The sequence below is a fragment of the Saccharothrix sp. 6-C genome, assembly GCF_016695385.1.
GTDB classification, from domain to species: domain Bacteria; phylum Actinomycetota; class Actinomycetes; order Mycobacteriales; family Pseudonocardiaceae; genus Actinosynnema; species Actinosynnema texasense.
On sequence record NZ_CP064192.1, the window covers coordinates 800,721 to 915,042 of the forward strand.

The following is a 114,322-nucleotide window of genomic DNA, read 5'->3' on the forward strand; positions in this document are numbered from 1 at the left end:
CGATCATGGAGGAAGTCCTGCTGCCGGTGATGTACGACATCCCGAGCCGCACGGACGTCGCCAAGGTCGTCATCACCGAGCAGACCGTGAAGGAGAACGTCAACCCGACCATCGTGGCCCGGCAGCCGTCCCGCCGGGAGCGTCGCGAGAAGTCGGCGTGAGTTGTCCCTCCCGCACACGCTGATCCTGCACGGCCTGGGTGGTTCCGGGCCGGCGCACTGGCAGAACTGGCTGGCAGGCGAGCTGGCCCACCACGGTGGGTCGGTGGACCTGCCCCGGTTCAGCTCACCCGACGAGCCGGAGCTGTCGGCGTGGCTGGACGAGCTGCGCTCGCACCTCGCCGCGATGCCGGCGGCCGATTCCACCGAACGGGTGGTCGTCGCGCACTCGTTGGCGGTGCTGCTGTGGCTGCACCACGCGGCCGGCGAGTTCGACGAGGCGTTGCGGGTCGACCGCGTGCTGCTGGTCGCGCCGCCCGCCCCGGACTTCGAGGGTGAGCCGTTGATCTCCGGGTTCCTGCACCCCGTGCTGGACCCGACGGTGGTGCGGCGGGCGGCGGTGTCGACCAGGCTGGTCGCGGGCGAGGGCGACGCCTACTGCACGGTGCCGCGGGCCAAGGAGATGGCCGAGGCGCTGCGGGTCGACCTCGACGTCATCGTGGGCGGCGGGCACCTCAACATCGACGCGGGCTACGGCGAGTGGGGCGCGGTGCTGAAGTGGGTGCGCAGCGGGCGCACCCCCCTCACGCCGCGCTGACCGTCACCCGGAAGAGCGTGAACGCGGCCAGGAACGGGCCGGCGGCGCGGTTCGGCCGGGTCGGCGACCAGGGCGGGGAGGCCCGGTGATCAGACGCGCTTGCCCAGGAAGCGGATGACGTCGGGGACGACCTTGCGGTAGAGGGTGTCGTTGTGGTCGCCGGGGGTGACGGAGGCGACAGCGGGCTTGGCGGTGGCGATGAACTGCCGGGTGCCGGTGATGAACCTGTCCCGGTCGCCCGCCCAGACGCCGACGGGCGTGGCGCCGAGCTTGTCGACGTTCTTGAGCGGGTCCAGCGAGGCCCACTGGTCGGGGCCGGTGAAGGCGTTGCGCTCGGCCATCTCCGCCCAGTCGGTGAGCAGGGCCGGCGCGATGACCGCGATGGCCTTGGCGGGTTCGCGGCGTTCGTGCCGCCTGCGGCCGTAGACGAGCGCGCCGAAGCCGCCCATGGACACGCCGGTGCACGCGAACAGCGCCCCGTAGCGCCGTTCGGCCAGCCAGCGGGGCACTTCTTCGAGCAGCATGGCCATGGGGTCGTCGCCGGGGACGTTCTCGTGCCAGTAGTGGTCGCCGCCGTCCACGGCCACGAAGCCGAACGGGGGTACCTGGCCGCGGCTGACGGCCGCCACCAGCACTTCCGCCATGCCGCCGGGTGACGCCTTGCGGGCGGTGCCGTAGCGGCCGTGCAGGAGGAGCGACATGGGCAGGTTCTCCGCGGGCACGCCCGCGGGCGTCATCGTGAGCAGGTCGACGTCGCAGCCCCGGTAGTGGGAGTGGACGCGTTCCACCGTGACGACGGCGCGCTGGACGGCCGGCACGGGGCCCGCGACGCCCAGCGCGTGGCGGAGCGCCTCGCCCAGCGGGGCGTCGCCGTGCCACGCGGCCGTGAGGCCCACGCCCGCCAGGGCGGTGCCGCCCAGCGCGGCGAGCGCCGTCCGCCTGCTGACCATGTGCCTCCCCCGCGCGGGATCCCTCCACCACATCGTCACGAACGCGGCTCGCGTTTCGGTCAGATCGCCGACCGGCTCCGGAGTTCCGCGATCCGCTCCGCCGAGTAGCCGAGCCCGCGCAGCACGTCGTCGGTGTGCTCGCCGAGGGCGGGCACGGGCGCGGGGGTCCAGGTCCAGGCGGTGGAGTCGACCGGTGGGCGCAGGGCGGTGACCTCGCCGCCGGGGACCGGGATCGTGGTCCGGCGGTCGCGGGCGGTGAGCTGGGGGTGGTGCGGCAGGTCGGCGACGCCGCGGGTCAGGGCGGCGGGCACGTCGGCGTCGTCGAGCGCCTCGAGCAGCTCCGCCGCGGTCCAGGCGGTGAAGTCGAGCTCGGCGTGCAGGGCCGGCCGGTGGGCCACGCGGGACGTGACGGTGGTGAAGCGGGGGTCCTCGGCCAGGTCCGGGCGGTCGAGGAGGCCGCACAGGCGGCGCCACTGGGGGTCGTTCTGCACGGCCAGGTGGACGGTGCCGTCCGCGCAGGGGAACGGGCCGTAGGGCGCGATGCTGGGGTGGTGCGCGCCGGTGCGCGGTGCGGCCTGGCCGGTGCCGGCGGCGTAGAGCATGGGCTGGTGCATCCACTCGGCCATCGCTTCGAACAGCGACAGGCTCAGGGTGGCGCCTTGACCCGTCCGGGCGCGGTGGAGGAGGGCGGCCAGGACGGCGGACTGGAGCTGCACGCCCGCCGCGATGTCGGCCACCGAGATGCCCGCCCGCGCGGTGACGTCGTCCTGGCCGGTGAGGTCGATGAGGCCCGTCTCGGACTGGACCAGCGCGTCGAAGGCCTTGCGGGCCGCGTACGGGCCCGACTCGCCGTAGCCGGAGAGCTCGCCGATCACCAGGTCGGGTTTCACCTGGCGGAGTGAAGAAGCGTCCACGTCCAGTCGACGCGCGGCGGCCGGGGAGAGGTTGCACAGGACCACGTCGGCACCGGAGACGAGGTCGTGCAGGACCTGGCGGGCGTCCGGGTGCTTCAGGTCGAGGGTGACGGACTCCTTGCCGACGTTCGTCCAGGCGAAGTACGACGACACCGAGCCGCACGCGGTGTCGTAGTGGCGGGCGAAGTCGCCTCCGCCCGGCCGCTCGACCTTGATCACCCGGGCGCCCAGGTCGGCGAGCAGGCGGGTGGCGTAGGGCACGGCGACGGCTTGTTCGAGGCTGACGACGGTGACGCCGTCCAGCGGTCTCACGCGGTGATCCGGTCGTGGCCCGTGTAGACGTTCATCGAGTCCCCGCGCAGGAAGCCGACCAGGGTCAGGCCCTGCTCCTCGGCGAGGTCGGCGGCCAGGGAGGACGGCGCGGAGACGGCCGAGAGGATCGGGATGCCGGCCATGGCGGCCTTCTGGACCAGTTCGAAGGACGCCCGGCCGGAGACCATGAGCACGGTGCCCGCCAGCGGGACCTTGTCGTTGAGCACGGCCCAGCCGAGGACCTTGTCGACCGCGTTGTGCCTGCCCACGTCCTCGCGGACGACCAGCGCCTCGCCGGTGGTGGTGAACAGGCCGGCCGCGTGCAGGCCGCCGGTGGAGGCGAAGACCTTCTGGCGCTTGCGCAGCTCGTCCGGCAGGCCCGCGAGCACGTCCACGTCGACGGTGCAGTCGTCGGCGGCGGGGGAGTGCGCGGTCTTCAGCTTGACCGCGTCCAGGGCCGCCTTGCCGCAGACGCCGCAGGACGACGTCGTGTAGAAGTTGCGCTCCACGCTCGGGTCCGGTGGCGCGACGCCGTCGGCGAGGGTCAGGTCCAGCACGTTGTAGGTGTTGAGGCCGTCCGGTCCGGTGCCTTCGCAGAAGCGGGCGACCGAGATGTCCTCCAGGCCGCCGATGACGCCTTCGCTGAGCAGGAAACCGTGCGCCAGCTCAACGTCGTGCCCGGGTGTGCGCATGGTCACGGTCAGTGCCTTGCCGCCTACCCGCAGTTCCAGCGGTTCCTCGGCGGCCAGCGCGTCGACCCGTTTGCGGGACGTTCGCCGCGAAAACGTGACCACTGGGCGACGCACGGTGACTCGCCCCATCGCGAACTCCTTCTCTTGGCTAAGTTTTTTCGCAAGCCACTCACCAGGTTACGGAGGTGTCGGGCAGTGGGTTTCCTGGACCGCTCTCGCACGATCGCCCCGCCGGGCTGGAACCGCTGGTTGATCCCGCCCGCCGCGTTGTCGGTGCACCTGGCCATCGGGCAGGCCTACGCGTGGAGCGTGTTCAAGCCGCCGCTGGAAAGCGCGATGGACCTGACCGGCACGCAGAGCGCGTTGCCGTTCCAGCTGGGCATCGTGATGCTGGGGCTGTCGGCGGCGTTCGGCGGCACGCTGGTCGAGCGCAACGGGCCGCGGTGGGCCATGTTCGTGTCCGCCACCTGCTTCTCGTCGGGGTTCCTGATCTCCGCGGTGGGCGCCTGGACGCAGCAGTACTGGTTGGTCGTGGTGGGGTACGGGTTCGTCGGCGGCATCGGGTTGGGCATCGGGTACATCTCGCCGGTGTCGACGCTGATCAAGTGGTTCCCGGACCGGCCGGGGATGGCGACCGGCATCGCGATCATGGGGTTCGGCGGCGGCGCGCTGATCGCCTCGCCGTGGTCGGCGCAGATGCTGGAGTCGTTCGGGCGCGACAGCGACGGGATCGCGCGGACGTTCCTGGTGCACGGGCTCGTGTACGCGGTCTTCATGTCGGTGGGCGTGGTGCTGGTGCGGGTTCCCGCAGCCGTCGAGGAGCGCCAGGTGGTGCGCTCGGCGGTCAACGTGTCGGCGCGCAACGCCCTGCGGACGCCGCAGTTCTGGCTCCTGTGGCTGGTGCTGTGCCTCAACGTCACGGCGGGCATCGGGATCCTGGAGAAGGCGTCGCCGATGATCCGCGACTTCTTCGCCGAGACGTCCACGCCGGTGGCGGCGGGCGCGGCGGCGGGCTTCGTGGCGTTGCTGTCGCTGGCGAACATGGTCGGCCGGATCACGTGGTCCTCCACGTCGGACCTGGTGGGGCGCAAGAACGTCTACCGGCTGTACCTGGGTGTCGGCGCGGTGACGTACCTGGTGCTGGCGCTGGCGGGCAACGCGTCGAAACCGCTGTTCGTGGTGTGCGCGATGCTGATCCTGTCGTTCTACGGTGGCGGGTTCGCCACGATCCCCGCCTACCTGAAGGACCTGTTCGGCACCTACCAGGTGGGCGCGATCCACGGTCGGCTGCTGACGGCGTGGTCGTTGGCGGGCGTGCTGGGGCCGTTGATCGTGAACGCGATCGCGGACGGCCAGAAGGCGGCCGGGAAGTCCGGGCCCGACCTGTACACCGCCTCGCTGTTCATCATGATCGCGTTGCTGGTGGTCGGGTTCGTGGCGAACGAGCTGGTCCGGCCGGTGGCGGCGAAGTACCACGAGCCGGAAGCGGAGGCGGTCCGATGACCGGGCGGTGGCTGGTCGTGTTCGCGTGGCTGTGGGTGGGCCTGCCGCTGGCCTACGGGTTGGTCGAGCTGATCCGCAAGGTGACCGCGCTGTTCACTGGTTAGAGTCGGCCGGGTGGATACCTACGACGTGGTGGTGGTCGGCGGCGGGCACAACGCGCTGGTGGCGGCCGCCTACCTGGCACGCGCGGGCCGCACGGTGCTGGTGCTGGAGAAGCTCGACCACGTCGGCGGCGCGGCGGTGAGCGAGCAGGCGTTCCCGGGTGTCCCGGCGCGGTTGTCGCGGTACTCGTACCTGGTCAGCCTGCTGCCGGACAAGGTCGTGGCGGACCTGGGGCTGCGGGTGGCGTTGCGCTCGCGCTCGGTGTCGTCCTACACCCCGGCGGGCGACCTGCTGGTGGAGCGGAACCCGGGCGAGGCGACGGCCGCGTCGTTCCGGGCGCTGACCGGGTCGGACGCCGAGTGGCAGCGGTGGCGTCGGTGGTACGACGACCTGGAGGTGCTGGCCGAGGCGTTGTCGCCGACGATGCTGGAGCCGCTGCTGTCCCGCGAGCACGCGCGGCTGAGGCTCGACTCGGTGGCGCGGATGCGGTTGTGGGACCAGGTCGTGGAGCGGCCCATCGGCGAGACGCTGGAGGAGCTGTTCGCGGACGACGTGGTGCGCGGTGTCGTGGCCACGGACGGGCTGATCGGCACGCACACGTCGCTGCGCGACCTGAAGGCGAACCGGTGCTTCCTCTACCACGTGGTCGGCAACGGCACGGGCGAGTGGCAGGTCCCGGTCGGCGGCATGGGCGCGGTGACCGGCGAGCTCCTGCGGGTGGCGCGGGAGGCGGGTGCGGAGATCGTGACCCGGGCCGAGGTGACGCGCGTGGACGCGGACGGCGTGCGGGCCGAGGTGGAGTACGACGGCCGCACGGTGGGCGCGAAGTTCGTGCTCTCCGGCGCCGCTCCGTCCACTTTGGACCGGCTGCGCGGCAGGCCGGCCGGTCCCGTCGCCGAGGGCTGCCAGGTGAAGGTCAACATGCTGCTGGAACGGCTGCCCCGGTTCCGCAGCGGGGTGGACCCGAAGGTGGCGTTCGCCGGGACGCTGCACGTGGACGAGTCGTACGGGCAGCTGGAGACGGCCTACCGGGAGAGCGCGGCCGGGCAGGTGCCGTCGGTGCTGCCGTCGGAGATGTACTGCCACACGCTGACCGACCCGTCGATCCTCGCGCCGGAGCTGGTCGAGCGCGGGTGGCACACGTTGACGTTGTTCGGGCTGCACACGCCGGCGGCGTTGTTCGAGGACGACCACGACAAGGTGCGGGACGAGCTGGTCCGCCGGTACCTGGCCGGGTTGGACGCCCACCTCGACGAGCCGATCGAGTCGTGCCTGGCGAAGGACGCGAACGGCGAGCCGTGCCTGGAGGCCCGCACGCCGCTGGACCTGGAGGCGGAACTGGGCCTGCCGCGCGGCAACATCTTCCACGACGAGCTGTCCTGGCCGTTCGCCGAGCACGAGGACGAAGTCGGCCGGTGGGGCGTCGAGACCGACGTGGCGAACCTGTTCGTGTGCGGCGCGGGCGCCCGGCGCGGCGGCGGCGTGAGCGGGATCGGCGGCCACAACGCGGCGATGGCGGTGCTGGAGCGCTGATGCCGTGAGCGACGTCCACAACGAGATCAGCGGCACGGTCTTCGGCCCGGTGCTCCAGGTGGGACGGGTCGACTCGCTGACCGTGGTGCGGCCCGCCGCGCCGGTGACGCCGGCCAGCCTGCCGGTGGACGCGGGTTTCGTCGGCCGCGCCGCGGAGTTGGCCGAGCTGGGCGACTTCCTGGCGCCCGGCGGCGAGCGGACCGCGTCGGCGGTGGTGGGACTGCCCGGGGTGGGCAAGACCGCGCTGGTGATCCGGGCCGCGCACCTGGCGGTCGGCGCGGGCTGGTTCCCCGGTGGCGTGCTGTTCGTGGACGCCCAGGGGTACAACGACGAGCAGCGGTTGGCGGCGGACGGCGCGCTGGCGTCGCTGCTGCGCGCCCTGGGCGTTCCGGGTGAGGCGATCCCTCCCGGTCAGGCGGACCGGGAGGCGCTGTACCGGTCGCAGCTGGCGGCCCGCCCGCCGGTGCTGGTGGTCGTGGACAACGCCTCGTCGACCGATCAGGTGCTGCCGCTGCGGCCCGCCGGGCAGGCGCACCGGTTGGTGCTGACCAGCCGGGACAACCTGCCCGTGCCGGGCGCCCGGCGGATCGAGCTGGACGTGCTGACCGCGGCGGAGGCGGTGGCCGTGCTGGAGGACGCGGTCAGGGCGGTCGACCCGGGTGACGACCGGATCACCGCCGATCCGGGGGCGGCGGGGGCGTTGGCCGAGTCGTGCGGGTTCCTGCCGTTGGCGTTGCGCATCGTCGCCGAGGTGGTGGCCGACCGGCGCGGTGAGGACCTGACCCGGTTCGCCGAGGCGATCACGGCGGCGCACGACCGGCTGGGCGAGCTGGCCTTCGACGATTCGGTCGACGTGCGGACCGCGTTCAACGCCTCGTACGGGCGGCTGCCCGCGGATCAGGCGCGGATGTTCCGCCTCGCCGCCCTGCACCCGGGCCGCACGGTCACCGTGGCGACGGCGGCGGCGTTGACCGGCGCCGCGCCGGTCGACGCGCGGGCGCTGCTGGTCCGCCTGCGCCGCGCGCACCTGGTGCAGGGCGGGGTGGTGGCCGACGAGTACCGGTTCCACGACCTGCTGCGGATCTACGCCGCCGAGCGGTGCGCCGCGGTGGACGACGAGCAGACCCGTCACGCGGCGGAGCGTGCTCTGGTGAGTCACTACGCGTCGCACGTCAAAGGTGTGCACAGCCACTTGGACCCCGCTGCGGCGGAGCCGGTGGTGTTCGCCGATCGGCTGGAGGCCCTGGCCTGGTTCGACGGCGAGCTGGACAACCTGCTGCCCGTGCTGGAACTGGCGGCGCGCCACAGGTGGCACGAGGACGTCCGGGACGTGGGCCACGCGTCGTTCCGGTACTTCGACCTGCGCCGGTCGGCGGAGTGGGTGCCGGTGGACGAGCTGGCGCTGGCGTCGGCGCGGGCGCTCGGTGATCAGGCGGGCGAGGGCAGGATCCTCAACGGGCTGGGCAGCGCCCACCACCGGCTGCGGCGCTTCGACGAGGCGTTGGCCTGCTTCCAGGCCGCGCTGGAGCTGTTCCGGGTCTCGGGTTCGCTGCGCGACCAGGCCCACTCGTTGAACAACATCGCCTCGACCTACGCGATGACCGGTCGCGTCGACGAGGCCATCCGCAGCGTGGAGCGGAGCGCCCGCGCCTACCGGGGCGCGGGCGACCTGGACGGCGAGGCGCGGTGCCTGGCCAACCTCGGCAAGGTCCACAACGACTCCGGGGAGCACGCCCGGTCGATCGAGTACTACCGCGGCGCCCTCGACCTGCGTCGACGGGTCGGCGACCGGGTCGGCGAAGGCGCCTGCCTCAACGGCCTGGGGGTCGCCTGCGACGGCCTCGGCCGGCCGGACGAGGCGGAGGGCCACTACCGGGAGGCGCTCGCGGTGTACCGGGCGACGGGTGACCGGCACTCGGAGGGGCAGGTCCTGGACAACCTCGGCGGGACGTTGAGGGAGACCGGCCGCTTCGACGAGGCGCTGCGCTGCCACCAGCGGAGCCTGGAGATCTGCCAGGAGATCGGCGACGCGCACGGCGAGGGGTTCGCGCTCTACAACCTGGGGTTGGCGCTCGGGGCGCTCGGCCGCGCGGAAGAGGCCGTCGACCACCTGCGGCGGGCGGTGGGGCGGGCGGAGGAGACCGACAACCGCGCCATCGCCGAGTCGGCCCGCGGCGCCCTCCTGCGGATCGAGGCCGAGCGGCCCGCGGGCCGGAAGCGGTTCAGAGGGTGGCGAAGAGGGCGTCGATGAGCCGTTGGGCCCGGTCGGCGGTGGCGTCGGAGGTCACGGTGATCTCGACCGTGCCCGAGCGGGCGACGACGACGGTGCGGACGACCTCTCCCGTGACGGCGGTGGCGCGGTAGGCCTCGTCGTGGAAGCCGGGCAGGTCGGTGAGCCGGCCGTGCTCACCGCGGCCCTCGGCGAACGACCCGGCGTCCGCGCCGGTCTCGAAGCGGACCTCGGCCGTGCCGCCGCCGTACGCGCAGCGCACGACGTTGCCGGTGATCGTCTGGCGCGGCTGGTCGAGCCGCATCCCCAGCGCCTCGCCGACGACGTCCGAGGGGGCGTCCTCGCAGTTCACGCCGGCCGAGTCGGTCGGCGGCGGTGGCGGCGGCGGCTCGACGGCGGGTGTGCCCGTGCACGCGCAGAGCACGAGCAGCGCCAAGGGGAGCACGGTCCTCATCACGTGCGTAGGTTCGCCCGAACGGCCGCCCGCGTTACCCGGGGGAGCCGAGGCGGAGACGGCCGAGCCGCACGCCCGGGTGGCCGGGCACTTCGAGCCCTGCGCCGACCGGCCCGAGAACGAGGCCGCTCGACCGGAAGGCACCCGTCCGGCGCGCTTCTCCTGGCCACCACCATGCCGCCGACTCGTCCACGGCAAGCGTTTGCGCTCGCTGTCCGGACGTGCCGGCTCGACTGGGAGGTGCGAGCCGACGGTCAGACCTTCTCCAGCCGCACCACGATCGACTTCGACGTCGGCGTGCCCGACACGGTGGCCGTGGAGTCCAGCGGCACCAACGAGTTCGCCTCCGGGAAGTACGCCGCCGCGCAGCCCTTCGCCGTCGGGTAGGAGACCACCCGGAACCGCTCGGCCCGCCGCTCGGTCACGCCCGTCGGGTCGTCCGGCCACTCGCTGACCAGGTCCACGTGCTGCCCGTCGAGCAGGTCGAGCGCGTCGAGGTCCTCGGGGCTGACGAACACCACCCGCCGCCCGTCCTTCACCCCCCGGTAGCGGTCGTCCAGGCCGTAGATCGTGGTGTTGTACTGGTCGTGGCTGCGCATGGTCTGCAGCAGCAGCCGCCCCGGGGGCACCCGCAGCACGGTCAGGTCGTTGGCCGTGAAGTGCGCCTTGCCCGACCGGGTGCCGGTGAACTCGCGGGCGTCGCGCGGCGCGTGCGGCAGCACGAAACCGTCCGGCAGGCGCACCCGCGCGTTGTAGTCGTCGCACCCCGGCACGACCCGCGCGATCCGGTCCCGCACCAGGTCGTAGTCCTTCTCGAACTCCTCCCACGGCACCGGGTGCGCGGGCCCCATCACGGCCCGCGCCAGCCGGCACACGATCGACACCTCCGACAGCAGCCGGTCGCTCGCGGGCGCCAGCCGGCCGCGTGAGCGGTGCACCACCGACATCGAGTCCTCGACCGTGACGAACTGCTCGCCGGTGTGCTGCAGGTCGCTCTCCGTGCGCCCCAACGTGGGCAGGATCAGCGCCGTGCGGCCGTGCACCACGTGCGACCGGTTCAGCTTCGTCGACACGTGCACGGTCAGGTCCAGCTTCCGCATGGCCGCCTCGGTCACCGCCGTGTCCGGGGTGGCCGCGACGAAGTTGCCGCCCACGGCGAAGAACACCCGCGCCGCGCCGTCGCGCATGGCCCGGATCGACGACACCGTGTCGAAGCCGTGCCGGCGCGGCACGTCGATGCCGAACTCGGTCTCCAGCGCGGACAGGAACTTCTCCGGCATCTTCTCCCAGATGCCCATGGTCCGGTCGCCTTGCACGTTCGAGTGCCCGCGCACCGGGCACAGCCCCGCGCCGGGCTTGCCGATCATGCCGCGCAGCAGCGCCACGTTCGCGATCTCGCGGATCGTCGGCACCGAGTGCTTGTGCTGCGTCAGCCCCATGGCCCAGCAGAAGATCGTGCGCTCCGAGTCGGCCAGCATCCGGGCGAACAGCTCCACCTGGGCGCGCGGCAGGCCGGTGGCCGCGTCGACCGAGTCCCAGTCCAGCCGCCGCACGTGCTCGGCGTACTCGGCGAACCCCTCGGTGAAGCCCTCCACGAACCCGGTGTCCGCCGCGTCCCACGACAGCAGCAGGTTGCCCGCCGCCTGGAACAACGCCTGGTCGCCGCCCAGCCGGATCTGCAGGAACTCGTCGGCCAGCTTCGTGCCCGCGCCCACCAGGCCACGCGCGTTCTGCGGGTTCTTGAACCGCAGCAGCCCCGCCTCCGGCAGCGGGTTCACCGCCACGATCTTCGCGCCGCCGCGCTTGGCCTCCTCCAGCGCCGACAGCATCCGCGGGTGGTTCGTGCCCGGGTTCTGGCCCACCACCACGATCAGGTCGGCGCGGGCGAAGTCGTCGATGCTCACCGAGCCCTTGCCGATGCCGGTCGTCTCCGACAACGCCGCGCCGGACGACTCGTGGCACATGTTCGAGCAGTCCGGCAGGTTGTTCGTGCCGAACGAGCGCACCAGCAGCTGGTACAGGAACGCGGCCTCGTTGCTGGTGCGGCCGGAGGTGTAGAACACGGCCTCGTCCGGGCTCGCCAGACCGTTGAGGTGGGAGGCGACCAGCGCGAACGCGTCGTGCCACTCGATCGGCTCGTAGTGCGTCGCGCCCTCGCGCAGCACCACCGGCTCGGTGATCCGGCCCTGCTGCCCCAGCCAGTAGTCGGTCTTGTCGGCCAGCTCCGCGATGGGGTGCGCGGCGAAGAAGTCGGGTCCGACGCGCCGCCGGGTCGCCTCCTCGGCGACCGCCTTCGCGCCGTTCTCGCAGAACTCGGCCAGCTTGCGGTGGCCCTGCGGCTCCGGCCACGCGCAGCCGGGGCAGTCGAAGCCCTCGCGCTGGTTGAGCAGCCGCAGCGTGGTCGCCGTGCGGGCCACGCCCATCTGCTCGACGCCGCGCCGCAGCGACACCGCGACGCCGGGGATGCCCGCCGCCCACCGCTTGGGCTCGCTGACGTCGAGCTGCGACTCGTCGATGTCCTGCCGGGGCGGGTTGCGGTCCATGCCCCTATTGTGCGGCCGCCGCGCCACCGCGCGAGCGGACTCGTGGTGTACCGCCGGCGCACCCCGCGCGAGCACGCCGGCGGTCCGTCCGACCGCCGGTCGCGCCAGGACGACGCGGGACCGCTGTCACGGGCCCCAAGGGGTTGTGTTCGGCCCGTGAATCCGGCGTCCTCACCTGCGCGTATGCCGGTGATCACCATCAATTGTGATCGGCGCCACTGTGCCGCGAATCGTCCGAACGGGTGACCTCATTCCGGGCATCCGTCGGCCGGTGAGGACGGCGCGGTGAGGTCGAAGTCCAGGCCGGGGGGCAACGACGGCTCCGTGAACGCGGGCGCCAGGTAGCCGCGCTTCGCGCTCGAACACCCGATCGAGTGAAACGAGCCCAGTGAGGCGTCCGCCCACAGGCCTTCCACCCCAGGGCCACCCGTGCGCACCGAGTACCGCGCCTGGAACCGCGTCAGCGCCACCACGTCCGACGCGCCGCGCACCGCCTCCGGCCGGTCCGGCGCGAACGCGTAGGCGAACGTGTAGTCCGTGCGCACCACCAGCTCGCCCTCGGGCCCGACCTCGGCCACCATCTCGCCACGCGCCTTCGGCTCCACCTCCGCCAACCGCGCGCTCTTGTCCACCCGCGTCACCATCAACGCCGCCTCGCCGTCGTTGCGGCCGTCGAACAGCACCCGCAACGACTCCCGCAGGTCGGGCGCGAACAGCCCGAAGTACGGCTCCAGGTCGTGGTCCACCACCACCCGCCGGTCCAACCTGGCCGCGACCACGGTCTCCCGCACCCGCCCGTAGGCCGCCGCGACCTGCTCCGCCGAGTACGCGCCGACCTGCGCCGCCTCCGGCGCCACGACCCCGGCCTCGCCGTCGGCCCACGCCGCCGCCGACGTGCCCGCGAACGGTTCGTCCAGGTCGACCGGCCGCACACCCGGCACCGCGGCCGGACCCGACTCCGACGCGATCACCGCCCACGCCAGGAGCACCGCCGCCACCGCGATCGCCGCCCCGACCCAGAACCGCCGCCTCGGCCGGCGCGGCAGCGACCTCAGCCGCCGCGCCCGGTCCTCGCGCTCGGCCCGCTTCACCGCCTCCCGCACCCACCCGGAGTCCTGCAGGTCGGGGTGGTCCTCGATCCGGTACTCGTCCACGTCGCCCCCCGCTCGCCAGCCTGTACCCAAGGCGTTACCAGCAATCGGCCGAGAAGTCGATACGGGACCGCCGCCACCGGCCCCGGACCCCGCTACCAGGTATCTGATTAGAAGTCGATACCCGCGCCTCCGTAGACTTCGACCGTGACTGAGACCCCCACCGCACCGCAGCGCTCCGAACTCCCGCCGGCGTGGAACCCGGCCGAGGTAGAGGCCGGGCTGTACGAGCGGTGGGTCGAGCGCGGCTACTTCACGGCCGACGCGACCAGCGACAAGCCGCCGTTCACCATCGTGCTGCCGCCGCCCAACGTCAACGGCAGCCTGCACATGGGCCACGCGCTGAACCACAGCGTCATGGACGCGCTCACCCGCCGCCGCCGCATGCAGGGCTACGAGGTGCTCTGGCTGCCCGGCACCGACCACGCGGGCATCGCCACCCAGACCGCCGTCGAACGCGCCCTGGCCGGCGAGGGCAAGTCCCGCCACGACGTCGGCCGCGAGAAGTTCGTCGAACGCGTCTGGGAGTGGCGCGAGGAGGTCGGCGGCCGGATCCTCGGCCAGATGCGCCGCCTCGGCGACGGCGTCGACTGGTCCCGCGTCCGCTTCACCATGGACGAGGGCCTGTCCCGCTCCGTCCAGACCATCTTCAAGAAGCTCTACGACGACGGCCTCATCTACCGCGCCGAACGCATCATCAACTGGTGCCCGCGCTGCCAGACCGCGCTCTCCGACATCGAGGTCGACCACTCCGAGGACGACGGCGAGCTCGTCTCCATCCGGTACGGCTCCGGCGACCGCTCGATCGTGGTCGCCACCACGCGCGCCGAGACGATGCTCGGCGACACCGCCGTGGCCGTGCACCCCGACGACGAGCGGTACCGGCACCTCATCGGCACCGACGTCGAGGTGCCGCTGACCGGCCGGCACGTCCCCGTCGTCGCCGACGAGCACGTCGACCCCGCGTTCGGCACCGGCGCGGTCAAGGTCACCCCCGCGCACGACCCCAACGACTTCGAGATCGGCCGGCGCCACGACCTGCCCGCCCTCACCGTCATGGACGGCCGCGGCGTGATCACCGCGCACGGGCCGTTCGAAGGGCTCGACCGCTTCGAGGCACGCCCCGCCGTGGTCGCCGCCCTGCGCGAACAGGGCCGCATCGTCGCCGAGAAGCGCCCCTACAAGCACTCCGTCGGCCACTGCTCGCGCTGCGACACCGTGATCGAACCGCGCCTGTCCATGCAGTGGTGGGTCAAGGTCGCACCGCTCGCCGAGGCCGCGTCCGCCGCCGTGCGCGACGGCCGCACCACCATCCACCCGCCGGAGCTGGCCAAGCGCTACTTCGACTGGGTCGACAACCTCAACGACTGGTGCATCTCGCGGCAGCTGTGGTGGGGCCACCGCATCCCCGTCTGGTACGGCCCCAACGACAAGGTCATGTGCGTCGGCCCGGACGACGAGGCGCCCGGCGAGGGCTGGGTGCAGGACGAGGACGTGCTCGACACGTGGTTCTCGTCCGGCCTGTGGCCGTTCTCCACGCTCGGCTGGCCCACGCCCACCAGCGACCTGGCCAAGTTCTACCCGACCAGCGTGCTGTCCACCGGCTACGACATCCTGTTCTTCTGGGTCGTCCGGATGATGATGTTCGGCCTATACGCGATGGACGGCAAGCAGCCGTTCGACCACGTGTTCCTGCACGGCCTCATCCGCGACCAGCACGGCAAGAAGATGTCGAAGTCGCGCGGCAACGGCATCGACCCCCTCGACTGGATGGACGCCTACGGCACCGACGCCACCCGGTTCACGCTCCTGCGCAGCGCCAACCCCGGCTCGGACATGGCGCTGGCCGACGAGTGGGCCGCGGGCTCGCGCAACTTCACCACCAAGCTGTGGAACGCCTCCCGGTTCGCGCTCAACAACGGCGCCACCGTCGAACGCCCGCTCCCGCCGCGCGACGAGCTCACCGACGCCGACCGCTGGATCCTCGACCTGCTCGACGCGCTCGTGACCGAGGTCGACGGCCAGTTCGAGGCCTTCCAGTTCGCCAAGCTCAGCGAAGCGCTCTACCACTTCACCTGGGACGAGTTCTGCGACTGGTACCTCGAACTGGCCAAGGTCCAGCTCGCCGAGGGCGGCGCGCGGGCCGAAGCCACCCAGAGCGTGCTCGGGCACGTGCTCGACGTCGTGCTGCGGCTGCTGCACCCGCTGACGCCGTTCATCACCGAGACGCTGTGGACCACGCTGACCGGTCGCGAGTCCGTGGTGATCGCGGACTGGCCCGAGCCGACCGGCGTCGCGCGCGACGAGGTCGCGGCGTCGCGCGTCGAGGGCCTCAAGAAGCTGGTCACCGAGATCCGCCGGTTCCGCTCCGACCAGGGCCTCAAGCCCGCCCAGAAGGTCGCGGGCAAGGTGCGCGGCGCGTGCTGCGTCGACCTGCTCGACCAGGTGCCCGCCGTGCGGTCGCTGACCCGGATGACCGAGCCCGGCGACGACTTCTCGGCCAGCGTCTCGCTCGACGTCGGCCTGCCCGCCGGCACCGTCAAGGTGGAGCTGGACCTGTCCGGCGCGGTCGACGTCGTGGCCGAGCGCAAGCGGCTGGCCAAGGACCTCGGCGTGGCCGAGAAGGAACGCGCCCAGTGCGAGGGCAAGCTCGACAACGCCGCGTTCCTGGACAAGGCGCCCGCCGAGGTGGTGGCCAAGATCCAGGCCAGGCTCGCCGCGGCCAACGCCGAGATCGACCGCATCCACGCCCGCCTCGAGACCCTGCCGCAGGACAACTCGTGACCGGCTTCGAGACGGGCTCGCTGGAAGAGCTGCGCCAGGTCGAGTCGGAGCTGGACACCCGCTGGCCCGAGACCAAGATCGAGCCGAGCCTCGACCGGATCCGGGCGCTGGCCGACGTCCTCGGCGACCCGCAGGGCGCCTACCCCGTGGTGCACGTCGGCGGGACCAACGGCAAGACGTCCACGTCGCGGATGATCGACGCCCTGCTCACCCGCATCGGCCTGCGCACCGGCCGCTACACCAGCCCGCACCTGCAACTGGCGACCGAGCGGATCAGCGTCGACGGCGCGCCCATCAGCCCCGAGCGGTACGTCGAGATCTACCGCGACATCGAGCCGTACGTGTCGCTCGTGGACTCGCGCGGCGACGTGCCGATGAGCAAGTTCGAGGTGCTCACCGGCATGGCGTTCGCCGCGTTCGCCGACGCGCCCGTCGACGCCGCCGTGATCGAGGTCGGCCTGGGCGGGTCGTGGGACGCGACGAACATCGCCGACGGCCGGATCGCCGTGATCACGGCCATCGGGCTCGACCACGTCGAGTACCTGGGCGGCGACCTGGGCGGGATCGCCGAGGAGAAGTCCGGGATCATCAAGCCGGGCGCGGTCGCCGTGATCGCCAAGCAGGACCCCGTCGTCGAACGGGTGCTGCTCAAGCGGTGCGCCGAGGTGGACGCCACGGTCGCGCGGCTGGGCTCCGAGTTCGGCGTGATCCAGCGCGACGTCGCCGTCGGCGGCCAGATGCTGCGGCTGCAAGGCCTCGCCGGCGAGTACGACGAGGTGTTCCTGCCGCTGCACGGCGCGCACCAGGCCGCGAACGCGGCCCTCGCCCTCGCCGCCGTGGAGGCGTTCTTCGGCGCCGGCCCCGAGCGGCGGCTCGACATCGAGGCCGTGCGCGAGGCGTTCGCCACCGCCACCTCGCCGGGCCGCCTGGAACGCGTCCGCACCGCGCCCACCGTGCTGGTGGACGCGGCCCACAACCCGCAGGGCGCGGAAGCGCTGGCGAAGGCCCTGGACGAGGAGTTCGGCTTCCGCAAGCTGGTCGCCGTGGTCGGCGTCATGCAGGAGAAGGACGCGGTCGGCATCCTCACCGCGCTCGAGCCGGTCGTCCAGGAAGTCGTCGTGACCTCGAACTCCTCGCCGAGGGCCATGGACCCCGACCTCCTCGCGGGCATCGCGATCCCGATCTTCGGCGACGACCGGATGGTCGTCCGGCCGCACCTGGACGACGCGATCGAGGAGGCCGTGCGGCTGGCCGAGGAGAGCGACGACGGCGACGTGGTGTCCGGCGGCGGCGTCGTGGTGACCGGCTCCGTCGTCACCGCGGGCGACGCGCGTGCCCTGTTCGGCAAGGAGCCCTCGTGACCACCCCCGACCCCGGACCCACCCCCGATCCTGAGCCGACCCCCGCGTCCAAGGGCGTGCCCGCGCCGAAGAAGGACCCGATGAAGTCCTTCCGGGGCATCATGGCGGGCACGCTGATCCTCGAGGTGATCGTCGTCGCCCTGGCCCTGCCGGTGGTGGCGAAGCTGAGCGGCGGGGTCGGCACGGGCACCGGGTACCTGGTGCTCGGGCTGATCGTCGCGCTGATCGCGACGTGCGCGCTGCTGAAGCGCCCGTGGGCCGTCTACGTGATCCTGGCGATCCACGTGGTGATGGTGGCGTCGTGGTTCGCCCTGACCGCCCTCGGCGGCATCGGCGTGGTGTTCAGCCTGGTCTGGGTGTACCTGCTGTGGCTTCGTCGTGACGTGGCCAAGCGCATGGCCGAAGGTCGGCTGCCCAGCCAGCAGCAGGGCTAGCGACGGTCGTTCAAGGTCGGGAGCGGGGTCGGCAGCGGTGGTCGCCGCCGGGCCGGCCGTTTTTCCCGGCTGACGTGAGTAATGCGGTTCAGGTTGTCCCGGGTCGCAGGCTTCGCGCGATCGGGGTGTCCAGTGACTGGCCCGGGACCGGGCGAGCGGTGAGCGGCCGGCTCAGGTCAGGTGCTCGACCGTGACGTCGTCCCAGCGCTCCGCCAGGTATTCCGCGACCAACCTGCGATGGCAGTGGTGCGGCTTGTCCTCGCTGCACAGCAGGACCGCGTTGTCGAGCAGTTCACGGGAGACGGTGTCCTCGACCCCGCGATGCCGCATCAACTCCAGGAACCGGTCCTCGTACGCCGCCCAGCCGCTGCCCTGCTTCTTGTAGTCGTCGAGCATGGGCTGCGTCGGAGCCAGGTCGGGCCGGTGGGTGTACGCCATGCCGCACAGTTCGCGCAGGAAGTACTTCAGGTCGTCCCGCTTGGCGAAGCCCGCTAGTTGGGAGACGTTGTTGAGTCGGACGTCGACCAACGACTCCGCGCGCGACGCGCGCAACAGGGTGAAGAACTTCTCGGCGGACTTCTTCGTGAACCCGATGGTGTACAGCTTCATACCTCGGCCATCCCGTCGTCGTCGCGCAACTCCTCGTTCACGTAGGCGATCCGGCATTCCTGCCTGCTCAACGCCTCGTCGAGGCGCTCGGCCCTGGTGCGGAACAGGTCGGCTTCCGCCAGCCCGAACATGCCCATGAGACGTTCCATCGCCTCGGCGTGGCTCTCGACCCGCCCGTCGCCGTGGATGTGGTCGATCCTGACACCGCGTTCGGTGAGAACTCGGGCGACCAGGATCGTGCGGTGGCAATCCAACGGCTCGCCCTCGGCGCACATGATGGCGATCCGCTCGGTCCGCGCACCGCCCAGCAGGCGGTCGACGCCACTGACGAAACCAGGGGTCTTCGCGAGGCGGTCATACTGGACCCGCCCGTCGACGTAGCAGCTCAGGTCGTCCGTGCGCGCTCCGAGCTCCCGGCCGAGGAAGGCGTACTTGATGCCGACGTCGTGCAGGCCGCGCTTCACCGAACCTTGGTTGAACTGGGGCGTGAACCGGCTGACGGGGACCGATCGCACGTCCGCGACCGCCGTGACCTCGTGCTGCCGGAGCATCTTCGTCCAGTCGTCGAGCTCGTGCGTGGAGTGGCCGATCGTGAACACCGTCTCGAGCATCATCGCCTGTGTCCCGGGTCGTGTGCAGCACGTTCGACGATGGCGGCGACCAGCTTGTAGAAGTGACCGTTGAAGGGTTCGCCGAGGCTCACCGTCAGGAAGCACTCGCCGAGTCGGTACTTCCCGATCCCGTCCGACCGGAACTTGTCCTGGTACACCGGATCGGTCACCCTCAGCGCGTACTCCGAACCCGCGTGGCGGAATCGGGCCCGCACGGTGGGCTCCTGGTCCTTCGCGGTCCAGAAGGCTGCTTTCACCTCGATGGTCGCACTTTCCACTCGGATGAGCTTGAGCGAGTCTACCACTTCGTCTTCCAGTTCGATCGGCACGCGGTCATTGACGCCGGCGGACGTCTGGTGGCCGTTTATCCACAAGCTGGTCGGTTGCTGCTCCAGGATCTGTAATTCGCGCCAGGTGGCCCGGCGGACCCTGTGCCAGGTGGAAGTGGGTTCGAGGAGCCAGTTCTCGCGTTGGAACCCCGCGGGTTGGGGCTTGATGAGTGGCACTGCGATGACATCGAGGACCTGCGGCTCCGCCCCGCCCTGTAACTGCCGCTCCGCCTCGGAGACCTCGTGGCCCGATCGATCGCTGACCGGGCGGACCCACTTCGCGTGCCCGCCGACGAATTCGATTCCCGCAATGCACCGCCCGTTGTGCTTGCGTGAGTTCGCTAAACACAGGAGCTCTTTGATCACAGTCGAGGCCCTCTCGGAAAACGTTGCACCGACTCGGTCGATGTTAACGCAGGGCATGCGCGGTGATCGTGACGGATTCATCCGAGAAATGCGATCAATCCTCGAAGTCCCACTGGTCGCGGGTGTCGAACGGCAGCGTGAAGATCGGTGCTGTCGAACCAGTGGCCCGATCCGATGACCGGTCACGTGCACCAGGTGCTCTCGGCCCGTTCACCCGGAATTCGGCTTCACCGGTTACAAACCGGCGCATGAGCGATGGTGTGGTGAACCGGCGGACGCTGCTGCGCGCCGGTGCGATCGGCACGGCCGCGGCGTTCGTGCCCGGTGGTGTGGCGTTGGCGCGCGGTGGGGACCGACCGGTGCTCACGCACGGCGTGCAGTCCGGTGACGTGACGTTCGACGGCGGTCTGGTGTGGACGCGGGCCGACCGGCCGTCGCGGATGCTGGTGCAGGTGTCGTCGGACCCGTCGTTCCGGCACGCGCGGGCGGTGCGCGGGCCGTTGCTGACGCCGGAGACCGGTGGCACGGGCCGGGTGCGGCTGCGCGGCCTGCCGGGTGGGCGCGAGGTGCACTACCGCGTCGTCGCCGAGGACCTGGACGGCCGCACGCGCAGTGAAGCCGTGACAGGTAGCTTCCGCACCGCTCCGCTCGCCCAGGGGCACGGCAACGGGCGCGGTGATGACGTGCGGTTCGTGTGGTCGGGCGACGTGGCGGGTCAGGGCTGGGGCAGCAACCCGGACCTGGGCGGCATGCCGATCTTCGGCGCGATGGCCGCCCGCCGCCCCGACTTCTTCATCAACAGCGGCGACACGGTGTACGCGGACGGTCCGCTCCAGGAGTCGGTGACGCTGCCGGACGGGCGGGTGTGGCGCAACGTCGTCACGCCGGAGAAGCTGAAGGTCGCCGAGACGCTGGACGAGTACCGCGGCCAGTTCGCCTACAACCTGCTCGACCCGCAGTACCGGTCGTTCGCCTCGCAGGTGCCGATCATCGCGCAGTGGGACGACCACGAGGTGACCAACAACTGGTACCCGGGCGAGATCCTGACCCTGCCCCAGTACACGGAGAAGCGGGTGGACGTGCTGGCCGCCCGGGCGTTCCAGGCGTTCCACGAGTGGCAGCCGATCGACCCGCGGCAGGCGGTGGACGGCCGGGTGTACCGCAAGTTCCGCTACGGCCCGCACGTCGAGGTGTTCGTGCTGGACATGCGGTCCTACAAGGACGCGAACACGTCGCCGCGCGACGGGCGGGGCGTCGTGCTCGGCGCGCGGCAGGCCCGCTGGCTGGTGGACTCGCTGGATCGCAGCCGCGCCACGTGGAAGATCATCGCGGCCGACCTGCCGATCGGGTTGACCGTGCCCGACGGCGCGGACATCGAGGGCGTCGCCAACGGTCTGCCGGGCGCGCCGGGCGGTCGTGAGCACGAGTTGGCGTGGGTGCTGGGCGAGCTGAAGCGGCGGCGCGTGCGCAACACCGTGTGGTTGACGGCGGACGTGCACTACACGGCCGCGCACCACTACTCGCCGGAACGGGCGTCGTTCCAGGACTTCGACCCGTTCTGGGAGTTCGTGTCGGGTCCGCTGAACGCCGGCGCGTTCGGTCCGAACGCGCTGGACCCGACGTTCGGGCCGGAAGCGGTGTTCGTGAACGCCCCGCCGGTGGCGAACACCTCCCCGTTGGACGGCTTCCAGCACTTCGGCGAGATCGAGGTGGCGCGGGACGGTGAGCTGACGGTGTGGCTCCGCGACATCAAGGGCGCGTCGCTGTGGAGCAGGACGTTGCGGCCCGTCGGCTAGGGCAAGGGTCTGCAAGTACTTGCAGCCGTCTGGGCCTTGTCCGGCCGGGTTTGTCGTGGTTCTGTGCACTCCGTCCCGGTGTCCGGCCGGGACGGGGTTGCAAATTCTTGCGACAAGGAGGTCGCGATGCGTCGGGCCGTCGCCGCGCTCATCGCCCTGGCCGTTGTGCCGTTCGTGCCACCATCCACCGGCGCCGCGCCCGAAGTCCAGCGGCTCGCCGTGGGGGCCGTCACCGACCTCGCGCCCGGTGTCCGGGACGGTGACCGCGCGTTGGCGAAGGACGCGCTGCGGGCCGACCTGACCGGTGAGCGGTTCTACTTCGTGATGCCCGACCGCTTCGCCAACGGCGACCCGCGCAACGACCGCGGCGGCACGGCGGAGACCGACCGCCTCAAGAGCGGCTACGACCCCGCGGACAAGGGCTTCTACCACGGCGGCGACCTCAAGGGCCTCAACGACAAGATCGGCTACTTGGACGACCTGGGCGTCACCGCGATCTGGATGACCCCCATGTTCCAGAACCGGTGGGTGCAGGGCTCCGGCGCCGACGTCTCGGCCGGCTACCACGGCTACTGGACCACCGACTTCACCAAGCTCGACCCGCACTTCGGCACGACCAACGACATGCGGCGCCTCATCCGGGACGCGCACCGCCGCGGCATCAAGGTGTTCTTCGACATCGTCGCCAACCACACCGCCGACCTGATCGACTACGCCGAGGGCGAGCACGACTACGTCAGCACCGGCGCGCAGCCCTACCTGGACGAGCAGGGCAACCCGGTCGACATCGCCGAGATCGCGGGCCAGGAGGACTTCCCGAAGCTCACCGCGCCGTACACGCCGGTGGTGCGGGGGCAGAAGACCCCGGCCTGGCTCAACGACCCGCAGCTCTACCACAACCGGGGCGACTCGACGTTCAGCGGCGAGTCGAACGAGTACGGCGACTTCTTCGGCCTGGACGACCTGATGACCGAGCACCCGACGGTCGTCAAGGGCATGAAGCGGATCTTCACCAGCTGGATCGACACGCTGGGCATCGACGGCTACCGCGTCGACACCGTCAAGCACGTCAACATGGAGTTCTGGCAGGCCCTCGCGCCGCACGTGAAGCAGTACGCGGCGATGCGCGGCAAGAAGGACTTCTTCGTCTTCGGCGAGGTGTTCGACGCGAACCCGGCGCTCACCTCCCGCTACACCACGACCGGCCGGATGCAGGCCACGCTGGACTTCCCGTTCCAGAGCGGCGCGGCCCGGTTCCTGTCCGGGCAGGGCGCGGCCCGGCTCGGCGAGGTGCTCGTCGAGGACGACCGGTACACCGACGCCGACTCCAACGCCTCCTCGCTGCCGACGTTCCTCGGCAACCACGACATGGGCCGCATCGCGTGGATGGTCCGCGAGGACCGGCCGGGCATCTCCGAGGCCGAGCTGCTGGACCGCCTCGAACTCGGCAACGCCCTGATGTACCTGTGGCGCGGCAACCCGGTCGTCTACTACGGCGACGAGCAGGGCTTCGCGGGCACCGGCGGCGACAAGCTGGCCCGGCAGGACATGTTCGCCTCGCGGACGCCCGAGTACGCCGCCGAGGACCTGGTCGGCAGCGACCGGACCGGCGCGGTGGACAACTTCCGCACCGACCACCCGCTGTACCGGCAGCTCAAGGGCCTGGCGAAGTTCGTGGACGCCGACCCGGTGTGGCGTGACGGCAACCAGGCGCTGCGGCTCGCCCAGGGCGACGTGATCGCGTTCAGCCGCACGGGCCGCACCCAGCAGGTCGAGCACCTGGTCGTGGCCAACGCCGGCACCGCGCCCGCGACCGTCGAGGTCCCCGTGTCGGGCAAGGGCTACCGCCCGATCTGGCCCGCCGCCGGGTCCCAGGTCAACGCCGCCGACGGCAAGGTCACCGTGACCGTGCCCGCGTTGTCCGCCCTGGTGCTCAAGTCCACCGGCAAGATCCCGTCCGCCGCGCCGACGCCCACGCTGGCCGTGCCGACGACCGGCACCGTCCTGGACGACCGGGTCGAGCTGCGCGCCGACGGCGTCACCTCGCCGTACGCGCAGGCCACGTTCGCCGCGCGGGTCGAGGGCGAGCGCGCCTGGCAGGTGCTCGGCACCGACGACGCCGCGCCGTACCGGGTGTTCGCCGACCTGGCGGCGCTGCCGGGCGCGGCCGCGGGCAAGAACGTCGAGCTCCGCGTGGTCGCCAAGGACGCCAAGGGCACCTTGGGCGCGGACGGCGCGAAGGTCGGCCTGGTGGCCGCGCCGCCGGTCGAGCCGCCGACCACCGTGACGTCCGACTGGCTCGTGGTGCACTACAACCGCCCCGCCGGCGACTACGACGGGTGGGGCCTGCACGCGTGGGGCGACGTCGAGAACGCGCCGACGTGGGACGCGCCGCTGCCGTTCGCGGGTGAGACGCCGTACGGCCGGTTCGCCTGGGTCAAGCTGAAGCCCGGGGCGCGTTCGGTCGGCGTCATCGCCCACCGAGGCGACGAGAAGGACACCGACGGCGACCGGTTCATCGACCCCGGCGCCACGCCGCAGGTGTGGCTGAAGCAGGGGCAGGCCGCCGTGCACGCCAGCGAGGTCGCCGCTTCCGGCCAGGCCGTGATCACGCACACCGGTGACGCCACGGGGCTCGCCGTCCGGGTGGGAGGCGTCGACCACCCGTTCACCGGGGGAGTGGCCACCGTCCCGGCGACCGCGCCGATCGACTTCTCCGTGGTCCGCGGCGACGCGGTCGAGGCGTCCGGCCGCACGGCGGGACGCGCCTGGGTCAACGGCGACGAGGTGCACGCGAGCCTGGCCGCCGCCCAGAACCGCGCGGTGATCCACTACAACCGGCCCGACGGCGACTACCCGGACTGGACCCTCTACCACTGGACGGGGTCGCTGGAGCCGAGCCCGGGCTGGAACCAGTCACGCGTGCCGGACGGGACCGACGGGTTCGGCGTGTACTGGTCCGTCGCGCTGGAGCCGGGCGCGCCGGGGCTGAACAACATCATCCACCGCGGTGACGCGAAGGACCCCGGCCCGGACCAGTTCCTCGACGTCACGGGCACCGGCTACGAGGTCTGGTACGTCTCCGGCTCCACCAAGGCCGACGGGTCGATCTCCTACGTGCTGCCCCCGTCGGGCGGTGAGGGCGTGGACGACGACCTCACCAAGGCCAAGGCGATCTGGGTGTCGAAGGACCTGGTCGTGTGGGACGTGCCGGTGGTGCCGTCCGACGGCTACCGGCTCCAGTACGACGGGAAGGTGCTGCGGCTGGAGCCGTCGTCGGAGGCCGTGCCGGCGAAGTTCCCGCACCTGCGGGGCAAGCCGGTGTTCCGGGTGCGTGACGGCGGACGGCTGGACGAGGCGTTGCGGGGCAAGCTGTCCGCCGTGCACGTCGACTCCGACGGCGCGCTGCGGCACCGCACCGGCGTGCAGATCGCCGGCGTGCTGGACGACCGGTTCGCCGCCGCCGCGTCCTCGTTGACCTACGGCCCGACGTTCGACGGCGACCGCGTCACCGCGCGCCTGTGGGCGCCCACGGCGTCCTCGGTGAAGCTCCTGGTGTCCGACCAGCCTGGCGGCCCGACGACCTCCGTCCCCCTTGTCCGGGACGACGCGTCCGGCTCGTGGTCGGCGTCCGGGGCGTGGCGGGACAAGTTCTACCTGTACGAGGTGACGGTCGCCGGCCGCACGGTGACCGCGACCGACCCGTACTCGGTGGCGCTGGCGGTGAACTCGACGCACTCGCAGTTCGCCGACCTCGGCGACGCGCGCACCATGCCCGCCGACTGGGCCGGGCACGTCGCCCGCGGCCTGGACGGCGACCCGACCGAGCACGGCATCACCGAGCTGCACGTCCGGGACTTCTCGGTCGGCGACACGTCCGTGCCGGAAGGCGACCGGGGCACGTACCGCGCCTTCACGCACTCGTCGTCGGTCGGCATGACGCACCTGCGCGACCTGGCCGCCGCCGGTCTCGACACCGTGCACCTGCTGCCGACGTTCGACGTCGCCACGATCCCGGAGAAGCGCGCGGACCGGAAGCAACCGGCGTGCGACCTGGCCGCGCTGCCCGCGGACTCGCCGGCGCAGCAGCAGTGCGTCTCGGCCGTCGCCGCCGAGGACGGCTTCAACTGGGGCTACGACCCCTACCACTACGACGTGCCCGAGGGCTCCTACGCCACGGACGACGCGCAGACCGGGTGGGCGCGCTCGAAGCAGTACCGCGAGATGGTCAAGTCGTTGCACGACAACGGCAACCGCGTGGTGGTGGACGTGGTCTACAACCACACGGCCGCCTCCGGCGACGCGCCGACGTCCGTGCTGGACAAGGTCGTGCCGGGGTACTACCAGCGGCTCGACCTCGACGGCGCCGTGGCGAACTCCACGTGCTGCGCCAACACCGCCACCGAGAACGCCATGATGGGCAAGCTCGTCGTGGACTCCGCGGTGCGGTGGGCCCGCCTGTACAAGGTGGACGGGTTCCGGTTCGACCTGATGGGCCACCACCCGAAGGCGAACATCCTGGCCGTGCGCGCGGCGCTGGACGCGTTGACCGTCGCCGCGGACGGCGTGGACGGCCGCAAGATCCGGATCTACGGCGAGGGCTGGGACTTCGGCGAGGTCGCCGGCAACGCCCGGTTCGAGCAGGCCACGCAGCCGAACCTGGCGGGCACGGGCATCGGCACGTTCAGCGACCGGCTGCGGGACGCGGTGCGCGGCGGCGGGCCGTTCGACGCCGACCCGCGCGTGCAGGGGCTGGCGTCCGGGCTCGCGGGCGACCTGAACGACTCGCCCGCCAACGGCGACGTCGCCGCGCGGCTGGCCAACTACACCGACCTGGTGAAGCTGGGCATGGCGGGCAACATGGCGTCCTACCGGTTCCGGTCCACCGGCGGTGGTGAGGTCTCGGGGCGTGACGTGTCGTACAACGGCTCACCCGCCGGGTACACGGGCGCGCCGGCCGACGTGATCACGTACGTCGACGCGCACGACAACGAGACGCTGTTCGACTCGCAGACGTTCAAGCTGCCCGTCGGCACGTCCATGGCGGACCGCGTGCGGATGCAGAAGGTCGCCGTCGCACCGGTCCTGCTGGGCCAGGGCCAACCGTTCCTGCACGCCGGCGCGGAGTTCCTGCGCTCGAAGTCGTTGGACCGCAACAGCTACGACTCGGGCGACTGGTTCAACCGCTACGACCCGTCGTTGCGGGACAACGGTTTCGGTCGCGGCCTGCCGCCGGCGGCGGACAACGAGGACAAGTGGCCCTACGCCGCCCCCTTGTTGGCGAACACCGCGCTGAAGCCCTCTTCGGACGACATGCGCGCCGCTCTCGGCAACACGCTGGAACTGCTGCGCATCCGCCAGTCGTCGCCGCTGTTCACGTTGAACGACGCGGCGCTCGTGCAGCAGAAGCTGTCGTTCCCGACCACCGAGCCGGGCATCGTCGCGGCGCTCCTGGACGACACCGCCGGCCCCGACGCCGACCCGTCCCTGAACGCCGTGCTGGTGATCGTCAACCCGTACCCGACCACCAAGTCCGCCACCGTGCCGGGCGCCTGGCAGAACCACCCCCTGACCAGCGACAAGGCCACCGTCGACCACGACTCCCTCACCGTGCCGCCGCGCTCGGTCGTGGTCCTGACCCGCTAGTCGCCGCGTGACGTCCTCGGCGCGCGGGGCGCGAACCCCGCTCCTGCGCGCCGGGACGTCCCGGCAGGGTGGAGTCCTGCGCGAGGCACCGGGCTGACCGCGGATCAGGCCACCGAGCCCGCCCTGTCGCCCGGCGAGCTCAGTGATCGGCCAGCTCGACCCGTGACCGGACGTCTTCGGCGCGCAGGATGCGGAATCCCCGCTCCCGCGCGCCGAGCACTTTGAGGAACCCGGGACTGGTCTCCATCACGTAGGCCTCGACCGCGCCGTCGCCCACCTCGATCCGCTCCAGCGGCACCCAGGGCGTCGCGACCACCGCCGCCACCACCAACGCCACCCCGCCCACCACGTAGCCGAACCGGCGCAGCACGAAGTCCATCTGCGCGTGCAACCGCCGCATCCGCTCCACGAACACCAACAGCACCGTCAACACCACCGCGCCGACCGGCACCCACCACCGGTGGTACGAGAGCACGTGCGCCACCAGGAACGCGACCAGCACGGCCACCACCAACGGCGCCACCCGCGACCTCCGCCCCACCGCGTAGAACACGGTCAACGGCACCATCACCACCAACAGCACGCTGCTGATCGACGCGTCCGCCATGAACGTCCCCAGGAACAACCCGGGCGCGTCTTCCAGGTCCAGCGTGTGCAGCAGCGCGAACGCCGTGTGCCAGTCGTAGTGCGAGACCGCGAGCAGTCGCAGCAGCACGAACAGCACGGCGGCGCCGGTGAGGGCGGTCCCCAGGTGAGGCTTCTCGGTGGTCACGGCCGGCACTATCGCAGCTCCGGCTACCCTTGACCGAGTTGCACAATCCCGTACGAAGGAGTACCGACCGCCGTGAGCGAGCGCACCCTGGTCCTGGTCAAGCCCGACGGCGTCAGCCGCGGCCTGGTCGGCGAGGTCATCTCCCGCATCGAGCGCAAGGGTCTGCACCTGGCCGCGCTGGAACTGCGCACCGTGGACCGCGCGACCGCCGAGCAGCACTACGCCGAGCACGACGGCAAGCCGTTCTTCGCCGACCTGGTCGAGTTCATCACCGGTGGCCCGCTGGTCGCCCTGGTGGTCGAGGGCACGCGGGCGATCCCGGCGTTCCGCCAGCTGGCCGGCGGCACCGACCCGATCGAGAAGGCCACCCCCGGCACGATCCGCGGCGACTTCGGCCTGGAGGTCCAGTTCAACCTGGTCCACGGCTCGGACTCGCCGGAGTCGGCCGAGCGCGAGATCAAGCTCTGGTTCCCGAACCTCTGACGCGCGCACGGAACGGCCCGGATCGCAGCGCGGTCCGGGCCGTAGTGTCCGGGCGGTGACGTACACGCTCCTCTTCCAGCGGGTCCTGCCCGATCGGACCTTCCTGGAGACCCTGGACGAGGTCAACGCCGCCTTCGACCCGGACGCCGAACCGGTCCCCGTGGACCTCACCGACGAGCACCGCGCGGCCTGGGACCGGATCACCCGGCGGGTGTCGGCCGACCCCGGCCAGGTGACCTGCGAGGAGTTCCCCCACGGCCTGAACCTGCGCTGGACCGGCCCGGAGGGGACCTTGCTGCTCGACTACGACGGCGAGTCGGCCTCGATCGACATCGCCTACCGCTACCCGGGCCCCGCGGCGCCGCCGATCATGGCCAGGGCGTACCGGATCGCCCGGGTGGTCGAGGAGGAGAGCGGTCTGGAGGGCTACGACGGCGTCCTGGAGCAACCCGTCGCGACCGGTGACGTCGCCGCCGCGGCGGCCGCCCTCGGCGGCACCTCGGGCTGGGCCCAGGCCAACCTGACCTAACGCCGCCCGGCCGTCTCCCGCACGGGCGAGGAGCCCAGGCCGCCCGGCGCGGAGCCGTGCAGCACGACGCCGTCACGGTGGCCCAGCGGCAGGTACATGCGCACGTCGTCGAACCGGAAGTCGTCCACCGCGATCACGTTCGGCAGCCGGCCCCACTCGCGGAAGCCCAGGCTCTCGTACAGCTGGATCGCGCCGTGGTTGTTGCCGCGCACGCCGAGCGTCAGCACTTCCAACCCGGCCGCGCGCGCGTGCTCGATGACGGCGCCCACCAGCCGCGATCCCAGCCCGAGCCCTCGGGCCGCCGGGTGCGCGGTGACCCGGCGCACCTCGGCCATGTGCTCGAACACCTCGCTCTCGGACCGCCGCCACGTCGCCGTGCCGCGCAGCACACCGTCCACCCGTGCCACGACGAGCGCGCCGTCCGCGGGTGAGGCGAGCACGCCGTCCAGCCACGCGTCCGTCTCCGCGCGCCCCGGCGGCCGGCGCCAGCCGATCGCCCCGCCGGCGGCCACCACGTCGTGCAGCACCTCGTGCACTTCGGCCCGAAGTCGTTCGTCGGCCGCGGTCGGCCGGCTCAGGTCGATCTCCACGGCGGCCACCCTAAAACGATTCCGGGAATGTCGGGCCACGCCGCTAACGTGACGAACGTGACCCCCACTCTCGTCCACGCCAAGGGCCTGACCAAGCACTTCGGCTCGTTCGAAGCCGTCCGGGGCATCGACGTGGAGGTGAGCAGGGGCGAGGCGTTCGGCTTCCTCGGCCCCAACGGCGCGGGCAAGTCCTCGACCATGCGGATGGTGTCGTGCGTGTCACCGCGCACCGGCGGCGACCTGCGGGTGCTGGGCCTGGACCCGGACACCGACGGCCCGCGGATCCGCGCCCGCATCGGCGTGGTGCCGCAGCAGGACAACCTCGACACCGAGCTGACCGTCCGGCAGAACCTCCAGGTCTACGGCCGCTACTTCGGCCTGTCCCGGGCCGCGGTGCGCGAGCGCGCCGTGGAGCTGATGGACTTCGCCCAGCTCACCGACCGGGCCGACGACGAGGTGGAGCCGCTGTCGGGCGGCATGAAGCGGCGGCTCACCATCGCCCGCTCCCTGGTCAACGACCCCGACCTGCTGCTGCTCGACGAGCCGACCACGGGCCTGGACCCGCAGGCGCGCCACCTGCTGTGGGACCGGCTGTTCCGGCTCAAGCAGTCCGGCGTCACGCTGATCATCACGACGCACTACATGGACGAGGCCGAGCAGCTGTGCGACCGGCTGGTGGTGATGGACGGCGGGCGGATCGCGGCGGAGGGCTCGCCGGCCGAGCTGATCCGCGGCTACTCGACCAGGGAGGTGCTGGAGCTGCGCTTCCCGCCGGGCGAGCAGAGCGGCGACGAGGTGCGCGACCTGGCCGAGCGGATCGAGGTGCTGCCCGACCGGGTGCTGCTCTACACCGCCGACGGCGACGCGGCGCTGGCCGCGGTCCACGCGCGGGGCGTGCGGCCGGTGTCCAGCCTGGTGCGCCGCAGCACGTTGGAGGACGTGTTCCTGCGCCTGACCGGCCGGACGTTGGTGGACTGATGAGCGCGCAGACCCTCGGCCCGTGGCGCGCCGCGCTGATCGCGGTGGAGCACCACTGGACCTGGTACCGCCGCAACTGGCGGGCCACGGTGATCTCCAACTTCCTGCAACCCGTGCTGTTCCTGCTGGCCATGGGAGTCGGCTTCGGCTCGCAGGTGCGCCAGGGCGAGGCGACCGGCGGCCACCCGTACCTGGTGTTCCTCGCGCCCGCGCTGCTGGTCATCACGGCCGCGCAGAACGCCATGTTCGAGTCCACCTGGGCGGTGTTCTCGTCGTTCAAGTGGCAGCGCACGTACCTGGCGGTGGTGTCCACCCCGATCACGCCCGCGCAGGTGCTCCACGGCCAGTTGCTGTGGATCGCGTTGCGCCTGGCGTCGGGCACCGCCGTGTTCCTCGGCATCGCCTACGCGCTGGGCGCGATCACCAGCCCGTCGGCGGTGCTGGCCGTGCCGTTCGCCACGCTGGCGGGCATGGCGTTCAGCGCGCCCGTGGTCGCCTACGCCGCCACCAGGGAGAAACCGGACTCGTTCAACGCGATCTTCCGCTTCCTGGTGATGCCGATGACCCTGTTCACCGGCGGGTTCTTCCCGCTGAGCCAGCTGCCCGGCTGGGTGCACCCGCTGGCCTGGCTCACCCCCGTCTGGCACGGCATCGAGCTGGCCCGCGGCGCGACGTTCGGCACCCTGCGCCTGCTGCCCGCGCTGGGCCACGTCGCCTACCTGTCCGCCCTGGTCGCGCTCGGCGTCGCCCTGGGCCGCCACTACTTCCGCCGGAGGCTGGCCGTATGACCGACGAGACCTCCACCGACCTGTCCGCGCCCGCCCGGCCGGTCACCCGGCGCACCGGCGCCGCCCTGCTGCTCCGGATCGTCCCGCCGGGCCTGTACGCGGGCCGAGCGCACGTCCTGGTCGAACGGTCGTACCTGGTCAGCACGCGCGGCTGGATGTCGGTGATCTCCGGCTTCTTCGAACCGCTGTTCTTCCTGTTCTCCCTCGGCTACGGCCTGGGCCAACTGGTCACCACCGTCGACGGGCCCGGCGGCCCGATGCCGTACGCCGCGTTCGTCGCGCCCGCGCTGCTGGCCGCCTCGGCGATGAACGGCGCGGTGTTCGAGGCGACGTTCAACCTGTTCTTCAAGTTCAAGTACGCGAAGACCTACGACGCGGTACTGGCCACCCCGCTCGGCCCGGTCGACATCGCCCTCGGCGAGGCGACCTGGTGCCTCATCCGCGGCGGCCTGTACTCGGCGGGCTTCATCGCGGTGATGCTCGGCTTCGGGCTGATCGGCTCGCCGTGGGCGCTGCTGGCGCTGCCCGCGTGCCTGCTGGTCGCGCTGGCGTTCGCGGCGGTGGGCATGGCCGCGGCCACGTTCATGCGCTCGTGGCACGACTTCGACCTGGTGCAGCTGGCCGTGATGCCGCTGTTCCTGTTCTCCACCACGTTCTACCCGCTGTCGGTCTACCCGGGCTGGTTGCAGACCGTGGTCCAGTGGACGCCGCTCTACCACGCGATCGAGCTGATGAGGGCGCTGACCACCGGTTACGTCGGCTGGGGCGCCTTGACGCACGTCGCGTACTTCGCGGTGATGGTGGTCGTCGGGGTGGTCGTCGCCTCCCGCAGGCTCGGCAAGTTGCTGCTGACCTGACCTGGTCGAACACCGGGCGAACCCCGAGCGCCGGAGGTCGTCGTGGACGTGACCGCACTCGTCGGCGAAAGCCGCCACGTCCGGCAGCGGCGTGCTCATGACAGGTGGAGATGATCCAGTTCACCGGGGACCCCGCCCTCGCGGGCGGCGCGTTGATGTTCTTCGGCCTGTACGCGGGACCGGGCTCCGAGCTGGGCCTCACCATCACCGGACCGCTGTTCTGACCCGTGCCGGCGCTGCCGTTACCCTGGTCGGCGTGAGTGTCGAGTCGGTCTTCCCCGCCCTGGAACCCCTGCTGCCGAAGGTCTCCAAGCCGGTGCAGTACGTCGGCGGGGAGCTCAACGCCACCCTGAAGGACTGGGACGCCGCCGCGGTGCGGTGGGCGCTGATGTACCCGGACGCCTACGAGGTAGGGCTGCCCAACCAGGGCGTCATGATCCTCTACGAGGTCCTCAACGAGCAGCCGGACGTGCTGGCCGAGCGGACCTACGCGGTGTGGCCCGACCTCGAGAAGCTGATGCGCGAGCACGGCGTGCCGCAGTTCACCGTGGACGGTCACCGGCCCGTCGGCGCGTTCGACCTGTTCGGGGTCAGCTTCGCCACCGAGCTGGGCTACACGAACCTGCTCAACGCGCTCGACCTGGCCGGCATCCCGATCCACGCCGCCGAGCGCACCGACGAGCACCCCATCGTGGTGGCGGGCGGGCACGCGGCGTTCAACCCGGAGCCGATCTCGCCGTTCATCGACGCGGCGGTGCTCGGCGACGGCGAGGAAGCCGTCCTGGAGATCACCGACATCGTCCGCGCCTGGAAGGCCGAGGGCCGTCCCGGCGGTCGGGACGAGATCCTGACCAGGCTCGCCGAGACCGGCGGTGTGTACGTGCCCCGGTTCTACGACGTCGAGTACCTGCCCGACGGCCGCATCCAGCGCGTGGTGCCCAACCGCGAGCGCGTGCCGTACCGGGTGTTCAAGCGGACCACGATGGACCTCGACGCGTGGCCGTACCCGAAGCAGCCGCTGGTGCCGCTCGCGGAGAGCGTGCACGAGCGGATGAGCGTGGAGATCTTCCGCGGCTGCACGCGCGGCTGCCGGTTCTGCCAGGCGGGCATGATCACCCGCCCGGTGCGGGAGCGGTCCATCGAGGGCATCGGCGCGATGGTGCAGCGCGGCCTGGAGGCGACCGGGTTCGAGGAGGTCGGCCTGCTGTCGCTGTCCAGCGCGGACCACTCGGAGATCGCCGAGGTCACCAAGGGCCTCGCCGACCGCTACGAGGGCACGAACACCAGCCTGTCGCTGCCGTCGACCCGGGTGGACGCGTTCAACATCGACCTGGCCAACGAGCTGTCGCGCAACGGCCGCCGCTCGGGCCTGACGTTCGCGCCCGAGGGCGGCAGCGAGCGCCTCCGCCGCGTGATCAACAAGATGGTGTCGGAGGAAGACCTGATCCGCACGGTCAGCGCGGCGTTCGGCGCGGGCTGGCGGCAGGTCAAGCTGTACTTCATGTGCGGCCTGCCCACCGAGACCGACGACGACGTGGTCCAGATCGCCGAGATGGCCAAGAACGTCATCCGCGCGGGCCGCGAGGCGTCCGGCCGTAAGGACGTGCGCTGCACGATCTCCATCGGCGGGTTCGTGCCCAAGCCGCACACGCCGTTCCAGTGGGCCGCGCAGTGCGACCCGGAGACCGTGGACAACCGGCTGCGCCTGCTGCGCGAGGCGGTGAACTCCGACCGCTCGCTCGGCCGCAACATCGGCATGCGCTACCACGACGGCAAGCCGTCGCTGATCGAAGGGCTGCTCTCGCGCGGCGACCGGCGCATCGGCCTGGTGATCGAACGGGTGTGGCGCGAGGGCGGCCGGTTCGACGGCTGGTCCGAGCACTTCTCCTACGACCGCTGGGTGCGGGCGGCCGAAGCCGAGCTGCCGCCGCTGGGCGTCGACCTGGCCTGGTTCACCACGCGGGAGCGCGAGGAGCTGGAAGTCCTGCCCTGGGACCACCTGGACTCGGGCCTGGACAAGGAGTGGCTCTGGGCGGACTGGCAGGACGCGCTGGACGAGCGCGAGCAGGACGACTGCCGCTGGACGCCGTGCTTCGACTGCGGTGTGTGCCCGGCGATGGGCACCGACATCGAGGTCGGGCCGACCGGTCGGACGCTGCTGCCGATCTCGCCGGTGGGCAAGGGCTCCCCGGTGCGCAACCCGGCGTTGTCCCCGGCGGTCCAGGGCTGACGGCGGTCCGGGGGCCTAACGGCGGTCCGGGGCTGACGGCGGCTCAGGCTGACGGCGGCTCAGGGGCGGGCTTCGGCCGCGTCGACCCGGATCGCGCGCATCGGGCACACCCGTGCCGCCGCGCGCACCTGCGGCGCCTGGTCGGCGTCGGGGTTGCGCGCGTAGCGCAGCCGCCCGTCCTCCAGCACCCGGAACACCCGGGGCGCCTGCGCCTGGCACAGCGCGTAGTGCCGGCACCGCCCGTGGTCGACCGCTACCCGGACACCGGGCGACTCGTCCCGGACCGGCGGCGGTGACGGCGCCGGTGGCGGCTCCGCCTCGATCACGCCGACCCGCACGAGCAGGTGCGGCGGCAGGAACCGCAGAACGGTCAGCGTGACCGCGGGCATCAGCAAGGTGATGCCGCCCAGCCACACCACGGCGACGTGCCCGCTCGCGGAGGCGCCCAGCCACGCGTGCAGCGCGCCGAGCCACACACCCGCGTACGCGAGCCGGTGCAGGCCCAACCAGTCGCGGTAGAACACCGAGCGCTGCAACCCGGCCGTCACCGACGCGGCCAGCAAGAGCTCCAGCCCGACCACGCCGAGCGCGTGCCGGACCTCGCCGCCGCCGAGGAGCGGCACCACGAGCTGGTAGGCCGCCAGGGGCGCGGAGTCCAACGACAGGAACGACACCGCGTGCGCCACGGCGGTGGTCACCGCGAACGTCGCCAGCACCTGGTGCGTGGCGCGCAGCGCGGCCCGGCCGGTGATCCGGCGGACCCAGCCGGTGGCGGTGAGCACGCCCCAGCACGCGGCCAGGCACATCGCCACGTACGCGACCCGTCCGGACAGCGTGGCGACGTCCCACACCCGGGCGTCGTGTTCGGACACCACGCGCGCACCCCCTGTTGAAGAGCCGACCACCCTCTGCAAAGGGACTACGAACGCCGTGAGCGGCGGTTCGACCGGACGTTCATCCAGGGTGCGTGATGTAAATCACACTGTGAATGAGGGGGTGGTCGACGCTCATCGGGCGAGCGCCACCGGAAAGCCGTCTCAGCGGAATATCGGGGTCGCCGCGCTCGCGCGAGTCCGCGGCCCGCGACCTATTCCTGAACGGCGGCGAGCGCGTCGACCAGGCCGTGGCCGTAGAAGCCGTTGTACTCCGAGTGGCCCGCGCAGAACGCGTCCTGCACACCCGTGCCGTTGAGGTCGTAGTCCGCCGGGCACGGCACCGTCTCCGCCTGCGCGTTGAGCATCTTCGACAGGTCCAGCGCGCTGGCCCCGGGGTGCGTGGACGCCAGCAGCGCCGCCACTCCCGACACGTGCGGCGCGGCCATCGACGTGCCGCACGAGTAGTCGTACCCGGCGGACGGCACGGTCGACAGCACGCACCCGGCCTGCCCGTCGTCCGGCGCCTGCCTGCGGTCGCCGCCCGGCGCGGTCACGTCCACCGAACCGAGCCCGTAGGAGCTGTACCCGGCCTTCACCTTGTCCGCGCCCACCGACGACACCGCCACCACGTTGCGCAGCTGGGCCGGCAGCACCAGGCACGTGTTGTCCACCGGCCGCGGCTTGACGTCCTCCGGGGCGGCGTTCGTCGGGCTCAGCGCGTCCCGGCCCGGCTTGGTCAGGTCGGCCGCCGCGTTGCCCGCCGCCGCCACCGTCAGCACACCGCGCCCGGACGCGTGCTCGACCGCCCGCCGCACCGCCTCGTAGACCACCGACTGGCCCTGCTCGTCCTGGCAGGTGAACACCCACGGGTCGATGAAGTAGCTGTTGTTCGTGATGGTCATGCCCCGTTCGGCGGCCCACATGAACCCGCACACCGCGTACTCGGGGTAGATGAACCCGGCGTCGTCCACGACCTTCACCGAGGCGATCCGCACGCCCGGCGCCACCCCGGTCGTGCCGAGGCCGTCGTCGGCCGCCGCGATCGTGCCCGCGACGTGCGTGCCGTGCCCGGACGTCGTCGGCGCCCACGCGGCGGGGGACGGGTCCGCCACCCCGGTCGTGCAGCCGGCGGACAGCGCCGGGTCCAGCGCGCCGACCAGGTCGGGGTGCGTCGGGTCGATGCCCGAGTCGAGCACGCCCACCACCACGTCCCGGCTGCCCTTGCTCACCGCGTGCGCCTCGGCCGCCTGGATCAGGTCCATGTCCCACTGCTCGGCCGTGCGGTCCGCCGCGCCACCGGCGGCGGGCGCACCGGCCGTCTCGTCGTCCTTCTTCTTCTGCCTCGCGGGCGCGCCGTTGCGCTTGGACAGGCCGTCGGCCTGCGCGCTGTACGCCCGGTCCGGGCCGATGTGCTGCCCGAACCGGGGGTCCGGGGAGACGGCCACGGCCACCGCGATCTGCGGGTAGTAGTGGGCGGTCGTGCCGCACGCGGCGGTGATCTCGGCGTCGGCCAGCGGCGCGCTGGTGCCGGGGGCGAACACGACCAGGTAGCGCAGCGTCGGACCGGGCTGGACGCAGTCCACGGCGGTCGCCGCCGGCACGGGCTCGGCCGCGGCCGAGGTGACCGGGAGGCAGCCGGTCGCGAGCAGCGCCGCGCTGACCGCGACCGCTCGGGCGCGGCGGTGCAGAGGCACGGGGGACCTCCAGGGCTGGACCGGTGACGGGGGGAGCCCGTCGGGCCGACGTCGGGGCGAACCGTCGATCGGAGTGCTGCTGCCGGACGGTAGCCAGACCGGGCGGAGCAGACAAGCGCAACGGTGCCGATCAACTCCAAGGTACCGTCCTGCCGGAGTAGGAGCGTGGACCGTTGGGGTGCTCACCCCGTCGCGGGCCACCCGGTACCCAAGGGGAGTAGCCCTGAGCCGCCAGCAGCAGCCCAACCCGTCGGCCGCACCTGTGCAGAAGCTCCGACTGCGCTATGCCAAACGCGGTCGGCTGCGGTTCACGTCACACCGTGACATCGCGCGCACGTTTGAGCGCGCGCTGCGTCGGGCAGGCGTCCCCATGGCTTATTCGCAGGGTTTCAGCCCTCACCCGAAGGTGTCATGGGTCGGCGCGGCGCCCACGGGCGTGGCGAGCGAGGCCGAGTACGTCGAGGTGTCCGTGGTCGACCGGGTCGACCCGGAGGCGCTGCGGACCGCCCTGGACGCCGTGCTGCCACCCGGGCTGGACGTGCTGGAGGTCGTCCAGTCCGCCGGCGGCACGCTGCCCGAGCGGATCGAGGCCAGCGCGTGGCGGGTGGAGCTGCCCGGCGTGTCGCCCGAAGAGCTGACCGAAGCCGTGACCGCGCTGATGGGTTCGGCGTCCGTCGAGGTCGAGCGGCTCACCAAGGACGGCAAGAAGATCGTGGACGTGCGGCCGGCGATCGTGTCGGCCGAGGTCGAGGCGTGGACGGGGACGCATTCGAGCGACGCGGGACACGATGCACGAGATTTGTCACAGCCGTGTGGGATACTCATGACGGTCGTACGGCAGACAACCCCTACCGTGAGGCCCGACGACGTGCTGAGTGCGCTCCGAGTCGTCGCCGACCTGGTTCCGCCGGTTCCCGCGAAGGCGACCCGGATGGCGCAGGGGCGGCTGGACGATGAAGGCGGCCTGGTCGACCCGCTTGCCCTGGACAGGGCGGCGGAGGTCTGACCGGGCGGTGAGTGGAGCGGCGCTGACGGCGTCGTCGAAAGAGTTATGGGACCTGCTGTGCCGCCTTCCCCCAGCGGGTGGGCGCCACAGCGCAAGGCAAGGATTCCCGCCGCCAGCCGCGGCGGTGAGTGGACAAGAGAGGCCCCTGCGCGGCCGCGTCGGTTGGGACGCGCCCGGGGGCGGAGGAGCTGCATTGTCGAACACGGAAAAGCCTGCCGGCGCCGCCGGCGGGGGTAACGCCACATCCGCACACCCGGATCTGGCGGATCTGCCCGCCAAGCTGCGGGTGCACGCGCTGGCCAAGCTGCTCGGCGCGAGCAGCAAGGACGTGGTGGCCGCCCTCGCCGACCTCGGCGAGACGGTCAAGGGCGCGCAGTCGAGCGTGAGCCGCGATCTCGCGCTCAAGGTCGCCGAGAGCCTCCTGGCCTGGGACGACATCGTCACCGGCGAGGTGGACGAGCAGACCGAGGAACCGGTGCGGGTGACCCGCGACGTGGCGCCGCTGGTGCCGCTGTTCGCGCCGCCGTCCGCGGTGTTCCTGCCGCCGACCCCGGTGGTCAAGGAGGTCCCGGCGAGCCGGGACGAAGACCTCGACGACACCGAGGACGACGCCGACGACCACGCGTCCGCCGACGACGCCGGTGACGAGGGCGAAGGCCGCCGTCGCCGTCGCCGCGGCCGTCGTGGGCGCGGTCGCGGCAAGGGCGTCGGCGACGAGAACGGCGACGACGAGACCGGCGAGGAGCCGGCCGAGGCCGTCGAGGCCGAAGCCGAGGCCGCCGACGAGTCGGCCGACGACGAGGGCCCGGGCAGCCGCCGTCGCCGTCGTCGCCGTCGCCGCAAGACCGGCGCCGAGGAAGAGGCCGCGCCGAGCGAGGACGACCCGCCGAACACCGTCGTCCACGTCCGCGAGCCCGCTCGTGACGCCCGTGACGACAAGGCCGACTCCGAGGCCGCGCAGAGCGAGGTGCGCAGCGTCCGCGGGTCGACCCGGCTGGAGGCCAAGCGCCAGCGCCGCCGCGACGGCCGCGAGGCGGGCCGCCGCCGCGCCCCCGTGCTGTCCGAGGCCGAGTTCCTGGCCCGCCGCGAGGCCGTGGAGCGCACGATGGTGGTGCGCGAGCGCGGCGACCGCACGCAGATCGGCGTGCTGGAGGACGGCGTCCTGGTCGAGCACTTCGTGACCTCCTCGGGCACCGGCTCGCTGGTCGGCAACGTCTACCTCGGCCGGGTGCAGAACGTGCTGCCCTCGATGGAGGCGGCGTTCATCGACATCGGCCGCGGCCGCAACGCGGTGCTGTACGCGGGCGAGGTCGACTGGGACGCGGCCGGCCTGGAGGGCAAGGCCCGCAAGATCGAGCAGGCCCTCTCGACCGGCGACAGCGTGCTGGTGCAGGTCACCAAGGACCCGGTCGGCCACAAGGGCGCCCGGCTGACCACCCAGATCAGCCTGCCCGGCCGCTTCCTGGTGTACGTGCCCGGCGGCGGCGCGACCGGCATCAGCCGCAAGCTGCCCGACAACGAGCGCAAGCGCCTCAAGGACATCCTCAAGCGCGTCGTCCCCGAGGACGCGGGCGTCATCATCCGCACCGCCTCGGAGGGCATCGCCGAGGAGGAGCTGGCCCGCGACGTCACCCGCCTGCAGGCGCAGTGGCAGGTCATCAAGGACAAGGCCGACACGCCCAAGGCCCAGGCGCCGCAGCTGCTGTACGAAGAGCCGGACCTGCTGGTGAAGGTCGTGCGCGACCTGTTCACCGAGGACTTCGCCGCGCTCGTCGTCCAGGGCTCGGACGCGTGGGAGACCATCGACGGCTACGTCCGGCACGTCGCGCCCGACCTCCAGGAACGGCTGCGCAAGCACGTGGGCAACAGCGACGCGTTCACCGAGTACCGCATCGACGAGCAGCTGCTCAAGGCGCTGGACCGCAAGGTCTGGCTGCCGTCGGGCGGCTACCTGGTCATCGACCGCACCGAGGCGATGACGGTCATCGACGTCAACACCGGCAAGTTCACCGGATCGGGTGGAAACCTCGAGGAGACGGTGACCCGGAACAACCTGGAGGCGGCCGAGGAGATCGTCCGCCAGCTCAGGTTGCGCGACGTCGGCGGCATCATCGTGATCGACTTCATCGACATGGTGCTGGAGTCGAACCGCGACCTGGTGCTGCGCCGGCTGACCGAGTGCCTCGGCCGCGACCGCACCCGCCACCAGGTGGCGGAGGTGACGTCGCTGGGTCTGGTGCAGATGACGCGCAAGCGGGTCGGCACCGGCCTGCTGGAGGCGTTCTCGACGACCTGCGAGCACTGCCGCGGGCGTGGCCTGGTCGTCACGACCGAGCCGATGCACTCGCACGGCAACGGTGGCGGCGGCGGTGGCCAGCAGGCCCAGCAGCAGTCCCAGCAACAGCAGCAGGGTGGCGGCCGCAAGTCGCGCCGCGCCAAGCACGCGGACGTCCCGGAGCCCGTGGCCGAGCAGACCGTGGAGCCGACCGAGGAGCCCGAGGCGATCGCGGAGCAGCCGACGTCGGTCGAGCCCGTGTCCGCCCTGCTGGAGGAGGAGGCCGCGCCGGAGACCCCGAAGCGCGACCGCCGCCAACGCCGCCGGGCCCGCCGCGAGGCCGGTGCGGTCGTCAAGCACGGCGACGAGGAGCCCGAGTCGTCGACGGCCCCCGAGCAGTCCGCGCCCGAGCAGTCCGAGCCGGAGGCGCCTGAGCAGTCCGGGCAGTCCGCTGCCCAGCCGGTCGCCGTCCAGCCGGTCGTCGAGCAGCCCGTCGCCGCGCCGGTCGTCGAACGGCCGGTCGTCGAGCAGGCGGCTCCCGCCCCGGTCGCGGCCGCGGACACGGCGCAGCAGGCCGTCGAGGCACCCTCGGCGCCCGTTGCCGAGCCCGTCAAGACCGGGCGGACCCGGCGGCGGGTGACCAAGCCCGCCATGGTGCCCGAGCCCGTCACCCCGCCCGTCGCGGTGACGCCGGTGGAGGTCCCGCCCGCCCCTCGGGCGAGCGCGCCGGCGCCGGTCGCCGAGCAGCCGGTCAACGGCCACGTCGAGCCGAGCGCGCCCGCGGTGACCACGCGTCGCCGCGCGGCTCGCCGGGCCGCCTCCCGGCCCGCCGGCCCGCCGCTGGACGGGGCCAAGGAGAGCTGATCCACCGCCTCGCCGGAACCGCTGCGCAGCCCGTCTGAGCAGCGGTTCCGGCGTTCCGGGGCCGGTACACCCACCCCGGTTTGACCCCGTAGTCCACCGCCACGTAACCTGATACGCGGCCCGCCGTCCGGTGGGCCCTGTCGCGTGAAGCCCAGCTCGCTCGCTAGTCAAAGCGGCCGAGGCACGCGCGATCCCGTCCCGTCGAGTAGCAGGAGACTTCCGTCCCGATGTACGCGATCGTCAAGACCGGCGGCAAGCAGTACAAGGTGGCTGTCGGCGACGTCATCGAGGTCGAGAAGCTCGAGGGCGAGCCGGACACCGAGATCACCTTCGCGGCGCCGCTTCTCGTTGTGGACGGCGATGACGTCACCTCCGCGGCGGACGCCCTGGCGAAGTTCTCGGTGACCGGCAAGGTCGTCGAGCAGACCAAGGGCCCCAAGATCCGCATCCACAAGTTCAAGAACAAGACCGGCTACCACAAGCGCCAGGGTCACCGCCAGAAGTTGACCCGCGTCGAGGTCACCGGCATCACCGGTAAGTGAGGATCTGACTAGCCATGGCACACAAGAAGGGCGCCTCCAGCTCCCGCAACGGCCGTGACTCCAACGCCCAGTACCTCGGCGTGAAGCGGTTCGGCGGTCAGGTCGTCAAGGCCGGCGAGATCCTGATCCGCCAGCGCGGCACCAAGTTCCACCCCGGCGTCAACGTCGGCCGCGGCAAGGACGACACGCTGTTCGCGCTGACTCCCGGTGCGGTCGAGTTCGGTAGCAAGCGCGGTCGCAAGACCGTGAACATCGTCCCGGTCGAGGCTGCTGCTTAAGCGCCTCGGGCGACGACGGAACGACCTCCGACGAGGGGCGGGACCGGTGCATTCCGGCTCCCGCCCCTCGTTGCTTCTTTAGGAAAGGAAGTCCCCCGTGTCCCGCTTCGTCGACCGGGTCGTCATCCACGTCGCCGCAGGTGACGGGGGCAACGGGGTCGCGTCCGTGCACCGCGAGAAGTTCAAGCCGCTCGGTGGCCCCGACGGCGGCAACGGCGGCAAGGGCGGCGACGTCGTGCTGGTCGTGGACTCGCAGGTCCACACCCTCCTCGACTTCCACTTCCGCCCCAACGCCGCCGCCGGCAGCGGCAAGGGCGGCCAGGGCGGCAACCGCGACGGCGCGCACGGCGCGGACCTCGAACTGCGCGTGCCCGACGGCACGGTCGTCATGACGCCGGACGGCGAGGTCGTCGCGGACCTCGTCGGCGAGGGCACCCGGCTGATCGCGGCGCAGGGCGGCCGCGGCGGCCTCGGCAACGCCTCGCTGGCGTCCAAGGCCCGCAAGGCTCCCGGTTTCGCGCTGCTGGGCGAACCGGGGGAGCAGCACGACCTCGTGCTGGAGCTGAAGTCCGTCGCGGACGTCGGCCTGCTCGGCTTCCCGTCGGCGGGCAAGTCGTCGCTGATCTCGGTGCTGTCCGCGGCCAAGCCGAAGATCGCCGACTACCCGTTCACCACGCTGGTGCCGAACCTGGGCGTGATCACCGGCGGCGAGACCGTCTTCACCATGGCGGACGTGCCCGGCCTGATCCCCGGCGCGTCCGAGGGCAAGGGCCTCGGCCTGGACTTCCTGCGGCACATCGAGCGTTGCGCGGTGCTGGTGCACGTCGTGGACTGCGCCACGTACGAGGCGGACCGCGACCCGCTGTCGGACATCGACGCGCTGGAGGAGGAGCTGGCGAAGTACACCCCCTCCCTGGCCGACGACTTGGCCGAACGGCCGCGCGTCGTGGTCCTGAACAAGATCGACGTGCCCGAGGCCCGTGAGCTGGCCGAGCTGGTGCGCCCGGACATCGAGGCACGCGGCCTGCCGGTGTTCGAGGTGTCCACGGCCAGCCGCGAAGGGCTGCGCGAGCTGACGTTCGCGCTGGCGCGGGTGGTCGAGGAGTACCGGTCGGCGAAGCCGAAGCAGGAGTCGACCCGGATCGTGCTGCGGCCCAGGGCCGTGGACGACCAGGGCTTCACCGTGGTGGAGGACCCGCTGAGCGAAGGCGGCTTCATCGTGCGCGGCGAGCGGCCCGAGCGGTGGATCAGGCAGACGGACTTCAACAACGACGAGGCCGTGGGCTACCTCGCCGACCGGCTCGCGCGCCTCGGCGTCGAGGACGCGCTGATCAAGAAGGGCGCCGAGCCGGGCTGCCAGGTCACCATCGGCGACCTGGTGTTCGACTGGGAGCCGACCACGCCCTCGGGCATCGCGATGACCATGAGCGGTCGCGGCACGGACGCGCGGCTGGAGGTCAGCAACCGCGTCGGCGCGTCCGAGCGGTTGGCGGCGAAGAAGGCCCGGCGCATCCCCGGCGAGTACGACGAGTTCGAAGAGGACATCGACGAGTGATCGGGTCGGTGGCGGCGTCGCAGGCCCGGCAGGCGGTGTCCGCGGCGTCCAGGGTCGTGGTGAAGGTCGGGTCCTCGTCGCTGACCACCGCCGCGGGCGGGTTGGACCGGGACCGGCTGGACGCGCTCGTGGACGCGGTCGCGGCGCGGTGCGCGGCGGGCAGCCAGGTGGTGCTGGTGTCGTCGGGCGCGATCGCCGCCGGTCTCGCGCCGCTGGGCGTGACGCGGCGGCCCCGTGACCTGGCCACGCAGCAGGCGGCGGCGAGCGTCGGCCAGTTGGCGCTGGCCCACGCGTACGCGAACTCGTTCGGGCGGTTCTCGTTGACCGTCGGACAGGTGCTGCTGACCGCGGACGACGTCGTGCGGCGGTCGCACTACCGCAACGCGCAGCGCACGTTCTCCCGGCTGCTGGCGCTGGGCGCGGTGCCGGTGGTGAACGAGAACGACACGGTGGCCACCGAGGAGATCCGGTTCGGCGACAACGACCGGTTGGCCGCGCTGGTGGCGCACCTGGTCGGCGCGGACGCGTTGTTCCTGCTCTCCGACGTCGACGCGCTCTACGACGGCGACCCCCGGCAGCCGGGCGCGCAACGCGTCACCGAGGTGGCCGGCCCGTCCGATGTGGACGGTGTGCGGGCGGGTTCGGTCGGCGCGTCGGGGCTCGGCACGGGCGGCATGGCGTCGAAGCTGGCCGCGGCCAGGTTGGCGGCGTCGGCGGGCGTCCCCGTGCTGCTGGCCGGTGCGGCGGACGCGTCTCGGGCGTTGAGCGCGGCGGACGTCGGCACGGCGTTCGCGGTGACCGGCCCGAGGTTGACCGCGCGCCGCTTCTGGTTGGGGCACGCGGCCGACGCGACCGGCAGGCTGGTGCTGGACGACGGCGCGGTGGCCGCGGTCGTCGGCCGCAGGCGTTCGCTGCTGGCGGCGGGCATCACCGGTGTGGAGGGCGCGTTCGAGGCCGGTGACGTGGTCGAGCTGGTCGACCCGTCCGGGCACGTGGTGGCCCGCGGCGTGGTCGGTTTCGACGCCGCCGAGCTGCCCGCCCTGATCGGCCGCAAGACCGGCGACCTGCCGGCCGAGCAGCGCCGCGAGGTCGTGCACGCCGACGACCTGGTGCCGTTGCGGGCTTAGAACTCCTAACGCAATGAGTGGTGGCGTTGGAGGCGTCGCCAGCAGATGATCGAGCAGGCGATGCTGAGGAAGGCCTCGTGGATGTCGTCGCGGATCTCCCAGCGGACGCGCAGGCGGCGGAACCAGTGCAGCAGCGCGAGGGTCTGTTCGACCACCCAGCGGTGGACGCCCAGACCCGAGCCGTGTTCGACGCCGCGGCGGGCGATGACCGGCCGGATGCCCTGGGCGCGGAGTTGGCGGCGGTACTTGTCGTGGTCGTAGGCCCGGTCGGCGAACAACCGGCCGGGCCTACGCCGCGGTCGTCCCACCCGTCCACGCACGGGCGGGACGGCGTGGATCAGCGGCATCAACTGGGTGATGTCGTTACGGTTCGCGCCGGTCAACGTCACCGCCAAGGGCACGCCGCCGCCGTCGGTGATCACGTGGTGCTTGGAGCCCGCCCGGGCACGGTCGACCGGGCTCGGCCCGGTTTTGGGCCGCCCTTCACCGCCCTGATCGACGAGGAGTCCACCACCGCCCGAGACCAGTCCAACGCCCCCGCGGCCTGCAACCTCGCCAACAGCAGCTCGTGCAGCCGGGACCACACCCCTGCGGCGTTCCAGTCCCGCAACCGCCGCCAACACGTCATGCCCGACCCGTAGCCCAGCTCCTGGGGCAGGAACTCCCACTGGATGCCCGTGTAGAGCACGAACAGGATGCCGCACAACGCCTTGCGATCGTCCAACCGCCTACGACCGGGATACCGGAACCGCCGCTCGACCTTCGGCAACAGCGGTTCGATCAACTCCCACAGCTCGTCCTCGACCTCCCACGGCCGACGCCGGGCCACACCAACCTCCCACCGGACCAACACCACATCCGACAAGATCACAGCATACCCAAGATCATTCTGTTAGGAGTTCTTAAGCGCGGTCGCGCAGCCACCGGGCGGCGGTCCGCCAGGTCCCGTGCGGGTCGACGTCCTCGGTGTGCCAGGTGGTGGCGCGGGTGACGCCGAGCTCCCGGTACTTCCGCATGATCGCCACGTGCGCGGGCAGGCCGACGAAGCCGCGCATGCCCGCGTGGTCGCGCCACACCGACACCGAGCCCAGGCGCTTGCGCAGCGGCTCGGCCCACAGCCACAGGCCCACCGCGCCGTTCAGGCCCGGCCACGCGCGGCTGAGCGTGAAGCCCGCCCGGTAGGCGCCCGGCGTGCGGCGGAGGTCGTCGAGGGTGAACTCGGTGACGCTGACGCGCGCCGGTCCCGCGAACCCCGACTCCGGGCCGGTGATCCCCTTGCTCCTGAGCGCATCGGCCTCCACGCGTCCGAGAAGTCGCGCTCGTGGCCGCGGAACTGCCGCTGCTGGAGCGGCACGGGCGGGGCATGCGGGCCCACGTGGTGCTCACCGAGCTGTCCCGGGGTGCCACGCCGACCCAGTTGGCGCCGGCCAGGGCGGTCGACGTGGACAAGACGAGGATGGTCACGATCATCGACGGGATGGAGGCCGAAGGGCTGCTGTCCCGGCGGCCCGATCCGGACGACCGACGGGCGCGGATCGTCGAGCCGACCGCGGAGGGGCGCAAGCGATGGCGCGGCGCCCGTGCCGCGGTCCGGCGCATGGAGGACGGCTTCCTGGCCGAACTGCCCCCCCGGCCAGGCGAGCCGCGGCGCCGGCGGCCCTGCGGGAGCTGTCCGGCGAGCCCTTGACCCGGCTGTCCGCGACCTCTTGAGGGGCGTTACCGCAGGGTCTCGCCCTTCGTCTCGGGCATCGTGAGGATGACGACGAACGCGATGGCGGCCCCGGCCGCGACGTAGACGAAGAACGTGCTGCCCGGCAGCCACTGGATCACCAGCGGCGCGGTGCCGCCGAACAGCGCCACGGTCAGGTTGTACCAGGAGCCGATGCCCAGGGCGCGCAGCTCGGTGGGGAACAGCTCGCTCATCACGGCGGGCGCGATCGACGTCATCGCGGTGTAGAGGCTGAGGCCGACGCAGAACACCAGGAGCAGGTTGCCCACACCCGGCCCGATCAGCGTGGACAGCGGCACCACCAGCACCGCCGTCGCGGCCGACCAGACCAGCAGCTGGGGCTTGCGGCCGACCCGGTCCGACAACGCGCCCAGCGGGTACTGCAGCACGATGAACAGGGCCGTCGCGATCGACAAGGCGAGGAACACGTCCCCCGCGTCCGCGCCCCGCTTGGTCACCGCGAACGGCGTCAGCGCGCTGAAGAACGTGTAGTAGCACAGCGTCGACAGCATGGTGAAGCCGACGAGCCGCACCACCGCCTTCGGGTGCTCGCGCAGGGTCGTCAGCAGCGGGCGCTTGAGCTGCTGCGCCTTGGCCTTGTTGTGCTCGAACTGCTCGGTCTCCTCCAGGCTGCGCCGCAGCCACAGGCCGACCAGTCCCAGCACGCCGCCGATCAGGAACGGGATGCGCCAGCCGTACGACGCCAGTTGGGCGGCGTCGAGCGAGCGGGACAGCGCGTACCCGAGCAGCGACGCGACCAGCACGGCGGTGCCGGTGGAGATGTAGAAGAACGCCGAGTACCGCCCCCGCCGGCGCGGCGGCGCGATCTCCGCCAGGTACGCCGAGGCGTTGGAGACCTCACCGCCCAGCGACAAGCCCTGGGCGACCCGCGCCAGCAGCAGCAGGATCGGCGCCAACCAGCCCACCTGCGCGTAGGTCGGCAGCAGCCCGATCGCGACCGAACCACCGGCCATCAGCACGATCGTCAACAACATGGCCGTCCGCCGCCCGCGCAGGTCAGCGAACCTGCCGAGCAGGTACCCGCCCAACGGCCGGAAGAAGAACGCGATCGCGTACGCCGCGAGCGTGTTGATCAACGCGAGCCGCGGGTTGTCCTTCGGGAAGACCTGAGTGGCGAAGTAGATCGAGAAGGTGGCGTAGATCGTCCAGTCGTACCACTCGATGGCGTTCCCGATCGACGCCGCGACGAGCTTGCGGACGGGCAGGCGGTGCTGGGGCTCGGTCTCCAGGGCGGCCATGGGGTTGGACACAACCACAAAGCCGCTGAAGTCGGTAGATCTTTCACCGAACCTCGTCGGGCTCAGCCCCGCGAGCCGGTCGCGGTGCGCCACTCGGTGGCCAGCAGGCCGAACAGCAGGTCGTCCGTCCACTCTCCCTTCGCCCACGTGCTCTGCACCCGGTGCCCCTCCTGCCGGAACCCGAGCCTGGTCAGCAGCCGCGCCGACCGGACGTTGCGGGCGTCGCACTCGGCGGCCACCCGGTGCAGCCCGCGCACCTCGAACAGGTACGCCACCACCTGCCGCACGGCCTCCGCCGCGTACCCGCGTCCCTGGTGCGCGGTCGCCAGCGTGTACCCGATGTCGGCCTGCCTCCGGTTCTCGTGCAGACCCACCCCGACGTCGCCGACGAGCACCCCGCCCGCCTCGACCGCGAACTGGTACCAGCCCGGCGCGGTCGGGTCGGCCGCGGCGACGTCCCGCACGAACTCCTCGGCCTGCGCCAAGGGGAACGGCGCCTCCCAGCCCTGGTACCTGGCCACGTCCGGCTCCGACCGGTACGCGGCGAACGCGGGCGCGTCGGCCGTCGTGAAAGGCCGTAACACCAACCGTTCCGTCGTCAGTCTCACCCCGTCGCCCTCACCTCCTCGTCACGCCGTCACCGCCAGCGCGAACGGCAGCACCGCCGACGCGCCCGCCCGCCGCAGCAGCCGCGCGGCGACCGTCATGGTCCAGCCGGTGTCGACCTGGTCGTCCACCAGCAGCACCGGACCGTCCACCCCGGACAGGTCCGGCACGTCGGTCTCGCGCACCAGCCCCACCAGCCGTTGCGCGCTGTTGGCCCGGCGCGTCGCCTCGCCCAGCCACACCTGGCCGAGCAGCGGCAGCCGCCCGACCGCCGCGATCCGCTGCCCGAAGCTGCCCACGAGCGCGGGCCTGGACCGCGACCCGACCGTCACCACGCCCACCGGCCGTTCCGCCCAGCTCCACGCGGACAGCACCTTCACGCACGCGGCGAACACGTCGTCGGGGATCTCCTGGTCGGCGCCGGCGAACAACGACCGCAACCGGTTGCCCCAGCCGATGTCGGTCAACCGCCCCAGCGCCCGCCCCGTCGCCGCGATCTCGCCCGCCGGGATCTTCCCGGACAACGACACCCCGGCCGCCGCCATCCCGGTCGGCCACATCTTGCGCGGCTCCACCTCGACGCCGGGCCGCAGCAGCCGCTCCCGCGCCGCTGACGCCGCCGTCTCCGACACCTCCGCCGACGGCCGCTGCCCGGTGCAGTTGTCGCACCGCCCGCACGGCGCCGCGTGCGGGTCGTCCAACTGCCGCAACAGGAACTCCATGCGGCAGCCGTCGGTGGCCAGGTAGTCCAGCACCGCCTGCCGCTCCACCCGCCGCGCCGCCTCGATCCGCTCGTACCGCTCGGCGTCGTAGGACCAGGGCTGCCCCGTCGCGACCCACCCGCCGCGCACCCGCCGCACGGCCCCGTCCACGTCGAGCACCTTCAGCACCACTTCCAGCCGGGTGCGCGACAGCTCCACCATCGGCTCCAGCGCCGCCGTCGACATCGCCCGGTCCGCCGGCAGCGCGTCGAGCACCTGCCGTACCACGTGCTCCGGCGGGAACGCCAGCGACGCGAAGTACGCCCAGATGTCCTTGTCCTCCGGACCGGGCAGCAACAGCACCTCGGCCCGCTCCACGCCACGCCCGGCGCGGCCGATCTGCTGGTAGTAGGCGATGGGGGAGGGCGGCGCGCCCAGGTGCACCACGAACCCCAGGTCCGGCTTGTCGAACCCCATGCCCAGCGCCGACGTCGCCACCAGCGCCTTGACGCGGTTCGCCAGCAGGTCCTCCTCGGCCCGCTGGCGCTCGGCCGGGTCGGTGCGGCCCGAGTACGCCGTCACCTCGTAGCCGCGTTCGCGCAGGAACGCCGCCACGTCGTCCGCCGCAGCCACGGTGAGCGTGTAGATGATCCCCGAGCCGGGCAGCCGCTCCAGCCGCTCGGCCAGCCACCCCAGCCTGGCCTCGGCGGTCGGCAGCCGGACCGCGGACAGCCGCAGGCTCTCCCGGTCCAGCGGCCCGCGCAGCACCAGCGTGTCCGTGCCCGCGCCCAACCCGAGCTGGTCGGCCACGTCCCGCACCACCCGGTCGTTGGCCGTGGCCGTGGTGGCGAGCACCGGCACGCCGGCCGGCAGCTCGGTCAGCAACGTCCGCAGCCTCCGGTAGTCCGGCCGGAAGTCGTGGCCCCAGTCGGAGATGCAGTGCGCCTCGTCCACCACCAGCAGCCCCGCCGACGCGGTCAGCGACGGCAGCACCGTGTCCCGGAAGTCCGGGTTGTTGAGCCGCTCCGGCGACACCAGCAGCACGTCCACGTCACCGGACGCCACCCGGTCCTGCACGTCCTGCCACTCGTCGGTGTTGGCCGAGTTGATCGTCGCCGCGTGCACGCCCGCCCGCGCGGCCGCGTCGACCTGGTTGCGCATCAACGCCAGCAACGGCGACACGATCACCGTCGGCCCCTCGCCCAGGGACCGCAGCAGCGCCGTGGCGATGAAGTACACGGCGGACTTGCCCCACCCCGTGCGCTGCACCACCAGCGCCCGCCGCCGTTCGGACACCAGCGCGCGGATGGCCGTCCACTGGTCGTCGCGCAGCACGGCTCCGGGGCCCGCCAAAGCCCTCAGCCGTTCCTCGGCCAGTTCCCGCAGTGCGCTGTCGTCCATGTGCCACACAGTGGCAGACGGCCCCGACAGGACGGACACCTGTGCGAGGGTCCGCAGCCGAGCTTCACCCGATCGTGGACGGACGACCCGCTGCCGTCCGATCCTCGGGAACCTCGAAGACAACCACGACCGGGTGACCGTAGGCTTGACGACGTGACTGATGACCTGCGCGAACAGGTGCACGCCGCGGCTCGGCGCGCCCGGGTCGCCGCCAACGAGCTCGTCCTCGCCACCCGGGAGGGCAAGGACGCCGCGCTGCACGAGATGGCCACCGCGCTGCGCACCCGCGCCGTCGAGGTGCTGGAGGCCAACGCCAAGGACCTCGAGGCGGGCAAGGCCTCGGGCCTGAACCAGGGCCTGCTCGACCGCCTCACCCTCACCGAGGCCCGGATCGAGGGCGTGGCCCAGGGCCTGGAGACGGTGGCCGGCCTCCCGGACCCGATCGGCGAGGTGCTGCGCGGCTCGATCCTGCCGAACGGCCTCGAGCTGAAGCAGGTCCGCGTCCCGATGGGCGTGGTCGGCATGGTCTACGAAGCCCGCCCGAACGTCACCGTCGACGCGGCCGGCCTGGCGCTGAAGTCGGGCAACGCGGCGCTGCTGCGCGGCTCGTCCACCGCCGAGCACTCCAACGCCGCCCTGGTCGCGATCCTGCGCGACGCGCTGGAGTCCGCCGGCCTGCCCGCCGACGCCGTGCAGCTGCTGCCGTGCCACGACCGCGCCTCGGTCACCCACCTGATCACCGCGCGCGGCCTGGTCGACCTGGTGATCCCGCGCGGCGGCGCGGGCCTGATCAACGCCGTCGTGCAGCAGGCCACCGTGCCGGCCATCGAGACCGGCGTGGGCAACGTGCACGTCTACGTGGACGCGAGCGCCGACCTCGACATGGCGCAGCGCATCGTGCTCAACTCCAAGACCCGCCGCACGAGCGTGTGCAACGCGGCCGAGTCGCTGCTCGTGCACGCCTCGATCGCGGACGAGTTCGTGCCCCGCATCATCGAGGCCCTCAGGGCCGAGAACGTCACCATCCACGGCGACGAGCGGTTCGCCGGCGACCCCAGGGTCCAGGCCGCCACCGACGAGGACTGGGACACCGAGTACCTGTCGCTGGACATCGCCGCCCGCGTCGTCGACTCGATCGACGAGGCCATCGAGCACATCGCCGCGCACGGCTCCGGCCACACCGAGGCCATCGTGACCAGCGACCTCGCCGCGGCCCGCCGGTTCACCACCAGGGTCGACGCGGCGGCGGTCATGGTCAACGCGTCCACCGCGTTCACCGACGGCGGCGAGTTCGGCATGGGCGCGGAGATCGGCATCTCCACCCAGAAGCTGCACGCCCGCGGCCCGATGGGGTTGGCCGAGCTCACCTCGTCCAAGTGGGTGGTCTGGGGCGAGGGGCACGTCCGGCCGACGTCGTGAGCCGACCCCGGGACGCCGCCGCGACCAAGGCGGCGTTGCTGGACGCCGCCACGAAGCTGTTCGGCGAACGCGGGTTCGACCGCACCACGGTGCGTGACATCGCGAGCCTCGCGGGCGTGAACCAGGCCCTGCTGTTCCGCTATTTCGGCAGCAAGGACGCCCTGTTCGCGACCGTGCTGGCCACGCAGAGCCGTGAGCTGCTGGAGGACTCGCCCGCCGAGCAGCTGCTGCGCAACGTGCTGCTGCGGATGATGGAGGAGAAGCCGAGGCGCGAGGACCACCCGTTGTACGCGGTGCTGCGGTCCGCGCACCACGACTCGGCGGCGGAGGTCGTGCGGCGGCAGCTGGGTGAGGAGTACGCGCGCGCTCTGTCGTCCCTTACGGACGCGGAGGACGCGGAGCTGCGCGCGGACCTCGTCCTGGCGTGGGTCGTCGGCATCGGCGTGCTGCGTACGGTGTTCGGCAAAGAGCCCTTGGCGGAGGCGGACGCCGCGACCGTCGCGGCCCTGGTGACGCGGGCGGCCTCCGTCCTGTTGGAACACAGCCAACCCGGTTGACGGTCCGTGACGACCTGCCTACTGTCGGATGTAAGCGAGTGCTTACATGGGGGTAGACGATGGAGACCAGGTCCTATCCGTTCACCGAGCTCGACCACCTGGAGATCAACCCGACGTACTTCGAGCTGCAACGGGACGAGCCGGTGGCCAGGGTGCGGCTGCCGTACGGCGGTGAGGGCTGGCTGGCCACCCGGTACGAGGACGTCAAGACGGTGCTGGCGGACCCGAGGTTCAGCCGCGCGGCGGTGATGGAGCCGGGCGCCGACGTGCCGCGCACCCTGCCCACGATGCCGACCGACACGAACATCCTGAGCATGGACCCGCCGGACCACACGCGGCTGCGCAAGCTGGTCGCGAAGGCGTTCACGGCGCGGCGCACCGAACAGCTGCGCGAGCGGGCCCAGGGGATCGTGGACGGCCTGCTGGACGACATGGAGGCGCAGGGCCCGCCCGCGGACCTGGTCGAGGCGCTGGCCATGCCGCTGCCCATCACGATCATCTGCGAGATGCTCGGCGTGCCGGTCGAGGACCGCCGCCAGTTCCGCGCCTGGTCGGAGGCGGCCGTGGCGATCACCGCGTTCACGCCCGAGGAGATCGTGGGCGCCGGCCAGGCGCTGCGGACCTACATCGCCGGGCTGGTCGACCGCAAGCGCGCCGAGCCCGCCGACGACATGCTCTCCGTGCTGATCGCCGCGCGCGACAACGACGACCGGCTCAGCGAGGCGGAACTGGTCTCGTTCGGGGTGACGCTGCTGGTGGCGGGCCACGAGACCACCGCGAACCAGATCGGCAACTTCGTCTTCCAGCTGCTGCGCAGGCCCGACCGGCTCGGCGAGCTGAGGGCCGACCCGTCGCTGGTGCCCGCCGCGATCGAGGAGCTGCTGCGGTTCACCGCGCTGGGCGGCTCCGCGGGCTTCCCCCGGATCGCGACCGCGGAGGTCGAGCTGTCCGGTGTGACGATCAAGCCGGGCGAGGCGGTGTTCGTCAACAACGTGACGGCGAACCGCGACCCGTCGGTGTTCGCCAACCCGCACGAGCTGGACTTCCACCGCGAGCACAACCCGCACATCATGTTCGGCCACGGCGCGCACCACTGCATCGGCGCGCCCCTGGCCCGGATGGAGCTGCAGGTCGCCATCCGCACCCTGATCGAGCGGTTCCCGCTGCTGCGGCTGGACGGCGACGTGACGTTCAAGAAGGGCCGCCTCATCCGCGGCCCGCAGGCGCTGCCGGTGCGGTGGTGAACCGATGAGCCGGTGGACGGTGGGCGTCGACCGGGCCGCGTGCCTGGGGACGGGTATGTGCACGTCGATCGCGCCGGACCACTTCCGCCTCGACGGCGGCACGTCCACGCCGGTCAGCCCGGAGGTCGACCCGGACGACGCGGTGATCGACGCCGCGGAGTCGTGCCCGATGGAGGCGATCCTGGTGCGTTCGGCGGACGGCGAGGTGCTCGCGCCCCAGCCGTAGCGGCAGAGGGCTCCGCAGCGCCGCCGGTGAAAGCCGTAGCGGCGTTGCGGGGCACGTCCCGCGTGCCGGGCGGGATACCTACTGTCGGGGACAAAGTGATCACTGGCAGTGGGAGTTCCGATGGCGGCCAGGTCCTACCCGTTCCCCGAACCCGACGACCTCGTGGTCAACGAGACCTACCTGGAGCTGCAGCGGGACGAGCCGGTGGCCCGCGTGCGGCTGCCGTACGGCCGGGAGGCCTGGCTGGTCACCCGGTACGCCGACGCCAAGGTCGTGCTGGCCGACCCGAGGTTCAGCCGCGCGCCGGTGATGGACGCCGACTACGACCCGCCGCGCACCATGCCCGCGGTGCCGAACATCACCACCATCCTGAGCATGGACCCGCCGGAGCACACCCGGCTGCGCCGGATCCTGGCCAAGGCGTTCACCGCCCGCCGCACCGGGCAGCTGCGCGAACGCGCCCAGCAGATCGTGGACGGCCTGCTGGACGACGTGGAGGCGCAGGGACCGCCCGCCGACCTCGTCGACACCCTGGCCATGCCCGTGGCCATCACGCTCATCAGCGAGATGCTGGGCGTCCCGATGCCGGACCGGGCCAAGTTCCGCGAGTGGTCGGACGCGGCGGTGGCGATCACCGCGTTCACCGTGCCCGAGATCGAAGCCGGTGCGGCCTCGCTGCGCGCCTACATCCGCGAGCTGGTCGAGGACAAGCGCGAGAACCCGGCCGACGACATGCTCACCGTGCTGGTGCACGCGCACGACAACGACGACCGGCTCACCGAGGAGGAGCTGGTGTCGTTCGGCGTCACGCTGCTCATCGCGGGCCACGAGACAACCGGCAGCGAGATCGGCAACTTCGTCTACCAGCTGCTGACCCAGCCGGACCGGCTGGCGGAGCTGCGCGCGGACCCGTCGCTGGTGCCGGCCGCCGTGGAGGAGCTGCTGCGGATCACGAAGCTGTCCGGTTCGCCCGGCTTCCCCCGGATCGCCACCGCCGACGTGGAGCTGTCGGGCGTGACGATCCGCGCCGGCGAGGCCGTGTTCGTGGACGGGCTCGTGGCCAACCGCGACCCGGCCGTGTTCGCCAACCCGCACGAGCTGGACTTCCACCGCGAGCACAACCCGCACTTCGCGTTCGGCCACGGCGTGCACCACTGCATCGGCGCGCCCTTGGCAAGGATGGAGTTGCAGGTCTCCATCTCGACCTTGCTCAATAGGTTCCCGCACCTGGAGTTGGCCGACGACGTGGTGTTCAAGAAGGGCAGACTGGTGCGAGGCCCCGAACGACTACTGGTGAGGTGGTAGACCGATGAGCGAGTGGACGATCGAAGTCGACAAGGGCGCGTGTCTCGGGACCGGCATGTGCACGTCGATCGCGCCGGACCACTTCCGCCTCGACGGCGGCACGGCCACCCCGATCAACTCGGGGGTCGACCCGGACGACGCCGTCATCGACGCCGCGGAGTCGTGCCCGATGGAGGCGATCCTGGTGCGTTCGTCGGACGGCACGGTGCTCGCGCCGCAGCTGTAGAAAAAATTCCAGCCGATCGCGTCATAACCGCGTGACGTGCGCGTTCCTCCACCGTGCGGCTCATTCGGGGTGGGTCGCGCGATCCGCGGTTGCGGCCCACTCCCCCAGGGCCGCGATCGGGGGACGGGTGCGCGGGCGGCCATTCGGGGAGCGACCGGCCGCCCGCGCACCACCCGAACTAGGCTCACCTCCCATGTCGAACCGGCGGATCGGCGTCATGGGTGGCACCTTCGACCCGGTGCACCACGGCCACCTGGTCGCGGCCAGCGAGGTCCAGGCCCGCTTCGACCTCGACGAAGTCGTCTTCGTGCCGACGGGCCAGCCGTGGCAGAAGAGCGAGCGCGAGGTCAGCGCGGCCGAGGACCGGTACCTGATGACGGTCATCGCCACCGCCTCCAACCCGCGGTTCTCGGTCAGCCGGGTCGACATCGACCGGCCCGGACCGACGTACACCATCGACACCCTCACCGACCTCAAGGTCGGGCGCCCGGACGCGGACCTGTTCTTCATCACCGGCGCGGACGCGCTGGAGCAGATCCTGTCCTGGCGGCGCGCGGACGACGTGTTCGGCCTGGCCCACTTCATCGGGGTCACCCGACCGGGTTATGAGCTGGACGACACCCACCTGCCGCCGGGCGCGGTGTCGCTGGTGGAGGTGCCCGCGATGGCCATCTCGTCGACCGCCGTGCGGGCCCGGACGGCCGCCGGACTGCCCGTCTGGTACCTCGTGCCGGATGGTGTCGTGCAGTACATAAGCAAGCGTCGGCTTTACTCGATGCCGGACTGAGCCGGGACGCCGGTACCCTCATTGACTCGTGCGGGCGTAACGGCGTCCGCCGGTGTGATGAGGAGTGACGTGGCAGCCACCGACGAGGCACGACGGTTGGCGCTGGCCGCCGCTGACGCGGCAGCCGACAAGAAGGCGCACGACGTGATCGTGCTCGACGTGTCCGACCAACTGGTGATCACGGACTGCTTCGTGATCGCCTCCGCCGCGAACGAGCGGCAGGTCGGCGCGATCGTGGACGGCGTCGAGGAGAAGTTGCGCGAGGCCGGCCGCAAGCCGGTCCGCCGTGAGGGTGCGCGCGAAGGTCGTTGGGTCCTGCTGGACTTCGTGGACGTGGTAGTGCACGTCCAGCACGTCGAGGAGCGCACCTTCTACGGCCTGGAGCGGCTGTGGAAGGACTGCCCGCGCATCGAGTTCGACGCCGGGCCACCGGCCGACGAGGCCGCCGAGGCATGACCCTGAACCGGCTCGTGCTGTGGCGGCACGGTGAGACCGACTACAACGCGACCGGCCGCATGCAGGGCCACCTGGACTCGTCGCTGACCGAGACCGGGTGGAACCAGGCTCGGTTCGCGGTGCCGGTGCTCGCCGGGTTCGAGCCCGAGCTGGTGGTCGCCTCCGACCTGCGTCGCGCCAGGGACACCGCCACGGTGTTCACCGACGCGACCGGCGTCGGACTGCGCGTCGACGAACGGCTGCGCGAGACGCACCTGGGCAAGTGGCAGGGGCTGACCTCGACCGAGATCGAAGCGGAGTGGCCGGGTGCCCTGGACCTGTGGCGGGTCGACGGCACCCTGGCGCCGCCGGACGGCGAGACGCGCGTGGAGGTCGCCGAGCGCGCTCTCGCCGTGGTCGCCGAGGTGGACGCCGAGTTCTCCGGCACGGTCATGCTGTGCGCGCACGGCGGCCTGATCAGCGCGTTGACCGGGAAGTTGCTGGAGCTGCCGGTCGACCGCTGGGCGCTGCTCGGCGGCATCGGCAACTGCCACTGGACCGTGTTCGCCCGCCGGCCGCAGGGCGACGGCCGGTGGCGGCTGTCGTCGTACAACGCCGGAAGCACCAGGTGAGACTGCTCGTCCTCGGCGACTCGCTCTCGTTCCACGGTCCGCGGGGGCCGCTGCCCGCCGACGACCCCCGGTTGTGGCCGAACGTCGCGGCGTCGGCGTTGGGCGGGCACGCGGAGCTGGCGGCGGGGTTCGGCTGGACGGCCAGGGACGCCTGGTGGTCGTTGACCGGGGACCCCCGGGTGTGGTCGCTGCTGCCGCGCACGGACGTGGTGGTGCTGGCCGTGGGGCACATGGACACGCTGCCGTCGCCGCTGCCGACCTACCTGCGGCAAGGCCTGCGCTACCTGCGGCCGGACGGGCTGCGGCGGCGGGCCCGGACCGGGTACCGGACGTTGCAGCCGGTGCTGTCGCGGGCGTTCTGCGGGTACCCGGTGGCGCTGCCGCCGCGCTTGACCGTGCGGTACCTGGACGACTCGGTGCGCGCCGTGCGTGCTCTGCGGCCGCGGATCAGGGTGGTCGGGATGACGCCCTCGGTGCACTGCTCGCCCGCCTACGCGGGTGTGCACAGCGGGCGTGCGGCGGGGGAGCGCGCGCTGCGGTCCTGGGCGGGTGAGGCCGGCGTGCCGCTGCTGGACGTGCCGCCGCTGGTGGGTGAGCACGTTCGGTCACGGCTCGGCAACCCGGACGGCATGCACTGGGGCTGGGAAGGGCACGAGCTGGTCGGGCGGGCCATGGCGGAACTGATCAGGTCCGTGGCGGTCGGCCACTCGGGTGCGGCGGAGCCGTAGTCTCGGCTCTCGTGTCCACCACGATCGTCACCGACTCGACGGCGTACCTGCCTGAGGGGTTCGCCGAGCGGCACGGCGTCCGGGTCGTGCCGCTGCACGTGGCTGTGGACGGTCGCAGCAGGTTGGACGGGGTGGACTTCGGCCCGGCGGAGCTGGCCGCCGCGCTGGGGGAGCACCGGCGGGTGACCACGTCCCGGCCGACGCCCGGTGAGCTGGCCGAGGTGTACCGGTCCGCGTTGGCCCAGGGCGCGGAGGGGATCGTGTCCGTGCACCTGTCCCGTGACCTCTCGGGCACGTGGGAGGCCGCGCGGTTGGCCGCGGAGGAGGTCGACCCGAGCCGGATCAGGGTGGTCGACTCGCGGGCCACGGGCATGGGGTTGGGGTTCGCCGCGCTGGCCGCGTGCGCCGCGGGTGGTGACGCCGCGCGCGCGGAGGAAGCCGCGGTGGCGGCCGCGGCCAGGGTCAGGATGTTCTTCTGCGTGGAGACGCTCGACCACCTGCGGCGGGGTGGGCGGATCGGCGCCGCCGCCGCGTTGGTGGGCACCGCGTTGGCGGTGAAGCCGTTGCTGCACGTGGACGACGGTCGAATCGTGCCGCTGGAGAAGGTGCGCACGATGGGGCGGGCGATCGGCAGGCTGGTCGACCTGGCCGCGTCGGCGGCGGGTTCCGGGCCGGTCGGTCTGGCCGTCCACCACCTGGCCGCCCCGGAACGCGCGGCGGAGCTGGCGACGTTGCTGGACGAGCGCCTGCCCGGCTCGACCGGTTGTCTGATCTCCGAGGTCGGAGCGGTGATCGGCGCGCACACGGGCCCCGGTGTGCTGGGGGTCGTGGTGCTGCCCGGAGGGGTGTCCTAGCTCTCCTTATCCATCATTCAGCCGGTTGTCCACAGCTCGCGAACTCCCTCCCCACCCCCTGCTCCACCCGGCCTAACGTCGGTCCCATGTTCGACAAGAACCCGGACACCACGACCGCCCGCCTGAAGGCCCTCGTCTCCCAGGAGCGGGGCAGACACCGCGCGTCAGACGCCGAGACCCTGGTCTTCGTCTCGTCGGACGGCGGCACCGGCCCACCCGCCCCGCTGCACGGGCTGCACCACAACCTTCACCGCCTGCTGCGCCGCTGGCTGCCCGAACCGGCCGTCCCGCACCGCCGCAGGTTCCTGCTCGCGGGAGTGATGGCCGGTGTGGCGCTGGTGGTCGCCTTGGCCCTGTGGTGGGAGCGGCCCGTGCCGGAGACCCCACCGGACCTCCCGGTGGCCGAGGCCGCCGTCGTCACCCAGGCCGAGGAGCAGCTCGTCGTCAACGTGGTGGGCCTCGTGCCGAGCCCCGGCCTGGTGACCGTCCCGAACGGCGCACGGGTGGCCGACGCGCTGCGGGCGGCGGGCGGCGCCAACCCCGGTGCCGACCTGACCCCGCTGAACCTCGCCCGCAAGGTCACCGACGGCGAGCAGATCGCCGTGGGCGTCGCCGTCCCGCACCAGGCCGGCACGACCACCGAGCCGCTGAGCCTGAACACCGCGACCAAGGACCAACTGGACACCCTGCCCGGTGTCGGCCCGGTGACAGCGCAGCGCATCGTCGACCGAAGGCAGAAACGCGGCCCCTTCACGTCCCTGGACCAACTGGGCGAGATCGAGGGCATCGGCGACGCGAAACTGTCGAAGCTCCGCGACCTCGTCCGCCTCTAACGCCTTCTCGGAGCGCACCATGCTTCCCACCCGATCCTGCCCGCACCCCGAATGCCACCGACCTTCCACACTCCTGGCCCGCATCCGCCGCGCCATCCGCGCCGCCACCTCCCGCCTGACCACCTTGTCGAGGTCCCGCTGGATGGGCTCATGAGCCGCCCACCCTCGACCTCCGGACAGGCTGGGCCGCATCACCTCCGACTCGGCCACCGTGGTCGCAGTTGTTGCACTCCAGACCGAACGACGGGCCGGCGCACTTCGCCGGTGCAAGCGGAGCAACCCCGCACGGAGCATCCGGCGTGGAACGCTCCGGCGGCAACGGCGGACGCGTCGGCCACGAGCGCGTTGTGCGTGGCCCAGGCGCGCAACCGACTGGACGTGATGGTGCCGTTAGCGGGCTCGCACAGAACACGAGCCAGTCGCCGGAATCGCCGGCAGCCTTACCGCCCGCAGCCTGTGCGTTGTTGCTCTTGGCCCCTTCCCCGAGTTGGGCAACCGGAAGCCACCGCCAGGCAATGTCCGACACCCTGTTGGTCGTCGGGCTGAGCATCGGCATCGCGCTCTCCCTCGCGGGGACCGACGCGGTGGTGCCCGTAGTGGGCGTGCAGAACCCGAGCCGGTTGTTGGAGTCGTGGGCGGCGTTGGATTCGACGTCTCCGCCGACGGTCAGCGCGCTATTGCTCTTGGCCCCGTCCGCAAGCTAGGCGATCGGGGACAACTGGCAGGTGATGGCCGACACCCTGTTGGTCGTCGGGCCAGGCATCGGCGTCGCGCTGGTCCCGCAGGCACGTGCAGGACGCGAACCGGTTGCCGGGGTCGTTGGCAGCGTTGGAGTTGACGTTGCCGCCTGCGGTCAGGCGATTGGGAACTACTGGCAGGTGATGGCCAACACCCTGTTGGTCGTCGGGCCGGCATCGGCGTCGCGCTGGTCCGGCGGGCACGCGCGGGACGCGAGCCGGTTGCTGGGGTCGTTGGCAGCGTTGGAGTTGACGTTGCCGCCTGCGGTCAGGCGATTGGGGACTACTGGCAGGTGCTGGCCAACACCCTGTTGGTCGTCGGGCCAGCATCGGCGTCGCGGTAGTCCGGCGGGCACGCGCAGGACTCAAGCTGGTTGCCGGGTCGTGATTGGCGTTGGAGTTGCCGTTTCCGCCCGCAGTCAGGCGATTGGGAGCGGCTGGCAGGTGATGGCCGACACCCGGTTGGCTGTCGGGCCGGGCATCGGCGTCGCGCCGCTGCTCGCCCTGCGGACCCTCCGCTTCGACTCGGGCACGCCACGCGTGTGCCCGGTGTGGTCGTGGTGTCGACCGGCTCGTTGAGGTGGCACGTCCTGCTCGGCGCGTGGGCCGTGCACCGGTCGAGGTGTGGTACTCGGGCGTGGCCCGTTCCGGCACCGGGGTGCGCTGGTGGCCAGCCGGCCAGCGACGCGCCGTCGCCGTACGCGGTGGCGGTGGCGGTCGCATGGGCGGCAGCAGGACGACGTCGGTCCGCGGGCAGGTCGAGCAGATGGCGACCTGCCCGCCTCGCCAAAGTCGGACGCCCCGGACCGGTGGGTGCTCGACCCATGCCGCGGCACTTCTCGGTGCGGTCGCTGGAGGAGGCGAATCGCGCTGATCGGCGGCGTGCGCCAGGCCAGCGAGTGCGCCTGCACACGATCGAGGCGTCGGCGTTGCCGTCACCGGCACCGACTGCGTCGAGATCGTCGGCGCGGTGTGAGCCGAGGTGCTCGTCGGGGCGCATTCGGCATGACAAGCGGCGCCGGCGATCGGACTGACCGTAGTCGTTCTCCGTGCTCTACCTCGGGAGGTGAGGTCGTGAGTCCTCGTGCGTATCTGGTCCCTGCCGCGCTGGCGGTGTGGGCGACGGCTTTGGCCGGGCTGTGGTGGGCGTGGTGGGCGGCGCTCACGGTCGGGTTGATCGCTGCCGTGGTCGGCGGTTCGGCGTTGCGCCGGTGGCGGCCGGCAGCGGTGGCGGTGGCTGTCGCGGGTCCGGTGGCGGCGTGCTGGATCGGCGTCCAGGCCTACGGGGCGGCCCACCACCCGTTGCGGGTCGAGGCGGAGCGGGGCACGCCCACGACCGTCCACTTCGAACTCGACGATCGGCCGCACGGTCTGCGCACCACTGGTTTCGGTTCGCGTGCCGGTGGAGTCGACCTGGTGTTGGTGCGGGGATCGCTCGACGGAGGTGGCCGGCTCGCCGTGCTGGCGCCCGCGGCGGGGTGGCGGGACCTCCTGCCCGGTCAACGGGTCACCGCGCGCGGCACCCTCGCCCCTCCTCGCGGAGGTGAACTGACGGTCGCGGTGCTGCGGGTTCGCGGGCCTCCGCGGGACGTGACCGAAGCGCCGGTGTGGCAGCGGGTCGCCGAGGACCTGCGTGCCGGACTGCGGGACGCGAGCACGGCGCTCGACCCCGAACCGGCCGGGTTGCTGCCCGCGCTCGTCGTCGGCGACACCTCCGGCCTCCCGCCCAGGGTGGTGGAGGAGTTCCGCACGGCGGGTCTCGCCCACGTGCTCGCGGTGAGCGGCGCGAACCTGGCGATCCTCTGCGGCGCGGTCCTGTTGCTGCTGAGGCTGCTGCGGGTCGGTCCGCGTGGTTGCGCGGTGGGCGCGATGGCGGCACTGGTCGGGTTCGTGGTGCTGGCCGGGCCGGAGCCGAGTGTGCTGCGGGCCGCGGTGATGGGCGCGGTGGCGTTGCTCGCGCTGGTGCTGGGTCGGGAGCGGTCGGCGTTGCCGGCGCTCGCGGCGGCGGTGGTGGTCCTGGTGCTCTACGACCCGGAGTTGGCCACCGAGCCGGGGTTCGGCCTGTCCGTGGTGGCGACGGCGGCGCTGGTGCTGCTCGCGCCGAGGTGGGCCACCGCGATGAAGGAGCGCGGCGTCCCGGTGGGTTTCGCCGAGGCGTTGGCGGTGCCGGTGGCGGCGAACCTGGCCACCGCGCCGCTGGTCGCCGGCATCTCCGGCCAGGTGAGCCTGGTCGCGGTGGTGGCGAACCTGCTGGTCGCGCCGGTCGTGGCCCCGGCCACCGTGCTCGGTGTGCTGGCCACCGTGCTGGCGGCGGCGCACGAACCGGCGGCCCGGCTGGTCGTCGAAGTGGCCGGGCCGCCGGTGAGCTGGCTGATCGCGGTCGGCAGGCACGCGGCGGCCGTGCCCGGTGCGGCGGTCGCCTGGCCCGAAGGGTGGGCGGGCGGTGCGTTGCTGGCCGGGGTGCTGGTGCTCGGCTACGCGGTCACCAGGCTGCGCCGGGTGCGGGCGCTGGTCCTGGCGGCCGTCGTCGGCGCGGTGGTCGTGGTCGTGCCGCTGAACGTGGTCGCGCCCGGTTGGCCGGTGCCCGGCTGGTCGGTCGTGGCCTGTGACGTGGGTCAGGGCGACGCGGTGGTCCTCGCCACCGCCGAGCGTGACCGGGCGGTGTTGGTCGACACGGGGCCGGACCCGGTGCCGGTGCTGTCGTGCCTGCGCAGGTTGGGGGTACGGCGAATCCCGTTGGTGGTGCTCAGCCACCTGCACGCCGACCACGTCGGTGGTCTGGCGGCGGTGCTGGCCGAGCGGGGTGTGGGCGCGGTGGCGGTGGGGCCGTCGCGGGAGCCCGGATGGGCGTGGGAGGAGGTGCGGGAACGGGCGCGGGCGGCCGGGGTCCGGGTGGTCGAGTTGACCGCCGGGCAGCGGTTGAGCTGGCCGGGCCTGGAGCTCGACGTGCTGGGGCCGCGCGCGGGCCCGGTGAGCGGTACGGACACGAACACGGCGGTCAACGACGCGTCGCTGGTGCTGCGGGCCTCCACCGCGGCCGGGCGGGTGCTGTTGACCGGAGACATCGAGCTGGCCGGGCAGGCGGACCTGCTCGGCGGGCACGTGGACCTGCGGGCCGACGTGCTCAAGGTGCCGCACCACGGGTCGCGGTACTCGTCACCGGCGTTCCTCGCGGCGGTCCGGCCGCGGATCGCGCTGGTGAGCGTCGGCGCGGACAACCGCTACGGCCACCCCAGCGGGGTGCTCGTCGACGCGTTGACGAGCCGAGGCGCGCTGGTGCTGCGCACGGACCGGGACGGCGACACCGCCGTCCTGGCAGGCCCGGACGGGCCGCGGGTCGCCCGCAGGAGCGGCGGCCGACACCACCACGGACAAGGGGACAACGATGAAGAACGACGTCTGGATCCGACTGCACTCCGGCTGGTCGCCCCAAGAGGACAACCGGGCCGTGGCGTGGGCGCTGTGGCAACCCGGCTACACCGCCCAACCCTGGCCGAGCGAGGAGCTCCGGCCCGCGTTCACCTACTACGTCTGCGAGGAGCTGCCCGGCGGCGAGCGCGGCATCGTCGCCAGGGCGACGGCCACCGGCGTGATCCGCCTGGCGCAGGTCTTCTCCGCGGACAGCGCCTACCGCCTGATCGCCGACGGCCTGTTCGACGCGGACCTCGCCATCCCGCCGGAGGCGTGGCACGCCGAGCGCTACAACCAGGAGAAGGCGAAACGGCCCTGGCCGCAGATGCTCACCGCCTGGCGCGTGGCCACCGAACCGGTCGGTCCGCACGTCCTGCCGGAGCTGACCGCATTCCCCCGGACCGGGTGGCTGCGCTCGTCCAGGATCGCCCTGTGACCACCACCGCGGACGGGAGAGCACCGGTGGGGAGAACGACAGCCGGGGCGACCGGTGTGCCGCGACCAAGGTGGCCCGCGCTCGGCCGACCACCGCCGATCCGGTCGTCGGCGGGCTGACCGCCACCGTTCACGCCCGGGGTCGGGCCCCAGGCGTGAACGGGCGGAACGGGGTCAGTCCTGGAGGGCCTTCAGGACGGCTTCGGCCGACGGCGGGACGTTGGCGCGGGGGCCGACGCGGTCACCGAGGGCGTCCAGGGTCTTGAGGCCGTCGCCGGTGATCAGGAGCACGGTCTCGCCGTCCGGGTCCAGCTGACCGGTCTCGATGAGCTTCTTCGCGGTCGCGACGGTGACGCCGCCGGCGGTCTCCGCGAAGATGCCCTCGGTCCGGGCCAGGAGGCGGATGCCCTCGACGACCTCTTCGTCGGTGACGTCCTCGATCGCGCCGTTGGTGCGGCGGACGGCGTCCAGCACGTAGGGGCCGTCGGCGGGGGCGCCGATCGCCAGCGACTTGGCGATGGTGTCCGGGCGGACCGGGGTGACCACGTCGTGGCCCGCCTTGAAGGCGGCCGCGACGGGGGAGCAGCCGGTGGCCTGCGCGCCGAACACGCGGTACGGGGTCTGCTCGACCAGGTCGAGGTCGCCCAGCTCGCGGAAGGCCTTGTCCACCTTGGTCAACTGGGAGCCGGACGCGATCGGCACCACGATCTGGTCGGGCAGGCGCCAGCCGAGCTGTTCGGCGACCTCGTACCCGAGCGTCTTGGAGCCCTCGGCGTAGTAGGGGCGGACGTTGACGTTGACGAACGCCCAGTCCTCGTGCTCGGCGGCCAGTTCCTGCGCGAGCCGGTTCACGTCGTCGTAGTTGCCGTCGACGGTGATCAGGTTGCCGCCGTAGACGGCGGTCATGAGGATCTTCGCCCGCTCCAGCGTGGACGGCACCAGGACCACCGACTGCCAGCCCGCGCGGGCGGCGGCGGCGGCGACGGCGTTGGCCAGGTTGCCGGTGGAGGGGCAGGCCAGGACCTTGAAGCCGAGTTCGCGGGCGGCGGCGAGGGCGACGCCGACGACGCGGTCCTTGAACGAGTGGGTCGGGTTGCCGGTGTCGTCCTTCACCCACACCTTGCGCACGCCGAGGGCCTTGGCGAGGCGGTCGGCCTCGACCAGGCGGGTGCCGCCGGGGTTGGTGTTGGGGTGCGACTCGACGGTGGTCGGCACGGGGAGCAGGCCGCGGTAGCGCCAGATCGACCGGGGGCCCGCCTCGATGTCCTCGCGGCGGATCCGACCGAAGTCGTAGGCCACTTCCAGCGGCCCGAAACACTCGAGACAGGCGTACTCGGCGGCGAGCGGTGTCTGGTGGCCGCATTCACGACACGACAGCGCGCGGGCGGGACCGAGGTCGAAGGAGGTGGTGGCCGAGGGCACACTGACAGCAGTCATCGCGAGGTATCTCCTCATCTTTCCCGCGCACCGCGGGTCGGAATTGGCACCGTGATCGCCAGCGGACGCTGTGCGACGGGTTGCCGGGGCTTCTACGGGCCGATCCCTCTGCCCCTCTGGATGAGCGGTATTCAGTTATGGCCCTCAACTTACGTCACGATCCCGACCCTCAGCCAGAGACGTCCACCATCCGGACGTCTGCCGGCCGTGGGAGGATCGCGCCGTGAGTGCGCCCGCTGACACGCCCGACGCCGTGCACCTGATCCTCGGCGAGGAGGAGTTGCTGGTCGAGCGCGCGGTGCGCGGTGCGTTGGCGGCGGCGCGGAAAGCCGACCCGCAGGCCGACCTGACCCGCGTCCGCGTGACTGATCTCACCCCGCCTGAGCTGGCGGAACTGGTGAGCCCGTCGCTGTTCGCCGAGGGGCGGGTGGTCGCGCTGGAAGCCGCGCAGGAGTGCGGCAAGGAGATCGCCGACGCGGTCCTCGGCTACGCCAAGGCCCCGGCGGACGGGGTGACGGTGGTGGTCGTCCACAGTGGCGGCGGGCGCAGCAAGGCGGCCAAGGAGCTGCCCGCGGCGCTGCGCAAGGCCGGCGCCCGCGTGACCGAGTGCCCCAAGATCACCAAGGCGGCGGACCGGGAAGCGTTCGTGCGCAACGAGATCCGCGCGGCGGGCGGCGGGAAGGCCGACCCGGAGGCCGTGGCGGTGCTGATCGAGGCGGTGGGGTCGGACCTGCGCGAGCTGGCGGCGGCGGCCTCGCAGCTCGTCGCCGACACGGCCGGCAAGGTCGACGCCGAGGCGGTCCGCCGCTACCACCGCGGCCGGGCCGAGGTGACCGGGTTCGCGGTCGCGGAGAAGGCCGTGATGGGCGACCGGGCGGGTGCGCTGGAGGCGTTGCGGTGGGCGATCCAGCTCGGTGTGCCGCACGTGCTGGTCGCCGACGCGCTGGCCGACGCGGTGCGCACGATCGCGCGGGTCTCCGCGGTGGGCCGGGGTGACCCGTTCAAGCTGGCGGGCGAGCTGGGCATGCCGCCGTGGAAGGTGAAGAAGGCCCAGGGCCAGTCGCGTGGCTGGGAGGAGCGGGGGCTCGCGGCCGCGATGACGGTGGTCGCGGACCTGAACGCCGACGTCAAGGGCGTCGCCGCCGACTCCGGCTACGCCCTGGAACGTGCGGTGCTGAAGATCGTCGCCGCCCACGGCCGCCGCTGAGCGCTGGGTCGCCGGCCGGTGCTGCCGGGCCGCTGAGCGCCAGGTGGCCGGCCCGTCGGGGGCGGAGACGAAAAGTGCCGCCCACCCCGCGTGGGGGTGGGCGGCACTTCAGCGTGAAGACCAGATCAGATCTGGTTGGCGCGCCGCGCCAGCGCCGACTTCTTGTTGGCGGCCTGGTTGGAGTGGATCACTCCCTTGGAGACGGCCTTGTCGAGCTTGCGGGACGCGTCCTGCGCCAGCGCGACAGCCTTCTCCTTGTCACCGGCCTCGGCGGCCTCACGGAACTTGCGGATGGCGGTCTTGAGGGACGACTTGACGGCCTTGTTGCGCAGGCGCGCCTTCTCGTTCGTCTTGATCCGCTTCATCTGGGACTTGATGTTCGCCACGCGAAAGCCACCTTTTCCTCGGTCTCGGAGTCGCACCGCGCTTGTCACCGGCTCCGCCCCACGGGGGGACGGTTTTCCTCCACAGCGGAATGCCGCGCGGGTACGACCGAGAAGGTTATCAGGGCAGCTCACCGCACCGTGAATCGAGCCCTCCCGTCGCCGACCACGACCTCGTAGCCACCCCGGGCGACCTCCGGCTTGCCCGAGCCGTCCATGTCGCCCGCCGTCACCGCGAGCCGCTGCACGTCGAACGTCACCTCGACCGCCCGCTGCTCGCCCGCCTTCAACGCCACCCGGGTGAAGCCGACCAGGCGCTGCGGGGCGGTGAGCACCTTGCTCACGGGCTGGTGCACGTACACCGGCACGACGAGCGTGCCGTCCCGGGAGCCGGTGTTGGCGACGGTCACCGACACCTTCACCTGGTCGTCCCGTCGCACCTCCGCCGACTTCAGCGTGGGTGCGGACGTGGTGAACGTCGTGTACGACAGGCCGTGGCCGAACGCGAACGCCGGGTCGTACGCCGAGCTGGGCGAGGTGTTCGCGCCGCGCACCTGGTCGTAGGAGAACGGCTGGTCGCCGACCGTCTTCGGCCACGACACGGGCAGCTTGCCGCTCGGGTTCACCGCGCCGAACAGCACGTCGGCGATGGCGCTGCCGCCCTCGGAGCCGGGCAGCCAGCCCGCGACCAGCGCGGGCGCGTCCGCCACCGTGCCGAGCACCTGCGGCCGGCCGGTCAGCAGCACGACCACCACCGGCTTGCCGGTCGCCCGCACCGCGTCCACCAGGCCCTGCTGCGCCGCGGTCAGCGCGGGCTCCTCGGTGTCCGACTCGCCTTCCGCGCCGGGGTCCTCGCCGAGCACGACGACCACCGCGTCGGCGTCACCGGCCTGCGCCACCGCGTCGGCCTGGGTGGCCGCGCTGACGACGTTCGCCGACGGCACGGCGGCCTTGATGCCCTGAAGCACCGTCACCGTGGGCGGCATGGGCGAGGAGGCGGGCACGCCCTGCCAGCCGACGGTCCAGCCGCCGAGCTGCCTGGCCGCGGAGTCGGCCGAGTCACCGGTCACCACGAGCTTGCCCACGCCGGTCGACAGGGGCAGCACGCCGTCGTTGCGCAGCAGCACCGTGCTCTCCGCCGCCGCCTGACGGGCCAGCTCCCGGTCGGCGCCGTTCACGATCGCGTCGGCCTTCGCCACGTCGACGAACGGCTTCTCGAACAGCCCCAGCTCGAACTTGAGCTTCAGGATGCGCCGCACGGCCTGGTCGATCCGCTTGCCGGGGATCGCGCCGCCGCGCACGCCCGCCAGCAGCCCGGCGGTGAACCCGGCCGCGTCCGACGGCTCCATGGCCATGTCGACGCCCGCGTTCACGGCCATCGCGACGGCCTCCTCGTAGTTCGCCGCCACGTGGTAGCGGTCCACCAGGAACCGGATGTCCTCCCAGTCGGTGATCGCCACGCCCCGGAACCCCATCCGGTCGCGCAGCTGCGTGGTCAGCAGGTACTTCGACGCGTGCGCGGGCACGCCGTTGACCGCACCGGAGTTGATCATCACGGTGCCGACGCCGGCGTCGAACTGCGGCTGGAACGCGGGCAGCACGGTGTCCTGGAGGTACCGGATGGGCAGCTGGGCGGGTGCGCGGTCGTGGCCGTTGAACGGCTCCGAGTAGCCCGCGAAGTGCTTGGCGGTCGCGGTCAGCCGCGCGGTGCCGTCGGTCGGGTCGCCCTGCTGCCCGCGCACGTTCGCCGCCGCCAGGGCGCCGGCCAGCACCGGGTCCTCGCTGTAGGTCTCGTAGTACCGGCCCCAGCGGGTGTCGCGGGCGATGTCGGAGACGGGCGCGAAGTTCCAGAACACGCCGGTCGCGCGCATGGCGCGGCCGGTGGACGCGCCGAGCTGCTCCATCAGCTCCGGGTGCCACGTCGCGCCGAGGCCGATCTGGTGCGGGAACATGGTGGCGCTGAGCACGTTCGAGTGGCCGTGCACGCCGTCCGCGCCGTAGATCAGCGGGATCCGCAGCCGGCTGTGGTCCAGCGAGTACTTCTGGATGGCGTTGGTCATCTCGGCCCACGCGCGCGGCGTGTTCGGGGTGGGCGCGTCGCCGCCGCCGGACAGGATCGAGCCGACCTTCGCGTCCTCCAGCACGGCCTTCATGCAGTCCTCGCGCAGCGGACCGGGGTTCCACTCGCAGTTGCCGCGCAGCTTGCCCAACCGGATCTGGGTCATCTGGCCGACCTTCTCCTCCAGCGTCATGCGCTTGAGGAGGTCGTCGACCCGGCGGTCGATCGGCGCGCGTGCGTCCTGGTAACCCTGCCCGGCCGGCTCGATGATGCCGCCGGCCTGTGCTCCGGTGACCATCAAGGCCAACACGACCAGTGCGGCCACCGTGGTCCGCTTGCGGGATCTCAACACCGAGAACCTCCAGGTGGATCGGGAGAACGCCCGGGAACACCCTTGCTCGCGCGACCTGACGCACAACAGGTCCGAACGGCCCATCTGGGAGCGTTCCCACGTCCACTACCGGCCACGGAGGCCTGCCCCGAAAAAGCAGTACAACCATCCGGTTAGGCTGAACGGGTGACCGCCGCACTCGACTGGCCCGGCTTCGGGCACATCTCGCTCGCCGCCCTGCTGTTCCTCTGCCTGGCCGCCGCGCTCGCCGGCGCGGTCGACGCGGTGGTGGGCGGCGGCGGCTTGGTCCAGCTACCCGCGCTGCTGCTGATCGCGCCCGGCGGCCAGCCGCTCTACGCGCTGGCCACCAACAAGATCGCTTCCGTGGTCGGCACGGCGGCGGCGGTGCGCACCTACTCCCGGCAGACCACGATCGACTGGTCCTCGGCGTTGCCGATGGCGGTGGCCGCGTTCGCGGGCGCGGTGGGCGGCGCGGCGTTCGCCGGCGCGTTGGCGCCCGGTGTGCTCAACGGCGTGGTGCTCGTCGCGCTGGTCGGCGTCGGCCTCTACACGTGGCGCAAGCCGGAGCTGGGCGTGGCCGAGGCGCCGAGGTTCACGCGCTTCGCGCAGATCGCGGTGATGGCGCTGGGCGGCGCGCTGATCGGCTTCTACGACGGCCTGGCCGGTCCGGGCACGGGCGCGTTCCTGGTGTTCCTGCTCGTGGGCCTCGTCGGGTTCGCGTTCCTGCGCGCCTCGGCCACGGCCAAGATCGTCAACGTGGCGACCAACCTGGGCGCGCTGCTCTACTTCATCCCGGCCGGGAAGGTGCTGTGGGGCCTGGGCCTGGTGCTCGCGCTGTGCAACGTGACCGGCGCGGTGTTCGGCGCGCGGCTGGCGGTGCGGCGCGGGTCGGCGTTCGTGCGCCGGGTGTTCCTCACCGTCGTGGTGGCGCTCGTGGTCAGTCTGGGGTGGAAGGCGGCGGTTGGATGAGCCGGAACGTCGCGCCCATCGGATCGCCGACCGTGGTGAACCGGCCGAACCGCGACTCGACCACGTCGCCGACCGTGACGCCGCCCAGCTCTTCCACCCGGCCGGCCGCCGCGTCGGCGTCGGTGACCGCGAAGTAGGTCATCCAGTGCGGCGGGATCTCGGCGGGGACCTCGTTGGTCATGCCGAACACGCCCGCCACCGCGCGGCCCCCCACCCGCAGCTGCGTGTACGGGAAGTCCGGCAGCGGGTCCAGCCCCACGTCGAACACCTGCCGGTAGAACTCGGCCGCGCCGAGCGGGTCGCGGGTGGCCAGCTCGTTCCAGATCACCGAGCCGGGCTCGTTCGCCACGTACGCGCCGATGTGCGTGCCCGCCTCCCACAGCCCGAACGCCGCGCCGTACGGGTCCACCGCGATCGCCCCGCGCCCCGGCCCGCCGGTGTCGAACTCCGGCACGAGCACCTTGCCGCCGTCGGCGTTGAGCCGCTGCACCGACTCGTCCAGGTCGTCGGTGGCCAGGTAGGTCGTCCACACCACGGGGAACATCACGTCCGACGGCATCTCGCCGAAGCCCGCCACGGGCAGCCCGCGCACCAGCGCCATCGTGTAGTGCCCGGTCTCCGGGCCGCCGATCTCGAAGTCCCAGCCGAACAGGCCGCCGTAGAACTCCATGGTGGCCTCGCGGTCGGTGGTCATCATGTCCACCCACGCGGGTGTGCCTGGCGGGTACGGGGTGTCCCTCACGCTCATCTGGCCAACAGTCGCACCAGCCGCCACGCCCCGCGAGTTGATCAACGCCCGGCCGGTGGCACGCGAAGGCCGTCGGCGCGGGGGTCCGCACCGACGGCTCCGGTCATCCGGTCGAGCCGTTGCCCTCGCTCTTGCGGGGCCGGCCGCGCCGGGGTTGGTCGGCCGTGCCGGTGGGCAGGCGACCGGCTTCGGCGAGCGCTCGGCGCAGCAGGAACTCGATCTGCGCGTTGGTGCTGCGCAGCTCGTCGTTCGCCCACCTCGTCAGCGCGTCGTGCACCGCCGGGTCGAGGCGCAGCAGGACGCTCTTGCGCTCGGCCACGTCAGGTGTACAACGACCCGGCGTTGACCACGGGCTGGGTGGATCGGTCGCCGCAGAGCACGACCAGCAGGTTCGACACCATCGCGGCCTTGCGCTCCTCGTCCAGTTCCACCACGTCCTCCTCGGCGAGCCTGGCCAGCGCGAGCTGGACCATGCCGACCGCTCCCTCCACGATCCGCGTCCGCGCCGCGACCACCGCGCCCGCCTGCTGGCGCTGCAACATCGCCTGCGCGATCTCCGGAGCGTAGGCCAGGTGCGTGAGCCGGGATTCGATCACCTTCACCCCGGCGGACTGCACGCGGGCCGCGATCTCCACCGACAGCGTCTCGGTGATCTCGTCCGCGTTCTCCCGCAGGGACAACCCCACCTCGTCGTGGTTGTCGTACGGGTAGCTGGTCGCGATGTGGCGCACCGCGGTCTCGGTCTGGATGCCGACGAACCGCACGAAGTCGTCCACCTCGAACATCGCCCGCGCGGTGTCCTCCACCTGCCACACCACGACGGCGGCGATCTCGATCGGGTTGCCGTCCGCGTCGTTGACCTTGAGCGTCGCGGTCTCGTGGTTGCGGATCCGGGTCGAGACCTTCGCCTTCGTGGTGAACGGGTTCGCCCACCGCAGGCCGTCCTGGCGGACGGTGCCGGTGTAGCGGCCGGCGAACTGGAGCACCCGCGACTCGCCGGGCGCGACGGTGAACAACCCGACGGACACGACGGAGGTCCCGACGAGCAGCAGCGTGCCGGCCACGATCGCCGGGATCGAGGGCCCGTCGTCGCCCGGGATCGAGCCCAGCGCGATCAGCGCCGCGCTCGCCAGCGCCCCGACCACCACGCCCGCGAGCACGCCCCACCCCGATGGCGCCCGCGCTTCCTTCTCCCGGACCACCGGGACCGGCATCTGCACCGCAACGTCCGTGACGTCCATGGTCCACCCCTTGATGTCATATCGCTTGCTTAGCAAAGTGATATCACTTTTCCAGCCCGCCGGGCAAGCCGGACCGTCTACGAGGACAGGAGTTGTCCGCAATCAGCCCTACCGTGGTCCCCATGACCCCGGTACTGAGCCGTCGCGCCCTCGGCCGAGCCACCCTGGCCCGCCAGTTCCTGCTGGCCCGCACCGAGGCCGCCGTGCCCGAGGTCGTCGCGCACCTGGTCGGCTTGCAGGCCCAGACGCCGCACACCTGGTACACGGGACTGTGGTCGCGCATCGCCGGTTTCACCCCCGACCGGGCCGCGGACCCGCTGGTGGACCGGGAGCTGGTGCGCATCGCCGTGATGCGCTCGACGATCCACCTGGTCACCGCCGCGGACGCCCTCGCGCTGCGCCCGCTGGTCCAGCCCGCGCTCGACCGCGACCTGTTCCGCAACCACACCCACGGCCGGGACATGCGCGGCCTGGACGTGGACGCAGTGGTGGCCGCCGGTCGCACGCTGCTGGCCGAGAAGCCGCGCACCAACAAGGAGCTGGGCACGCTGCTGCACGAGCAGTGGCCGGACCGCGCGCCCGCCTCGCTGGCCTACGCGATCCGGTGCCTGGTGCCGCTGGTGCAGGTGCCGCCGCGCGGGGTGTGGGGTCGCAGCGGCGCGATCGCCCACACCAGCGCGGAGACGTGGCTGGGCGCTTCCCCGGACCCGGCGGACCGGCCGTCGGTGGACGACCTGGTGCTGCGCTACCTGGCCGCGTTCGGTCCCGCGACGGTGAAGGACGCGCAGACCTGGTCCGGCCTCACCCGGCTGCGCGAGGTGGTCGAGGGACTGCCGCTGCTGCGGCTGCGCGACGAGGACGGCCAGGAGCTGTTCGACCTGCCCGACGCGCCCCGGCCGGACGAGGACGTGCCCGCGCCGCCGAGGTTCCTCTACGACTTCGACAACCTGCTGCTCTCGCACGCCGACCGGCGCCGGGTCGTCACCGACGACGTGCGCGCCCAGCAGTACGAACCGCACGGTCCCGTGCCGCAGTTCTTCCTGGTCGACGGCGTCACGGCGGGCGACTGGAAGGTGCACCGGACCAAGGACGCCGCCACGCTGGAGCTGCGCCCGTTCCACCGCGCGACCGCGATGGACGAGGTGGAGCGGGAGGGCGAGCGGCTGCTGGCGTTCCTCGCGGCGGACGTGCCGCGGCACGAGGTCCGGACAACCTCGCCGGCGGCACGACGTCCCTGACCACATGGGGACGATCACCGTGCGCCCGCCGGGGGCGGAGGACGAGTGGCCGCTCGTCGACGTCTACGTCAAGGCCAGGCGCAGCTACTACGAAGGCCACCTGCCCGAGGCGGAGCTCGCCGAGTGGGAGCGGTCCGCGCGGGCCGGCGGCCTCACCTTCGACCGGCCCGACCGGGTGTGGCTGTGCGCCGAACTGGACCACGTGGTCTCCGGGTTCGCGCTGGTCACCCCGAGCGGCGAGCTGTTGCAGCTCCAGGTCGACCCGGCGTGCTGGGGCAACGGCGTCGGCCACGCGCTGCACGAGGCGGCGGTGGGCGCGCTGCGCGACCTCGGCGTCACCACCGCGCGCTTGGACGTGTTCGCGGAGAACCACCGCGCGCAGCGCTTCTACACCGCCCGCGGCTGGCGGGAGACCGGCCGCGAGGAGACGCACCTGCGAATGGCGCTGGAGCTGCGCGTGTGATCGCCTGGACGGCGTGGAGATCCTGAGCAGCCGCGTCCTCGTCCGCTCCCGCGAGCCGGAGCGCGCGCGGGCGTTCTACCGCGACGTGCTGGGCCTGGCCGTGTCCCGCGAGTTCCCCGGCGGCACGGTGTTCTTCCTCGGCCAGGGGTTCCTGGAGGTCTCCGGCGCCTCGGCCGAGCACCCGACGGACGCCACCCAGCTGTGGCTCCAGGTGCGCGACCTGGCCCGGGTCGCCGAAGACCTCGCCGAGCACGTCGTCCGGCCCGCTCGGCGCGAGCCGTGGGGCCTGGACGAGCTGTGGATCGCCGACCCGGACGGCAGGCGGATCGTGCTGGTCGAGGTGCCCGCCGAGCACCCGCTACGCCGGGACGTGCGCCAGTAGCTGCACCGCGGGCCCGACCACGCCGCCGTGCTGGTGCAACGACGTGCGCACCCCGGTGAACCCCGCCGCCTCCGCCTCCTGGATCAGGTCGTACTCGGAGGTGTCCAGCGCCCGCCGGTGCACCGACACGACCAGCCTGCCGCCGGGCCGCAGCACCCGGAACAGCTCGTGGAACGCGGCCGGCCGGTTGCCCCACAGCTGGAGGTTGTTCACCGAGACCACCACGTCCACCGAGCCCGCGGGCTGGCCGGTGCGCGTCGCCGCGCCTTCGCGCAGCTCCACCCGGCCGGCCACGATCAGCTCCGCGCACCGCTCACGCGCCTCGTCGAGCATGACCTGCGACGGGTCGACGCCGATCGCCTTGAGCGCGCGTTCGCCGGCGAGCCTGAGCCCGACGCCCGGACCGGGGCCGAGCACCAGCACGACCTCCTCGGACGTCGGCGCGGCCACCTCGGTGACGTGCTCCTCGACCTTCGCGTTCAGCACGGCCATGACCCGGCCGCCCAGCTCGCCCACCTTGCCGCGCGGGTGCCCGAACGCCGCGTCCAGCGCCTTCATCAGGTTGTTCGCCATGTCCCCAGCGTCGTCACGGCGAGTGCCGGTCGCATCGGGGATCGCCCCGAGGACGGGCCGGGGATGCGCCGCCCCGGGGTGGGGGTCAGCGCCAGCCCATCCGCCGCAGCGCGTCCACGACCAGCGAGAACCGCTCCGGCTCCAGCACCGAGCCCTCCCGGCGGATGTCGTCCTCGTCCAGCTCGAACACCCGGTCCAACCGCAGGTAGGAGCGCCGCCCGTCGCGGTCCCAGCGGCCGGAGCCCAGGTCGAGGCAGTCGTCCAGCTCGTGCCGGCCGGGGGTCTTGCTGGTCAGCATCAGGCCGAGCAGCGCCCGGCGGTGGCGGCCGACGACCAGCAGCGGCCGGTCCTTGCCCTGGTCCGGGTCCTCCTCGAAGGGCACCCAGGCCCACACCACCTCGCCCGGGTCGGCCAGGCCGTCCAGGTCGGGGGAGTACTCCAGGGTCGCCGCCACCGCGGCCGTGTGGACCTCGCGCACCGCGCCCCTCGAAGGGCGGGCGTCTTCACCGTTCGCACGCACGCCGGGCAGCCTATGGCCTCGGTCACGCACACGTGGAACGCCACGACGGCGTGACGTGAGATGCTGTCCTCAGTTGAAATGGGCAGATCCCGTCCTTCCTGTGCGAGGAACCTGAGTGACCACGTTCGCCGACCAGACGTTCACGCCTCCGGACCTGATCCGGAACTTCTGCATCATCGCGCACATCGACCACGGCAAGTCGACCCTGGCCGACCGCATGTTGCAGCTCACCGGCGTCGTCGACGCGCGGGCGATGCGCGCGCAGTACCTCGACCGCATGGACATCGAGCGCGAGCGCGGCATCACCATCAAGGCGCAGAACGTGCGGCTGCCGTGGCAGGTCGACGGCCAGGACCACGTGCTGCACATGATCGACACGCCGGGTCACGTCGACTTCACGTACGAGGTGTCGCGGGCGCTGGAGGCGTGCGAGGGCACGGTGCTGCTGGTCGACGCCGCGCAGGGCATCGAGGCCCAGACGCTGGCCAACCTGTACCTGGCGATGGAGAACGACCTCACCATCATCCCGGTGCTGAACAAGATCGACCTGCCCGCGGCGGACCCGGACAAGTACGCCAAGGAGCTCGCGCACATCGTCGGCTGCGAGCCCGAGGAGGTGCTGCGCGTCTCGGCCAAGACCGGCCTCGGCGTCGAAGCGCTGCTGGACGAGGTCGTCAAGCGCGTGCCCGCCCCGGTCGGCGACGCCGACGCGCCGCCCCGCGCGATGATCTTCGACTCGGTGTACGACACCTACCGCGGCGTGGTCACCTACATCCGCGTGGTCGACGGCAAGATCACCCCCCGCCAGCGCATCCGGATGATGTCCACCAACGCGACGCACGAGCTGCTGGAAGTGGGCATCATCTCGCCCGAGCCGAAGCCGAGCGTCGGCCTGGGCGTCGGCGAGGTCGGCTACCTGATCACCGGCGTGAAGGACGTGCGCCAGTCCAAGGTCGGTGACACCGTGACGGCGGAGAAGAACGGCGCCACCGAGCCCCTCGCCGGTTACCGCGAGCCGCGCCCGATGGTCTACTCCGGGCTGTACCCGGTGGACGGTTCGGACTACCCGATCCTGCGCGAGGCGCTGGACAAGTTGCAGCTCAACGACGCCGCGCTGACGTTCGAGCCGGAGACGTCGGCCGCCCTGGGCTTCGGCTTCCGCTGCGGCTTCCTCGGCCTGCTGCACCTGGAGATCACCCGCGACCGGCTGGAGCGCGAGTTCGGCCTGGACCTGATCTCCACCGCGCCCAACGTGGTCTACCGCGTGGTCATGGACGACGGCACCGAGCACGTGGTGACCAACCCGTCGGACTGGCCGGACGGCAAGCGCGCCGAGGTGTACGAGCCGATCACCAAGTGCACGATCATCGCGCCGAGCGAGTACATCGGCGCGATCATGGAGCTGTGCCAGGCCAAGCGCGGCCAGCTGGGCGGCATGGACTACCTGTCCGAGGACCGCGTCGAGCTGCGCTACACCATGCCGCTCGGCGAGATCATCTTCGACTTCTTCGACGCCCTGAAGTCGCGCACGCGCGGTTACGCGTCGTTGGACTACGAGGAGTCGGGCGAGCAGGACGCCGAGCTGGTGAAGGTCGACATCCTGCTGCAGGGCGAGCCGGTGGACGCGTTCAGCGCCATCGTGCACAAGGACTACGCCTACGCCTACGGCACCAGGATGGCCTCGAAGCTGCGCGAGCTGATCCCGCGCCAGCAGTTCGAGGTGCCGATCCAGGCGGCGGTGGGCGCCCGGGTGATCGCCCGCGAAACGATCCGCGCCATCCGCAAGGACGTGCTCGCGAAGTGCTACGGCGGTGACATCACGCGCAAGCGGAAGCTGCTGGAGAAGCAGAAGGAAGGCAAGAAGCGGATGAAGATGGTGGGCCGCGTGGAGGTCCCCCAGGAAGCCTTCGTCGCCGCGCTGTCCACCGACGACTCCGGCAAGGACAAGGGCAAGAAGTAAGGACCACCGGCCAAATCCGCGTCGGCAGGCACATCTTCGGGTGGCTTGTCGGCGCGGATCGCTGTTCCCGGGATTTCCTCTGTCATGGTTGGCGCGACAACCGGAAGGAGGGGACCATGACCGTCATGGTCGAACACGAAGGCGGCTCCTACACGGTCGAAGACCTGGAGGGCATGCCTGATGACGGACGCCGTTACGAACTCATCGACGGGCAGCTCCACGTGAGCCCGGCGCCGGGGTACCGGCATCAAAAAATCGCTTTGAAGCTCGGTGCGCTTCTGGACGCGCACTGCCCGGACGAGCTGACGGTGCTGACCGCCCCATTCACCGTGCGGGTGTCCTCGAAGACCGAGGTGCAGCCGGACGTCCTCGTCGGTCGCCATGTCGATTTCACCGACAAGCTGCTGCCCGTCGCGCCGTTGCTGGCGGTGGAAGTGCTCTCTCCCAGCACGAATATCCGCGATCTCACGATCAAGAAGATCGCCTATGAGCGCATGGGCGTGGTCAGCTACTGGGTGATCGATCCGCAGGAGCCTGTGCTGGCGGTGTTCGAACTCGACGCCGAGGGCTGCTACCGGCAGGTGGCCGAGGTGAAGGCGGACGACGCGTTCGACGCGACGCTGCCGTTCCCGGTGCGGATCGTGCCCGCGGAACTGCTCGGCCGGCTGTGGGAGAACGGGGCGGGATGAACGGAAGGGCCCTCAGGACGTCCCTGTCCTGAAGGCCCTCGAAGGGGTGCGGCAGCTCAGCTCTGGTTGCGCAGCGTGGTGCTGAGCGCCTGGCGGCGGAGGATCGCTTCGATCTCGCGCGCCTCGTGGCTGGAGTGCCGGGCGAGGATGGCTTCCATGTCCATCCGAGCGCTCGGGGTGTCGTAGGCGGCCAACTCGCGGTTCAGCTCGGCTTCCCGCTTGCGGAGCTGCCGCCGGGTGGCGAAGTACGTGCGAACGGTCTCCAGAACGGTGGTCATGTCGCCTTTCGGTCGGCTATCTGTATCGGTTCACCTACTATGATGCCGCACGTCAGGGGCTTACGCGACCAACTTCGGCGTGATCTCCGCCGCAAGTGTCACGGTGGCGTGAAGACCGCGTCACCGGCCCAGGACGTCCAGTGCCCGGGAGTACTTCGCCCGCAGCCGGTCCTGGGTGGCGGTGTCGAGCAGGGCCAGTCGCGGCGGTGACGTGTTGTCGGCGATGTCGGCCCGCTTGACCTCCACCGCGACCGGGTCGGCGAGCACGCGCGCCAGGTAGTCCTCCTGCGTCTCGTCGTCACGGTGACTCAGCGCGAGCACGGTCGCCACCACCTCCGGCGGGCACCCGGCGGCCAGCAGGTCGTCGGCGGTCACGGCGGTGTCCTCGACCACGTCGTGCAGCACGGCCGCCATGCGCGCGTGCTCGCCGGACACCCGCCCCATCACCCGCAGCGGGTGGCCGATGTACGGCTGGCCGGACTTGTCGACCTGTCCCTCGTGGGCCGCCCGCGCGATCCGGATCGCGTCATCAACGGTGAACGTCATCGGATCATTGTTCACACCCTTGACAAGGCACAGTGGTCTAGTCCATTTTTCGAGTGGCTCACGTCACCTGTGCTGGGCCTTGGCCGCCGACGAGAACGTGGAGGTGGACGTGGTTTCGAGGACGAGACGCGCACTGGGCGCGGTGCTGGCGGGTCTGCTGGCCATCGCGGGCCTGACCCTGGTCGTGGTCGGCAGCGCGTCGGCCGCCAACCTGGTCGCCAACCCCGGGTTCGAGGGCGGCACGGGCGGGTGGACGTGCAGCGCCGCGGCGACGGCGGCGACCACGACCAAGCGCAGCGGCACGCACGCCATGGCGGGCACCCCGGCGGGCCAGGACAACGCCCGCTGCTCGCAGACGATCTCCGTGCAGGCCAACACCGCCTACAAGCTGTCCGCGTGGGTCCAGGGCAGCTACGTGTACCTCGGCGTGAGCGGCACCGGCAGCGGCGACAAGAGCACGTGGACGCCCGGCTCGACGGGCTTCAGCCAGCTCTCGATCGACTTCACCACCGGCGCGAGCACCAGCGTCACCATCTTCGTGCACGGCTGGTACGGCCAGCCGACCTTCTACGCCGACGACGTGAGCCTCGACGGGCCGGGCACCCCGCCGACGAGCACCACCACCAGCACGACCACGTCGACGACGACCACCACCACCACGACGACCACCACGACGCCCGGCAACCCGGACCCGTCGCTGCCCAAGCACGCGCTCACCGGCTACTGGCACAACTTCGACAACGGCTCGCGCCTGCTCAAGCTCGCCGACGTGCCCACCACGTACGACATCGTGGCCATCGCGTTCGCCGACGCCACCACCACGCCGGGCGCGGTCGCGTTCACCCTCGACCCGACGCTGTCGAGCAAGCTCGGCGGCTACACCGACGCGCAGTTCAAGGCCGACATCCGCACGCTGAAGGCCCGCGGCCAGAAGGTGATCATCTCCGTCGGCGGCGAGAAGGGCACGATCAGCGTCGGCAACTCCACCGCCGCGACCAACTTCGCCAACAGCGTCAAGACCCTGATCGCGAACTACGGGTTCGACGGCGTGGACATCGACCTGGAGAACGGCGTCAACGCCACCTACATGGCGCAGGCGTTGCGCGCGATCCACGCGGGCGGCGGCAAGGTCATCGCGATGGCGCCGCAGACCATCGACATGCAGTCCACCGGGCAGGAGTACTTCAAGCTGGCGCTGGCCGTGAAGGACATCCTCACGGTGGTCAACATGCAGTACTACAACTCCGGCTCGATGCTCGGCTGCGACCAGAAGGTCTACTCGCAGGGCACGGTGGACTTCCTGGTGGCGCTGGCCTGCATCCAGCTCCAGAACGGGCTGCGCCCCGACCAGGTCGGCCTGGGCCTGCCCGCCTCGCCGTCGGGCGCGGGCGGCGGCTACCAGTCGCCCGCGAACGTCAACGCGGCGTTGAACTGCCTCGCCAAGGGCACGAACTGCGGTTCGTTCAAGCCCTCGCAGACCTGGCCGGGCATCCGCGGCGCGATGACCTGGTCGATCAACTGGGACGCGGTCAACAACTGGCAGTTCGCCAACACGGTGGCCCCGCACCTGGACACGCTGCCGTAGCGCGGTGGACGCCGTCCCTCCCGTCGCGCGACGGGAGGGACGGCGCCGGCCGCTAGCCGATCCGCTGCGTGCCGGACGGCACGGTCACCGTCTTCGCCAACGCGGCCGGCGAGTCGGCGCGGGTGCGGTCGGCCAGGAAGTACCAGTTCATCCGGACGTGCTCGCGCCGCACGTCCAGCACGGTGTAGCCGTGCGAGTCCAGCTCCACCCACTTCAGGTGCCGGTTCAGCCCGACCAGCGCGGCCTCCAGCGCCAACGACGTGGTGCGCGGCGGCGAACCGGTCAGCTCGTCGATGTTGTCCGAGGTGACCGACGGGACGACCAGCTCGGTGGCGACGGTCTTCGTCAGCGGGTACAGCGCCTCGTCCACCGGCACGTCGAACGCCCACGAGCTGTGCACGTCGCCGGTGAGGAACACGGTGTCGCGCACGTCGTGCTCGGCCAGCAGCGCGATCACCGCGTCGCGGTCCTGCGGGTAGCCGTCCCACTGGTCGTTGTTGGTCGTCGGCCCGACGAGCCGCGTCACCGCCCCCGCCTGCGGCACCGGAGGGATGAGCAGCGGCGAGAAGATCACCGGGTTGCCGACCAGCTTCCACTGGACGTCGGCGTGCAGCAGGCCGTCGCGCAGGAACGCCATCTGGTCCGGGCCGGTGAGCGTGCGGCCGGGGTCGCCGACCTGGTCCTGGTCGACCTGCCGGCTGCGGTACGAGCGCAGGTCGAGCATGGTCAGCTCGGCGAGCGTGCCGAAGCGCAGCCGGCGGTAGACCCGGTCGCCGTCGAGCCGCACGGGCATCCACTCGTGGTAGGCGCGCATGGCGGCGGCCCGGCGGTCCGCCCACGTGCCCTCGGTCGTCTCGTCGTGGTCGGGGGAGCCGCCGGACCAGGCGTTCTCCGCCCACTCGTGGTCGTCCCAGGTGATGATCCACGGGTAGGCGGCGTGCAGGAGCTGGAGGTCCGGGTCGGTCTTGTACTGGGCGTGCCGGACCCGGTAGTCGGTCAGCGACCGCGCCTCGCCCGGGGGCTCGTGGGTGCGGGATCGCGTGCCGATGTAGTCCTCGTAGAGGTAGTCGCCCAGGTGCACGACGGCGTCGAGGTCGTCGCGCTCGGCGAGGTGCCGGTAGGCGGCGAAGCGGCCCGCGACCCAGCTGGAGCAGGAGACGACGCCGAACCGCAGCTCGTCGACCTCGGCGTGGTGGGCGGGCGCGGTGCGGGTGCGGCCGACGGGGGAGTGCCCGCCGTCGAAGGTGAAGCGGTAGAAGTACCAGTGGCAGGGGCGCAGACCGCCGACGTCCAGCTTGACGGTGTGGTCGCGGTCGGGACCGGTGGTGACCTCGCCGCGCCGGACGACCCGGCGGAACCGCGGGTCCCTGGCCACCTCGTAGCCGACCACCGCGGTCGGGCCCGCGCCGGAACCGGGCGTGCTGTCCTCGGTGGGCGTGACGCGGGTCCACAGGACGACCCTCTCGGGCAGCGGGTCGCCGGACGCGACGCCGTGCCGGAAGTGCGGGGTCGAGGCCTCGGCGGACGACGCGGGCAGGGCGGGCGCGAGCAGCGCGACGCCCGCGATCGCGCCGAGGCGCAACGCGTCCCGCCGTGGGTGGGTGTTGGGCATGCCTCCTACGACGACGTGGTGGCGCCGCGGGTTGCCCGTTGTCCCGCCCGGCGGGCACGTTATTTTGCGCCGGCACGGGACGGACCTGCTGATACGTGACCGCGGTCGTGGCGCGGGTTAGGGTCGGCGCCATGTTGGACCGACTCGAAGTGCCCGTCGTCGCCGCGCCGATGGCCGGCGGGGCGTCCACCCCCGCGCTCGTGGCCGAGGTCGGCCGGGCAGGTGGTCTCGGGTTCCTGGCCGCCGGCTACCTGCCCGTCGAGGCGGTCGCCGAGCAGGTCACCGCGACCACCGCGCTGACCGACCGGCCGTACGGGGTGAACCTGTTCGTGCCCGGCCCCCGGTCCAGCACCGACCTGTCCGGCTACCGCGACCGCGTCAAGGGGCAGTCGCCGACCGAGCCGGGCGAACCCCGGTGGGACGACGACTCCTACGCCGCGAAGCTCGAACTGGTGATGGCGTTGCGCGTTCCGGTGGTGTCGTTCACGTTCGGCTTGCCGAACCCCGAGGACGTGCACCGGCTGCACGCGGCCGGCTCGACGGTCGTCGTCACGGTCACCACACCGCAGGAAGCCGCGCAGGCGGCGCAGGTCGGCGCCGACGCGCTGTGCGTGCAGGGCAGCGAGGCGGGCGGGCACCGCGGCACGTTCGCCGACGACGGCGTCTCCCCCGGCGGCGGCGAGCTGTTCGGCGTGCTGGCGGCCTTGCGGCTGGTCCGCGCCAAGGTGGACCTGCCGCTGATCGCCGCCGGCGGCCTGGTGCACGGCGCGGACGTGGCCGCCGTGATCACCGCGGGCGCGGTCGCGGCGCAGCTCGGAACCGCGTTCCTGGCCACCCCGGAGGCCGGCACGTCCGCCGCGCACCGCCAGGCCCTCGCCGAAGGCACCCGCCGCACCGCGTTGACCAGGGCGTTCAGCGGCCGTCCGGCACGCGGTCTGGTGAACCGGTTCCTGGTGGACAACCAGGATCAGGCGCCCGCCGCGTACCCGGAGGTGCACCACCTGACCCGGCCGGTGCGCGCGACCGGCGACCCGGAGCTGATGTCTCTGTGGGCCGGGCAGACCTACTCGTTGGTCCGACCGGCCCCGGCGGCCGAGGTGGTGGCCAGGCTGGTCGCCGAGGCGCGCCAAGCCCTTTCCGTCGCGATCACGCGCATTTCGCCGGTGTAGCACCACAGAATGGCGACGTGACCACCGCGCGCGAGCTCGCCGACGAGATGCTGACGCTCGTCCTGGACGCCGACCCCGTCATGGCGACGCTGCTCGGCATCCCGGGCTGGGACCACCGGCTGCCCGACCCGAGCGCCGAGGGCGGACGCGTGCTGCGCGCCCGCGCCGAGGACGTGGCGCGGCGGGCGCGGGCCGAGGACGACGACCCGGTGACGCGCGCGGTGGTCGTGCAGCAGGCGTGGGGCCTGGTGCACCGCCTTGACGCGAACCTGGTCGAGCACACGCACGCCGAAGGCCTCACCGCGCCGTTCGCGGTGCTGCTGGGCGCGTTGCCGCTGATCCGCCCGACCGACGACGACGCGCGGCAGGCGTACCTGACCCGGCTGGCGGCGCTGCCCGCCTACCTGGACGCGCTCACCCGAAGACAGCGCGACTCGACCCGACCTCCGCTCGCGCACCTGGTGCGGGCCGCGATCCACCGCGTCGACCGCTACCTGGCCGACGACGAGGACGTGCTCGCCATCCCGTTGCGGGACAGCCCGCAGGCCGACGCGTGCGCCCGGCTGCTGCACGAGACCGTGCGCCCGGCCATCACCCGCTACCGCGACTTCCTGCGCGTCGAGGTGGTCGACCGGGGGCGCGGCGAGGACCGGCCCGGCCTGTGCTGGCTGCCCGACGGCGACCTGGTCTACGCCGACCTGGTCCGGATGTACACCACGACCGGCCACACGCCGGAGGAGCTGCACCGGATCGGCCTGAACCTGATCGAGGAGCTGGACCGGGAGTACGAGGAGGTCGGCGCCCGGGTGTTCGGGCCGATCCCGGCCGCGGGCGTGCGCGCCCGCCTGCTCGCCGACCCGGACCTGCGCTGGAGCAGCGGCGAGGACATGGTGGCGTTGGCCGCCGCGTGCATCGCACGCGCCGAGGAGATCTCGGGCGACTGGTTCGGCACGGTGCCGCAGGCGCGGTGCGCGGTGGAGGTGGTGCCGGCGGCGGAAGCCCCGAACGCGCCGCTGGCCTACTACATGGACCCGGCGCTGGACGGCTCCCGGCCGGGCACCTACTTCGTCAACACCCACCAGTCCGGGCTGCGCGAGCGGTTCAGCGCCGAGTCGACCGCGTTCCACGAGGGCGTGCCGGGCCACCACTTCCAGATCGCGCTGGCCCAGCGGCTCGACGACCTGCCGCTGCTGCGCCGGTTCGCGTCCATCGAGGCCTACCTGGAGGGCTGGGCGCTCTACGCCGAGCGGCTGGCCGACGAGATGGGCCTCTACAGCGACGACGTGGCGCGGCTGGGGATGCTGTCGGGCGACTCGCTGCGCGCCGCGCGCCTGGTGGTGGACACCGGCCTGCACGCGTTGCGCTGGACGCGGCAGCAGGCCGTGGACTACCTGCGCGCCAACGCCGTCATGCCGGACGTGGACATCTTCTCCGAGGTCGACCGGTACATCGAGAACCCCGCGCAGGCGCTGTCCTACATGGTGGGGCGGCTGGAGATCCAGCGCCTGCGCGGTGAGGCGGAGCGGAGGCTGGGCGACCGCTTCGACATCAAGGCGTTCCACGACCTCGTGCTCCGCGGCGGACCGCTGCCGATGGCCGTGCTCGCCGACGTGGTCGAGCGGTGGTGCGACTCAGTCCTCGACGTCCGCGGGGTTGTTGAGCGCTGACCGGCGCCTGCTGTAGGCGAAGTACACGACCAGGCCGATGAGGAACCAGACGGCGAAGCGCAGCCAGGTCTCCGGCGCCAGGAACGTGATCAGCCACAGCGAGAACACCACGCCGACGATCGGCACGACCGGCATGCCCGGCGTCTTGAACGTGCGCGGCAGGTTCGGCTGCTTGTACCGCAGCACGATCACCGCGACGCAGACCACCACGAACGCCAGCAGGATGCCGATGTTGGTCAGCTCGGCGGCCTCGGCGATGGGCAGGAAGCCCGCGATGACGGCGGACGCGACGCCGAGCACCCACGTGGTGCGCGTCGGCACGTTCTTGACCGGGTGCGTCTTGGCGAACCACTTCGGCAGCAGCCCGTCGCGCGACATCGAGTAGCCGACGCGGGCCGCGCCCATCAGGAACGTGAACAGCACCGTGGTGATGCCGAGCACCGCGCCGACGGAGATGATGATGCCCAGCGCGGGCAGGCCGATGTCGGCGAACGCCGAGGCGAACGCGCTCTCCGCGTCCACGTCCTGGTAGTTCACCATGCCCGTGAGCACCAGGCAGGCCAGCACGTAGAGCACCATCGAGACGGCCAGCGAGTAGATGATCGCCTTCGGCATGTGCTTCTGGGAGTCCTTCGACTCCTCGGCCGCCGTGCTCATCGCGTCGTAGCCGAACACCGCGAAGAACACCGTGGCCGCGCCGGTGAGCGCGCCGGAGATGCCGAACGGGAAGAACGGGTTGTAGTTGGCGGTGTCGATGTGGAACGCGCCGACCACGATCACCAGCAGCACCACGGCGACCTTGAGGTACACCAGGGTCGTCTCGAAGCGGGCCGCGTTCTTCATGCCCATGTTGAGCACGAACGCGATCAGCAGGCACAGCAGCACGGCGAACAGGTTGACCTTGTAGCTGCCCGCCGCGACGTCGCCGGTCTCGGTGCCGGGCGCGCCGAGCATCCACACCGGCAGGTCGATGCCGAGCAGGTTCAGCAGCTCGTTGAAGTAGCCGCTGATGCCGATCGCCACCACGGCCACGATCGCGGTGTACTCCAGCAGCAGGTCCCAGCCGATGAACCAGCCGACGATCTCGCCGAGCACGGCGTAGCCGTAGGTGTAGGCCGAGCCCGCCTTGGGGATCAGCCCCGCGAACTCCGCGTAGGAGAACGCGGCCGCGGCGCTGGCGATGCCCGCGACGAGGAACGAGATGAGCACGGCGGGGCCCGCGGTCTTGTTGGCCACGGCGCCGGCCAGCGAGAAGATGCCCGCGCCGATGATGCCGCCGATGCCGATCGCGGTGAGCTGCCACAGCCCCAAGGTCCGGGTCAGCGCCGTCTTCTCGTCACTGATCTGCTCGATCGGCTTGCGGCGGAACACGCCGCTGCCACGGCCGAATCCGTCCTGCACCGTCATTCCAGCTCCCTCGGTGGATTGGTGTGCGGCGAACCGTACGCCCGTCGACCGGTACCGGGTTTGTTCGGTTGCACCATTCGAGGGAGTGGTTTTTGTGCGGGTGTACGGGTTGACGAAGTTCAGCCGCGCGTGAAGACGATCTTGCCCGCGGTCTCGCCGTCGAGCATCGCGCGCAAGCCCTCCTCGACCCGCTCGAACGGCAGCTCCGCCCCGATCTGCGGGCGCAGGCCGGTCAGGTCGCAGAACGAGAGCAGGTCGCGCAGCTCCTCGCGCGTGCCCATGGTCGAGCCGACCACCCGCAGCTGGAGGAAGAACAGCCGCGGCAGCTCGGCCGCCGACGCGTCACCGCTCGTCGCGCCGGAGATGACCAGCGTGCCGCCCGGCTTGAGGGCCTTCATCGAGTGCGACCAGGTGGCCTTGCCGACGGTCTCGAACACCGCGTCCACCCGTTCGGGCAGCCGGGCGCCGGACTCGAACGCCTGGTGCGCGCCGAGGCTCTCGGCCAACGCCCGCTTCTCCTCGGTGCGGCCGGTCACCCACACGCGGAAACCCGCCGCGCGGCCCAGCTGCACCAACGCCGTCGACACGCCGCCGGACGCGCCCTGCACCAGCATCGTCTGCCCCGGCCGCAGCCCCGAGTTCACGAACAGCATCCGGTAGGCGGTCAGCCACGCCGTGCCCATGCACGCCGCCTCGGCGAAGCTCAGCCCCGCCGGCTTCGGCAGCGCGTTGCGCCCGGGCACGACGACGTAGTCGGCGAACGTGCCCTGGTGCTTCTCGGTGAGCAGGGTGCGGCGCGGGTCGAGCGTCTCGTCGCCGGACCAGTCGGGGTCGCCGATCACGGAGTGCAGCACGACCTCCGTGCCGTCCTCCAGCACGCCCGCGCCGTCACAGCCCAGCGTCATCGGGAACTGCTCGGGCTTGATCCCCACGCCGCGCAGCGTCCACAGGTCGTGCATGTTGAGGCTCGCCGCCTTGACGGCCACCTTCACCCAACCCTCCGGCACTTCGGGCTCCGGTCGTTCGCCCACGCGCAGGGCGGCGATCGGGTCTTGGGGGCTCGGCTCGGCTGCGTAGACGGCGAACATGCGGGCAACTTACCGAGTGGTAGTGATCCGTGTGCGGTGAAGCGCGTCACGGGACTAGGCTCGACGGCGTGGTTGACGCGTTCGCGCAGTGGTGGGACGGGGTCGAGCTGTGGCTGGCGCAGCTGGCGTTCCCGTTCCAGTTCGCGCTGCTCATGTGCGTGCTGCTGCCGCTGTCCCTGGGCGTGGCCCGGCTGATCGACCGGCTCGTGGACAACGCCTCGACCAGGTTCAACCCGGTGCCCAAGGTCGGTCCGGCAGGTGACGCCGACCAGCCCCGGGAGGTGGACGCGGGCAAGCCTTCGTAGGCTCTGCGTCCGTGACTCCCGCCCGGCGGCTCTCCGTCGCACTGCTCGGCCTGATCGCGCTGGTCGTGGTCGGCTACTTCGCCAAGGACCTCACCGGCACGTCGTCGGACCCCGCACCGCCCTCGTCGTCGTCGTCGGCTTCGGCTTCGGTGCCGGGCGCGGGCTCGGGGCTGCCGGTCGAGCCGCTGTCGAGCCTGCCCGCCCAGGTCAAGGCCACGTGGGAGCTGATCGGCAAGGGCGGCCCGTTCCCGTACCCGCGCAACGACGGCGTGACGTTCCAGAACCGCGAGAAGGTGCTGCCCGCCAAACCGTCCGACTACTACCGGGAGTACACCGTGCCCACGCCGGGCAGCGACGACCGCGGCGCGCGGCGGCTCGTGACCGGGTCGTCCGACGAGGTGTACTACACGGCCGACCACTACGAGTCGTTCGTTGTCGTGGACGTGAGCGGATGAGCCACCGGCACGTGGTGCGCCGGGGCGCCCACTCGAAGCAGGCCGCCATCGGGGCCATCGCGGAGGCGTTGAGCTTCCCCGGCTGGTTCGGCCACAACCTGGACGCGCTGTACGACTGCCTGACCGACCTGTCGTGGCTGCCCGAGGGCGAGCACGTGCTGGAGTGGGAGGGCGGCAACGACGCCGTGGAAGCCGTGCTGGCGGACGCGGCCGCCCGAACCGCCGAGCTGGGCGACCGCGTCCTGACCGTCGTCTACACCGACTGAGGCCCGTCAGTCCTCGGCGCCGGTCTCGTCGGTGGGAACCCACGAGGGCTTGCGCTTGCCGACGAACGCGGCGATGCCCTCCTGGCCCTCGGGGCCGCCGAAGTGCCGTGCGGACAGGGCCAGCATGTCGGCGAACACCTCGCCGAGGTCGGCGGACCGGGGCTCCTGGAGCATCCGCTTGGTGGCGGCCAGGGCGGTCGGCGCGCCGAGCGCGAGCATGTCGGTGTAGCGGGTGACCTCGGCGTCGAGGCCGTCGGCGGGCACGGCGGAGTTGATCAGGCCGACGGCGACGGCCTTCGGCGCGGCGAACGTCTCGCCGGTCAGGAACAGCTCGTGCGCGGCCCGGGGCAGCAGGCGGGGCAGCACGGTCACCGAGATGACCGCGGGCACCACGCCGATGCGGACCTCGCTGAACGCGAACGTGGCCGTGTCCGCCGCGACCGCGATGTCGCACGCCGCGACCAGGCCGACGCCGCCCGCGCGCGCCGGGCCCGCCAGCCGTGCCACCACGGGCTTCGGGCTGGTCCAGAGCTGCCGCAGGATCGCCGGGAACTCGTTGACCCCCTGCTGGTCGGCGCTCGCGCCGCCCGCCTCCTTGAGGTCCATGCCCGAGCAGAACACCGGTCCGGTGTGGCTCAGCACGATCACGCGCACGGCGTCGTCGGCCGTCGCGGTCTCCAGGTGCCCGGTCAGCTCGGCGCGCAGCTGCGCGGACAGGGCGTTGCGGTTGTGGGGGGAGTCCAGCGTGATCGTCGCGATGCCACGCCGCACCTCGTAGTGGACCAGCTCGTCTGCCATGGGCCGCACTCTACGATCCCGTGTCGTTGACAGCATCCTGTCAAAATGACAGGATGCTGTCATGAAGACGGAGACGGTCCACCTCGCCCTCTACGACACGCTCGCCGACTGGGAGTTCGGGTACGCGACGGCGCAGATCAACCTGCCGCAGTTCCAGAAGGCGCCCGGCCGGTACCGGGTGCGGACCGTCGGCGCCACGCTCGACCCCGTGACCTCCATCGGCGGCCTGCGGATCACGCCGGACCTGGCGTTGGCCGACGTCGACCCGGCGGACAGCGCGATGCTGATCCTGCCCGGCGCGGACACGTGGGAGAGCGGTGGCAACGCGGCGTTCGGGGCGGCGGCCCGGCGGTGGCTCGACGCGGGCGTGCCGGTGGCGGCGATCTGCGGCGCGACCGTCGGCCTGGCCGCCGAGGGCCTGCTGAACGACCGCCCGCACGGCGGCAACACGGTGCGGCAGTTGACGGCCGTGCCCGGGTACACCGGTGCGCCGCTGTTCAGCGGCGAGCGGGCGGTGCGGGCGGACGGCGTGATCACGGCGGGCGCGGCGTCGGCGTTGGAGTTCGCGCGGGAGATCTTCGTGGAGCTGGACCTGTACGAGCCGGCCGTGCTGGAGGCCTGGTACGGCCTGTACCGGACGGGCGACCCGTCGTGGTTCGGCAAGCTCGTCGCCGCGGTGTCGTGAGCGGGGTCGAGCCCCGCACCGAGGCGGGGGACGTGCTGACCGAGGTCGTCATGCGCACGTTCCGCCTCTACGGCGGGTTCCTGGAAGCGGCGGAGGTGATGACGAAACCGGTCGGCCTGACCGCCGCGTGGTGGCAGGTCCTCGGCGCCGTCCTGCGCGAACCGCTGCCCGTGTCGGGCATCGCCCGGGAGATGAGCCTGACCAGGCAGAGCGTGCAACGCATCGCCGACCTGCTGGTGGAGAAGGGACTGGCCGAGTACCTGCCCAACCCGGCCCACAAGCGCGCCAAGCTGCTCCACCCGACCACCGCGGGCCACGACGCCATCTCCCGCCTGGCCCGGGCCCAGCACGCCTTCACCAACCGCATCTCGGCCCAGGTGGACCTCGCCGACCTGCGCACCACCCTGACCGTCATGGACCGCCTGGTCCAAGCCCTGGAGTCCACCTCCCCTGACCACGAGAGTCCAACGTCCAGCGCTCGAGAGTCCTACGTTCACGACAGGTGAATTCAACACTCGGGCCTGGCGGGCGCCGCGCTGAGCGTTGAATTCAGGTGCTCTGAACGTAGGACTCTCGCGGCGTGGAGGTAGGACTCTCGCGGGTCAGGCGGTGGCGGCCAGGGGGGTCGGCAGGGCCGAGTGGTAGCGGTGGAGGATCAGCTCGGCCACTTCGGGGTCCGGGCCCAGGGGCGGGGCGATGAGGGCGTCGGGGCCGGCCAGGCGGGACACGCGGTCCGGGAGGAAGCCCGGGGCCAGGAACCAGGACGCCACGGCGATGCGGCGCGCGCCCCGGGCACGCAGGCGGGCGACCGCCGTGGGCACGTCGGGGGTGGCGGAGGAGGCGAAGGCCGCCTCGACGCCCGCCCAGCCGGAGCCGGCGGCCCAGCGGTCGGCGATGGAGGACACCAGGGCGTTCGCCGGCGCGTGGGACGAGCCCGCGCCCGCCAGGACCACGCCGAGCGTGCGGTCGCGGGAACGGACGCCGACCGACGCCAGGCGGCGCAGGGCGGCCGACTCCAGCCGCGGGTCCGGCCCGAGGACGTCGGCGATCGTCACGGCCAAGCCGGGCAGCCGCACGTCCGCCACCGCGCCCGGCACGTCCACCCGCGCGTGGAAAGCCTTGCCCAGCAACAACGGCACCACCACGGCCGAACGGTGACCGTCCGCGTACACCCCGCGCAGCACGTCACCCAGCAGCGGCGCGGAGAGGTCCAGGAAGGACCCGCGCACGTCCACCGACGGCGACAACGCCCGCACCACGTCCAACAACTGGTGCACCACGGCCGCCGAACGCGGATCACGACTGCCGTGCGCCACGGCCACCAACGCGGTCACAGCGCACCCGTCAACCCGCGCGCCCGCAGCACGGCCCGCTCCAACGGCCGGAACACCAGCAGCTCGATCCCCACGCCGACCAGCAGGATCAGGAAGATCGCCGCGATCACCATCGAGATGTCGTTCAACGCCGACCCGTTGTGCAGGTACTGCCCGAGCCCTTCGCCGAGCTGCGGCGACGTGGCGATGATCTCCGCCGCCATCAGCGACCGCCACGAGAACGCCCACCCCTGCTTCAACCCGGCCAGGTAGCCGGGCAGCGCGGCGGGCAGCAGGATGTGCCGGGCCGCCGCCATCCGACCCGCGCCCAACGCCTGGCCGACGCGCGGCAGCAGCGGCGGGATCTGGTCGACGCCGGACACCAGCCCGTTGGCGATCGACGGCACCGACCCCATCAGCACGACGAAGTAGATGGTCGTGGGCGTCGCGCCGAACCACAGGATGCCCGCCGGCACCCACGCCACCGACGGCAGCGACTGCAGGCCCGTCAACAGCGACCCGATGGCCGCCCGCACGACCCGCACCTTGGCGATCAGCAGCCCCAGCGGCGTGGCGATCACCACGGCGGTGAGGAAGCCGAGCACGGCGCGGCTGACCGAGGTCCACAGCACCTCGAACGCCCGGCCGGTCTCGACCGCCTCGGCCACGGCCGCCCACACCGAGCCGGGCGAGGGCAGCTGGTACTCGGGCCAGAACGCCAGCGCCCACAACGCCTGCCACACGCCCAGCAGCAGGGCGAACGCGATCAGCGGCGGCACGGCGGTGCGGACGAACCGCTTGCGCCACGACGGCCGCCGGTCCTCCGACGGCGCGTCGAGCGCGTCCAGCCCGGCGCCGACCGCCGCGAGGTCCGTGTCAAGCTGCGGCATGACCGCTGATCACCTCTCGCAGGTGGGTCGTGATGTCCTCGATGACGGCGGGCTCGTCGCAGTCCACGGTGGACCACTCGCGCACCACGCGGCCGGGCCGGGAGGACAGCAGCACGACCCGCTGGCCCAGCCGCACGGCCTCGCGCACGTCGTGGGTGACGAACAGGATCGCCGTCGACGTCTCCCGCCACACCCGCACCAGCTCCGCCTGGAGCACGTCGCGGGTGATGGCGTCCAGCGCGGCGAACGGCTCGTCCATCAGCAGCAGGCCGGGCGTGCCCGCTTCGGCGCTGCCCAGCGTGGACGCCAGGGCGCGCGCCAGCGCCACGCGCTGCCGCATGCCGCCGGACAGCTCGTGCGGGCGCTTGTGGCCCGCACCGACCAGCCGCACCAGCGACAGCAGCTCGCTGGCCTTCTCCCGGCGCGGACCCCGCTTGAGGCCCGCCAGCCGCAGCGGCAGCTCGACGTTGCGCGCCGCGGTCAGCCACGGCATGAGCGCGGCTTCCTGGAACATCACGGCGGGCCGTGACGTGGTCAGCTCGATGGTGCCCGAGGTGGGCGCGTCCAGCCCGGCGACCAGGTTCAGCAAGGTCGACTTGCCGCAGCCGGACGCGCCGAGCAGGCACACGAACTCGCCCGGCGCGACCGACAGGTCGACGCCGTCGAGCGCGACGACGCCGGCCGGGCCGTGGCCGAAGACCTTCCGCACCCCGGACAAGGTCACTGCGGCGTCCACGTCGGACACGGCCGCGGGGGTCTCAAGCGTGGCGGTCATGGTGTGCCTGCCTTCCTCGAGTTACTTCTTGTCCAGCCCGGCGGTGTCCACGGTCGGCTTGCCCGCCGCCGAGAGCACCTTGTTCAGCAGCGTGAAGTCGGCGAGCCCGGCCACGTCGGCGGCCTCCTTCGCCACACCCGCCGTCACCGCGTCCTTCGCGAGCTGCGGGAAGCTCTTGGCCTGCGGATCGACCGTCAGCTCGATGTTGTCGAACGCCCGGTCCAGCACCGGCTCACCCAGCGCCTTGCCGGTGAGGTCCTTCAGCGCCTTGTTGACGATCTGCTTGGCCTCGACCTTGCTGTTGAGCGCGAAGTCGGTGGCCGCGAGGTGGCCGCGCAGCAGCGCCTCGACCGTCTGCGGGTGCTCCTGGAGGAACTTGGTGCGCACCAGCAGCACCGTGGTCGGGAACTTGCCGCCCTCCCACAGGTCCTTCTCGTCGAGCAGCACCTTCGCGCCCGCGTCGAGCACCAGCCGCGACGACCACGGCTCCGGCGCCCACGCCCCCTGCACGTCGCCCTTCTTGAACAGGTCGAGCGACTGCGAGTTCTCCGTGTTGGTGACGTTGACCTGGTCGGCGCCCGCGCCGACGGCCAGCTTCTCGTCGGACAGCCACTTCTTCAGCGCGACGTCCTGCGTGTTGCCGAGCTGCGGGGTGGTGATGACCTTGCCCTTGAGGTCGGCGGCCGAGGCGATGTCGGGCGCGACCACGAGCTGCGCGCCGCCGGAGGTGGCGCCGGAGACGAGCCGGACCGCCTCTCCCTTGGACTTGGCGTAGGCGTTGATGGCCGGGCCGGAACCGATGAACGTGGCGTCCAGCGACTCGCCGAGCAGCGCGTTCACCGCCTCCGGACCCGCGTTGAACGTCTGGGTGGTGAGCTTGGTGCTGCCGAGTTCCTTGGTGAACAGGCCCTTGTCGACACCGATCAGCGCGGCGGCGTGGGTGACGTTGGGGAAGTAGCCGAGGCGGATCTCCGCGGCCGCCCCCTTGTCCTGCGCGGGCGCGGCGTTGTCGACTCCGGTGTCCGCCCGCGAGCAGGCGGCGAGGGCGACGAGGGCGGTGGCTATGGCCAGGGACTTGGTCAGGATGCGGCTGCTCACGGCGGCGGTGGCCTTTCTGGGTCAGGGACCGGGGGAGACGAGGGCGTGGTTGTCGGGCAGGGCGGCGTCGCCGCCCTCGGTACAGCTGTCCACGCCGTCCACCTCCGGCAGCGGGGCCCCCACGAGCCCGGCGGCCAACGTGCTCCCGTCGGCGGCGTCGATGACCAGGAACGCCCCCGTCCGGCGGTCCTTCGTGTAGTCGTCCACCGGGATCGGCTCGGCGGTGCGCACCGACACCTGGCCGATCTCGTTGAGGGACAAGGAGTCCGGTGCGTCGGTGCTGCCGAGCTTCTGCTCGTCGAACCGGGTGCGCAGCTCGGTGACGATCGCCTGCACGGTCCGCGTGCCGTGCTTGACCAGCACGCGCGCCCCCGGCGTCAGCGGCTTCTCCGACAGCCAGCACACCGTGGCGTCGAACTCGTCGGTCACCCTCGGCGGCTGCCCGGCGGTGGCGATCAGGTCGCCGCGGGAGATGTCGAGGTCGTGCGCCAGCAGCAGGGTCACCGAGTGGCCCGCGGCGGCTTCCGGCAGCGGGCCGTCGGCGGTGTCGATGCCGGTCACTGTGGAGCGCAGCCCGGCGGGCAGCACGGCGATCTCGTCGCCGACCCGCACGGTGCCCGCCGCGACCTGGCCCGCGTACCCGCGGTAGTCCGGGTGCTCGGCGGTGCGCGGGCGGATCACGTACTGCACCGGGAAGCGGAACGGCGCGTCGTGCGCGTCCGGCTCGACCGGCACCGACTCCAGGTGCTCCAGCAGCGTCGGGCCGTCGTACCAGGGCGTCCGCGCCGAGCGCTCCACCACGTTGTCGCCCGCCAGGGCGGAGACGGGGATCTCCACCACGGCGTCCTCGGCGTACCCGAGGGCGGTGGCGTGGGCGGTGAACTCCTTGGCGATGCGGGCGAACGTCACCTCGTCGAAGTCGACCAGGTCGATCTTGTTGACCGCCAGCACCAGGCGCGGCACGCCGAGCAGCGCCAGCACGGCCGCGTGCCGCCGGGTCTGCTCGATGACGCCCTTGCGCGCGTCGACCAGCAGGACGCCGAGCTGCGCGGTGGACGCGCCGGTCACCGTGTTGCGGGTGTACTGCACGTGGCCGGGGGTGTCGGCCAGCACGAACGAGCGCTTGGGCGTGGCGAAGTAGCGGTAGGCCACGTCGATGGTGATGCCCTGCTCGCGTTCCGAGCGCAGGCCGTCCACCAGCAGCGAGAGGTCCGGGGTGGTCAGGCCGCGGTCGGCGCTGGCGCGGTGCACCGCGTCCAGCGTGTCGGCCAGCACCGACTTGGTGTCGTACAGCAACCTGCCGACCAGCGTGGACTTGCCGTCGTCCACGCTGCCCGCCGTCGCCAACCTCAACAGGTCGCTCATCTAGAAGTAGCCCTCCCGCTTGCGGTCTTCCATGGCGGCCTCGGACAGCCGGTCGTCCGCGCGGGTCGCGCCGCGCTCGGTGAGCCTGCTGGCCGCCACCTCGGCGATGACGGCCTCGATGTCGGCGGCGTCGGACTCGACCGCGCCGGTGCACGACCCGTCGCCGACGGTCCGGTAGCGGATGGTCTTCTCGAGCTTCTCCTCGCCCTCGCGAGGACCGCCCCAGGGGCCTTCCGCCAGCCACATCCCGTCGCGCAGGTACACCTCGCGCCGGTGGGCGTAGTAGATCGACGGCAGCTCGATGCCCTCGCGGGCGATGTAGTGCCACACGTCCAGCTCGGTCCAGTTGGACAGCGGGAACACCCGGACGTGCTCGCCGGGGCGGTGGCGGCCGTTGTAGAGGTTCCACAGCTCCGGGCGCTGCCGGCGCGGCTCCCACTGGCCGAAGGAGTTGCGCAGGCTGAAGATCCGCTCCTTGGCGCGGGCCCGCTCCTCGTCCCGGCGACCGCCGCCGAACACGGCGTCGAACTTGTGGCCGGTGATCGCGTCCAGCAGCGGCACGGTCTGCAGCGGGTTGCGCGTGCCGTCGGGGCGCTCGGCCAGCCGGCCGTCGTCGATGTAGTCCTGCACCTTGGCGACTTCCAGCCGCAGCCCGTGGCGGGCCACGACCTGGTCGCGGAACTCGATGACCTCGTCGAAGTTATGCCCGGTGTCCACGTGCAGCAGCGGGAACGGCACCGGCGCCGGCCAGAAGGCCTTGACCGCGAGGTGCAGCAGCAGGGTGGAGTCCTTGCCGCCGGAGAAGAGGATCACCGGCCGGTCGAACTCGCCCGCCACCTCGCGGAAGATGTGGATCGCCTCGGACTCGAGGCGGCCCAACGTGTCGAGAGCTGTCGCGGTGGTCATCCGTGCAACCCGCATTCGGTCTTGGACAGGCCCGCCCACCGGCCGCTGCGGGCGTCGGCGCCCGGCAGCGGCTTCGCGGTGCACGGAGCGCAGCCGATGGAGGGGTAACCCGCCTGCACGAGCGGGTTCTCCAGGATCCCGTGCTCGGCGATGTAGGCGTTGAACTCGTCGTCGGACCAGGGCGCGATCGGGTTGACCTTGACCAGGCCGTTGCGCTCGTCCCACATCACGATCGGCGTGTTCGCCCGGGTCGGCGCGTCCACGCGGCGCACGCCGGTGACCCACGCGTCGTAGTTCTTCAGCGTGCGCTGCAACGGGATGACCTTGCGGAGCTGGCAGCACCGGCCCGGGTCGGTCTGGTTCAGCAGGCCGAACCGCGCCTCCTGGTCGGCCACCGACTGCTCGGCCGCGGCGTTGACGATGTGCACGCCGGGGTAGACCAGGTCGACGGCGTCCCGCGTGCCGATGGTCTCGGCGAAGTGGTAGCCGGTCTCCAGGAACAGCACGTCGACGTCCGGCTTGACCTTGGTGGCCAGGTCGACCAGGACGGCGTCCTGCATGTTCGACGCGACGATCCAGCTCTCGCCGAACGTGCGGGCGGTCCACGCGAGCGCCTCTTCGGGGCCGGCGTCCGCCAGCTCGACCGAAGCGGCCTCCGCGATCACCTTCAGTTCCTCGACCCGGGTGGGGGCGGTCATCGCTGCACCTCCTGAGGAAGGTTGAGACCAACGAACTTGACGGTGAACACGCGGCGACAGGAGGCGCACAGCCACGAGTGGCCGGGCTCCTCCTGCGGACGGAGGTCCTCGTCGCCGCAGTAGGGGCAGTAGAAGGGGGTGGCCCGCTCGCTCACTTCAGGTCACCTTCGTCGGCTCGGGCGACCCACTGCGCGAACCGCTCGCCGGCCTCGCGCCCGGCCACGAAGTTGCGCACCACGCGCTCGACGTAGTCCGACAGCTCGGCGGCGGTGACCTTGTGGCCGCGCAGCTTGCGGCCGAAGCCCGCGTCCAGGCCGAGCCCGCCGCCCAGGTGCACCTGGAAGCCCTCGACCTGCCTGCCGTCGGCGTCGGTGACGATCTGGCCCTTGAGCCCGATGTCCGCGGTCTGGATCCGGGCGCACGAGTTCGGGCAGCCGTTGATGTGCACGGAGATCGGCTCGGTCACGCCCGCCACGACGTCGGCCAGCCGCGACTCCAGCGCGGACACCAGGTCCACCGCGCGCGCCTTGGTCTCGACGATCGCGAGCTTGCAGAACTCGATGCCGGTGCAGGCCATCACGCCGCGCCGCCACGGCGACGGCTCGGTCTGCAGCCCCAGCTTCGCCAGGTCCGCCTGGAGGTTCTGCACCTCGGCCTCGGGCACGTCGAGCACCACGAGCTTCTGCTGCGGCGTCAGCCGGACCCGGCCCGAACCCGCCCGCTCCGCCACCTTGGCCACCTCGACCAGCGTGGAGCCGGACACCCGGCCCGCGATCGGGGCCGCGCCGACGTAGCACAGGCCGTCCTTCTGCCGGTGCACGCCGATGTGGTCGCGCGGCGTCGCGGGGTTCTCCGGCGCCGGGCCGTCGACCATCTTGCGCTTGAGGTACTCGTTCTCGAGAACTTCCCTGAACTTCTCCGGCCCCCAGTCGGCGACCAGGAACTTGATCCGGGCGCGGTGCCGCAGCCTGCGGTAGCCGTAGTCGCGGAAGACGCTGATCACGCCCTCCCACACGTCCGGCACCTCGTCCACCGGCACCCACGCGCCGAGCCGCTTGCCGATCATCGGGTTGGTGGACAGGCCGCCGCCGACCCACAGGTCGAAGCCGGGGCCGTGCTCGGGGTGGTCCACGCCGACGAACGCCACGTCGTGGATCTCGTGCGCGGTGTCGGGCAGGCCGGAGATCGCCGTCTTGAACTTGCGCGGCAGGTTCGAGAAGCGCGGGTCGCCGATGTAGCGGCGCAGGATCTCGTCGATCGCGGGGGTGCCGTCGACCAGCTCGTCCTCGGCGATGCCCGCCACGGGGGAGCCGAGGATGACGCGCGGGCTGTCGCCGCAGGCCTCCATCGTGGTCAGGCCCGCGTCCTCCAGCTTCCGCCAGATCGTCGGCACGTCCTCGATGCGGATCCAGTGGTACTGCACGTTCTGCCGGTCGGTGATGTCGGCGGTGTCGCGGGCGTAGGTCTGGGACAGCTCGCCGATCAGCGCGAGCTGCTGCGTGGTGAGCTTGCCGCCGTCGACGCGGACCCGGAGCATGAAGTACTCGTCGTCCAGCTCTTCCGGCTCCAGCGTCGCCGTGCGTCCGCCGTCGATGCCGGGCTTGCGCTGGGTGTAGAGGCCGTACCAGCGGAAACGGCCGCGCAGGTCGGCCGGGTCGATCGAGTCGAAGCCGCCGTGGGCGTAGATGTTCTCGATCCGCGAGCGGACGTTGAGCGGGTTGTCGTCCTTCTTGCTCCGCTCGTTCGGGTTCAGCGGCTCGCGGTAGCCCAGCGCCCACTGCCCCTCACCTCGGCGCTGCTTGCCGCGCTGAGGCGTCGTCGTCGGGGGGACCATCCTCGTCCTCCGGGGATTCGGGGCGCTGGTGCGCGTGCGAGTCCCAGGACAGCCGTGGTGGGGGTCTCGTCAGCGCACCCGGCGCCGACGGGAACAAAAAGGCAGGCGCGGGTTATGCCGAACGACGGCACATCGCGCTGGAGACACGACGGAAGTCGACGTGGCGGCGGACCACCAGGCGGACTCCGGTCGATGTCATGTGCCTCAGCGTGCCACGCGTCCATCTCGTGGTCCACCGCCATCCGCATCGTGGGACGGGGTTGCGCTGCTGGTAGATGGGACAATGGGCGTCATGCCCTCCGCTCTGCCGATCGGTGATCCCTCGCCCTCCGACGGCTCCCTCCCCGCCTCCGCGCTCACCGGTCTGGGTGACCGCCCGTTCGGGGTCTACGTGCACGTCCCGTTCTGCGCGACCCGGTGCGGTTACTGCGACTTCAACACTTACACCGCCGGTGAGCTGGGCACTTCCGCCTCACCGGCGTCCTGGATGGAGGGTCTGCGCCGGGAGCTGGACCTCGCCGCGACCGTGCTGGGTGACCCACCGGCGGTCGATACGGTGTTCGTGGGTGGTGGCACACCGTCGCTGCTGGGCGCCGCCGGACTGGGCCAGGTGCTCGACGCGGTGCGGTCCTCGTTCGGCCTCGCGCCGGGCGCGGAGGTCACCACGGAGTCCAACCCGGAGTCCACCTCGCCCGAGTTCTTCTCAGCCATCCGTGACGCTGGTTACACCCGCGTCTCGCTCGGCATGCAGTCGGCCGCCCGGCACGTGCTGGCCGTGCTCGACCGCGTGCACACCCCGGGCCGTCCGGTCGCCGCCGCGAAGGAGGCCCGCGAGGCGGGCTTCGAGCACGTGAACCTCGACCTCATCTACGGCACGCCGGGCGAGACCGTCGCCGACCTCCGCTCGTCGCTCGACGCCGTCCACAGCGCGGGCGTGGACCACGTCTCGGCCTACGCGCTGATCGTGGAGGAGGGCACCGCGCTGGCCCGCCGGGTGCGCCGGGGCGAGCTGCCGATGCCGGACGACGACGTGCTCGCCGACAAGTACGAGCTGATCGACGCGGCCATGACCGCGCAGGGCCTGACCTGGTACGAGGTGTCGAACTGGGCCGCGTCGGCGGACGCCGCCTGCCGGCACAACCTGCTGTACTGGCAGGGGGCCGACTGGTGGGGCGCGGGCCCCGGCGCGCACAGCCACGTCGGCGGCGTGCGCTGGTGGAACGTGAAGCACCCGGCGAAGTACGCCGAGCTGCTGGCCGCCGGCTCGTCACCCGCCGCGGGCCGCGAGGTCCTCGCCGACGACGACCGCCGGGTGGAACGCGTGCTGCTGGAGCTGCGCCTGGCCACCGGCCTGCCGCTGGACGTCCTCGACGACGAGGGCCGGGCCGAGGCGAAGGTCGCCGCCGCCGACGGCCTGCTCGACCAGGCCGCCCTCGACGACGGCCGCTGCGTGCTCACCGACCGGGGCAGGCTGCTCGCCGACGCCGTGGTGCGCCGGCTCACCTGACCGCGTCGGCCGCGGCCCGGTGCGGACCGCGGCCGACGCGGGGTGCCTCAGGCGAGGCGGTCCGGCAGCGCGGCGAGGGTGTAGTTCGCCCAGACGTAGCTGTCCATCTGGTGCTGGTCGGCGGACAGGTTGACCACCCGGTCGATCTTGCCGTCGGCGTCGAAGTGCCACAGCAGGGCCCACAGGGTGTCGACCTTGCCCTCGCCCGCGGTGGTCCAGCCGCGGTGCACGTCCACCACGTACTCCTCGTTGGCCTCCAGGAACAGCGGGTCGGCCTGGAAACCCGCCTTGCCCAGCTCGGTGAAGAAGGCCGCGACCTCCTCCACACCCCGCTTGGTGCCCGACAGCGGGTGGTGGCCCGGGATGGTCCACTCGATGTCGTCGGTCATCACGCCACGCATGGCGTCGAGGTCGTAGGTGGCGTACGCGGCGAAGAACTTGGTGATGGCGTCGAGCTTGGCGGCCTTGTCGGCGCTCATGGAACCTTCCCCCAGTGGACGCGGCATGGTGCTTTCCGGCCGGCCACCCTAGCCAAGCCGACGGGCGCGGGTGATCACTTCAGGCTGATCGACGCGGACTCCCCGATCGTCCGGTAGCCCAGCGCCCCGTACAGGCGGGTCACCTTCCAGTCCGGCTCGGTCTCCAGGAACGGGGTGCAGCCCGCGTCGAACACCCGCGCGGTGAGGTCGGCGCACACCGCCGACGCGATGCCACGCCCCCGCAGCCGCGCCGGCACCGCGATGCCCGCGACCTGCGACAACCCGTGCCTCGGCGCGGTGCAGGCCCCCGCGCCCGCCGGCTCGCCGGCCAGCCGGGCCAGCACGATCACCCCGTCGTCGCGCAACAGCGAACGCTGCCGCGCCACGTCCCGCGCGCCGACCTCCCCGGCCACGTCGAACGCCGTGTTCTGCACCACCGACACCGCGAGCAGGTCCTCGTCCGAGGTCACCGCCTCGATCGTCAGCCCGGCGGGCGGCGGCGGCACCACCAGGTCGTCGACCGCCATCACCGGCAGCAGGTGGTCGACGGTGAACCCGGCCGCCGCCAGCGCCGCGTCCACCGCCGGCGACGGTCGCAGGTACTCCAGCCTCGGCGTGCGCGACCGCTCCCGGAACGCCGCCACCAGCGCGGCCACCTCACCCGCGGTCGGCGCCGCGCCCTCGTCCGGCACGGCGTAGTTCACGGACAGGTCGTCGCTGTGCTCGTCGAAGCGGACCAGGAACGGTCCGACGCGCTCGGCGTCGGCCCTGATCGCGTCGCGCAGGGCGGCCTGGATGCGGGTGAGCACGCCCGAAGCTACCCACCTCACCGAAGTGCGGCGAGCGGGTTTTCCGATCCGGGCCCGAACCTCCGTAAACTCAAGGTGAAGCAGCCTGTCCGTCCTGGAGGTGACGCGCGTGAACGCCGATGAGCGCCGGTTCGAAGTGCTGCGCGCGATCGTCGCCGACTACGTGTCCAACCAGGAGCCGGTCGGCTCGAAAGCCCTGGTCGAACGGCACAACCTGGGTGTGTCGAGCGCGACCGTGCGCAACGACATGGCCACGCTGGAAGAGGACGGGTACATCACCCAGCCGCACACCAGCGCCGGCCGCGTGCCGACCGACAAGGGCTACCGCCTGTTCGTGGACCGGCTCAGCGAGGTCAAGCCGCTGTCCACGCCCGAGCGCAGGGCCATCCAGAACTTCCTCGAAGGCGCCTACGACCTCGACGACGTGCTGCGGCGCAGCGTCCGGCTGCTGGCCCAGCTGACCCGTCAGGTCGCCGTCGTCCAGTACCCGACGCTGAGCCGCTCCACCGTCCGGCACATCGAAGTGCTCGCCATCACACCGGCGCGCCTGATGCTGGTGCTGATCACCGACACCGGCCGGGTCGACCAGCGCTCGGTCGACCTCGGCGACGTGATCACCGAGGACAACGTGGCCCGCATCCGGTCCATGCTCAACGGCGCCATGGTCGGCAAGCGCCTGTCCGACGCCTCCGCCGAGGTCGCGAAGCTGCCCGACGACTCGCCCGGCGAGCTGCGCGACATCGTGCTGCGGGTGAGCACGGTGCTCATCGAATCGCTGGTGGAGCACCCCGAGGAACGCCTGGTCCTGGGTGGCACGGCGAACCTCACCCGCAACGTGGCAGACTTCCCCGGTTCGCTGCGCCAGGTGCTCGAGGCGCTGGAGGAGCAGGTCGTGGTGCTCAAGCTGCTCGCCACGGCCCGCGACCCGGGTCGCATCCTGGTGCACATCGGCGAGGAGAACGAAGCGGCCGAGATGCGCAGCACCTCGGTCGTGTCCATCGGCTACGGCAGCCGGGACAACCTGCTCGGCGGCATGGGAGTGGTGGGGCCCACCCGCATGGACTACCCCGGCACGATGGCGGCGGTGCGAGCGGTCGCCAACTACGTGGGGGAGATCTTGACCGGACGGTGACGGCGGGGGAACACCGCGGTCCCGCAGGACGTTTCGCAAGCGAGCGGACGCGTGTCGAAGCGCGTTCGCAGGAGGAAACACGGTGGCGAGGGACTACTACGGCACGCTCGGGGTCCAGAAGAACGCGACTCCCGACGAGATCAAGCGCGCCTACCGCAAGCTCGCGCGGCAGCTGCACCCCGACGTGAACCCCAACGAGGAAGCACGCTTCAAGGAGGTGACCGCCGCCTACGAGGTCCTGTCGGACCCCAAGAAGCGGCAGGTCGTCGACCTGGGCGGCGACCCGCTGGAGCCAGGCGGCGGTGGGATGCGCGGCGGCGGCGACCCGTTCGCGGGATTCGGTCTCGGCGACATCATGGACGCCTTCTTCGGCGCGGGCGGCGGTGGCGGACGCGGTCCGCGCAGCCGCGTGCAGCCGGGCTCGGACGCGTTGATCCGGCTGTCGATGACGCTGGAGGAGTGCGCGGCGGGCGCGTCGCGCGAACTGACCGTCGACACGGCCATCCTGTGCGACCGGTGCGTCGGCAGCGGCTGCGCGGACGGCTCGTCCCCCGTGCGCTGCGACACGTGCGGCGGGCGCGGCGAGGTGCAGTCGGTGCAGCGCTCGTTCCTCGGCCAGGTCGTCACGGCGCGGCCGTGCCCGGTCTGCCGCGGCCTCGGCGAGGTCATCCCCGACCCGTGCCAGCAGTGCGCGGGCGAGGGCCGGGTGCGCTCGCGGCGCACCATCTCGGTGCAGATCCCGGCCGGCGTGGCCGAGGGCATGCGGGTGCGGCTCGCGGGCCAGGGCGAGGTCGGCCCCGGCGGCGGACCGGCCGGCGACCTCTACGTCGAGGTCGAGGAGGTGCCGCACGAGGTCTTCGAGCGCGACGGCGCCAACCTGCACTGCTCCGTGCGCATCCCGATGACCACCGCCGCCCTGGGCGCCGTGCTGCCGTTGGCGACCCTGGACGGCGAGGAGGAGCTGGAGATCGAGCCCGGCACCCAGCCGAACACCGAGCTGGTGCTCACCGGGCGCGGCATGCCCCGGCTGCGCTCCAGCGGCCGCATCGACGGCCGCGGCGACCTGCACGTGCACCTGGAGGTCGTCACGCCGACCAAGCTGGACGCCCGGCAGGCCGAACTGCTGCGCGAGCTCGCCGTGACGCGCGGCGAGGACGAGCCGACGCTCGCGCACAACGGCAAGGGCGGCGGCGGGCTCTTCTCGCGGCTGCGGTCCGGCCGCAACCACCGGTGACGCTGCCGGTCTTCCTGGTCGCCGCGCTGCCGCCCGGTGACGAGGCCGTCCTGGACGGCCCCGAGGGGCGGCACGCGGCCACCGTGCGCCGGTTGCGCGCGGGGGAGGAGCTGGTGCTCTCCGACGGCACGGGCGCCCAGGTGCGGTGCGTGGTGTCGGAGGCGGCCAAGGACTCCCTGCGGCTGCGCGTCGTCGAGCGGTGGACCGTGCCCGAACCGGCCGTGCGGGTCGTCGTGGCGCAGGCGCTGGTGAAGGGCGACCGGGGTGAACTGGCCGTCGAGCTGGCCACCGAGGCCGGGGTCGACGGCGTCGTGCCGTGGCGTGCCTCGCGCTGCGTGACGAAGTGGGAGGACGGGCCGCGCGGCGCGAAGGCCCTCGAACGCTGGCGCAGCACCGCGCGCGAGGCGGCCAAGCAGGCCCGCCGGGCGCGCGTGCCGTCGGTCGCCGAACCCGTCACGACGGCCGGGCTCGCGCGGTTGGCGTCGTCCTCGGCGGTCACTTTGGTTTTGCACGAATCCGCTTCCGTCGGCCTCGGATCGGTTCAGTTGCCCGCATCGGGTGATGTGCTGCTCGTCGTCGGACCGGAAGGCGGGATCACCGACGAGGAATTGTCCACGTTGACCGGTGCGGGCGCGCACGTAGTGCGACTGGGACCTACCGTTCTGCGAGCGTCGACCGCGGCGGCGGTCGCTTTGGGTGCGCTGGGTGTGCTGACCGATCGCTGGCGGTAATTGGTGTTGCCCTCTTCTGGCGAACGCCTGACATAGGGGTTACGCTGATGGCAGAGGGGTTGCATTGGTCTAACCAAGATCGGCTCCTCGACCGACTCGCCGGACACCTCCCCCCTCGGTCCGGCGCCGCCGCGTCGCGGTGGGACGACCCCCAGGTCCCACCGCGATGCGGCCACTTTTTTGTCGCCAAGGGGTTTCGATTGCGCATCGTCTACGGACCGCACCCGAGCCAGTTCGGTGAGTTTTCCACGCCGACCGGTGAATCGTTTCCGGTGATCGTGGTAATCCACGGTGGTTTTTGGCACCAGCGCCACGGATTGGAACTCGGCCGACCGTTGGCCGCTGACCTGGTCATTCACGGCGCGGCCGCGTACAACATCGAGTACCGGCGGGTAACCGGTGGTGGCGGTTGGCCCGCCACCGGTGACGACGTGCTCGCCGCCCTCGACGCCCTCGACCCCGCACTGGGCCCGGTGGTCACCCTGGGTCACTCCGCCGGCGGGCACCTGGCGGTGTGGGCCGCCGCCCGCCACCCCCGCGTCGTCGGCGCCGTGGCCCAAGCCGGCGTCCTCGACTTCCTCCAGCACCCGCGGATCACCCGCCGCGCCGCCGAACTGCTCGGCGGCACCCCGGCCGAGGTGCCGGCGCTCTACGCCGACGCGTCGCCCGCGGCCCTGCTGCCCATCCCGAAGCCCCTGGTGCTGGTCCACGGCGAGGACGACGAGGACGTGCCGTTCGAGCAGAGCGAGGCGTTCGCCCGCGCTTCCGGCGCCGAGCTGATCGCCCTCCCTGCCACCGACCACATGTCCCTGATCACCCCGGGCACCGCGGCCTGGACCGCCTGCCGCACCGCCGCCCTCCGCCTCGCCCGGACGTAGGACACACGCGCGTGTCCTACGTCCAGAACGCGCGTGTCCTACGTTCGGAACACCCGAGTTGAACGCCCAGCACGCGTGACCGCCCGGGTCGGTAGCCTGCGGAGCCATGTCCGACTGCCTGTTCTGCCGCATCGTGGCCCGCGAGATCCCGGCGACCGTGGTGCACGAGACCGACACCACCCTGGCGTTCCGCGACATCGCGCCCCAAGCCCCGACGCACGTCGTGCTGGTGCCGAAGGCCCACGCCGCGGACGCCGTGGCCCTGGCCGCCGCCGCGCCCACCGTGCTGGACGACCTGTTCCTGGCCGCCGGCGAGGTGGCTAAGGCCGAGGGCGTCGCCGACAGCGGCTACCGGCTGCTGTTCAACACCGGCGCCGACGCGGGCCAGACCGTCTTCCACGCCCACCTGCACGTCCTCGGCGGCCGGCCGCTCGGCCCGCTCGCCTGAGCCGTCCTACCCCAAGGCCTGCATCACCGGCGCGTACAGGCGCGCGCGGTCACCGCTGAACGCACCGCGCACCATCAGGTCCACGGTGAACCGCGGCACCACCCCGCGCGCCTCCAGCCACGCCGCCAACGCCGCGTCACGCACGTCCACCCGCACCGTCGCGCCCACCGCCACGTCCGCGACCAACTCCGCCGCCCGCGCCGCCGACGGCGCCACCACCGGGCCCACCATCGTCAACGGCCCGTTGCGCCAGGCCGCCACGAACCCGTCGTCGGCCACCCTGACCTGCGACGCGAACCCGAACAGCGCGTCCACCACCGCCGACCGGTCGGCGCCGAACACCTCGGCATCGACCGCCGCCAGCCCAGGCAGGTCCGCCTCCACCGCCGGCCGCGACGTGCCCGAGGCCGCGTCGTCGAACGGGCCGACGTGCGCCGTCACCAGCCCCACCGACCGGAACCCCAGCTTCTCGTACAGCGGCTTGCCGTACGAAGTCGCGTGCAACGACGCCACCGGCGTGCCCGCGAACCCGAGCGCGTGCTCCACCAACCGCCGCCCGAGCCCGCGCCCGCCGTGGCTCGACGCCACCAGCACCATGCTGACCGCCGCGTGCTCGTCACCGAACCGGGTGACGATGGTGGTGCCGACCAGCTCATCGCCGTCGAACAGGCCGAACCCGGTCCCGACCCGCAGCAGGAACGCCCACTTGGCCGGCTCCTCCGGCCACCCCCGGTCCGCCGCGAGGCGGACGCAGGCGGGGAGGTCGTCGGGGGTGAGCACGCGCAACTCCGTCACGGCTCCGAGTACACCCGCCGTGTCCAACCCGTTTCTTACTCCGGTGCGGAGTGTCGGTGGTGGCGGCTAGCATCGGGAGCGGTAGGTCGAACTCACCAGAGCACGGCGCGAACGCGCAGGAAGAGGGCCCGAGGCCACGTGGCCGGTACCGACGACAACACGCCGCAGCCAGTCCACGCGGCGGCCGACGCCCAATCCAAGTTCGCCGTGCCAGACGGCGCGGTGCTCGCCCTGCTCGGATCGCGTGACGAGAACCTCCGGCTCGCGGAGGAACTGCTGGTCGCGGACGTGCACGTGCGCGGCAACGAGATCACCCTGTCCGGCCAGCCCGCCGACGTGGCGTTCGCCGAGCGCGTGTTCGCCGAGCTGGTCACGCTCGCCAGCCGCGGTCAGCAGGTCGGCCAGGACACGGTCCGCCGCACGGTCGCGATGCTGTCCGCGGGCACCTCGGAGTCGCCTGCCGAGGTGCTGAGCCTCGACATCATCTCCCGGCGCGGCCGCACCATCCGGCCCAAGACGTTGAACCAGAAGCACTACGTGGACGCGATCGACCAGAACACCGTGGTGTTCGGCATCGGTCCCGCGGGCACCGGCAAGACCTACCTGGCGATGGCGAAGGCCGTGCAGGCGTTGCAGGCCAAGCAGGTCAACCGCATCATCTTGACCCGGCCGGCGGTCGAGGCCGGTGAGCGGCTCGGCTACCTGCCCGGCACGCTGTACGAGAAGATCGACCCGTACCTGCGGCCCCTCTACGACGCGCTGCACGACATGGTCGACCCCGAGTCGATCCCGCGCCTGACCCAGGCGGGCACGATCGAGGTCGCCCCACTGGCCTACATGCGTGGTCGGGCACAGCCGGTGTTCACCAACGTGCTCACCCCGGACGGCTTCCGGCCCATCGGCAGCCTCCAGGTCGGCGATCTGGTCATCGGTTCGAACGGCGAGCCCACCCCGGTCCTCGGCGTCTTCCCGCAGGGCGTGAAGGACGTCTACCGGGTCACGGCCCAGGACGGCGCCTCGACGCTGGCCTGCGGTGACCACCTCTGGACGGTGCGCACCAGGTCCGACCGCCGGCGGAACAAGCCGTGGCGGGTCCTGGAGACCAAGGAGATGATCGGCGACCTCCGCGCCGCCCACGCGCGTCGTTACGAGTTGCCGCTGCTCAGCGCCCCGACCTGCCACCCGGCGCGCGAGGTCCCGATGGACCCGTACGCCTTGGGCCTGCTGCTCGGCGACGGCTGCCTGACCGGATCGACCACGCCGTCCTTCGCGACCGACGACCCCGAGTTGGCGGTCGCGCTCCAGTCCGCTCTGCCGGGCATCGCGGTGAACTGGAAGGACCGGGTGAACTACACCCTCAACCGGGTGAAGTCGCCGGGCGATGTCGTGACGCTGGAGAACCCCGTCACCGGGGCGCTCCGGGCGTTGAGCCTGCTCGGCACCCGGTCGCACACGAAGTTCGTCCCGGAGGTCTACCTCGCCAACGCGGTCGAGGTCAGGTTGGCGCTGCTGCAAGGCCTGCTGGACTCCGACGGCGGGCCGGTCACGCAGTCCGGGCGCACCTGCCGCATCCAGTACACGACCACGTCCGCCCGGCTCAGGGACGACGTGATCGGCCTGGTCCGGTCGCTGGGCGGCGTGGCCTACACGCGCACCCGCGTGGCGGAGGGGAGGCGGCCGGGCTTCGCGAACGGCCGGGCGGTTCGCTACGTCCACGACGCGCACGTCGTCGACATCCGGTTGCCCGAGGGCGTCGAGCCCTTCCGGCTCGCCCGCAAGCGCGAGAAGTACCTCGCGGCCGGCGGCGGCGGGCGGCCGATGCGGTTCATCGACAGCATCGAGCCCGCAGGCCGCACCGAGGCGGTGTGCATCCAGGTGGCCGCGGCGGACTCGCTGTACGTCACCGAGGACTACCTGCTGACCCACAACACGCTGAACGACGCGTTCATCATCTTGGACGAGGCGCAGAACACGACGCCCGAACAGATGAAGATGTTCCTCACCCGGTTGGGGTTCGGCTCCAAGATCGTGGTGACTGGTGACATCACGCAGATCGACCTGCCCGGCGGGCAGCGCAGCGGTCTGAAGGTCGTCAAGGACATCCTCGAAGGCGTGGAAGACGTCCACTTCTCCGTCCTGACCAGCAACGACGTGGTCCGCCACCGGCTGGTCGCGGACATCGTGGACGCCTACGAGAAGTGGCAGGTCGAGCAGGACGAAGGCGACGCGGCCGACCGGCACCAGCACCACGCCGGACCCGGTGCGCGGTCGCGCGGGCAGCGCCGGGGACGATAGGCGCCGTGAGCATCGAGATCGCGAACGAGTCGGGCGTGAACGTGGACGAGCCGTCCATCGTCGCCGCCGCCCGGTTCGCCCTGGACCGGATGGGCGTCAGCCCGTTGGCCGAGCTGTCCGTCCTGCTGGTCGAGCTGGACGTGATGGCGGACCTGCACCAGCGCTGGATGGACCTGCCCGGCCCGACGGACGTGATGGCGTTCCCGATGGACGAGCTGGACTCCGCGCGCCGGCCGGACGCGGCGGGCCTCGGCCCGGCGCTGCTCGGCGACATCGTGCTGTGCCCGGACTTCGCCAAGGACCAGGCCAAGAAGGCGGGCCACAGCCTGCTGGACGAGCTGCACCTGCTGACCGTGCACGGCGTGCTGCACCTGCTCGGCTACGACCACGCGGAGCCGGCCGAGGAGCGGGAGATGTTCACGTTGCAGAACCGCATCCTGGGCGACTTCCGCACGGCGGCGGCCGAGGCGGAGCGCAAGTCGGCGCAGCGCGAGGCCGACTCGAAGCTCCTCGGGGCGGTCGGCCTGGAGGACGCGGACCGGCCCGAGCCGACAGCCTGAGGCGGCCGAGGTGATAGGCAGTTCCGCCGGCCTGCTGGTGCTGGCCGTGGTGTTGGTGTTGTCGGCAGGCGCGTTCGCGGGTGTGGACGCGGCGCTGGGCACGGTGTCGCGGGCGCGCGTCGAGGCGTTGCAGCGGCAGGGCCGGGCGGGCACGGGGCACTTGATCCAGCTGCTGGCCGACCGGCCGCGGCACGTGAACCTGCTGCTGTTGCTGCGCCTGGGCTGCGAGCTGGCGGCGACGGTGCTGGTGACCGTGGTGTGCCTCGGCCTGATCGCCACCGACTGGGTGGCGATGCTGGTCGCCGGGCTGAGCATGCTCGTGGTGTCGTACGTGCTGGTCGGCGTGGGTCCGCGCACGCTCGGCAGGCAGCACCCGTACGCGGTGAGCCTGCTGGCGGCGGGTCCGATCCGGGTGCTCGGCCGCGTGCTGGGCCCGTTGAGCAAGCTGCTGATCCTGGTCGGCAACGCGATCACGCCGGGTCGGGGTTTCCGCGAGGGCCCGTTCTCGTCCGAGGTCGAGCTGCGCGAGCTGGTGGACATGGCGCAGGAACGCGGCGTGGTGGACGAGGGCGAGCGGGAGATGATCCACTCGGTCTTCGAGCTCGGCGACACGATCGCGCGCGAGGTGATGGTGCCGCGCACCGAGATCGTGTGGATCGAGCAGGCCAAGTCGATCCGCCAGGCGCTGGCCCTGTCGCTGCGCACCGGGTACACGCGGGTGCCGGTGATCGGGGAGAGCGTGGACGACATCGTCGGCGTGGTGAACCTCAAGGACCTGGTGCGGCTGACGTTGTCCGAGGAGCCGAACGGCACGTCGGTGGCGGACGTGATGAAGCCGGCGTCGTTCATCCCGGACTCGAAGCCGATCGCGGACCTGCTGCGGGAGATGCAGCTGTCGCGCAACCACCTGGCGGTCGTGGTGGACGAGTACGGCGGCACGGCGGGCCTGCTCACCATCGAGGACATCCTGGAGGAGATCGTCGGTGAGATCACCGACGAGTCCGACACCGAGGACCGGCCGCCGGTGGAGCACCTGACGGACGGTTCGGTGCGGGTCAGCGCGCGGTTGCCGGTGGACGACCTGGACGCGTTGTTCGGCACGGAGCTGGACGACCACGAGGTGGAGACGGTCGGCGGCCTGCTGGCGCAGCGGTTGGGCCGCGTGCCGCTGCCGGGCACGGAGGCCGAGATCGCGGGTCTGCGGATGCGGGCCGAGGGCGGCAAGGACGAACGCGGGCGGATGCGCATCACGACGGTGCTGGTGCGCCCGGTGAACAACGGCGACGACAGCGAGGGGACCAGCGGTGAGTGACCTCGACCCCGAGGACCAGAAGATCGTCACGCTGGCGCGTTCGGCGCGGGCCCGGACGGGCGCGGCCGAGGGTGCGGCGGTGCGCGACACCGACGGTCGGACCTACGCGGCGACCACGGTCGCGTTGCCGTCGCTGAAGCTGACCGCCCTGCAAGCGGCGGTCGCGGCGGCCGTGTCGAGCGGCGCCGAGGGGGTGGAGGCGGCGGCCGTCGTGACCGCCGCGTCGGAGGTGGACGGGGACTCCGTGGCCGCCGTGCGGGACCTGACCGCCGGCGCGCCGGTGCTGCGCGCCGACGCGTCCGGCGCCGTGCAGGAGACCGTGTAGCGGGTGGTCAGAGCAGCACGCCGGCCCGGCCCAGGTCGTGGTTGAAGTACGCCGAGAGGGTCGACGCGGACGCCCGGTAGACGATGGCCTGCGAGGCCGGGTCGAGCACCAGGTAGTCCCCGTCGTACCCGGCGACGGTGAGGAAGTGCGGCACGTCGCGGCCCGACCACGGCAGGCTGACCATGTTGCCCGCTACGATCGCCGGTCGGCCGTTGCGGACGTGGGTGAGGACCCGGTTCAGGTCGTTGAAGACCACGGTGGCGTTCACGCCGTTGCGCGCGAGCGCCCGCTGGACGTCGGACTCGTTCGTGCCGAACTTGGCGGGGTCGTTCCAGGTCGGGTCGTAGCCCATGTCGGAGCGCGCGCGGTTGATCGCGTCGACCGGGCGGCTCGCGTTCCACGACCTCGGGGTCACGCCCGCGGCGAGCAGCGCGGACACGACGCCGGCCGGACCGCAGTCCTCGCCCTGGTTGGGCTGCCCGTGGAACTGCGACACCGGCACCAGCCGCCCGGTCTGGGCGCCGCAGTCCGGCACGCCGGGGATGCGGTAGTCGTAGCCGGTGGCGAGGTAGGCGTCGGCGAGGTAGCCGCGCAGCGCGGGCACGTAGTCCCACAGGTCGCTGGTGAACCCGCGCGTGTTGGTCACCGACTGGCCGCGCGCCTGGCAGGAGATGTCGACCCGCTGCCCGTCCCACACGAGGCCGAGGGAGGAGGCGGTCGAGGTCGGCGCGGACCGGATGGTGAGCCCGTCGCCGTCGGTGTTGCCGACCGTGGCGGTCGCCGCGGACGCCGCGCCCGCGCCGCCGACGAGCGCCGAGGCGGTCAACACGGGTAAGAGCAGGGAGCGGAGCAGTCGTGTCACGGGGTGCCTCCACGTGGTCGCCGGGCGGTCGCACCGGGTGGGAGAGGCGTTTCCCGGCGACGGTTCCCGCCCCGGGCGGGCGGCTTCGTGGTCGCGCAGGGCCCGGCGTGCCGGACCGGCGCGAGGCGTCGACGGCGACTGACTAGGTGTTCTGTCCTGTGAGGTTGGGGACGCGGGTGGCGGGTGGTTGGCCGCCCAGTGCGGTGTGGCCGCGGTGGTGATTGTAGGTGTGCAGCCATCGCGGCAGCGCGGCTCGTCGTTCGGTCTCGCTGAGGTATGCCTCGGCGTAGGCCCATTCGTCGAGCAGGGTGCGGTTGAAGCGTTCGACCTTGCCGTTGGTCTGGGGTCGGTAGGGGCGGGTGCGTTTGTGGGTGATGCCGGTGTGGGTGAGGGTGTCGCGCCACAGGTGTGAGCGGTAGCAGGAGCCGTTGTCGGTCAGCACCCGCTTCACCGTCACCCCGGCGGCCCGGAAGAACGCGTTGGCCCTGGTCCAGAACGCGGCGGCGGTTTCCCTGGTCTCGTCGGGCAGGATCTCGGTGTAGGCCAGCCTGCTGTGGTCGTCCACGGCGTTGTGCAGGTAGGCGTAGCCGAGGTTGGGGCGGCCGTGGACCCTGCGGGGCCTGTCCGGGTCGCGGTGGGCGGAGCTGTTGCGGCCGCTGGCGGCACGTCCGTGGACCTTGTGGCCGCCGCCGTCGGGGATGTTGCCCAGCTTCTTGATGTCGACGTGGACCAGGGCGCCGGGTGCGGCGAGTTCGTAGCGGCGCACCGGGGCGGCGGTGGCCCGGTCCAGATGCGCCAGGCGGGCCAGGCCGAAGCGGCGCAGCACCCGGTGCACGGTGGAGGGGTTCAGGCCGAGCAGGTAGGCGATGCGGGCCGGACCCCAGCGGCGGGCCAGGCGGACCTTCACGATCCGGCGTTCACGGCGGGTGGGCAGGCGGCGCGGGCTGTGGTGCGGGCGGCTGGAACGGTCGACCAGACCCGCCTCGCCCAGTTCGCGGTAGCGGGAGGCCCAACGGGCGGCGGTGGTCGGCGAGACCTGGAACCGCTCGGCCGCGCGTCGCAGCGGCCACCCGTCCTGCACGACACACCGGGCCAGGCGCAGCCGGCCCGCCGGGGTCAGGGGTGCGTTAGCGTGGGTCACGAGGGCCTCCGTCGGTCAGGTGCAGACGTCGCAATCCACACCGAACCCGGAGGCCCTCCCTCATTCCAACATCATCCGACTACGTGTCGGACCGCCCACAACCTCCCAGGGCAGTACAACTAGGGCTGACGCGGCGCGGTCGACGGGTGCGGGGACAATGGACGGATGGATGGTTACCGCTCCGGGTTCGCGTGCTTCGTCGGCCGCCCCAACGCAGGCAAGTCGACGTTGACCAACGCGCTGGTCGGGACCAAGGTCGCGATCACGTCGAGCAAGCCGCAGACCACCCGGCACACCATCCGGGGCATCGTGCACCGCGAGGACGGCCAGCTGGTCCTCGTGGACACCCCCGGCCTGCACCGCCCGCGCACGCTCCTCGGCCAGCGCCTGAACGACCTGGTGCGGGAGACGTGGACCGAGGTGGACGTGGTCGGGTTCTGCGTGCCCGCCGACCAGAAGGTCGGCCCCGGCGACAAGTTCATCGCCGCCGAGCTGGAGAAGATCGCCAAGCGCACCCCGGTCATCGGCATCGTCACCAAGACCGACCTGGTCGGCCAGCAGCAGGTGGCCGAGCAGCTGCTCGCGCTGCAGAAGGTGATGGACTTCGCCGACCTGATCCCGGTGTCCGCGGTGAACGGCTACCAGGTCGACGCCCTGGCGGACCTGGTGCTGGGCAAGCTGCCGGAGGGTCCGGCGCTGTACCCGGACGGCGAGCTGACCGACGAGCCGGAGCTGACCCTGGTCGCCGAGCTGATCCGGGAGGCCGCGCTGGAGGGCGTGCGGGACGAGCTGCCGCACTCGATCGCGGT

General features: G+C 72.0%; 109 protein-coding genes, 3 pseudogenes and 1 riboswitch (2 of these 113 only partly in view). Of the genes and pseudogenes, 66 read left to right on the top strand and 46 right to left on the bottom strand.

Annotation, left to right across the window (positions count from 1 at the left end; translation table 11 throughout):
- Nucleotides 1-161: the end of an ATP-dependent Clp protease ATP-binding subunit ClpX gene (gene clpX / locus IOD16_RS03725; RefSeq protein WP_106615123.1), read on the top strand. 1,120 nt of this gene lie to the left of the window's left edge; the window shows 161 of its 1,281 coding nt (coding positions 1,121-1,281); its start codon lies off the left edge, out of view; it ends in the stop codon at nt 159-161.
- Nucleotide 162: 1 nt separating this feature from the next.
- Nucleotides 163-756: an RBBP9/YdeN family alpha/beta hydrolase gene (locus IOD16_RS03730; RefSeq protein ID WP_201438896.1), complete on the top strand. Its 594-nt coding sequence runs from the start codon at nt 163-165 to the stop codon at nt 754-756.
- Between the two features lie 89 nt (nt 757-845).
- Here IOD16_RS03730 and IOD16_RS03735 read toward each other — a convergent pair whose 3' ends face one another.
- Genes IOD16_RS03735 through fdhD form a run of 3 tightly spaced genes read right to left on the bottom strand, consistent with a single transcriptional unit; the run spans nt 846 to nt 3,753 of the window.
- Nucleotides 846-1,706 (bottom strand): alpha/beta hydrolase, encoded by an 861-nt coding sequence (locus IOD16_RS03735; RefSeq protein WP_201438897.1) that lies wholly within the window; start codon nt 1,704-1,706, stop codon nt 846-848.
- A gap of 59 nt (nt 1,707-1,765) precedes the next feature.
- On the bottom strand, nt 1,766-2,932 hold the full coding sequence (locus tag IOD16_RS03740) for a CaiB/BaiF CoA transferase family protein (protein ID WP_201438898.1): 1,167 nt from the start codon (nt 2,930-2,932) through the stop codon (nt 1,766-1,768).
- Nucleotides 2,929-3,753: a formate dehydrogenase accessory sulfurtransferase FdhD gene (fdhD, locus tag IOD16_RS03745; protein ID WP_201438899.1), complete on the bottom strand. Its 825-nt coding sequence runs from the start codon at nt 3,751-3,753 to the stop codon at nt 2,929-2,931. Before fdhD ends, IOD16_RS03740 begins: the two co-directional genes overlap by 4 nt.
- A 66-nt stretch (nt 3,754-3,819) precedes the next feature.
- Here fdhD and IOD16_RS03750 point away from each other — a divergent pair, with 66 nt between their 5' ends.
- From IOD16_RS03750 to IOD16_RS03760, 4 genes are read left to right on the top strand one after another with little or no spacing between them, the layout of a single operon-like run.
- Nucleotides 3,820-5,127 carry an OFA family MFS transporter gene (locus IOD16_RS03750; RefSeq protein WP_201438900.1) on the top strand — a complete coding sequence of 436 codons (1,308 nt, stop codon included), beginning with the start codon at nt 3,820-3,822 and terminating at the stop codon, nt 5,125-5,127.
- On the top strand, nt 5,124-5,231 hold the full coding sequence (locus tag IOD16_RS41385) for an MFS transporter small subunit (RefSeq protein WP_425471203.1): 108 nt from the start codon (nt 5,124-5,126) through the stop codon (nt 5,229-5,231). Before IOD16_RS03750 ends, IOD16_RS41385 begins: the two co-directional genes overlap by 4 nt.
- Nucleotides 5,232-5,241: 10 nt before the next feature.
- The gene (locus IOD16_RS03755) at nt 5,242-6,762 is read left to right on the top strand and encodes a phytoene desaturase family protein (RefSeq protein WP_201438901.1); all 1,521 of its coding nucleotides are present in this window, start codon (nt 5,242-5,244) and stop codon (nt 6,760-6,762) included.
- A 4-nt stretch (nt 6,763-6,766) separates the two neighbouring features.
- A complete protein-coding gene (locus tag IOD16_RS03760) occupies nt 6,767-9,013 on the top strand; it encodes an ATP-binding protein (RefSeq protein ID WP_201438902.1) in 2,247 nt (748 codons plus the stop codon).
- Here the strand turns inward: IOD16_RS03760 and IOD16_RS03765 are convergent.
- The 3 genes from IOD16_RS03765 to IOD16_RS03775 all read right to left on the bottom strand — a co-directional run bounded on the left by IOD16_RS03765 (nt 8,985) and on the right by IOD16_RS03775 (nt 13,143).
- Nucleotides 8,985-9,446 carry a hypothetical protein gene (locus IOD16_RS03765; RefSeq protein WP_201438903.1) on the bottom strand — a complete coding sequence of 154 codons (462 nt, stop codon included), beginning with the start codon at nt 9,444-9,446 and terminating at the stop codon, nt 8,985-8,987. The genes IOD16_RS03760 and IOD16_RS03765 overlap by 29 nt on opposite strands.
- 254 nt (nt 9,447-9,700) lie before the next feature.
- Nucleotides 9,701-11,989, bottom strand: a complete 2,289-nt coding sequence (locus tag IOD16_RS03770; RefSeq protein ID WP_201438904.1) for an FdhF/YdeP family oxidoreductase — start codon at nt 11,987-11,989, stop codon at nt 9,701-9,703.
- A gap of 248 nt (nt 11,990-12,237) precedes the next feature.
- Nucleotides 12,238-13,143, bottom strand: a complete 906-nt coding sequence (locus IOD16_RS03775; RefSeq protein ID WP_201438905.1) for a hypothetical protein — start codon at nt 13,141-13,143, stop codon at nt 12,238-12,240.
- A gap of 144 nt (nt 13,144-13,287) precedes the next feature.
- Here IOD16_RS03775 and IOD16_RS03780 point away from each other — a divergent pair, with 144 nt between their 5' ends.
- The 3 genes from IOD16_RS03780 (at nt 13,288) to IOD16_RS03790 (ending at nt 17,719) form a co-directional block, all read left to right on the top strand.
- On the top strand, nt 13,288-15,924 hold the full coding sequence (locus IOD16_RS03780) for a valine--tRNA ligase (protein WP_201438906.1): 2,637 nt from the start codon (nt 13,288-13,290) through the stop codon (nt 15,922-15,924).
- Entirely contained in the window at nt 15,921-17,285 is a 1,365-nt protein-coding gene (gene folC, locus IOD16_RS03785; RefSeq protein ID WP_123743650.1) for a bifunctional tetrahydrofolate synthase/dihydrofolate synthase, read from the top strand. The genes IOD16_RS03780 and folC overlap by 4 nt, the downstream gene beginning before the upstream one ends.
- A gap of 80 nt (nt 17,286-17,365) precedes the next feature.
- Complete coding sequence (locus IOD16_RS03790) at nt 17,366-17,719, top strand: DUF4233 domain-containing protein (RefSeq protein ID WP_123748057.1); 354 nt, start codon at nt 17,366-17,368, stop codon at nt 17,717-17,719.
- Between the two features lie 171 nt (nt 17,720-17,890).
- Here IOD16_RS03790 and IOD16_RS03795 read toward each other — a convergent pair whose 3' ends face one another.
- From IOD16_RS03795 to IOD16_RS03805, 3 genes are read right to left on the bottom strand one after another with little or no spacing between them, the layout of a single operon-like run.
- Entirely contained in the window at nt 17,891-18,328 is a 438-nt protein-coding gene (locus IOD16_RS03795) for a DUF488 domain-containing protein (RefSeq protein WP_201438907.1), read from the bottom strand.
- Nucleotides 18,325-18,942, bottom strand: a complete 618-nt coding sequence (locus IOD16_RS03800; RefSeq protein WP_201438908.1) for a DUF488 domain-containing protein — start codon at nt 18,940-18,942, stop codon at nt 18,325-18,327. The genes IOD16_RS03795 and IOD16_RS03800 overlap by 4 nt, the downstream gene beginning before the upstream one ends.
- Nucleotides 18,939-19,634: a dual OB domain-containing protein gene (locus IOD16_RS03805; RefSeq protein ID WP_236594735.1), complete on the bottom strand. Its 696-nt coding sequence runs from the start codon at nt 19,632-19,634 to the stop codon at nt 18,939-18,941. The genes IOD16_RS03800 and IOD16_RS03805 overlap by 4 nt, the downstream gene beginning before the upstream one ends.
- Before the next feature lie 248 nt (nt 19,635-19,882).
- On the opposite strand from IOD16_RS03805, the gene IOD16_RS03810 reads away from it, so the two are divergent.
- Both IOD16_RS03810 and pulA read left to right on the top strand, forming a co-directional pair.
- Nucleotides 19,883-21,430 (top strand): alkaline phosphatase D family protein, encoded by a 1,548-nt coding sequence (locus IOD16_RS03810; protein WP_201438910.1) that lies wholly within the window; start codon nt 19,883-19,885, stop codon nt 21,428-21,430.
- A gap of 126 nt (nt 21,431-21,556) precedes the next feature.
- On the top strand, nt 21,557-27,076 hold the full coding sequence (gene pulA / locus IOD16_RS03815; protein WP_201438911.1) for a pullulanase-type alpha-1,6-glucosidase: 5,520 nt from the start codon (nt 21,557-21,559) through the stop codon (nt 27,074-27,076).
- A gap of 139 nt (nt 27,077-27,215) precedes the next feature.
- Here the strand turns inward: pulA and IOD16_RS03820 are convergent, their stop codons facing one another.
- On the bottom strand, nt 27,216-27,848 hold the full coding sequence (locus IOD16_RS03820; RefSeq protein WP_236594736.1) for a hypothetical protein: 633 nt from the start codon (nt 27,846-27,848) through the stop codon (nt 27,216-27,218).
- A 72-nt stretch (nt 27,849-27,920) separates the two neighbouring features.
- On the opposite strand from IOD16_RS03820, the gene ndk reads away from it, so the two are divergent.
- The gene (ndk, locus tag IOD16_RS03825; RefSeq protein WP_201438913.1) at nt 27,921-28,331 is read left to right on the top strand and encodes a nucleoside-diphosphate kinase; all 411 of its coding nucleotides are present in this window, start codon (nt 27,921-27,923) and stop codon (nt 28,329-28,331) included.
- Between the two features lie 55 nt (nt 28,332-28,386).
- Nucleotides 28,387-28,860 (top strand): hypothetical protein, encoded by a 474-nt coding sequence (locus tag IOD16_RS03830; RefSeq protein WP_201438914.1) that lies wholly within the window; start codon nt 28,387-28,389, stop codon nt 28,858-28,860.
- On the opposite strand, the gene IOD16_RS03835 is transcribed toward IOD16_RS03830, so the two are convergent.
- The gene (locus IOD16_RS03835; RefSeq protein WP_201438915.1) at nt 28,857-29,450 is read right to left on the bottom strand and encodes a GNAT family N-acetyltransferase; all 594 of its coding nucleotides are present in this window, start codon (nt 29,448-29,450) and stop codon (nt 28,857-28,859) included. The genes IOD16_RS03830 and IOD16_RS03835 overlap by 4 nt on opposite strands.
- Nucleotides 29,451-29,477: 27 nt before the next feature.
- Here IOD16_RS03835 and IOD16_RS03840 point away from each other — a divergent pair, with 27 nt between their 5' ends.
- The 4 genes from IOD16_RS03840 to IOD16_RS03855 all read left to right on the top strand — a co-directional run bounded on the left by IOD16_RS03840 (nt 29,478) and on the right by IOD16_RS03855 (nt 34,303).
- Complete coding sequence (locus IOD16_RS03840) at nt 29,478-30,428, top strand: ABC transporter ATP-binding protein (protein ID WP_123743640.1); 951 nt, start codon at nt 29,478-29,480, stop codon at nt 30,426-30,428.
- The gene (locus IOD16_RS03845) at nt 30,428-31,216 is read left to right on the top strand and encodes an ABC transporter permease (RefSeq protein WP_201438916.1); all 789 of its coding nucleotides are present in this window, start codon (nt 30,428-30,430) and stop codon (nt 31,214-31,216) included. The genes IOD16_RS03840 and IOD16_RS03845 overlap by 1 nt, the downstream gene beginning before the upstream one ends.
- Nucleotides 31,213-32,073: an ABC transporter permease gene (locus tag IOD16_RS03850; RefSeq protein WP_201438917.1), complete on the top strand. Its 861-nt coding sequence runs from the start codon at nt 31,213-31,215 to the stop codon at nt 32,071-32,073. The genes IOD16_RS03845 and IOD16_RS03850 overlap by 4 nt, the downstream gene beginning before the upstream one ends.
- Nucleotides 32,074-32,329: 256 nt before the next feature.
- On the top strand, nt 32,330-34,303 hold the full coding sequence (locus IOD16_RS03855; RefSeq protein ID WP_201438918.1) for a TIGR03960 family B12-binding radical SAM protein: 1,974 nt from the start codon (nt 32,330-32,332) through the stop codon (nt 34,301-34,303).
- Between the two features lie 59 nt (nt 34,304-34,362).
- Here the strand turns inward: IOD16_RS03855 and IOD16_RS03860 are convergent, their stop codons facing one another.
- Entirely contained in the window at nt 34,363-35,178 is an 816-nt protein-coding gene (locus IOD16_RS03860) for a ferredoxin (RefSeq protein WP_236594737.1), read from the bottom strand.
- 212 nt (nt 35,179-35,390) lie between these two features.
- On the bottom strand, nt 35,391-36,872 hold the full coding sequence (locus IOD16_RS03865; protein WP_123743635.1) for a S8 family peptidase: 1,482 nt from the start codon (nt 36,870-36,872) through the stop codon (nt 35,391-35,393).
- A 262-nt stretch (nt 36,873-37,134) separates the two neighbouring features.
- On the opposite strand from IOD16_RS03865, the gene IOD16_RS03870 reads away from it, so the two are divergent.
- From IOD16_RS03870 to proB, 6 genes are all read left to right on the top strand, one after another.
- Nucleotides 37,135-37,878 carry a TIGR03936 family radical SAM-associated protein gene (locus IOD16_RS03870; protein ID WP_123748053.1) on the top strand — a complete coding sequence of 248 codons (744 nt, stop codon included), beginning with the start codon at nt 37,135-37,137 and terminating at the stop codon, nt 37,876-37,878.
- Between the two features lie 193 nt (nt 37,879-38,071).
- Nucleotides 38,072-41,017, top strand: coding sequence for a translation initiation factor IF-2 N-terminal domain-containing protein (locus tag IOD16_RS03875; protein ID WP_201438919.1), 2,946 nt, complete (start codon nt 38,072-38,074; stop codon nt 41,015-41,017).
- Between the two features lie 227 nt (nt 41,018-41,244).
- Entirely contained in the window at nt 41,245-41,559 is a 315-nt protein-coding gene (gene rplU / locus IOD16_RS03880) for a 50S ribosomal protein L21 (protein ID WP_053722830.1), read from the top strand.
- Between the two features lie 14 nt (nt 41,560-41,573).
- The gene (gene rpmA / locus IOD16_RS03885) at nt 41,574-41,837 is read left to right on the top strand and encodes a 50S ribosomal protein L27 (RefSeq protein ID WP_033437370.1); all 264 of its coding nucleotides are present in this window, start codon (nt 41,574-41,576) and stop codon (nt 41,835-41,837) included.
- A gap of 97 nt (nt 41,838-41,934) precedes the next feature.
- Nucleotides 41,935-43,392, top strand: coding sequence for a GTPase ObgE (obgE, locus tag IOD16_RS03890; RefSeq protein ID WP_201438920.1), 1,458 nt, complete (start codon nt 41,935-41,937; stop codon nt 43,390-43,392).
- Nucleotides 43,389-44,519, top strand: a complete 1,131-nt coding sequence (proB, locus tag IOD16_RS03895) for a glutamate 5-kinase (RefSeq protein ID WP_201438921.1) — start codon at nt 43,389-43,391, stop codon at nt 44,517-44,519. The genes obgE and proB overlap by 4 nt, the downstream gene beginning before the upstream one ends.
- Before the next feature lie 5 nt (nt 44,520-44,524).
- Here proB and IOD16_RS03900 read toward each other — a convergent pair.
- Together IOD16_RS03900 and IOD16_RS03905 are read right to left on the bottom strand one after the other, a co-directional pair.
- A protein-coding gene (locus IOD16_RS03900) for an IS5 family transposase (RefSeq protein WP_201441186.1) occupies nt 44,525-45,348 on the bottom strand; the annotation gives its coding sequence in 2 pieces (ribosomal slippage) (nt 44,525-44,994 and nt 44,994-45,348; 825 coding nt in all).
- Nucleotides 45,349-45,421: 73 nt separating this feature from the next.
- Entirely contained in the window at nt 45,422-45,820 is a 399-nt protein-coding gene (locus IOD16_RS03905; protein ID WP_236594738.1) for a hypothetical protein, read from the bottom strand.
- A gap of 20 nt (nt 45,821-45,840) precedes the next feature.
- On the opposite strand from IOD16_RS03905, the gene IOD16_RS03910 reads away from it, so the two are divergent.
- Nucleotides 45,841-46,206, top strand: coding sequence for a MarR family transcriptional regulator (locus tag IOD16_RS03910; protein WP_236594739.1), 366 nt, complete (start codon nt 45,841-45,843; stop codon nt 46,204-46,206).
- 29 nt (nt 46,207-46,235) lie between these two features.
- Here IOD16_RS03910 and IOD16_RS03915 read toward each other — a convergent pair whose 3' ends face one another.
- The 3 genes from IOD16_RS03915 to IOD16_RS03925 all read right to left on the bottom strand — a co-directional run bounded on the left by IOD16_RS03915 (nt 46,236) and on the right by IOD16_RS03925 (nt 50,215).
- Nucleotides 46,236-47,507: an MFS transporter gene (locus IOD16_RS03915; RefSeq protein WP_201438922.1), complete on the bottom strand. Its 1,272-nt coding sequence runs from the start codon at nt 47,505-47,507 to the stop codon at nt 46,236-46,238.
- Between the two features lie 62 nt (nt 47,508-47,569).
- Nucleotides 47,570-48,091 carry a GNAT family N-acetyltransferase gene (locus tag IOD16_RS03920; protein WP_236594740.1) on the bottom strand — a complete coding sequence of 174 codons (522 nt, stop codon included), beginning with the start codon at nt 48,089-48,091 and terminating at the stop codon, nt 47,570-47,572.
- A 45-nt stretch (nt 48,092-48,136) separates the two neighbouring features.
- Entirely contained in the window at nt 48,137-50,215 is a 2,079-nt protein-coding gene (locus IOD16_RS03925; protein ID WP_201438924.1) for a RecQ family ATP-dependent DNA helicase, read from the bottom strand.
- Nucleotides 50,216-50,368: 153 nt separating this feature from the next.
- On the opposite strand from IOD16_RS03925, the gene IOD16_RS03930 reads away from it, so the two are divergent.
- The 14 genes from IOD16_RS03930 to IOD16_RS03995 all read left to right on the top strand — a co-directional run bounded on the left by IOD16_RS03930 (nt 50,369) and on the right by IOD16_RS03995 (nt 64,164).
- Nucleotides 50,369-51,634 (top strand): glutamate-5-semialdehyde dehydrogenase, encoded by a 1,266-nt coding sequence (locus tag IOD16_RS03930; protein WP_201438925.1) that lies wholly within the window; start codon nt 50,369-50,371, stop codon nt 51,632-51,634.
- The gene (locus IOD16_RS03935; RefSeq protein WP_201438926.1) at nt 51,631-52,191 is read left to right on the top strand and encodes a TetR/AcrR family transcriptional regulator; all 561 of its coding nucleotides are present in this window, start codon (nt 51,631-51,633) and stop codon (nt 52,189-52,191) included. The genes IOD16_RS03930 and IOD16_RS03935 overlap by 4 nt, the downstream gene beginning before the upstream one ends.
- A 59-nt stretch (nt 52,192-52,250) precedes the next feature.
- Entirely contained in the window at nt 52,251-53,435 is a 1,185-nt protein-coding gene (locus IOD16_RS03940; RefSeq protein ID WP_201438927.1) for a cytochrome P450, read from the top strand.
- Between the two features lie 4 nt (nt 53,436-53,439).
- A complete protein-coding gene (locus tag IOD16_RS03945; protein WP_201438928.1) occupies nt 53,440-53,661 on the top strand; it encodes a ferredoxin in 222 nt (73 codons plus the stop codon).
- A gap of 120 nt (nt 53,662-53,781) precedes the next feature.
- Nucleotides 53,782-54,966: a cytochrome P450 gene (locus IOD16_RS03950; RefSeq protein WP_123743624.1), complete on the top strand. Its 1,185-nt coding sequence runs from the start codon at nt 53,782-53,784 to the stop codon at nt 54,964-54,966.
- A gap of 4 nt (nt 54,967-54,970) precedes the next feature.
- On the top strand, nt 54,971-55,192 hold the full coding sequence (locus IOD16_RS03955; RefSeq protein ID WP_123743623.1) for a ferredoxin: 222 nt from the start codon (nt 54,971-54,973) through the stop codon (nt 55,190-55,192).
- Nucleotides 55,193-55,385: 193 nt separating this feature from the next.
- Complete coding sequence (gene nadD / locus IOD16_RS03960) at nt 55,386-55,979, top strand: nicotinate-nucleotide adenylyltransferase (RefSeq protein ID WP_123743622.1); 594 nt, start codon at nt 55,386-55,388, stop codon at nt 55,977-55,979.
- 69 nt (nt 55,980-56,048) lie between these two features.
- Nucleotides 56,049-56,435 carry a ribosome silencing factor gene (rsfS, locus tag IOD16_RS03965; RefSeq protein WP_201438929.1) on the top strand — a complete coding sequence of 129 codons (387 nt, stop codon included), beginning with the start codon at nt 56,049-56,051 and terminating at the stop codon, nt 56,433-56,435.
- Nucleotides 56,432-57,046, top strand: coding sequence for a histidine phosphatase family protein (locus IOD16_RS03970; RefSeq protein WP_123743620.1), 615 nt, complete (start codon nt 56,432-56,434; stop codon nt 57,044-57,046). Before rsfS ends, IOD16_RS03970 begins: the two co-directional genes overlap by 4 nt.
- Entirely contained in the window at nt 57,043-57,774 is a 732-nt protein-coding gene (octT, locus tag IOD16_RS03975; protein WP_236594741.1) for a diglucosylglycerate octanoyltransferase, read from the top strand. The genes IOD16_RS03970 and octT overlap by 4 nt, the downstream gene beginning before the upstream one ends.
- A gap of 11 nt (nt 57,775-57,785) precedes the next feature.
- Nucleotides 57,786-58,628 carry a DegV family protein gene (locus tag IOD16_RS03980; RefSeq protein WP_201438931.1) on the top strand — a complete coding sequence of 281 codons (843 nt, stop codon included), beginning with the start codon at nt 57,786-57,788 and terminating at the stop codon, nt 58,626-58,628.
- Nucleotides 58,629-58,714: 86 nt separating this feature from the next.
- Nucleotides 58,715-59,461 (top strand): ComEA family DNA-binding protein, encoded by a 747-nt coding sequence (locus IOD16_RS03985; RefSeq protein ID WP_236594742.1) that lies wholly within the window; start codon nt 58,715-58,717, stop codon nt 59,459-59,461.
- A gap of 515 nt (nt 59,462-59,976) precedes the next feature.
- On the top strand, nt 59,977-60,165 hold the full coding sequence (locus IOD16_RS03990) for a hypothetical protein (protein ID WP_201438932.1): 189 nt from the start codon (nt 59,977-59,979) through the stop codon (nt 60,163-60,165).
- Nucleotides 60,166-61,272: 1,107 nt separating this feature from the next.
- Nucleotides 61,273-64,164, top strand: coding sequence for a DNA internalization-related competence protein ComEC/Rec2 (locus IOD16_RS03995; RefSeq protein ID WP_442978090.1), 2,892 nt, complete (start codon nt 61,273-61,275; stop codon nt 64,162-64,164).
- Nucleotides 64,165-64,218: 54 nt separating this feature from the next.
- On the opposite strand, the gene thrC is transcribed toward IOD16_RS03995, so the two are convergent.
- Nucleotides 64,219-65,481: a threonine synthase gene (gene thrC / locus IOD16_RS04000; protein ID WP_123743616.1), complete on the bottom strand. Its 1,263-nt coding sequence runs from the start codon at nt 65,479-65,481 to the stop codon at nt 64,219-64,221.
- A gap of 11 nt (nt 65,482-65,492) precedes the next feature.
- Nucleotides 65,493-65,608: riboswitch (SAM riboswitch) on the bottom strand.
- Nucleotides 65,609-65,704: 96 nt separating this feature from the next.
- Between thrC and holA the strand changes: the two genes are divergently transcribed.
- Nucleotides 65,705-66,688 (top strand): DNA polymerase III subunit delta, encoded by a 984-nt coding sequence (gene holA / locus IOD16_RS04005; protein ID WP_201438933.1) that lies wholly within the window; start codon nt 65,705-65,707, stop codon nt 66,686-66,688.
- 125 nt (nt 66,689-66,813) lie between these two features.
- Here holA and rpsT read toward each other — a convergent pair whose 3' ends face one another.
- Nucleotides 66,814-67,074 carry a 30S ribosomal protein S20 gene (gene rpsT, locus IOD16_RS04010; protein WP_123743614.1) on the bottom strand — a complete coding sequence of 87 codons (261 nt, stop codon included), beginning with the start codon at nt 67,072-67,074 and terminating at the stop codon, nt 66,814-66,816.
- Between the two features lie 128 nt (nt 67,075-67,202).
- Nucleotides 67,203-69,482, bottom strand: a complete 2,280-nt coding sequence (locus IOD16_RS04015) for a glycoside hydrolase family 3 N-terminal domain-containing protein (RefSeq protein WP_442978091.1) — start codon at nt 69,480-69,482, stop codon at nt 67,203-67,205.
- A gap of 165 nt (nt 69,483-69,647) precedes the next feature.
- Between IOD16_RS04015 and IOD16_RS04020 the strand changes: the two genes are divergently transcribed.
- Nucleotides 69,648-70,451, top strand: a complete 804-nt coding sequence (locus IOD16_RS04020; RefSeq protein WP_201438935.1) for a sulfite exporter TauE/SafE family protein — start codon at nt 69,648-69,650, stop codon at nt 70,449-70,451.
- Here IOD16_RS04020 and IOD16_RS04025 read toward each other — a convergent pair.
- The 3 genes from IOD16_RS04025 to IOD16_RS04035 all read right to left on the bottom strand — a co-directional run bounded on the left by IOD16_RS04025 (nt 70,420) and on the right by IOD16_RS04035 (nt 72,440).
- Entirely contained in the window at nt 70,420-71,199 is a 780-nt protein-coding gene (locus IOD16_RS04025) for a VOC family protein (protein WP_123743611.1), read from the bottom strand. The genes IOD16_RS04020 and IOD16_RS04025 overlap by 32 nt on opposite strands.
- A gap of 103 nt (nt 71,200-71,302) precedes the next feature.
- Nucleotides 71,303-71,518, bottom strand: coding sequence for a hypothetical protein (locus tag IOD16_RS04030; protein ID WP_123743610.1), 216 nt, complete (start codon nt 71,516-71,518; stop codon nt 71,303-71,305).
- A gap of 1 nt (nt 71,519) precedes the next feature.
- Complete coding sequence (locus IOD16_RS04035) at nt 71,520-72,440, bottom strand: SPFH domain-containing protein (protein WP_201438936.1); 921 nt, start codon at nt 72,438-72,440, stop codon at nt 71,520-71,522.
- A gap of 122 nt (nt 72,441-72,562) precedes the next feature.
- Here IOD16_RS04035 and IOD16_RS04040 point away from each other — a divergent pair, with 122 nt between their 5' ends.
- The 3 genes from IOD16_RS04040 to IOD16_RS04050 are packed head-to-tail and all read left to right on the top strand — an operon-like array spanning nt 72,563 to nt 74,523.
- The gene (locus IOD16_RS04040) at nt 72,563-73,678 is read left to right on the top strand and encodes a winged helix DNA-binding domain-containing protein (protein ID WP_201438937.1); all 1,116 of its coding nucleotides are present in this window, start codon (nt 72,563-72,565) and stop codon (nt 73,676-73,678) included.
- Nucleotides 73,679-73,682: 4 nt separating this feature from the next.
- Nucleotides 73,683-74,141 (top strand): GNAT family N-acetyltransferase, encoded by a 459-nt coding sequence (locus IOD16_RS04045; RefSeq protein ID WP_201438938.1) that lies wholly within the window; start codon nt 73,683-73,685, stop codon nt 74,139-74,141.
- Between the two features lie 13 nt (nt 74,142-74,154).
- Complete coding sequence (locus IOD16_RS04050; RefSeq protein WP_201438939.1) at nt 74,155-74,523, top strand: VOC family protein; 369 nt, start codon at nt 74,155-74,157, stop codon at nt 74,521-74,523.
- On the opposite strand, the gene IOD16_RS04055 is transcribed toward IOD16_RS04050, so the two are convergent.
- A complete protein-coding gene (locus tag IOD16_RS04055; RefSeq protein WP_201438940.1) occupies nt 74,500-75,096 on the bottom strand; it encodes a class I SAM-dependent methyltransferase in 597 nt (198 codons plus the stop codon). The two genes, IOD16_RS04050 and IOD16_RS04055, sit on opposite strands and share 24 nt — an antisense overlap.
- A gap of 85 nt (nt 75,097-75,181) precedes the next feature.
- Entirely contained in the window at nt 75,182-75,616 is a 435-nt protein-coding gene (locus IOD16_RS04060; RefSeq protein WP_201438941.1) for a type II toxin-antitoxin system PemK/MazF family toxin, read from the bottom strand.
- Nucleotides 75,617-75,731: 115 nt separating this feature from the next.
- Between IOD16_RS04060 and lepA the strand changes: the two genes are divergently transcribed.
- Entirely contained in the window at nt 75,732-77,576 is a 1,845-nt protein-coding gene (gene lepA / locus IOD16_RS04065) for a translation elongation factor 4 (RefSeq protein WP_123743603.1), read from the top strand.
- Nucleotides 77,577-77,692: 116 nt separating this feature from the next.
- Nucleotides 77,693-78,265, top strand: a complete 573-nt coding sequence (locus tag IOD16_RS04070) for a Uma2 family endonuclease (protein WP_201438942.1) — start codon at nt 77,693-77,695, stop codon at nt 78,263-78,265.
- Nucleotides 78,266-78,321: 56 nt separating this feature from the next.
- Here IOD16_RS04070 and IOD16_RS04075 read toward each other — a convergent pair whose 3' ends face one another.
- A complete protein-coding gene (locus tag IOD16_RS04075) occupies nt 78,322-78,543 on the bottom strand; it encodes a hypothetical protein (protein ID WP_123743601.1) in 222 nt (73 codons plus the stop codon).
- Between the two features lie 120 nt (nt 78,544-78,663).
- Nucleotides 78,664-79,089 carry an HD domain-containing protein gene (locus IOD16_RS04080; RefSeq protein ID WP_123743600.1) on the bottom strand — a complete coding sequence of 142 codons (426 nt, stop codon included), beginning with the start codon at nt 79,087-79,089 and terminating at the stop codon, nt 78,664-78,666.
- 109 nt (nt 79,090-79,198) lie between these two features.
- On the opposite strand from IOD16_RS04080, the gene IOD16_RS04085 reads away from it, so the two are divergent.
- On the top strand, nt 79,199-80,674 hold the full coding sequence (locus tag IOD16_RS04085) for a chitinase (protein WP_201438943.1): 1,476 nt from the start codon (nt 79,199-79,201) through the stop codon (nt 80,672-80,674).
- Between the two features lie 52 nt (nt 80,675-80,726).
- Here IOD16_RS04085 and IOD16_RS04090 read toward each other — a convergent pair whose 3' ends face one another.
- On the bottom strand, nt 80,727-82,286 hold the full coding sequence (locus IOD16_RS04090) for an alkaline phosphatase D family protein (RefSeq protein WP_201438944.1): 1,560 nt from the start codon (nt 82,284-82,286) through the stop codon (nt 80,727-80,729).
- A 131-nt stretch (nt 82,287-82,417) separates the two neighbouring features.
- Between IOD16_RS04090 and IOD16_RS04095 the strand changes: the two genes are divergently transcribed.
- Nucleotides 82,418-83,455: an NAD(P)H-dependent flavin oxidoreductase gene (locus IOD16_RS04095; protein WP_201438945.1), complete on the top strand. Its 1,038-nt coding sequence runs from the start codon at nt 82,418-82,420 to the stop codon at nt 83,453-83,455.
- A 17-nt stretch (nt 83,456-83,472) separates the two neighbouring features.
- On the top strand, nt 83,473-85,122 hold the full coding sequence (locus tag IOD16_RS04100) for a DUF885 domain-containing protein (RefSeq protein ID WP_236594743.1): 1,650 nt from the start codon (nt 83,473-83,475) through the stop codon (nt 85,120-85,122).
- Here the strand turns inward: IOD16_RS04100 and IOD16_RS04105 are convergent.
- Nucleotides 85,087-86,529 carry an amino acid permease gene (locus IOD16_RS04105; protein ID WP_201438946.1) on the bottom strand — a complete coding sequence of 481 codons (1,443 nt, stop codon included), beginning with the start codon at nt 86,527-86,529 and terminating at the stop codon, nt 85,087-85,089. The genes IOD16_RS04100 and IOD16_RS04105 overlap by 36 nt on opposite strands.
- 119 nt (nt 86,530-86,648) lie before the next feature.
- Nucleotides 86,649-87,617, bottom strand: coding sequence for a zinc-binding dehydrogenase (locus tag IOD16_RS04110; RefSeq protein ID WP_123743593.1), 969 nt, complete (start codon nt 87,615-87,617; stop codon nt 86,649-86,651).
- Between the two features lie 68 nt (nt 87,618-87,685).
- Here IOD16_RS04110 and IOD16_RS04115 point away from each other — a divergent pair, with 68 nt between their 5' ends.
- From IOD16_RS04115 to IOD16_RS04125, 3 genes are read left to right on the top strand one after another with little or no spacing between them, the layout of a single operon-like run.
- A complete protein-coding gene (locus IOD16_RS04115) occupies nt 87,686-87,922 on the top strand; it encodes a hypothetical protein (protein ID WP_123743592.1) in 237 nt (78 codons plus the stop codon).
- A gap of 11 nt (nt 87,923-87,933) precedes the next feature.
- Nucleotides 87,934-88,377 (top strand): ribonuclease domain-containing protein, encoded by a 444-nt coding sequence (locus tag IOD16_RS04120; RefSeq protein ID WP_201438947.1) that lies wholly within the window; start codon nt 87,934-87,936, stop codon nt 88,375-88,377.
- Nucleotides 88,374-88,643 (top strand): barstar family protein, encoded by a 270-nt coding sequence (locus IOD16_RS04125; protein ID WP_123743590.1) that lies wholly within the window; start codon nt 88,374-88,376, stop codon nt 88,641-88,643. The genes IOD16_RS04120 and IOD16_RS04125 overlap by 4 nt, the downstream gene beginning before the upstream one ends.
- A 6-nt stretch (nt 88,644-88,649) precedes the next feature.
- Here IOD16_RS04125 and IOD16_RS04130 read toward each other — a convergent pair whose 3' ends face one another.
- Nucleotides 88,650-89,441, bottom strand: coding sequence for an enoyl-CoA hydratase-related protein (locus tag IOD16_RS04130; RefSeq protein ID WP_201438948.1), 792 nt, complete (start codon nt 89,439-89,441; stop codon nt 88,650-88,652).
- Nucleotides 89,442-89,502: 61 nt separating this feature from the next.
- Between IOD16_RS04130 and IOD16_RS04135 the strand changes: the two genes are divergently transcribed.
- Nucleotides 89,503-90,126: a DJ-1/PfpI family protein gene (locus tag IOD16_RS04135; protein WP_201438949.1), complete on the top strand. Its 624-nt coding sequence runs from the start codon at nt 89,503-89,505 to the stop codon at nt 90,124-90,126.
- Nucleotides 90,123-90,632 carry a MarR family winged helix-turn-helix transcriptional regulator gene (locus IOD16_RS04140; protein ID WP_236594744.1) on the top strand — a complete coding sequence of 170 codons (510 nt, stop codon included), beginning with the start codon at nt 90,123-90,125 and terminating at the stop codon, nt 90,630-90,632. Before IOD16_RS04135 ends, IOD16_RS04140 begins: the two co-directional genes overlap by 4 nt.
- 96 nt (nt 90,633-90,728) lie before the next feature.
- Here IOD16_RS04140 and IOD16_RS04145 read toward each other — a convergent pair whose 3' ends face one another.
- The 9 genes from IOD16_RS04145 to IOD16_RS04180 are packed head-to-tail and all read right to left on the bottom strand — an operon-like array spanning nt 90,729 to nt 99,005.
- Nucleotides 90,729-91,460 (bottom strand): sirohydrochlorin chelatase, encoded by a 732-nt coding sequence (locus tag IOD16_RS04145; protein WP_123743585.1) that lies wholly within the window; start codon nt 91,458-91,460, stop codon nt 90,729-90,731.
- On the bottom strand, nt 91,457-92,329 hold the full coding sequence (locus tag IOD16_RS04150) for an ABC transporter permease (RefSeq protein WP_201438950.1): 873 nt from the start codon (nt 92,327-92,329) through the stop codon (nt 91,457-91,459). Before IOD16_RS04150 ends, IOD16_RS04145 begins: the two co-directional genes overlap by 4 nt.
- The gene (locus IOD16_RS04155) at nt 92,316-93,104 is read right to left on the bottom strand and encodes an ABC transporter ATP-binding protein (RefSeq protein ID WP_123743583.1); all 789 of its coding nucleotides are present in this window, start codon (nt 93,102-93,104) and stop codon (nt 92,316-92,318) included. Before IOD16_RS04155 ends, IOD16_RS04150 begins: the two co-directional genes overlap by 14 nt.
- A gap of 21 nt (nt 93,105-93,125) precedes the next feature.
- Entirely contained in the window at nt 93,126-94,202 is a 1,077-nt protein-coding gene (locus IOD16_RS04160; RefSeq protein ID WP_201438951.1) for an ABC transporter substrate-binding protein, read from the bottom strand.
- A 21-nt stretch (nt 94,203-94,223) separates the two neighbouring features.
- The gene (locus IOD16_RS04165) at nt 94,224-95,567 is read right to left on the bottom strand and encodes a sulfate adenylyltransferase subunit 1 (RefSeq protein WP_123743581.1); all 1,344 of its coding nucleotides are present in this window, start codon (nt 95,565-95,567) and stop codon (nt 94,224-94,226) included.
- Nucleotides 95,568-96,473, bottom strand: a complete 906-nt coding sequence (cysD, locus tag IOD16_RS04170; protein ID WP_236594745.1) for a sulfate adenylyltransferase subunit CysD — start codon at nt 96,471-96,473, stop codon at nt 95,568-95,570. It lies immediately after the preceding gene.
- Complete coding sequence (locus IOD16_RS04175; protein ID WP_123743579.1) at nt 96,470-97,171, bottom strand: phosphoadenylyl-sulfate reductase; 702 nt, start codon at nt 97,169-97,171, stop codon at nt 96,470-96,472. The genes cysD and IOD16_RS04175 overlap by 4 nt, the downstream gene beginning before the upstream one ends.
- Nucleotides 97,168-97,326: an Insertion element protein gene (locus tag IOD16_RS39910; protein ID WP_123743578.1), complete on the bottom strand. Its 159-nt coding sequence runs from the start codon at nt 97,324-97,326 to the stop codon at nt 97,168-97,170. The genes IOD16_RS04175 and IOD16_RS39910 overlap by 4 nt, the downstream gene beginning before the upstream one ends.
- Nucleotides 97,323-99,005, bottom strand: coding sequence for a nitrite/sulfite reductase (locus IOD16_RS04180; RefSeq protein ID WP_201438952.1), 1,683 nt, complete (start codon nt 99,003-99,005; stop codon nt 97,323-97,325). Before IOD16_RS04180 ends, IOD16_RS39910 begins: the two co-directional genes overlap by 4 nt.
- A gap of 292 nt (nt 99,006-99,297) precedes the next feature.
- On the opposite strand from IOD16_RS04180, the gene hemW reads away from it, so the two are divergent.
- A complete protein-coding gene (gene hemW, locus IOD16_RS04185; protein ID WP_123748045.1) occupies nt 99,298-100,512 on the top strand; it encodes a radical SAM family heme chaperone HemW in 1,215 nt (404 codons plus the stop codon).
- Nucleotides 100,513-100,559: 47 nt separating this feature from the next.
- Here hemW and IOD16_RS04190 read toward each other — a convergent pair whose 3' ends face one another.
- Together IOD16_RS04190 and IOD16_RS04195 are read right to left on the bottom strand one after the other, a co-directional pair.
- On the bottom strand, nt 100,560-100,991 hold the full coding sequence (locus IOD16_RS04190) for a nuclear transport factor 2 family protein (protein ID WP_170185097.1): 432 nt from the start codon (nt 100,989-100,991) through the stop codon (nt 100,560-100,562).
- Nucleotides 100,992-101,065: 74 nt separating this feature from the next.
- Nucleotides 101,066-101,800, bottom strand: a complete 735-nt coding sequence (locus IOD16_RS04195) for a GNAT family N-acetyltransferase (RefSeq protein WP_201438953.1) — start codon at nt 101,798-101,800, stop codon at nt 101,066-101,068.
- 109 nt (nt 101,801-101,909) lie between these two features.
- Here IOD16_RS04195 and hrcA point away from each other — a divergent pair, with 109 nt between their 5' ends.
- From hrcA to IOD16_RS04220, 5 genes are all read left to right on the top strand, one after another.
- Nucleotides 101,910-102,932, top strand: a complete 1,023-nt coding sequence (gene hrcA, locus IOD16_RS04200) for a heat-inducible transcriptional repressor HrcA (protein WP_123743574.1) — start codon at nt 101,910-101,912, stop codon at nt 102,930-102,932.
- An 82-nt stretch (nt 102,933-103,014) separates the two neighbouring features.
- Entirely contained in the window at nt 103,015-104,166 is a 1,152-nt protein-coding gene (dnaJ, locus tag IOD16_RS04205; RefSeq protein WP_123743573.1) for a molecular chaperone DnaJ, read from the top strand.
- Nucleotides 104,163-104,897: a 16S rRNA (uracil(1498)-N(3))-methyltransferase gene (locus IOD16_RS04210; protein WP_201438954.1), complete on the top strand. Its 735-nt coding sequence runs from the start codon at nt 104,163-104,165 to the stop codon at nt 104,895-104,897. The genes dnaJ and IOD16_RS04210 overlap by 4 nt, the downstream gene beginning before the upstream one ends.
- Nucleotides 104,898-105,097: 200 nt before the next feature.
- Entirely contained in the window at nt 105,098-105,775 is a 678-nt protein-coding gene (locus IOD16_RS04215; protein WP_328809412.1) for an alpha/beta hydrolase family protein, read from the top strand.
- Nucleotides 105,776-105,881: 106 nt separating this feature from the next.
- On the top strand, nt 105,882-106,223 hold the full coding sequence (locus IOD16_RS04220; RefSeq protein WP_123743570.1) for a histidine triad nucleotide-binding protein: 342 nt from the start codon (nt 105,882-105,884) through the stop codon (nt 106,221-106,223).
- A 6-nt stretch (nt 106,224-106,229) separates the two neighbouring features.
- On the opposite strand, the gene IOD16_RS04225 is transcribed toward IOD16_RS04220, so the two are convergent.
- The gene (locus IOD16_RS04225) at nt 106,230-107,018 is read right to left on the bottom strand and encodes a GNAT family N-acetyltransferase (protein WP_201438956.1); all 789 of its coding nucleotides are present in this window, start codon (nt 107,016-107,018) and stop codon (nt 106,230-106,232) included.
- Nucleotides 107,019-107,156: 138 nt separating this feature from the next.
- Between IOD16_RS04225 and IOD16_RS39915 the strand changes: the two are divergent.
- From IOD16_RS39915 to IOD16_RS04245, 6 genes and pseudogenes are all read left to right on the top strand, one after another.
- Nucleotides 107,157-107,867 (top strand): annotated as a pseudogene (locus IOD16_RS39915) (PhoH family protein); the annotation flags it as partial.
- A gap of 351 nt (nt 107,868-108,218) precedes the next feature.
- Nucleotides 108,219-108,689, top strand: a pseudogene (locus IOD16_RS39920) (LAGLIDADG family homing endonuclease); the annotation flags it as partial.
- A gap of 258 nt (nt 108,690-108,947) precedes the next feature.
- Nucleotides 108,948-109,313, top strand: a pseudogene (locus IOD16_RS39925) (PhoH family protein); the annotation flags it as partial.
- Between the two features lie 5 nt (nt 109,314-109,318).
- A complete protein-coding gene (gene ybeY, locus IOD16_RS04235; protein WP_123743568.1) occupies nt 109,319-109,873 on the top strand; it encodes an rRNA maturation RNase YbeY in 555 nt (184 codons plus the stop codon).
- Between the two features lie 13 nt (nt 109,874-109,886).
- A complete protein-coding gene (locus IOD16_RS04240) occupies nt 109,887-111,185 on the top strand; it encodes a hemolysin family protein (RefSeq protein ID WP_201441192.1) in 1,299 nt (432 codons plus the stop codon).
- Nucleotides 111,178-111,510 carry a cytidine deaminase gene (locus IOD16_RS04245; RefSeq protein ID WP_123743566.1) on the top strand — a complete coding sequence of 111 codons (333 nt, stop codon included), beginning with the start codon at nt 111,178-111,180 and terminating at the stop codon, nt 111,508-111,510. The genes IOD16_RS04240 and IOD16_RS04245 overlap by 8 nt, the downstream gene beginning before the upstream one ends.
- A gap of 7 nt (nt 111,511-111,517) precedes the next feature.
- Here the strand turns inward: IOD16_RS04245 and IOD16_RS04250 are convergent, their stop codons facing one another.
- Both IOD16_RS04250 and IOD16_RS04255 read right to left on the bottom strand, forming a co-directional pair.
- Nucleotides 111,518-112,372: a C39 family peptidase gene (locus IOD16_RS04250; RefSeq protein ID WP_201438958.1), complete on the bottom strand. Its 855-nt coding sequence runs from the start codon at nt 112,370-112,372 to the stop codon at nt 111,518-111,520.
- 142 nt (nt 112,373-112,514) lie between these two features.
- The gene (locus tag IOD16_RS04255; RefSeq protein ID WP_201438959.1) at nt 112,515-113,513 is read right to left on the bottom strand and encodes an IS481 family transposase; all 999 of its coding nucleotides are present in this window, start codon (nt 113,511-113,513) and stop codon (nt 112,515-112,517) included.
- Between the two features lie 165 nt (nt 113,514-113,678).
- Here IOD16_RS04255 and era point away from each other — a divergent pair, with 165 nt between their 5' ends.
- On the top strand, nt 113,679-114,322 hold the 5' portion of the coding sequence (era, locus tag IOD16_RS04260; protein ID WP_123743564.1) for a GTPase Era. It continues 253 nt past the right edge of the window; only the first 644 of its 897 coding nucleotides appear in the window; the start codon lies at nt 113,679-113,681; its stop codon lies beyond the right edge, outside the window.

Bases quoted from the DNA above. Each gene is read 5' to 3' on its own strand.
- IOD16_RS03735 (WP_201438897.1), bottom strand. From the start codon at position 1,706: ATGGTCAGCAGGCGGACGGCGCTCGCCGCGCTGGGCGGCACCGCCCTG.
- fdhD (WP_201438899.1), bottom strand. From the start codon at position 3,753: ATGGGGCGAGTCACCGTGCGTCGCCCAGTGGTCACGTTTTCGCGGCGA.
- IOD16_RS41385 (WP_425471203.1), top strand. From the start codon at position 5,124: ATGACCGGGCGGTGGCTGGTCGTGTTCGCGTGGCTGTGGGTGGGCCTG.
- IOD16_RS03765 (WP_201438903.1), bottom strand. From the start codon at position 9,446: ATGAGGACCGTGCTCCCCTTGGCGCTGCTCGTGCTCTGCGCGTGCACG.
- IOD16_RS03770 (WP_201438904.1), bottom strand. From the start codon at position 11,989: ATGGACCGCAACCCGCCCCGGCAGGACATCGACGAGTCGCAGCTCGAC.
- IOD16_RS03790 (WP_123748057.1), top strand. From the start codon at position 17,366: ATGAAGTCCTTCCGGGGCATCATGGCGGGCACGCTGATCCTCGAGGTG.
- IOD16_RS03795 (WP_201438907.1), bottom strand. From the start codon at position 18,328: ATGAAGCTGTACACCATCGGGTTCACGAAGAAGTCCGCCGAGAAGTTC.
- IOD16_RS03800 (WP_201438908.1), bottom strand. From the start codon at position 18,942: ATGATGCTCGAGACGGTGTTCACGATCGGCCACTCCACGCACGAGCTC.
- IOD16_RS03810 (WP_201438910.1), top strand. From the start codon at position 19,883: ATGAGCGATGGTGTGGTGAACCGGCGGACGCTGCTGCGCGCCGGTGCG.
- pulA (WP_201438911.1), top strand. From the start codon at position 21,557: ATGCGTCGGGCCGTCGCCGCGCTCATCGCCCTGGCCGTTGTGCCGTTC.
- IOD16_RS03840 (WP_123743640.1), top strand. From the start codon at position 29,478: ATGTCGGGCCACGCCGCTAACGTGACGAACGTGACCCCCACTCTCGTC.
- IOD16_RS03845 (WP_201438916.1), top strand. From the start codon at position 30,428: ATGAGCGCGCAGACCCTCGGCCCGTGGCGCGCCGCGCTGATCGCGGTG.
- IOD16_RS03850 (WP_201438917.1), top strand. From the start codon at position 31,213: ATGACCGACGAGACCTCCACCGACCTGTCCGCGCCCGCCCGGCCGGTC.
- rplU (WP_053722830.1), top strand. From the start codon at position 41,245: ATGTACGCGATCGTCAAGACCGGCGGCAAGCAGTACAAGGTGGCTGTC.
- rpmA (WP_033437370.1), top strand. From the start codon at position 41,574: ATGGCACACAAGAAGGGCGCCTCCAGCTCCCGCAACGGCCGTGACTCC.
- IOD16_RS03915 (WP_201438922.1), bottom strand. From the start codon at position 47,507: ATGGCCGCCCTGGAGACCGAGCCCCAGCACCGCCTGCCCGTCCGCAAG.
- IOD16_RS03925 (WP_201438924.1), bottom strand. From the start codon at position 50,215: ATGGACGACAGCGCACTGCGGGAACTGGCCGAGGAACGGCTGAGGGCT.
- IOD16_RS03940 (WP_201438927.1), top strand. From the start codon at position 52,251: ATGGAGACCAGGTCCTATCCGTTCACCGAGCTCGACCACCTGGAGATC.
- IOD16_RS03945 (WP_201438928.1), top strand. From the start codon at position 53,440: ATGAGCCGGTGGACGGTGGGCGTCGACCGGGCCGCGTGCCTGGGGACG.
- IOD16_RS03950 (WP_123743624.1), top strand. From the start codon at position 53,782: ATGGCGGCCAGGTCCTACCCGTTCCCCGAACCCGACGACCTCGTGGTC.
- IOD16_RS03955 (WP_123743623.1), top strand. From the start codon at position 54,971: ATGAGCGAGTGGACGATCGAAGTCGACAAGGGCGCGTGTCTCGGGACC.
- nadD (WP_123743622.1), top strand. From the start codon at position 55,386: ATGTCGAACCGGCGGATCGGCGTCATGGGTGGCACCTTCGACCCGGTG.
- IOD16_RS03970 (WP_123743620.1), top strand. From the start codon at position 56,432: ATGACCCTGAACCGGCTCGTGCTGTGGCGGCACGGTGAGACCGACTAC.
- IOD16_RS03985 (WP_236594742.1), top strand. From the start codon at position 58,715: ATGTTCGACAAGAACCCGGACACCACGACCGCCCGCCTGAAGGCCCTC.
- IOD16_RS03990 (WP_201438932.1), top strand. From the start codon at position 59,977: ATGTCCGACACCCTGTTGGTCGTCGGGCTGAGCATCGGCATCGCGCTC.
- thrC (WP_123743616.1), bottom strand. From the start codon at position 65,481: ATGACTGCTGTCAGTGTGCCCTCGGCCACCACCTCCTTCGACCTCGGT.
- IOD16_RS04025 (WP_123743611.1), bottom strand. From the start codon at position 71,199: ATGAGCGTGAGGGACACCCCGTACCCGCCAGGCACACCCGCGTGGGTG.
- IOD16_RS04035 (WP_201438936.1), bottom strand. From the start codon at position 72,440: ATGGACGTCACGGACGTTGCGGTGCAGATGCCGGTCCCGGTGGTCCGG.
- IOD16_RS04040 (WP_201438937.1), top strand. From the start codon at position 72,563: ATGACCCCGGTACTGAGCCGTCGCGCCCTCGGCCGAGCCACCCTGGCC.
- IOD16_RS04045 (WP_201438938.1), top strand. From the start codon at position 73,683: ATGGGGACGATCACCGTGCGCCCGCCGGGGGCGGAGGACGAGTGGCCG.
- IOD16_RS04055 (WP_201438940.1), bottom strand. From the start codon at position 75,096: ATGGCGAACAACCTGATGAAGGCGCTGGACGCGGCGTTCGGGCACCCG.
- IOD16_RS04070 (WP_201438942.1), top strand. From the start codon at position 77,693: ATGACCGTCATGGTCGAACACGAAGGCGGCTCCTACACGGTCGAAGAC.
- IOD16_RS04075 (WP_123743601.1), bottom strand. From the start codon at position 78,543: ATGACCACCGTTCTGGAGACCGTTCGCACGTACTTCGCCACCCGGCGG.
- IOD16_RS04080 (WP_123743600.1), bottom strand. From the start codon at position 79,089: ATGACGTTCACCGTTGATGACGCGATCCGGATCGCGCGGGCGGCCCAC.
- IOD16_RS04090 (WP_201438944.1), bottom strand. From the start codon at position 82,286: ATGCCCAACACCCACCCACGGCGGGACGCGTTGCGCCTCGGCGCGATC.
- IOD16_RS04095 (WP_201438945.1), top strand. From the start codon at position 82,418: ATGTTGGACCGACTCGAAGTGCCCGTCGTCGCCGCGCCGATGGCCGGC.
- IOD16_RS04105 (WP_201438946.1), bottom strand. From the start codon at position 86,529: ATGACGGTGCAGGACGGATTCGGCCGTGGCAGCGGCGTGTTCCGCCGC.
- IOD16_RS04110 (WP_123743593.1), bottom strand. From the start codon at position 87,617: ATGTTCGCCGTCTACGCAGCCGAGCCGAGCCCCCAAGACCCGATCGCC.
- IOD16_RS04125 (WP_123743590.1), top strand. From the start codon at position 88,374: ATGAGCCACCGGCACGTGGTGCGCCGGGGCGCCCACTCGAAGCAGGCC.
- IOD16_RS04130 (WP_201438948.1), bottom strand. From the start codon at position 89,441: ATGGCAGACGAGCTGGTCCACTACGAGGTGCGGCGTGGCATCGCGACG.
- IOD16_RS04135 (WP_201438949.1), top strand. From the start codon at position 89,503: ATGAAGACGGAGACGGTCCACCTCGCCCTCTACGACACGCTCGCCGAC.
- IOD16_RS04150 (WP_201438950.1), bottom strand. From the start codon at position 92,329: ATGCCGCAGCTTGACACGGACCTCGCGGCGGTCGGCGCCGGGCTGGAC.
- IOD16_RS04155 (WP_123743583.1), bottom strand. From the start codon at position 93,104: ATGACCGCCACGCTTGAGACCCCCGCGGCCGTGTCCGACGTGGACGCC.
- IOD16_RS04165 (WP_123743581.1), bottom strand. From the start codon at position 95,567: ATGAGCGACCTGTTGAGGTTGGCGACGGCGGGCAGCGTGGACGACGGC.
- cysD (WP_236594745.1), bottom strand. From the start codon at position 96,473: ATGACCACCGCGACAGCTCTCGACACGTTGGGCCGCCTCGAGTCCGAG.
- IOD16_RS04175 (WP_123743579.1), bottom strand. From the start codon at position 97,171: ATGACCGCCCCCACCCGGGTCGAGGAACTGAAGGTGATCGCGGAGGCC.
- IOD16_RS04180 (WP_201438952.1), bottom strand. From the start codon at position 99,005: ATGGTCCCCCCGACGACGACGCCTCAGCGCGGCAAGCAGCGCCGAGGT.
- hemW (WP_123748045.1), top strand. From the start codon at position 99,298: ATGCCCTCCGCTCTGCCGATCGGTGATCCCTCGCCCTCCGACGGCTCC.
- IOD16_RS04190 (WP_170185097.1), bottom strand. From the start codon at position 100,991: ATGAGCGCCGACAAGGCCGCCAAGCTCGACGCCATCACCAAGTTCTTC.
- IOD16_RS04220 (WP_123743570.1), top strand. From the start codon at position 105,882: ATGTCCGACTGCCTGTTCTGCCGCATCGTGGCCCGCGAGATCCCGGCG.